At 69.8% G+C, this 114,990-nt stretch carries 98 protein-coding genes and 2 pseudogenes (1 of these 100 only partly in view); 48 read left to right on the top strand and 52 right to left on the bottom strand.

Going from position 1 to position 114,990, the window contains the following annotated elements; genetic code table 11:
* Positions 1-85: the start of an alpha/beta hydrolase gene (locus AB0H64_RS27440; protein WP_357629944.1), read on the bottom strand. 1,400 nt of this gene lie to the left of the window's left edge; only the first 85 of its 1,485 coding nucleotides appear in the window; the start codon lies at positions 83-85; its stop codon lies off the left edge, out of view.
* Positions 86-199: 114 nt separating this feature from the next.
* Entirely contained in the window at positions 200-415 is a 216-nt protein-coding gene (locus AB0H64_RS27435; protein WP_357629941.1) for a DUF2530 domain-containing protein, read from the bottom strand.
* Between the two features lie 81 nt (positions 416-496).
* Here AB0H64_RS27435 and AB0H64_RS27430 point away from each other — a divergent pair, with 81 nt between their 5' ends.
* From AB0H64_RS27430 to thpR, 4 genes are all read left to right on the top strand, one after another.
* Positions 497-1,939, top strand: a complete 1,443-nt coding sequence (locus tag AB0H64_RS27430) for an NCS2 family permease (RefSeq protein ID WP_357629939.1) — start codon at positions 497-499, stop codon at positions 1,937-1,939.
* A gap of 145 nt (positions 1,940-2,084) precedes the next feature.
* A complete protein-coding gene (locus AB0H64_RS27425; protein WP_357629936.1) occupies positions 2,085-2,531 on the top strand; it encodes a MarR family transcriptional regulator in 447 nt (148 codons plus the stop codon).
* Between the two features lie 23 nt (positions 2,532-2,554).
* Positions 2,555-3,778 carry an MFS transporter gene (locus tag AB0H64_RS27420; protein WP_357629933.1) on the top strand — a complete coding sequence of 408 codons (1,224 nt, stop codon included), beginning with the start codon at positions 2,555-2,557 and terminating at the stop codon, positions 3,776-3,778.
* A 40-nt stretch (positions 3,779-3,818) separates the two neighbouring features.
* Positions 3,819-4,376 carry an RNA 2',3'-cyclic phosphodiesterase gene (thpR, locus tag AB0H64_RS27415; RefSeq protein ID WP_357629931.1) on the top strand — a complete coding sequence of 186 codons (558 nt, stop codon included), beginning with the start codon at positions 3,819-3,821 and terminating at the stop codon, positions 4,374-4,376.
* 115 nt (positions 4,377-4,491) lie between these two features.
* Here thpR and AB0H64_RS27410 read toward each other — a convergent pair whose 3' ends face one another.
* Positions 4,492-5,460 carry an aldo/keto reductase gene (locus tag AB0H64_RS27410; RefSeq protein ID WP_357629928.1) on the bottom strand — a complete coding sequence of 323 codons (969 nt, stop codon included), beginning with the start codon at positions 5,458-5,460 and terminating at the stop codon, positions 4,492-4,494.
* Between the two features lie 52 nt (positions 5,461-5,512).
* Between AB0H64_RS27410 and AB0H64_RS27405 the strand changes: the two genes are divergently transcribed.
* Both AB0H64_RS27405 and AB0H64_RS27400 read left to right on the top strand, forming a co-directional pair.
* Positions 5,513-6,787: an MATE family efflux transporter gene (locus AB0H64_RS27405; RefSeq protein WP_357629925.1), complete on the top strand. Its 1,275-nt coding sequence runs from the start codon at positions 5,513-5,515 to the stop codon at positions 6,785-6,787.
* A gap of 7 nt (positions 6,788-6,794) precedes the next feature.
* Complete coding sequence (locus AB0H64_RS27400; protein ID WP_357629922.1) at positions 6,795-7,841, top strand: hypothetical protein; 1,047 nt, start codon at positions 6,795-6,797, stop codon at positions 7,839-7,841.
* Positions 7,842-7,966: 125 nt separating this feature from the next.
* Here AB0H64_RS27400 and AB0H64_RS27395 read toward each other — a convergent pair whose 3' ends face one another.
* The gene (locus tag AB0H64_RS27395; protein WP_357629919.1) at positions 7,967-8,341 is read right to left on the bottom strand and encodes a hypothetical protein; all 375 of its coding nucleotides are present in this window, start codon (positions 8,339-8,341) and stop codon (positions 7,967-7,969) included.
* A gap of 80 nt (positions 8,342-8,421) precedes the next feature.
* Positions 8,422-8,721 (bottom strand): putative quinol monooxygenase, encoded by a 300-nt coding sequence (locus tag AB0H64_RS27390; protein ID WP_357629916.1) that lies wholly within the window; start codon positions 8,719-8,721, stop codon positions 8,422-8,424.
* 177 nt (positions 8,722-8,898) lie between these two features.
* On the opposite strand from AB0H64_RS27390, the gene AB0H64_RS27385 reads away from it, so the two are divergent.
* From AB0H64_RS27385 to AB0H64_RS27350, 8 genes are all read left to right on the top strand, one after another.
* On the top strand, positions 8,899-9,810 hold the full coding sequence (locus AB0H64_RS27385; RefSeq protein ID WP_357629913.1) for a helix-turn-helix transcriptional regulator: 912 nt from the start codon (positions 8,899-8,901) through the stop codon (positions 9,808-9,810).
* A gap of 66 nt (positions 9,811-9,876) precedes the next feature.
* Entirely contained in the window at positions 9,877-10,890 is a 1,014-nt protein-coding gene (locus AB0H64_RS27380) for an NAD-dependent epimerase/dehydratase family protein (RefSeq protein ID WP_357629910.1), read from the top strand.
* Positions 10,887-12,077: an L-2-hydroxyglutarate oxidase gene (lhgO, locus tag AB0H64_RS27375; RefSeq protein ID WP_357629907.1), complete on the top strand. Its 1,191-nt coding sequence runs from the start codon at positions 10,887-10,889 to the stop codon at positions 12,075-12,077. The genes AB0H64_RS27380 and lhgO overlap by 4 nt, the downstream gene beginning before the upstream one ends.
* A gap of 17 nt (positions 12,078-12,094) precedes the next feature.
* A complete protein-coding gene (locus tag AB0H64_RS27370) occupies positions 12,095-12,787 on the top strand; it encodes a response regulator transcription factor (RefSeq protein WP_357629905.1) in 693 nt (230 codons plus the stop codon).
* Positions 12,787-14,208 (top strand): HAMP domain-containing sensor histidine kinase, encoded by a 1,422-nt coding sequence (locus AB0H64_RS27365; RefSeq protein WP_357629903.1) that lies wholly within the window; start codon positions 12,787-12,789, stop codon positions 14,206-14,208. The genes AB0H64_RS27370 and AB0H64_RS27365 overlap by 1 nt, the downstream gene beginning before the upstream one ends.
* A gap of 65 nt (positions 14,209-14,273) precedes the next feature.
* Entirely contained in the window at positions 14,274-14,930 is a 657-nt protein-coding gene (locus AB0H64_RS27360) for a response regulator transcription factor (RefSeq protein WP_357629996.1), read from the top strand.
* A gap of 9 nt (positions 14,931-14,939) precedes the next feature.
* Positions 14,940-16,670 carry an ABC transporter gene (locus tag AB0H64_RS27355; protein ID WP_357629901.1) on the top strand — a complete coding sequence of 577 codons (1,731 nt, stop codon included), beginning with the start codon at positions 14,940-14,942 and terminating at the stop codon, positions 16,668-16,670.
* Complete coding sequence (locus AB0H64_RS27350) at positions 16,667-18,592, top strand: YfjP family GTPase (protein ID WP_357629899.1); 1,926 nt, start codon at positions 16,667-16,669, stop codon at positions 18,590-18,592. Before AB0H64_RS27355 ends, AB0H64_RS27350 begins: the two co-directional genes overlap by 4 nt.
* Positions 18,593-18,717: 125 nt before the next feature.
* Here the strand turns inward: AB0H64_RS27350 and AB0H64_RS27345 are convergent, their stop codons facing one another.
* The 3 genes from AB0H64_RS27345 to AB0H64_RS27335 form a co-directional block, all read right to left on the bottom strand.
* Positions 18,718-20,058 (bottom strand): S8 family serine peptidase, encoded by a 1,341-nt coding sequence (locus AB0H64_RS27345; protein ID WP_357629897.1) that lies wholly within the window; start codon positions 20,056-20,058, stop codon positions 18,718-18,720.
* 214 nt (positions 20,059-20,272) lie between these two features.
* Positions 20,273-21,067, bottom strand: a complete 795-nt coding sequence (locus tag AB0H64_RS27340) for a hypothetical protein (protein ID WP_357629895.1) — start codon at positions 21,065-21,067, stop codon at positions 20,273-20,275.
* Positions 21,068-21,123: 56 nt separating this feature from the next.
* Entirely contained in the window at positions 21,124-21,456 is a 333-nt protein-coding gene (locus AB0H64_RS27335; RefSeq protein WP_357629893.1) for a hypothetical protein, read from the bottom strand.
* A 114-nt stretch (positions 21,457-21,570) separates the two neighbouring features.
* On the opposite strand from AB0H64_RS27335, the gene AB0H64_RS27330 reads away from it, so the two are divergent.
* Both AB0H64_RS27330 and AB0H64_RS27325 read left to right on the top strand, forming a co-directional pair.
* Complete coding sequence (locus AB0H64_RS27330) at positions 21,571-22,236, top strand: response regulator transcription factor (RefSeq protein ID WP_357629890.1); 666 nt, start codon at positions 21,571-21,573, stop codon at positions 22,234-22,236.
* A 5-nt stretch (positions 22,237-22,241) separates the two neighbouring features.
* The gene (locus AB0H64_RS27325) at positions 22,242-23,378 is read left to right on the top strand and encodes an ATP-binding protein (RefSeq protein ID WP_357629887.1); all 1,137 of its coding nucleotides are present in this window, start codon (positions 22,242-22,244) and stop codon (positions 23,376-23,378) included.
* Positions 23,379-23,486: 108 nt separating this feature from the next.
* Here AB0H64_RS27325 and AB0H64_RS27320 read toward each other — a convergent pair whose 3' ends face one another.
* On the bottom strand, positions 23,487-24,362 hold the full coding sequence (locus tag AB0H64_RS27320) for a hypothetical protein (protein ID WP_357629884.1): 876 nt from the start codon (positions 24,360-24,362) through the stop codon (positions 23,487-23,489).
* Positions 24,359-24,937, bottom strand: coding sequence for a sigma-70 family RNA polymerase sigma factor (locus AB0H64_RS27315; RefSeq protein ID WP_357629882.1), 579 nt, complete (start codon positions 24,935-24,937; stop codon positions 24,359-24,361). Before AB0H64_RS27315 ends, AB0H64_RS27320 begins: the two co-directional genes overlap by 4 nt.
* Positions 24,938-25,112: 175 nt before the next feature.
* On the opposite strand from AB0H64_RS27315, the gene AB0H64_RS27310 reads away from it, so the two are divergent.
* Complete coding sequence (locus AB0H64_RS27310) at positions 25,113-28,346, top strand: S8 family serine peptidase (protein WP_357629880.1); 3,234 nt, start codon at positions 25,113-25,115, stop codon at positions 28,344-28,346.
* A gap of 53 nt (positions 28,347-28,399) precedes the next feature.
* Here the strand turns inward: AB0H64_RS27310 and AB0H64_RS27305 are convergent, their stop codons facing one another.
* The 5 genes from AB0H64_RS27305 to tdh all read right to left on the bottom strand — a co-directional run bounded on the left by AB0H64_RS27305 (position 28,400) and on the right by tdh (position 33,083).
* Positions 28,400-29,269 (bottom strand): hypothetical protein, encoded by an 870-nt coding sequence (locus AB0H64_RS27305; RefSeq protein WP_357629878.1) that lies wholly within the window; start codon positions 29,267-29,269, stop codon positions 28,400-28,402.
* Positions 29,266-29,847 carry a sigma-70 family RNA polymerase sigma factor gene (locus AB0H64_RS27300; RefSeq protein ID WP_357629876.1) on the bottom strand — a complete coding sequence of 194 codons (582 nt, stop codon included), beginning with the start codon at positions 29,845-29,847 and terminating at the stop codon, positions 29,266-29,268. Before AB0H64_RS27300 ends, AB0H64_RS27305 begins: the two co-directional genes overlap by 4 nt.
* A gap of 65 nt (positions 29,848-29,912) precedes the next feature.
* The gene (locus AB0H64_RS27295; protein WP_357629874.1) at positions 29,913-30,818 is read right to left on the bottom strand and encodes a LysR family transcriptional regulator; all 906 of its coding nucleotides are present in this window, start codon (positions 30,816-30,818) and stop codon (positions 29,913-29,915) included.
* A 55-nt stretch (positions 30,819-30,873) separates the two neighbouring features.
* Positions 30,874-32,043, bottom strand: coding sequence for a glycine C-acetyltransferase (locus tag AB0H64_RS27290; protein WP_357629872.1), 1,170 nt, complete (start codon positions 32,041-32,043; stop codon positions 30,874-30,876).
* Entirely contained in the window at positions 32,043-33,083 is a 1,041-nt protein-coding gene (tdh, locus tag AB0H64_RS27285; protein ID WP_357629871.1) for an L-threonine 3-dehydrogenase, read from the bottom strand. The genes AB0H64_RS27290 and tdh overlap by 1 nt, the downstream gene beginning before the upstream one ends.
* Before the next feature lie 199 nt (positions 33,084-33,282).
* On the opposite strand from tdh, the gene AB0H64_RS27280 reads away from it, so the two are divergent.
* The 6 genes from AB0H64_RS27280 to AB0H64_RS27255 all read left to right on the top strand — a co-directional run bounded on the left by AB0H64_RS27280 (position 33,283) and on the right by AB0H64_RS27255 (position 39,677).
* Positions 33,283-34,416, top strand: coding sequence for an ROK family transcriptional regulator (locus AB0H64_RS27280; protein WP_357629868.1), 1,134 nt, complete (start codon positions 33,283-33,285; stop codon positions 34,414-34,416).
* A gap of 145 nt (positions 34,417-34,561) precedes the next feature.
* Positions 34,562-35,821: a sugar ABC transporter substrate-binding protein gene (locus tag AB0H64_RS27275; protein WP_357629865.1), complete on the top strand. Its 1,260-nt coding sequence runs from the start codon at positions 34,562-34,564 to the stop codon at positions 35,819-35,821.
* The gene (locus tag AB0H64_RS27270; RefSeq protein ID WP_357629862.1) at positions 35,818-36,756 is read left to right on the top strand and encodes a sugar ABC transporter permease; all 939 of its coding nucleotides are present in this window, start codon (positions 35,818-35,820) and stop codon (positions 36,754-36,756) included. The genes AB0H64_RS27275 and AB0H64_RS27270 overlap by 4 nt, the downstream gene beginning before the upstream one ends.
* Positions 36,749-37,561: a carbohydrate ABC transporter permease gene (locus AB0H64_RS27265; RefSeq protein WP_357629860.1), complete on the top strand. Its 813-nt coding sequence runs from the start codon at positions 36,749-36,751 to the stop codon at positions 37,559-37,561. The genes AB0H64_RS27270 and AB0H64_RS27265 overlap by 8 nt, the downstream gene beginning before the upstream one ends.
* Positions 37,562-37,589: 28 nt before the next feature.
* Positions 37,590-38,768: a Gfo/Idh/MocA family oxidoreductase gene (locus AB0H64_RS27260; protein ID WP_357629857.1), complete on the top strand. Its 1,179-nt coding sequence runs from the start codon at positions 37,590-37,592 to the stop codon at positions 38,766-38,768.
* Positions 38,769-39,314: 546 nt separating this feature from the next.
* Positions 39,315-39,677 carry a hypothetical protein gene (locus AB0H64_RS27255; RefSeq protein ID WP_357629854.1) on the top strand — a complete coding sequence of 121 codons (363 nt, stop codon included), beginning with the start codon at positions 39,315-39,317 and terminating at the stop codon, positions 39,675-39,677.
* A gap of 10 nt (positions 39,678-39,687) precedes the next feature.
* Here the strand turns inward: AB0H64_RS27255 and AB0H64_RS27250 are convergent, their stop codons facing one another.
* The 7 genes from AB0H64_RS27250 to AB0H64_RS27220 form a co-directional block, all read right to left on the bottom strand.
* A complete protein-coding gene (locus AB0H64_RS27250) occupies positions 39,688-40,782 on the bottom strand; it encodes an SPFH domain-containing protein (protein WP_357629852.1) in 1,095 nt (364 codons plus the stop codon).
* Between the two features lie 2 nt (positions 40,783-40,784).
* Positions 40,785-41,216 carry an NfeD family protein gene (locus AB0H64_RS27245; protein WP_357629850.1) on the bottom strand — a complete coding sequence of 144 codons (432 nt, stop codon included), beginning with the start codon at positions 41,214-41,216 and terminating at the stop codon, positions 40,785-40,787.
* Positions 41,217-41,289: 73 nt separating this feature from the next.
* Positions 41,290-42,471 carry an Ig-like domain-containing protein gene (locus AB0H64_RS27240; RefSeq protein ID WP_357629847.1) on the bottom strand — a complete coding sequence of 394 codons (1,182 nt, stop codon included), beginning with the start codon at positions 42,469-42,471 and terminating at the stop codon, positions 41,290-41,292.
* 70 nt (positions 42,472-42,541) lie between these two features.
* A complete protein-coding gene (fahA, locus tag AB0H64_RS27235; protein WP_357629844.1) occupies positions 42,542-43,645 on the bottom strand; it encodes a fumarylacetoacetase in 1,104 nt (367 codons plus the stop codon).
* Positions 43,646-43,691: 46 nt separating this feature from the next.
* On the bottom strand, positions 43,692-44,468 hold the full coding sequence (locus tag AB0H64_RS27230; protein ID WP_357629842.1) for a hypothetical protein: 777 nt from the start codon (positions 44,466-44,468) through the stop codon (positions 43,692-43,694).
* Positions 44,465-45,634 carry a homogentisate 1,2-dioxygenase domain-containing protein gene (locus tag AB0H64_RS27225; RefSeq protein WP_357629839.1) on the bottom strand — a complete coding sequence of 390 codons (1,170 nt, stop codon included), beginning with the start codon at positions 45,632-45,634 and terminating at the stop codon, positions 44,465-44,467. Before AB0H64_RS27225 ends, AB0H64_RS27230 begins: the two co-directional genes overlap by 4 nt.
* Positions 45,635-45,726: 92 nt before the next feature.
* A complete protein-coding gene (locus tag AB0H64_RS27220; RefSeq protein WP_357629836.1) occupies positions 45,727-46,356 on the bottom strand; it encodes a helix-turn-helix domain-containing protein in 630 nt (209 codons plus the stop codon).
* 138 nt (positions 46,357-46,494) lie between these two features.
* On the opposite strand from AB0H64_RS27220, the gene AB0H64_RS27215 reads away from it, so the two are divergent.
* Positions 46,495-46,974, top strand: a complete 480-nt coding sequence (locus AB0H64_RS27215) for a hypothetical protein (protein ID WP_357629833.1) — start codon at positions 46,495-46,497, stop codon at positions 46,972-46,974.
* Here the strand turns inward: AB0H64_RS27215 and AB0H64_RS27210 are convergent.
* Positions 46,966-48,222: an MFS transporter gene (locus AB0H64_RS27210; RefSeq protein ID WP_357629830.1), complete on the bottom strand. Its 1,257-nt coding sequence runs from the start codon at positions 48,220-48,222 to the stop codon at positions 46,966-46,968. The two genes, AB0H64_RS27215 and AB0H64_RS27210, sit on opposite strands and share 9 nt — an antisense overlap.
* 190 nt (positions 48,223-48,412) lie before the next feature.
* Here AB0H64_RS27210 and AB0H64_RS27205 point away from each other — a divergent pair, with 190 nt between their 5' ends.
* Complete coding sequence (locus AB0H64_RS27205; RefSeq protein WP_357629828.1) at positions 48,413-49,711, top strand: hypothetical protein; 1,299 nt, start codon at positions 48,413-48,415, stop codon at positions 49,709-49,711.
* Between the two features lie 25 nt (positions 49,712-49,736).
* Here AB0H64_RS27205 and AB0H64_RS27200 read toward each other — a convergent pair whose 3' ends face one another.
* The gene (locus tag AB0H64_RS27200; RefSeq protein WP_310715583.1) at positions 49,737-49,937 is read right to left on the bottom strand and encodes an EF-hand domain-containing protein; all 201 of its coding nucleotides are present in this window, start codon (positions 49,935-49,937) and stop codon (positions 49,737-49,739) included.
* Between the two features lie 102 nt (positions 49,938-50,039).
* On the opposite strand from AB0H64_RS27200, the gene AB0H64_RS27195 reads away from it, so the two are divergent.
* Complete coding sequence (locus AB0H64_RS27195; protein WP_357629826.1) at positions 50,040-51,731, top strand: alpha-amylase family protein; 1,692 nt, start codon at positions 50,040-50,042, stop codon at positions 51,729-51,731.
* A 23-nt stretch (positions 51,732-51,754) separates the two neighbouring features.
* Here the strand turns inward: AB0H64_RS27195 and AB0H64_RS27190 are convergent, their stop codons facing one another.
* The 4 genes from AB0H64_RS27190 to AB0H64_RS27175 form a co-directional block, all read right to left on the bottom strand.
* On the bottom strand, positions 51,755-52,495 hold the full coding sequence (locus AB0H64_RS27190) for a cytochrome d ubiquinol oxidase subunit II (protein ID WP_357629824.1): 741 nt from the start codon (positions 52,493-52,495) through the stop codon (positions 51,755-51,757).
* Positions 52,496-52,514: 19 nt separating this feature from the next.
* Positions 52,515-53,765, bottom strand: a complete 1,251-nt coding sequence (locus AB0H64_RS27185; protein WP_357629822.1) for a cytochrome ubiquinol oxidase subunit I — start codon at positions 53,763-53,765, stop codon at positions 52,515-52,517.
* 122 nt (positions 53,766-53,887) lie between these two features.
* Positions 53,888-54,556 carry a response regulator transcription factor gene (locus AB0H64_RS27180; protein ID WP_357629819.1) on the bottom strand — a complete coding sequence of 223 codons (669 nt, stop codon included), beginning with the start codon at positions 54,554-54,556 and terminating at the stop codon, positions 53,888-53,890.
* Positions 54,553-55,695, bottom strand: a complete 1,143-nt coding sequence (locus AB0H64_RS27175) for a sensor histidine kinase (protein ID WP_357629816.1) — start codon at positions 55,693-55,695, stop codon at positions 54,553-54,555. Before AB0H64_RS27175 ends, AB0H64_RS27180 begins: the two co-directional genes overlap by 4 nt.
* A gap of 89 nt (positions 55,696-55,784) precedes the next feature.
* Here AB0H64_RS27175 and AB0H64_RS27170 point away from each other — a divergent pair, with 89 nt between their 5' ends.
* On the top strand, positions 55,785-55,997 hold the full coding sequence (locus AB0H64_RS27170; protein ID WP_357629814.1) for a hypothetical protein: 213 nt from the start codon (positions 55,785-55,787) through the stop codon (positions 55,995-55,997).
* Between the two features lie 19 nt (positions 55,998-56,016).
* Here AB0H64_RS27170 and AB0H64_RS27165 read toward each other — a convergent pair whose 3' ends face one another.
* The 3 genes from AB0H64_RS27165 to AB0H64_RS27155 form a co-directional block, all read right to left on the bottom strand.
* Positions 56,017-57,048, bottom strand: a complete 1,032-nt coding sequence (locus AB0H64_RS27165) for an acyl-CoA desaturase (protein WP_357629813.1) — start codon at positions 57,046-57,048, stop codon at positions 56,017-56,019.
* Positions 57,049-57,143: 95 nt separating this feature from the next.
* Positions 57,144-60,131, bottom strand: a complete 2,988-nt coding sequence (locus tag AB0H64_RS27160; RefSeq protein WP_357629811.1) for a BTAD domain-containing putative transcriptional regulator — start codon at positions 60,129-60,131, stop codon at positions 57,144-57,146.
* Between the two features lie 72 nt (positions 60,132-60,203).
* Complete coding sequence (locus tag AB0H64_RS27155) at positions 60,204-61,454, bottom strand: NAD(P)/FAD-dependent oxidoreductase (protein WP_357629809.1); 1,251 nt, start codon at positions 61,452-61,454, stop codon at positions 60,204-60,206.
* Between the two features lie 64 nt (positions 61,455-61,518).
* Between AB0H64_RS27155 and AB0H64_RS27150 the strand changes: the two genes are divergently transcribed.
* The 3 genes from AB0H64_RS27150 to AB0H64_RS27140 are packed head-to-tail and all read left to right on the top strand — an operon-like array spanning position 61,519 to position 63,927.
* Positions 61,519-62,145 (top strand): TetR family transcriptional regulator, encoded by a 627-nt coding sequence (locus AB0H64_RS27150; protein WP_357629806.1) that lies wholly within the window; start codon positions 61,519-61,521, stop codon positions 62,143-62,145.
* A 36-nt stretch (positions 62,146-62,181) separates the two neighbouring features.
* Entirely contained in the window at positions 62,182-63,180 is a 999-nt protein-coding gene (locus tag AB0H64_RS27145; RefSeq protein WP_357629803.1) for an NAD-dependent epimerase/dehydratase family protein, read from the top strand.
* Between the two features lie 36 nt (positions 63,181-63,216).
* Positions 63,217-63,927: a glycosyltransferase family 2 protein gene (locus tag AB0H64_RS27140; RefSeq protein WP_357629800.1), complete on the top strand. Its 711-nt coding sequence runs from the start codon at positions 63,217-63,219 to the stop codon at positions 63,925-63,927.
* A 73-nt stretch (positions 63,928-64,000) separates the two neighbouring features.
* Here AB0H64_RS27140 and AB0H64_RS27135 read toward each other — a convergent pair whose 3' ends face one another.
* Entirely contained in the window at positions 64,001-64,939 is a 939-nt protein-coding gene (locus AB0H64_RS27135; protein ID WP_357629797.1) for a beta-ketoacyl-ACP synthase III, read from the bottom strand.
* 69 nt (positions 64,940-65,008) lie between these two features.
* Here AB0H64_RS27135 and AB0H64_RS27130 point away from each other — a divergent pair, with 69 nt between their 5' ends.
* Positions 65,009-65,635 carry a TetR/AcrR family transcriptional regulator gene (locus AB0H64_RS27130; RefSeq protein ID WP_357629794.1) on the top strand — a complete coding sequence of 209 codons (627 nt, stop codon included), beginning with the start codon at positions 65,009-65,011 and terminating at the stop codon, positions 65,633-65,635.
* 118 nt (positions 65,636-65,753) lie between these two features.
* On the opposite strand, the gene AB0H64_RS27125 is transcribed toward AB0H64_RS27130, so the two are convergent.
* From AB0H64_RS27125 to AB0H64_RS27100, 6 genes are all read right to left on the bottom strand, one after another.
* Positions 65,754-65,966 (bottom strand): hypothetical protein, encoded by a 213-nt coding sequence (locus AB0H64_RS27125; protein ID WP_355435875.1) that lies wholly within the window; start codon positions 65,964-65,966, stop codon positions 65,754-65,756.
* A gap of 131 nt (positions 65,967-66,097) precedes the next feature.
* The gene (locus AB0H64_RS27120) at positions 66,098-66,427 is read right to left on the bottom strand and encodes a DUF3140 domain-containing protein (protein ID WP_357629790.1); all 330 of its coding nucleotides are present in this window, start codon (positions 66,425-66,427) and stop codon (positions 66,098-66,100) included.
* Positions 66,428-66,498: 71 nt separating this feature from the next.
* Complete coding sequence (locus tag AB0H64_RS27115) at positions 66,499-67,155, bottom strand: response regulator transcription factor (RefSeq protein ID WP_357629789.1); 657 nt, start codon at positions 67,153-67,155, stop codon at positions 66,499-66,501.
* Positions 67,152-68,324: a histidine kinase gene (locus AB0H64_RS27110; protein ID WP_357629787.1), complete on the bottom strand. Its 1,173-nt coding sequence runs from the start codon at positions 68,322-68,324 to the stop codon at positions 67,152-67,154. Before AB0H64_RS27110 ends, AB0H64_RS27115 begins: the two co-directional genes overlap by 4 nt.
* Positions 68,325-68,406: 82 nt before the next feature.
* The gene (locus AB0H64_RS27105) at positions 68,407-68,988 is read right to left on the bottom strand and encodes a hypothetical protein (RefSeq protein ID WP_357629784.1); all 582 of its coding nucleotides are present in this window, start codon (positions 68,986-68,988) and stop codon (positions 68,407-68,409) included.
* 219 nt (positions 68,989-69,207) lie between these two features.
* Positions 69,208-69,771 carry a ferritin-like domain-containing protein gene (locus AB0H64_RS27100; RefSeq protein WP_357629781.1) on the bottom strand — a complete coding sequence of 188 codons (564 nt, stop codon included), beginning with the start codon at positions 69,769-69,771 and terminating at the stop codon, positions 69,208-69,210.
* A 522-nt stretch (positions 69,772-70,293) separates the two neighbouring features.
* Here AB0H64_RS27100 and AB0H64_RS27095 point away from each other — a divergent pair.
* The 3 genes from AB0H64_RS27095 (at position 70,294) to AB0H64_RS27085 (ending at position 73,778) form a co-directional block, all read left to right on the top strand.
* The gene (locus AB0H64_RS27095) at positions 70,294-72,198 is read left to right on the top strand and encodes an ABC transporter ATP-binding protein (RefSeq protein WP_357629778.1); all 1,905 of its coding nucleotides are present in this window, start codon (positions 70,294-70,296) and stop codon (positions 72,196-72,198) included.
* 78 nt (positions 72,199-72,276) lie between these two features.
* Entirely contained in the window at positions 72,277-73,122 is an 846-nt protein-coding gene (gene ppk2 / locus AB0H64_RS27090) for a polyphosphate kinase 2 (RefSeq protein WP_357629775.1), read from the top strand.
* Entirely contained in the window at positions 73,119-73,778 is a 660-nt protein-coding gene (locus AB0H64_RS27085; protein ID WP_357629772.1) for a dienelactone hydrolase family protein, read from the top strand. The genes ppk2 and AB0H64_RS27085 overlap by 4 nt, the downstream gene beginning before the upstream one ends.
* Here AB0H64_RS27085 and AB0H64_RS27080 read toward each other — a convergent pair.
* The 4 genes from AB0H64_RS27080 to AB0H64_RS27065 form a co-directional block, all read right to left on the bottom strand.
* On the bottom strand, positions 73,769-74,206 hold the full coding sequence (locus tag AB0H64_RS27080) for a hypothetical protein (protein WP_357629769.1): 438 nt from the start codon (positions 74,204-74,206) through the stop codon (positions 73,769-73,771). The two genes, AB0H64_RS27085 and AB0H64_RS27080, sit on opposite strands and share 10 nt — an antisense overlap.
* Positions 74,203-74,514, bottom strand: coding sequence for a hypothetical protein (locus tag AB0H64_RS27075; protein ID WP_357629767.1), 312 nt, complete (start codon positions 74,512-74,514; stop codon positions 74,203-74,205). Before AB0H64_RS27075 ends, AB0H64_RS27080 begins: the two co-directional genes overlap by 4 nt.
* The gene (locus tag AB0H64_RS27070; RefSeq protein ID WP_357629765.1) at positions 74,514-75,659 is read right to left on the bottom strand and encodes a hypothetical protein; all 1,146 of its coding nucleotides are present in this window, start codon (positions 75,657-75,659) and stop codon (positions 74,514-74,516) included. Before AB0H64_RS27070 ends, AB0H64_RS27075 begins: the two co-directional genes overlap by 1 nt.
* Before the next feature lie 195 nt (positions 75,660-75,854).
* Entirely contained in the window at positions 75,855-76,727 is an 873-nt protein-coding gene (locus tag AB0H64_RS27065; protein WP_357629761.1) for an SPFH domain-containing protein, read from the bottom strand.
* Between the two features lie 92 nt (positions 76,728-76,819).
* Between AB0H64_RS27065 and AB0H64_RS27060 the strand changes: the two genes are divergently transcribed.
* Entirely contained in the window at positions 76,820-77,365 is a 546-nt protein-coding gene (locus AB0H64_RS27060) for a YceI family protein (RefSeq protein ID WP_357629759.1), read from the top strand.
* A 40-nt stretch (positions 77,366-77,405) separates the two neighbouring features.
* Entirely contained in the window at positions 77,406-79,955 is a 2,550-nt protein-coding gene (locus tag AB0H64_RS27055) for a polysaccharide lyase family 8 super-sandwich domain-containing protein (protein WP_357629756.1), read from the top strand.
* Positions 79,956-79,988: 33 nt separating this feature from the next.
* Here the strand turns inward: AB0H64_RS27055 and AB0H64_RS27050 are convergent, their stop codons facing one another.
* On the bottom strand, positions 79,989-83,057 hold the full coding sequence (locus AB0H64_RS27050; protein ID WP_357629753.1) for a DUF3427 domain-containing protein: 3,069 nt from the start codon (positions 83,055-83,057) through the stop codon (positions 79,989-79,991).
* A gap of 78 nt (positions 83,058-83,135) precedes the next feature.
* Between AB0H64_RS27050 and AB0H64_RS27045 the strand changes: the two are divergent.
* Positions 83,136-84,017, top strand: a pseudogene (locus AB0H64_RS27045) (phosphorothioated DNA-binding restriction endonuclease).
* 87 nt (positions 84,018-84,104) lie between these two features.
* On the opposite strand, the gene prfH reads toward AB0H64_RS27045, so the two are convergent.
* Positions 84,105-84,791: a peptide chain release factor H gene (gene prfH, locus AB0H64_RS27040; protein ID WP_357629751.1), complete on the bottom strand. Its 687-nt coding sequence runs from the start codon at positions 84,789-84,791 to the stop codon at positions 84,105-84,107.
* Positions 84,788-85,987, bottom strand: a complete 1,200-nt coding sequence (locus AB0H64_RS27035; protein ID WP_357629748.1) for an RNA ligase RtcB family protein — start codon at positions 85,985-85,987, stop codon at positions 84,788-84,790. The genes prfH and AB0H64_RS27035 overlap by 4 nt, the downstream gene beginning before the upstream one ends.
* 673 nt (positions 85,988-86,660) lie before the next feature.
* Between AB0H64_RS27035 and AB0H64_RS27030 the strand changes: the two genes are divergently transcribed.
* Positions 86,661-87,869, top strand: a complete 1,209-nt coding sequence (locus tag AB0H64_RS27030) for an IS481 family transposase (protein ID WP_357629745.1) — start codon at positions 86,661-86,663, stop codon at positions 87,867-87,869.
* A gap of 1,184 nt (positions 87,870-89,053) precedes the next feature.
* On the opposite strand, the gene AB0H64_RS27025 is transcribed toward AB0H64_RS27030, so the two are convergent.
* Complete coding sequence (locus AB0H64_RS27025; protein ID WP_357629742.1) at positions 89,054-90,505, bottom strand: PIN-like domain-containing protein; 1,452 nt, start codon at positions 90,503-90,505, stop codon at positions 89,054-89,056.
* A gap of 341 nt (positions 90,506-90,846) precedes the next feature.
* Between AB0H64_RS27025 and AB0H64_RS27020 the strand changes: the two genes are divergently transcribed.
* The 4 genes from AB0H64_RS27020 (at position 90,847) to AB0H64_RS27005 (ending at position 100,551) form a co-directional block, all read left to right on the top strand.
* Positions 90,847-91,212 (top strand): hypothetical protein, encoded by a 366-nt coding sequence (locus tag AB0H64_RS27020; protein ID WP_357629740.1) that lies wholly within the window; start codon positions 90,847-90,849, stop codon positions 91,210-91,212.
* A gap of 120 nt (positions 91,213-91,332) precedes the next feature.
* On the top strand, positions 91,333-92,115 hold the full coding sequence (locus tag AB0H64_RS27015) for a transposase family protein (protein WP_357629738.1): 783 nt from the start codon (positions 91,333-91,335) through the stop codon (positions 92,113-92,115).
* Between the two features lie 564 nt (positions 92,116-92,679).
* Positions 92,680-94,299 (top strand): hypothetical protein, encoded by a 1,620-nt coding sequence (locus AB0H64_RS27010; RefSeq protein ID WP_357629736.1) that lies wholly within the window; start codon positions 92,680-92,682, stop codon positions 94,297-94,299.
* 894 nt (positions 94,300-95,193) lie between these two features.
* Positions 95,194-100,551 (top strand): DEAD/DEAH box helicase, encoded by a 5,358-nt coding sequence (locus AB0H64_RS27005; RefSeq protein WP_357629733.1) that lies wholly within the window; start codon positions 95,194-95,196, stop codon positions 100,549-100,551.
* On the opposite strand, the gene AB0H64_RS27000 is transcribed toward AB0H64_RS27005, so the two are convergent.
* Both AB0H64_RS27000 and fxsT read right to left on the bottom strand, forming a co-directional pair.
* Entirely contained in the window at positions 100,529-100,786 is a 258-nt protein-coding gene (locus AB0H64_RS27000) for a hypothetical protein (RefSeq protein ID WP_357629731.1), read from the bottom strand. The genes AB0H64_RS27005 and AB0H64_RS27000 overlap by 23 nt on opposite strands.
* A 484-nt stretch (positions 100,787-101,270) precedes the next feature.
* Positions 101,271-104,180, bottom strand: a complete 2,910-nt coding sequence (gene fxsT / locus AB0H64_RS26995) for an FxSxx-COOH system tetratricopeptide repeat protein (RefSeq protein WP_357629729.1) — start codon at positions 104,178-104,180, stop codon at positions 101,271-101,273.
* 581 nt (positions 104,181-104,761) lie between these two features.
* Between fxsT and AB0H64_RS26990 the strand changes: the two are divergent.
* Positions 104,762-106,003 (top strand): annotated as a pseudogene (locus AB0H64_RS26990) (IS256 family transposase).
* A 57-nt stretch (positions 106,004-106,060) separates the two neighbouring features.
* Here the strand turns inward: AB0H64_RS26990 and AB0H64_RS26985 are convergent.
* Positions 106,061-106,756 (bottom strand): hypothetical protein, encoded by a 696-nt coding sequence (locus AB0H64_RS26985; protein ID WP_357629726.1) that lies wholly within the window; start codon positions 106,754-106,756, stop codon positions 106,061-106,063.
* A gap of 123 nt (positions 106,757-106,879) precedes the next feature.
* On the opposite strand from AB0H64_RS26985, the gene AB0H64_RS26980 reads away from it, so the two are divergent.
* The 3 genes from AB0H64_RS26980 to AB0H64_RS26970 all read left to right on the top strand — a co-directional run bounded on the left by AB0H64_RS26980 (position 106,880) and on the right by AB0H64_RS26970 (position 110,950).
* Complete coding sequence (locus AB0H64_RS26980) at positions 106,880-108,289, top strand: ParB/RepB/Spo0J family partition protein (RefSeq protein WP_357629724.1); 1,410 nt, start codon at positions 106,880-106,882, stop codon at positions 108,287-108,289.
* Positions 108,289-110,121, top strand: a complete 1,833-nt coding sequence (locus AB0H64_RS26975; RefSeq protein ID WP_357629721.1) for a DEAD/DEAH box helicase — start codon at positions 108,289-108,291, stop codon at positions 110,119-110,121. Before AB0H64_RS26980 ends, AB0H64_RS26975 begins: the two co-directional genes overlap by 1 nt.
* A gap of 151 nt (positions 110,122-110,272) precedes the next feature.
* On the top strand, positions 110,273-110,950 hold the full coding sequence (locus AB0H64_RS26970) for a DUF3883 domain-containing protein (protein ID WP_357629719.1): 678 nt from the start codon (positions 110,273-110,275) through the stop codon (positions 110,948-110,950).
* Between the two features lie 21 nt (positions 110,951-110,971).
* Here AB0H64_RS26970 and AB0H64_RS26965 read toward each other — a convergent pair whose 3' ends face one another.
* Together AB0H64_RS26965 and AB0H64_RS26960 are read right to left on the bottom strand one after the other, a co-directional pair.
* Positions 110,972-111,268 (bottom strand): hypothetical protein, encoded by a 297-nt coding sequence (locus tag AB0H64_RS26965; protein WP_357629717.1) that lies wholly within the window; start codon positions 111,266-111,268, stop codon positions 110,972-110,974.
* Complete coding sequence (locus AB0H64_RS26960) at positions 111,246-111,590, bottom strand: HYD1 signature containing ADP-ribosyltransferase family protein (protein ID WP_357629993.1); 345 nt, start codon at positions 111,588-111,590, stop codon at positions 111,246-111,248. Before AB0H64_RS26960 ends, AB0H64_RS26965 begins: the two co-directional genes overlap by 23 nt.
* Before the next feature lie 373 nt (positions 111,591-111,963).
* Here AB0H64_RS26960 and AB0H64_RS26955 point away from each other — a divergent pair, with 373 nt between their 5' ends.
* Positions 111,964-112,815 carry a hypothetical protein gene (locus tag AB0H64_RS26955; protein ID WP_357629715.1) on the top strand — a complete coding sequence of 284 codons (852 nt, stop codon included), beginning with the start codon at positions 111,964-111,966 and terminating at the stop codon, positions 112,813-112,815.
* 72 nt (positions 112,816-112,887) lie between these two features.
* Here the strand turns inward: AB0H64_RS26955 and AB0H64_RS26950 are convergent, their stop codons facing one another.
* Positions 112,888-113,391: a very short patch repair endonuclease gene (locus tag AB0H64_RS26950; protein WP_357629713.1), complete on the bottom strand. Its 504-nt coding sequence runs from the start codon at positions 113,389-113,391 to the stop codon at positions 112,888-112,890.
* Between the two features lie 88 nt (positions 113,392-113,479).
* On the opposite strand from AB0H64_RS26950, the gene dcm reads away from it, so the two are divergent.
* On the top strand, positions 113,480-114,757 hold the full coding sequence (dcm, locus tag AB0H64_RS26945) for a DNA (cytosine-5-)-methyltransferase (RefSeq protein WP_357629711.1): 1,278 nt from the start codon (positions 113,480-113,482) through the stop codon (positions 114,755-114,757).
* Positions 114,758-114,990 lie beyond the last annotated feature (233 nt).

Below are 114,990 nucleotides of genomic sequence, written 5' to 3'. Positions count from 1 at the left end.
TCGTGGTCGCCGGGGTGCCGCTCCCGGCGGCGCAGCCGGTGAGGGCGGCCAGGCAGAGGGCGGAGACGAGCGCGGTCTTCTTCATGCCCATCAGCATGGGCTTGCCGATCTCGCCCAGGTAGTGGCCGGAAACAGCTCTTCCGGGTGACTTCGGAGACGGTCCGGAGATGACGAATGTCAGGCGTTCGAGCCGCGGATGTCAGCTCCTGGTGGCGCGCCGGTGGACGTACCAGAGCCCGAGCAGGCCGAGGAACGCGCCGACGGCGCACGTCCAGATCCACCACTGGTGCTCCGGGCCGGGGCGCAGGACGAGGAGCACGACCAGGGCGACGGCCCACAGGCCGGTGCCCACGGCGATGGTGGCCACGTCGTTGGTCTCGATCGGCTCCGGATCGGGGCGCCACTCCTGGTTCACGTGTCCAGCCTAGCTTCCAATCCGGTCTCGATCCGATTACCAGCACTTTTACCGGAACGCCACTGCTGTCACTCTTCGCGCGTGAGTGACAGAACTACCGCTATCGACAGATTCTTCGCAATCTCCGCACGAGGCTCGACCATCTCCCGTGAGGTACGGGGCGGCCTGGCCACCTTCTTCACGATGGCCTACATCGTCGTGTTGAACCCGATCATCATCGCCAACGGCCAGGACGTCGAGAAGCAGTTCATCGGCGACGGATCGGCGCCCAACGTGGCGCTCGTGGCCGCCGGGACGGCGTTCGTGGCCGGCGTGCTGACGATCCTCATGGGTGTCGTGGGCCGCGTGCCGTTCGCCATGGCGGCGGGGCTCGGGCTCAACACCTTCGTCACCTTCAACATCGCGGGGGTGATGAGCTGGGAGGAGGCCATGGGCCTGGTCTTCCTCGAAGGCGTCATCATCGCCGTGCTCGTGCTGACCGGCTTCCGGGTGGCCGTCTTCAACGCGATCCCCGCCCAGCTCAAGACGGCCATCAGCGTGGGCATCGGCCTGTTCATCGCGTTGATCGGCTTCGTGGACGCGGGCTTCGTCCGCCGGGTCGCCGCCGGCCCGCCACTGGAGATGGGCATCAAGGGCGCGCTCACCTCCTGGCCGATCCTCGTCTTCGTGGTCGGCCTGCTGGCGACGGCCGCGCTGGTGGCCCGCAGGGTCAAGGGCGCGATCCTCATCGGCATCGTCGGCACGACCGTGCTCGCCGTGATCGTGGAGGCGCTGGCCAAGGCCGGGCCCGCGTCGGCCGACAACCCGGGCGGCTGGCAGCTCAACGTGCCCACCGCGCCGCAGAAGATCTTCGACTTCCACAACCCCCTCACGCTCTTCACCGAGTTCGACCCGTTCGGCGCGTTCAGCCGCGTCTCGGCGCTGCTCGTCGCGCTGCTCATCTTCACGCTGCTCATCACGGACTTCTTCGACACGATGGGCACGATGGTCGGCGTGGGCCGGCAGGCCGGCCTGGTCGGCGAGGACGGCGTGCTGCCCCGCACCAGGGAGATCCTGCTCGTCGACTCGCTCGGCGCGGCGGCGGGCGGCGCCGGGTCGGTGTCGTCCAACACGACCTACATCGAGTCGGCCGCGGGCGTCGGCGAGGGCGCCCGGACCGGCCTGGCCAGCGTCGTCACCGGCGCGCTCTTCCTCGTGGCCGTCTTCTTCGCCCCGCTCGTCGAGGTGGTGCCCTACGAGGCGGCCACTCCCGCCCTGGTCGTCGTCGGCTTCCTCATGATGACGTCCGTACGCGAGATCGACTTCAGCGACTACGAGCTGGCCATCCCGGCGTTCCTCACGATCGTGGTCATGCCGTTCACCTACTCGATCTCGAACGGCGTCGGCGCGGGCTTCGTCAGCTACGTGCTGATCAAGGTCGTCCGGGGCAAGGCCAGGGAGATCCACCCCCTCATGTGGGTCGTGTCGGCCATGTTCCTGCTGTACTTCGCGCTGGGCCCCATCAGGGCCGTGCTGGGGGTCTGACCGCCGTACGATTTCCCTGCTGACCAGCGACGAGGCCGCCCCTCGCAAGAGGGGCGGCCTCGGTGTATCAAGGGGCGAGACAGGTAATGAGTTGGAGAAATATCTTGCCCTGCCCTATAGTTAGCAAAGGTAATGAGACGTGCTAATGAAGAACCAGCAACAGACAGATCTGCGCAGCGACGCGGGCCTCGCCTCGGCCCTGCGCGTGTCGCTCGCCCGGCTGACGCGCCGGCTGCGACGGCAGGCGGCGGTGCACACACTGACTCCCACCCAGTTCGCGACGCTCGCCGCGGTCGACCGGCACTCCGGGATAACGCCCGGCGAGCTGGCCGAGCTCGAGAAGGTGCAGCCCCCCTCGATGACGCGCGTGATCGCCGCACTCGAGGAACGCGGGCTGGTCTCGCGCACCCCGCATCCGACCGACCGGCGCCAGGTGACCGTGACCGTGACCGAGGCCGCCCAGAAGCTGCTGAAGGAGGAGCGCCGCCGCAAGGAGGCGTGGCTGACGCAGCGGCTGAAGGAGCTGACACCCGAGGAGCGGTCGATCCTCAGGCAGGCGGCGCCGATCCTGGAGAAGCTCAGCAGGATATAGAAGGCGAACAACCCGGGACCGGGATGTTCCGGTCGCTCAGGTATCGCAACTACCGCATGTTCGTGGCCGGTGGCGCCGTCTCCAACGTCGGCGGCTGGCTGCAGCGCACCGCCCAGGACTGGCTGATCCTGGACCTCACCCACGGCAGCGCGGCGGCGCTGGGAACGGCGACCGCCCTGCAGTTCCTGCCGATGCTCTTCTTCGGCCTGTTCGGCGGCGTGCTGGCCGACCGCTACCCCAAGCGGCCCATCCTCATCGCGGCCCAGTCGCTCATGGCCCTGCTCGCGCTCACCCTCGGCCTGCTGACGGTCACGCACTCCGTCCAGGAGTGGCACGTGTACGTCATGGCGTTCGTGCTCGGCATGATCTCCTGCGTGGAGGTGCCGACCCGGCAGGCGTTCGTGGTCGAGATGGTCGGCCGGCGTGACCTGTCCAACGCGATCGCCCTCAACAGCTCCTCCTTCAACCTGGCCCGCGTGGTCGGCCCGGCCGTCGCCGGCGTGCTGATCTACGTGCTCGGGGGCACGGGGCCGCTGTTCCTCATCAACGGGCTGACCTTCGCCGCCGTCATCTCCAGCCTGGTCTTCATGCGCAAGTCCGAGCTCCACCTGTCGGAGCCGGTGCCGCGGGCCAAGGGTCAGCTCCGCGAGGGCCTGCGGTACGTGCTGGAGCGCGAGGAGCTCCTCATGCCCGTGCTGCTGATCGGCTTCGTGTCGATGTTCTCGCAGGCGTTCTCGATGTCGATCGCGCTCATGGCGCGCGAGGTCTTCGCCGCAGGGGCGTCCTCGTTCGGCCTGGCGTCCAGCATGTTCGCCGTCGGCGCGCTCGGTGGGGCGCTGCTCGCGGCCCGGCGGTCGCGGCCGTCGCGCAGGGTGCTGATGGCGGGCGCGATCGGGTTCGGGCTGTTCCAGGTCGCCACCGGCCTGGCGCCGTTCTACCCGCTGTACCTGCTGCTGCTCGTCCCCACGGGCATCGCGCTGATCACGGTGAACACGGCCGCCAACGCCAGCGTCCAGCTCGCCTCCTCGCCCGAGATGCGCGGCCGGGTCATGGGCATCTACATGCTCGTCTTCACCGGTGGCGCGCCGGTCGGCGCCACGCTGGTCGGCTGGCTGTCCGACCTCGGCGGCCCCCGGGCCGGCGTGATGCTCTCCGGAGTGCTCGCGCTCGCGGGCACCGGCCTGGCGCTGGTGGTCACGCGGCTGATCGGCTCCCGGGTGCGCCGCACCGTGGCCGCCACCGCCTGAGCGGGGCGGCCGCCGGCCATCCGTTGCAGAATCGGATGGCATGAGGCTCTTCGCGGCCGTGGTGCCGCCCGCCGAGGCGCTCGACGAGCTCGAACGCGTCATCGCGCCGCACGTCGGCGAGGTGCCCGGGCTGCGCTGGCCGGACCGCGCCACCTGGCACATCACGCTGGGCTTCTTCGGCGAGGTGCCCGAGGCGGCCCTGCCGGAGCTGGAGGTGCGCCTGGCCCGCGCCGTACGCCGCCACCACGTCCTGGACCTGGCCTTCACCGGGTTCGGGGCGTTCTCGTCCGTACGGCGGGCCAGGGTCTTCTGGGCGGCCGTCACCGGCGACCCCATGAACCGGCTGGCCGACTCCGTCAAGGCCGGCGCCCGCCGGGCGGGCGCCGGTCAGGTCGACGACAAGCGCTTCCACCCGCATCTCACGCTGGCCCGCGCGCGGGCGGAGACGGACCTCCGCCCGCTCGTCGAGTCGCTGTCGGGCTTCAGCGGGACGCCGTGGCGGGCGGAGGCCGTCCGCCTGGTGCGCAGCCACACCGGCGCCCAGGTGAGGTACGAGTCACTGGCCGAGTGGGCGCTGGCACCCTCGCGGCCCGATTAGGCTCCACAACGTGGACCGTCCTCGCTCCTGGCTGCTGCCCACCGTGCTCGGCCTCCTTCTGCTGATCGTCGTCGTCGGCGCCCTGCTCCGCTGACGCGCCCGCGAACCGCGCCTCCTACCAGGCGTAGTCCTCCGGCGCGGTGCGGTGACCGGGGAAGATCTCGTCCAGCCGCGCCAGCGCCTGCTCGTCCAGCGTGATCTCCAGGGTTCGCAGGCTGCCGTCGAGCTGCTCCAGCGTGCGCGGCCCGATGATCGGGGCGGTGACCGCGGGCCGCGTCAGCAGCCACGCCAGCGCCACGTACGCGGGCTCCTCGCCCAGCTCGTCGCAGAACTTCTCGTACTGCTCGATCTTGTCGCGGTGCTTCTCCAACTGCTTGACCATGTGGTCGCTGGCCGAGCGACCCTTGTCGATCTTGCGAAGCACGCCGCCGAGCAGGCCGCCGCCGAGCGGGCTCCACGGGATGACGCCGAGGCCGTAGTCCTCGCAGGCCGGCAGCACCTCCAGCTCGACCGCCCGGGTCAGCAGGTTGTAGTGGCTCTGCTCGCTGACCAGGCCCAGCGTGTTGCGACGGGCCGCGGTCTCCTGGGCCTTGGCGATGTGCCAGCCCGCGAAGTTGGACGACCCGACGTACAGGATCTTGCCCTGCTGCCGCAGGATCTCCATCGCCTCCCAGAACTCGTCGAACGGCGTGTTCCGGTCGACGTGGTGGGCCTGGTAGATGTCGATGTAGTCGGTCTGCAGGCGCTGGAGCGAGGCGTCGCAGGCGCGGCGGATGTTGAGCGCGGAGAGCTTGTCGTCGTTGGGCCAGTCGCCCATCGAGCCGTAGAGCTTGGTCGCGATGACCGTCTTCTCCCGGCGGCCGTCGCCCTTGGCGAACCAGTTGCCGATGATCCGCTCGGTGACCCCCTCGCCCTTCTTCCAGCCGTAGACGTTGGCCGTGTCGAAGAAGTTGATGCCCAGCTCGTGGGCCCGGTCCATGATCGCGAAGGAGTCCTCCTCGCTGGTCGCGGGACCGAAGTTCATGGTGCCGAGGCAGAGCGGGCTGACCTTGAGCCCGCTGCGTCCGAGGTTCACATAATCCATACCTCTCAGGCTAAATACCTGGAGCGCACTCCAGGCTAGTAGGGTGACCCGCGTGGGCGGGGTGATCATCAGGTCGGCGGTTCCGCTCTTCCTCTCGATGGTGACCAGCGTGATCGGCACCTTCGTGGTCACCTCGGTGCTCGGCCGGCACGCCACCGTCACCCTGGCTGCCTTCGCGGTCATGACGGCCGTGCTCAACCCCGCCTCCGCCGCCGTCACGGGAGCGCTGCGCGGGCTCGGGCCGTTCGTCGCGCCGCACCGCGACGATCCCGTCCGCGCCGTCCCCATCCTCCGGGACGCGCGCTGGCTCACATTCCTCGTCGGTACGGCCGGCGCCCTGGCCGTACTCGCCGTGCCCCTGCTCGCGCGGGTCACCGGCGTGCCCGGCGAGGTGGTCGCCGAGCTGGGGCTGCTGCCCTGGCTGCTGGCCCTCTACCTGCTCGTGTACGCCTCCTCCGGCGGCGCCACGACCGTGCTCGTCGCGCTCGGCCACAGCCGGCAGGTGCTCTGGTCCAGCCTGGCGGGCACCGCCGTGATGGCCGGCGCCTCGCTCGTCCTGGTGCCGAGCCTCGGCCTGACCGGCGTGGGCGTCGCCTGGCTGCTGTGGGGCACGGTCGGCGTGGTGGTGGCCAACGTCTGCCTGCGGCGCGCCATCGGCGTCCGGGTGGGCCAGGGGCGGCCGCGGCCCGCCCGGATCGCCGAGCTGGCCCGGGTGAGCGTGCCGCTGGCCGCCACAGTGCTGATCAAGTTCGGCGGGCTGGGGGTCATCACCTTCGCCGCGAGCACCACCAGTGCCAGGGACGCCGCCGCCCACGCGGTGCTGACCACGCTCACCTCCCTCATCATGCTGGCCTCGCTGTCCGTGGCGCAGGCGTCGGTGCCCGAGGTGGCCCGCGCGGCCGACGCCGCGGGAGCGCGGCGCGCCAACCGGGCGGCGGCGCTGGTCGCGCTCGGCGGCACCGCCGTGGGCGCGCTCCTCCTGCTGGTCCTGGGCGATCCGGTGCTGGCGCTGTTCACCGACGACCCCGGCGTCCGGGAGCGGGCGGCCGGCCTGCTGCCGCTGATGCTGCTCGCCTCGGCCGCCGACGGCGCGCAGGCCGTGCAGGGCATCGGGCTGACCGCGCTGAAGAAGTCGGCGGCCAGCATGGTCTACTTCGCCGGCGGCTACGGGCTGATGGTGCTCGCGGCCGTGCCGGTGGCGGCGACCTGGGGGCTCACCGGGCTGTGGACGGCCCTGGCCGTGACCAACCTCGTCCTGGTCGTGCTCCAGGGCACGGGCTTCCACCGGCACAGCGCTCGGGTCGGCGGAGCGGTCGTTGAGGCATGATGGCGGCGTGGGGGACCTGAGACGGGCGGTCGTGACCGCCGCGGCGACATGCGTGGTACTGGGCGCTCTCTCGGCGCCCGCGGCGGCCGACGACGTGGGGAAGAAGCTGTTCCGGTTCAAGGACAAGCGGATCACCGAGTCCAGCGGCCTGGCGGTCTCGCCGACGCACCAGGACGTCTACTACACGCACAACGACAGCTCCGCCGCCCCCGTCTTCTACGCGGTCGGCGGCGACGGGCGGACCCGGGCGACGTTCCGGGTGAGCGGGGCGCAGGCGCGTGACTGGGAGGCGATGGCCGCCACCAAGGACCCGGCCACCGGCCGGGGAGTGCTGTGGTTCGCCGACATCGGCGACAACATGGACGGCGCGTGGCCCGACGTCTCCGTCTACAAGGTGACCGAGCCGGAGACCCTCCGGGACGCGACACTCCCGGCGGTCCGCTACCGCTTCCGTTACGCGGACGGCGCCCGCAACGCCGAGGGGCTCATGGTCCACCCGGTCACGGGGCGGCTGTACGTGGTGTCCAAGGAGTTCGCGGGGTCCGTGTACGCCGCCCCCGCGAAGCTGCGCACCGGCCGGGTCAACGTGCTGCGCAAGGTGGCCGCCGCGCCGCTGATGGCCACCGACGCCGCGTACGCCCCCGACGGCTCCTCGTACGTGGTCCGCACCTACTTCTCGGCCACCCTCTACCGGCCGAACGGCGAAATGATCACCAAGGTGTCGATGCCGGAGCTCGACCAGGCCGAGTCGATCACGTACACGGCCGACGGCAGGGCGTTGCTCGTCGGCAGCGAGGGGGCGTCGAGCCCGGTCTACCAGGTGCCGCTGCCGGGGCAGGCGGCGCGGGACGTCCCGGCGTCGGCCAGACCCACGCAGAGCAAGAGCCCCCGGACCTCGCAGCGGGGAGCCCGCGCCGCCTCGCCGCGGCCGGAGGCGTCCGACGGCGGGGACGGCGGGGCCAAGGGCTTGAGCGCCCGGGACGTGCTCATCTGGCTGGCCGCCGCCGCGGGCGCGACCGGCCTGATCTCCTACATCGCCCGCCGCACCCGCTGAGCCGCGGTCACGGGACCAGGGGAAAATTCCGCGACCGGATCCAAGCCGTCATCGCCGCCTACGAGACAGGTCTCATCCAGCCCGGAGCCGGTTGAGCGGCACCGGGGACCGCGTCGGCCCGCGCCTCACCTGGCATTGCGCATCGTGGCGGTGAACAGGTCGCCCCGCAGGGCGCGCTCCACCACTTCGATGGAGCGGGCCAAGCGGACCAGACGCGGACCTTCCTGGCGATAGACGTCGAGTACTGCCTCAACAGCATGGGGCGGAAGGCAGGTCTTGAGATCGACGGCCGCACTCCGGTATCCCGCCCTTGCCGCTTCGACAGCCGAATTGACGTGGTGGACAGCCATCCTCGCCAGGGCGATCGGATGGCGTCTCAGAACTTCGTAGGCCCTGTAGTCCGGGGGCACTGCGTCGAGCAGCCAGGCCACGGCCGAGGTCTCCCAGTCGGGGACGCTGGGCGGACGGACCTCGGGCGGCCACTCCGGCGGCAGATACATGAATCCATCGTACTCACGTTCGATTCTGGGTCACGCAACGATCGCGGGAGCGGCCTCGTGGCTTGCCTGCCGGAGCCGGTTCAGGCAGGGATGTCGCTCAGACGACGCAGGGTGAACGGCTCGGCGAGGATCTCCTCCAAGACCTGGGCGACGTGCTTGAAGTGCGGCAGCGAGAAGTGGAACTCGAGCGCGGCGGAGTCGGCCCACTCCTCAACGATGATCATGCGGTCGGGGCGGTTCGGGTCGGCATAGGGCTGGTAGCCCAGGCAGCCCTCCTCGGCCAGGGAAGGCGCGATCATCGCGTTCAGCTCGTCCCGCAGCCGCTGTTCCTGGCCGGGCTTGGCGATGAAACCGGCAACGATGGTGAGAGTGTTCGACACGGCGGAAACTCCTGATCTTCAGTGGTCGATCGTGGTGGTGCTGTGTTCGCTGGCGAACGATGTCCATCCTGCGGTCCCGGCTCCCGGCCACCCAGAGCTCCGTTCAGCCGGGGTCCGTCCTGCCTGGGCCTGCCAGGACCAGGCAGAACAGACCGGACGTCACCGATACTGGGGGGTATGGACCGTGCACAGCAGCTCAGCGAGTTCCTCAAGACTCGACGTGCCCGTCTGGGCCCCGATGAGACCGGTGCGGGCAACTTCGGCGGCCAGCGGCGGGTGCCGGGCCTGCGCAGGGAGGAACTGGCGCTGCTGGCCGGGGTGAGCGTCGACTACTACACCCGCCTGGAACAGGGCCGTGCCCGCAACGTCTCCGCCGACGTCCTGGACGCCGTCGCCGGTGCTCTCCGCCTCGACGCCGACGAACGCGCCTACCTGCACAACCTGGCCAAGCCCAGTGCCACCCGCAAACGCCCCAGCCGTCCCCAACAGGTCCGTCCCGAGATGCGTCAGGCCCTGGACGCCCTGTCCGCCGTCCCCGCCTACATCATCGGACGCCGCCTGGATGTCCTGGCCTGGAACGAACTGGCCCGGCTCCTGATCGCCGACTTCCCCGCGCTACCCGCCGCTGAACGGAACATGGCCAGGCTGGTCTTCCTCGACGAGGCGGCTCACGATCTCTACCCCGACTGGGAAGCCAAGGCCCGCGACACCGTCGCCAACCTCCGCTTCGACGCCGGCCGTCACCCTGACGACCCCCAACTGGCCACCCTGGTCGGAGAACTGTCCCTGCACAGCGCCGACTTCCGCCGCCTATGGGCCGACCACGGCGTCCGCGGCAAGACCCACGGCCGCAAACGCTTCGCCCACCCCCGACTCGGCGAACTCGCCCTCGACTACGTCGCCATGCGGGCCCCCGACGACCCCGACCTGACCATGATGATCTACAGCGCTCCCGACGGTTCGGACGCCACAGCCTCTCTCCACCTCCTGGCCAGCTTCACCGCACCCTCCTCAGCGACGGCCGGACCTCAGCACGACACAGCCGCCAAACGCCAGGGCCTCGACAACCAACCCGCCCGCCACGCTTGACAGCCGCCCACGAGGAAGACATGCGGGACGGTTGATCGTTCACCAAGTGAGCGCTAGGTTGGCCGCATGCGCGTGCTGGTCACCGGTGCCTCCGGGTTCGTCGGAGCGCACGCGGCCGTCGCCCTGGCCGGGGCCGGGCACGAGCCGCACCTCCTCGTCAGGGACCCGGCCAAGGCCGCGCGCTCCCTCGCCGGCGCCGGCCTCGGACCGACCAGCGCCTCCTGGCCCCTGCACCAGGCCGACATCCGCGACGCCGCGGCCGTCCGCGACGCGCTCAAGCGCTGTGACGCCGTGCTGCACGCCGCGGCCGACATGGGCGTCACCGGGCACGGCGCCGACCTGCGCGGCTCGAACGTCGTCGGCCTGCGCAACGTCCTCGACCAGGCCGTCGAGCTGGGGCTCGACCCCGTCGTGCACGTCTCCACGGTCGCGGTCTTCGTCCCGCCCGCCGGGCCGGTCATCACCGCCGAGAGTCCCCTGGCCAGCCCGCGCAACGCGTACGGCCGGTCCAAGGTCGAGGGCGAGCGCCACGCGAGGAGCCTCGACGGCGTGACCATCGTCTACCCCGGCGGCCTGCTCGGCCCGGGCCAGCCCAGGCTGGACGCGCTCAACGAGGGCTTCCGGGCCGGGACGCGCTCCGGCTGGCCGATCGTCCCGGGCGGCGTGGGCGTGCTGGACGTGCGCGACCTGGCCGTGGCGCTGGCCCGCTGCTGCACGCCGGGGCAGGGCGCGCGGCGCCACCTCATCGGTGGACATTTCCTGACCTGGGCGGAGATCGCTGCCCTCTGCGCCGAGCTGACCGGCCGGCGCGGGCGCGCGTACCGGCTGCCCGCCGGCCTGCTGCGCGGGGTCGCGACGGCCCTCGACGGCGCCAAGGCGCTCGGCGCCCGGATCGCCTACCCCCTGACCCGCGACGCGGCCGAGATCATGCTCACCATGGTCCCCACGGACGACACCCCCGCCCTGGAGGCGCTGGGCGTCACTTTGCGTCCGGTTCGAGACACCGTTTCGGATACATTGCGGTGGCTCTGTGCGGAAGGCCACCTGGATCGGCGGGAAATAGGCAGACTGTCGCCGTGACGGAGAAGATTGGGATCGTCGGCGCCGGCATCGTCGGCCTGGCGGTCGCCCGCGAGCTGGCCATGGGGCGCGGCGCCGAGGTGACCGTGCTGGAGAAGGAGAGCCGGGTCGCGGCCCACCAGACGGGACACAACAGCGGCGTGGTCCACGCGGGCATCTACTACCCGCCCAGGTCGCTCAAGGCCCGGCTGTGCCGCGAGGGCGTGGCGCTGCTCAAGGACTACTGCGTACGGCACGCGCTGCCGTACGAGGAGGTCGGCAAGCTCGTCGTGGCGAGCACCCGCGCCGAGCGCCCGCTGCTGAAGGCGCTGGCCGAGCGCGCCAGGGCCAACGGCGTGCCCGCGGTCGCCGAGCTGGACGCGTTGGGCCTGCGCGAGATCGAGCCGCACGCCGTCGGTGTCGGCGCCGTCCACTCGCCGCACACGGCGATCACCGACTTCGCCGCGGTCGCGCGCCGCCTCGCGCTCGACGTGGCGGAGCTCGGCGGGTCCGTACGGCTGGAGCACCAGGTTCGCGCCATCCGGGAGACCGCCTCGGGCGTGGAGGTGGTGGCGGCCGGACGGCGCTTCGCCTTCGACCGGCTGGTGGTCTGCGCCGGGCTCGGCACCGACGAGGTCGCCGCGCTGGCCGGCCGCCGGGGCGACATCAGGATCGTGCCGTTCCGCGGCGAGTACTACGAGCTCGCCGGCGACGCCAGGGAGCTGGTGCGCGGCCTGATCTACCCGGTGCCCGACCCGCGCTACCCGTTCCTCGGCGTCCACCTGACCCGGCACGTCGGCGGAGAGGTGCTGGTCGGCCCGAACGCCGTGCTGGCGCTCGCCTACGAGGGCTACCGGCGGCGCGACGTGCGGGACGTGTGGCGGATCATGGGCTGGCCCGGCACGGTGCGGATGGCCGGGCACCACTGGCGCACCGGCCTGAAGGAGATCTACGGCTCGCTGGCCAGGAGCGCCTTCCTCAAGGCGGCCCGGCGCTACGTGCCCGAGCTGACCGCCGAGGACCTGCGCCGCGCCGAGGGCGGCGTCCGCGCGCAGGCCGTGACCAGGGACGGCCGCCTGGTCGACGACTTCGCCGTGGACGTGGACGGGCGGGTGGTGCTCGTCCGCAACGCCCCCTCCCCGGCGGCCACGTCGAGCCTCGCGATAGCACGGCATATCGCCGCACTTGTTCCAGCACTCGCCCGATGAGTGCATCCTTGGAGGTGATGGAAGCGCGCCTGCTGATCGTCGAGGACGACCCCAACATCCTCGAACTCCTCGCCGCGAGCCTCAGGTTCGCGGGGTTCGACGTGACCACGGCCAAGAGCGGCCACGACGCGGTGGCCGCCGTGCAACGGCACCGGCCGGACCTCATCGTGCTCGACGTCATGCTGCCCGACCTCGACGGGTTCGAGATCGTGCAGCGGCTGCGGGGCGGCGGGACGCACACGCCGGTGGTGTTCCTGACCGCCCGCGACGACACCGAGGACAAGATCCGCGGTCTGACCCTCGGCGGCGACGACTACGTGACCAAGCCGTTCAGCCTCGAAGAGGTGGTCGCCCGGATCCACGCGGTGCTGCGCCGCACCAACGGCGACGGGCCCGCACCGCCGCCGCGGCTGACGTTCGCCGACATCGAGCTGGACGAGGAGAGCCACGAGGTGTGGCGCGGCGGCACCTCGGTCGCGCTGTCGCCGACCGAGTTCAAGCTGCTGCGCTACTTCATGACCAACGCCGGCCGCGTGCTGTCCAAGCCGCAGATCCTCGACCACGTGTGGGACTACGACTTCCGGGGCGAGGTGGGCATCGTCGAGTCGTACGTGTCGGTGCTCCGCCGGAAGATCGACAACCGGAGTCCTCGGCTCATCCACACGCTGCGCGGTGTCGGATACGTGCTGCGCCTGCCGCCGAGCCCCTGATGTCCGGCCTGCCGCTCAGGATCAAGCTGATCGCCGCGATGCTGGCGCTGCTCGCGCTCGGCCTCACCTTCATCGGCCTGGTCAGCGTCTCGGTCCTGCACGGCTACCTGCTCGACCGGGTCGACGGCCAGGTCAACCTGGTCGCCGTACGCATGCAGAAGAAGCTGGAGTACGACTTCCAGCGGCGCGAGAAGGGCCGCAAGGTCGGCGACAAGCCGCTGCTCATCGAGTCCGACACGATCGTCCTGGTGCGCGACGGAACCGGCCGCTACCAGCCGCTCCAGATCGACCGCGACGTCGACTTCAGGCCCAAGCCGGTGCTGTCGCCCTCGCCCGGCCCCGGCATCTACACCGCCAAGGCCGGCGACGGCGAGAGCGAGTGGCGGGTCCTGCACACCGAGACCCCGTACGGCTCGTTCGTCGTGGCCGCCGACCTGACCGAGGTCAGGGAGATCACCCGGCGGCTCGGCCTGATCGAGCTGCTCGGCGGCGGCGGCATCCTGTTCATCCTGGCCGTCGTCGGCGTGACCAGCGTGCGGCGCAGCATGCGTCCGCTGATCCAGATCGAGCGCACCGCCGAGGCCATCGCGGGTGGCGAGCTGGGCCGGCGCGTCCCCGACGGCGACCCGCGCACCGAGGTGGGCCGGCTGGCCCGTTCCCTCAACGGCATGCTCGCGCAGATCGAGGCCGCGTTCGCCGCCCGCTCCGCATCCGAGGCCGCGGCTCGCCGCTCCGAGGACCGCATGCGCCAGTTCGTCGGCGACGCCTCGCACGAACTGCGCACCCCGCTCACCTCCATCCGCGGCTTCGCCGAGTACGCCCGCCAGAACCCCGGCGCCGATCCCGCCGAGCTCATGCAGCGCGTGGAGAAGGCGGCCGGCCGGATGAGTCTGCTCGTGGACGACCTGCTGCTGCTCGCCCGCGTCGACCAGCAGCGCCCCCTCAGGATGGGGCCCGTCGACATGCTCGCGCTGGCCGCCGACGCCGTCCACGACGCCCGCATCCTGCAGCCCGACCGGGTGATCAGCCTCGACGTCGTCGGCGGCGCCGCCCTCATCGTCTCCGGCGACGAGGTACGGCTGCGCCAGGTCATCGGCAACCTGGTGACCAACGCGCTCGTCCACACCGACCAGGGAACGCCCGTCACCGTCCGGGTCGGCGCAGGCCGCCACACCGTGTTCCTGGAGGTCGCCGACAAGGGGCCGGGACTGCCGCCGGACCAGGCCGAGAAGGTCTTCGAGCGGTTCTACCGGGCCGACACGGCCCGCTCGCGGCGGCGGGCCGGCGACGACCGGGGCAGCGGCCTCGGCCTGGCCATCGTGCGGGCGCTCGTCGACGCCCACGGCGGCGCCGTCACGCTGACCACCGCGATCGGCGCCGGCTGCACCTTCCGGGTCGAACTCCCACTCGCCTTGGAGTGACCCTTCAGCTATTCCTCAGCTCCCTGCGTAACGCTATGTAGGTGACCAAACCCGAGGCGCTGATCATGGTGGTGGACGACGAGCCCAGCATCAGGGATCTGCTGTCCGCCAGCCTGCGCTTCTCCGGGTTCGAGGTGCTGACCGCCGCCGACGGCTACGAGGCCGTCGAGGTGGCCGAACGCGCCTCGCCCGACCTCGTGGTGCTGGACGTGATGCTGCCCGACCTCGACGGCTTCGAGGTGGCCAGGAGGATCGCCGCCCCCGTGCTCTTCCTCACCGCCCGTGACGCCACCGAGGACAAGATCGCCGGGCTGGGCGTGGGAGACGACTACGTCACCAAGCCGTTCAGCCTGGAGGAGGTGCAGGCCCGCATCCGCGCGGTGCTGCGCCGCACCCGCGGCGAGAGCGCGCCCGCCACCCGGCTGAAGGTCGCCGACCTGGAGCTGGACGAGCACGCGCGCGAGGTGTGGCGGGCCGGCGAGCCGGTGCGGCTGTCGCCGACCGAGTTCAAGCTGCTGCACTACTTCATGTCCAACGCGGGGCGCGTCCTCTCCAAGGCGCAGATCCTCGACCACGTGTGGAACTACGACTTCGGCGGCGACGCCGGCGTGGTCGAGTCATACGTCTCCTACCTGCGGCGCAAGGTCGACGCGGTCGAGCCGCGACTGATCCACACGCTGCGGAGCGTCGGATATGTGCTTAGGGAGCCGCCTGCGGGCTAGCTTGAGGACATGGACCTGCTGGGTGCGTTGGAGGGGCTGCGGCGCCGGCTCGACGGAGAGCTGTTCCCGCTCGCCATCGGCCGTGCCGAGGAGGATCGCCGGCTGCTCAGGGAGATGACCGGGCAGCTCGACGACTACCTCCTGCCGCGGCTGCGCGCCATCGACGCGCCGCTGCTGGCCGTGGTGGGCGGCTCGACCGGGGCGGGCAAGTCCACACTGGTCAACTCGCTCGTCGGCGCCGACGTGGCCGAGCCCGGCGTGCTGCGGCCGACCACGCTCGTGCCGACACTCGTCGCCAGCCCGGCCGACCTCGACTGGTTCATGGGCGCGAACGTGCTTCCCGGGCTGTCCCGCACCAGCGGCGGCTCGGCGGGCGCGCTGCGGGTGGTGACCTCCGAGGCACTGGGCGCCGGGCTGGCCCTGCTCGACGCCCCCGACATCGACTCCGTGGTGACCGCCAACCGGGAGCTGGCGGCGCAGCTCCTCGCCGCCGCCGACCTGTGGCTGTTCGTCACGACCGCCGCCCGTTACGCCGACGAGGTGCCGTGGAGCTTCCTGCGCTCGGCCCGCGAGCGGAGCACCGCGCTCGCCGTCGTCCTCGACCGGGTGCCCCCGGAGGCCGCCGCGCCGGTCACCCGCGATCTCGAACGCCTCCTCGTCGCCAACGGGCTCGACGGCACCCGGCTGTTCACCGTGCCGGAGGCGGCGCTGCCGTCCGAGAAGGCGCGCCTGCCCGCCCCGCTCGTCGGGCCGATCGTCGCCTGGCTGACCGGGCTGGCCGCCGACGCCGCCGAGCGGGCCCGCGTGGTGCGGCAGACGCTGTCCGGGGCGCTCGACAACATGGCCGCGCGGGTGCCCGAACTCGCGACCGCAGTGCGGCGGCAGCAGGCCGGCTTCGACGGGCTCCGGTCCATCGTGACGGGGGCGTACGCGGGGGCGATGGCCGACTTCGACGAGGGCATGCGCGACGGGTCGCTGCTGCGCGGCGAGGTGCTGGCCCGCTGGCAGGACTTCATCGGCACCGGCGACCTGATGCGGTCCCTGGAGAGCCGGGTGGGCTGGCTGCGCGACCGGCTCGTGTCGTTCTTCACCGGCCGCGTGCCCGCCGCCGAGCTGCGCGACGCGCTGGAGAGCGGGGTCGAGGCGCTGATCAGGGGAGCCGCCGACGCCGCCGCCGAGCGCGCGCTGGACGGCTGGTCGGCCGCGCCGGGCGGCCCCGGGATCATCGAGCGGGTCGGCGTCGTCGAGGCCGCCCGGCTCGGCCGCGCCTCGCCGGACCTGGGCAAACGTGCCGAGGCCGCGGTGCGGGGCTGGCAGGAGTTCGTGATGGACCTCGTACGGCAGGAAGGCTCGGAACGGCGCACGACGGCGCGGCTGGCGTCGTTCGGGGTGAACGGGGCGGGGCTGCTGCTCATGCTGGCCGTGTTCGCCTCGACGGGCGGGCTGACCGGGATCGAGGTGGGCATCGCGGGCGGCACCAGCGTGCTGTCGCAGAAGCTGCTGGAGGCCATCTTCGGCGACCAGGCGGTGCGGACGCTGACCGTCCGGGCCCGGGACGACCTGCGGGAGCGGGTGCGGGTGCTGATGGACGAGGAGGCGGCCCGGTACACAGCGCTGCTGGAGCCGGTCGAGCCGCCGCCGGGCACGGCTGACGCCCTCATGGAGGCGGCCGGGTCGGTGCGGGCCCACCGCGCGGAGCTCCCACCCGACGCCCTGGACACGCCGGGAGGTACGGCATGAAGCTGCTGCGCCGCAAGGAGGGGCCGCCGCTGGACTCCCGGCTCGACGCCTTGCTGGAGGCCGCCACGCTGGCCGGGGGACGGTTGCCGGACGGCGTGGTGGGGTCCGCGCGGGCGGTCGCCGAGCGGGCCGGGGTCCGCCGCAGCCTCTCGGCCGAGCACACGGTCGTCGCCCTGGCCGGGGCCACGGGGAGCGGGAAGTCGTCGCTGTTCAACGCCCTGACGGGGACGGAGGTGGCGGCGGTGGGCGTCACGCGGCCGACCACGTCCGCGGTGCAGGCGGCGGTGTGGGACGGCGACACGGGGGCGGGGCCGCTGCTGGACTGGCTGGACGTCTTCACCCGCCACCAGGCGGCAGACGCTCATGACGTGACCGGGCTCATCCTGCTGGACCTCCCTGACCACGACTCCATCCAGCTCGGCCACCGTCTGGAGGTGGACCGCCTCGTCGAGCTGGTCGACCTGCTGGTGTGGGTGCTGGACCCGCAGAAGTACGCCGACGCGGCGCTCCACGAGCGCTACCTGCGCCCCCTGTCCGGGCACCGCGACGTGATGGTCGTGGCGCTCAACCAGGCCGACCGCCTGCCGCCCGACGCGGTGGACCGCTGCCTGCGCGACGTGCGGCGGCTCCTGGACGACGACGGCCTGAAGGGCGTGCCGGTGCTCGCCACCTCGGCCCGTACCGGCATGGGGCTGCCCGAGCTGCGCGCGCTCCTGGCGGGGCGCGTCGCCGACCGCCGCGCCTGGGCCTCCCGGCTGGCCGCGGACGTCACCACCGCCGCCGACCTCCTGGCGGCCGCTTCGGGCAGCTCCTCGGGGGCCCCACCTGAGGAGAGCGCGGCGGGGGAGACCGGCGAACCCGACCACCCCACGGCGGCCTCGCCCGGCGCCGGTGCGGCGGGTGCCGGGGTCGGGGTGCTGGCCGCCGGCCGGGAGATCGTGCGCTCCGCCGAGCTGCCGGAGGCCGTCCCGGCCGGAGACGTGACGGCGCGGCTCGGGCGGCGGCTCACGGTGGCGCTGGAGGAGGCCGCCGGGGTGCCGACGGTGCTGGAGGCCGTGGCCAAGGGACACCGGCACCGGGCCGTGGTCGCCACCGGCTGGCCGGTCACCCGCTGGATCCGCCGCCTCAGACCTGACCCCCTCCGCCGCCTCCGCCTCGGCACGAGCACCGGTGCGGGCAGCGGCGCGAGCACCGGCGTGAGCACCGGCACGAGGGACGGCACGAGGGACGGCATCGAGAGCCGCACGAGGAGCGGCGCGGGCGGAGGCGCCACGATCGCCGCGCGAGACGGCGCGTCCGAGGTCGAGAGACCCGCCCCGCGGGGCGAGAGCCAGGAGATCGTGGGACGCACGTCCCTGCCCGCCGCCTCCGCCGTGCAGAGGGCGCGGGTCGAGACCGCGATCCGCGATGTCGGAGACACCGCTGCGGCGGGGGTGCCCGGCCCGTGGGCGGCGGCGGTCCGGCGGGCGGCCCGGGCGCACTCCGGCGAGCTGACCGACGCCGTGGACCGCGCCGTGGGGCGGACGTCCGTCCGGGCGACCAGGCAGCCCCGGTGGTGGAAGGCCGTCGGGGTGGTGCAGTGGCTGGTGTTCGCGGCCATGGTGGCGGGCGCGCTCTGGCTGGGCGCGCTGTTCGGGCTGGACTACCTGCGGCTGCCGGAGCTCCCGGTGCCGACGCTCGGGGTGGTGCCGTGGCCGACGGTCCTGCTCGTCGGGGGAGCGCTGGCCGGGATCCTGGTGGCGCTGCTGTCCCGGCTGGCCGCGTGGGCGGGTGGCCGGCGCCGTGCCCGCCGTACGGCCAGGGCCCTGCGCGCCGCCATCGGCGAGGTGGGCGCCGCGTATGTGCTCCAGCCCGTGGAGGCGGAGCTCGACGCGTACACCCGCTTCCGTGCCGCGGTCGAGCGGGCTCGGGCCCGAAGCTGATCCCACGCGGTCGTCAACTGGCGTCCCGGTCCCCGGCTTCTGATCCGCGCGTCCGTCGACAGGCGTCCGCGCCCCGAAGGCCCGGCACTCCACGAGGGTGGCGCGCCGGGCCCCGGCGAGGACGATCAGCCCACCGCCCACGCGCGGGTGATCGTCTGGGTCAGCCTCGTCCCCGACCCGTCCGCAGCCGTGACCCGGAGTGAGACGAACCCGGGTGTACGCGGGTTGGGCACCACGGCCATGAACTTCTCCCCGGTCGGCACGGCCGTCACCCAGTGCCGGGTCCGGCCGTCGTCCACGGAGCTCTCCAGCCGCACCCACCTGATCGCGGTGCGCTGCGCGCCCGGGTTCCGCTCCGCCCACAGCGGCACCCGGGTCACCGAGCCGGGCCGAGCCCGGTTGAGGCCGTCCAGGCCCGCGGGCGCGAAGCGCACGGCCATGAACTTCTCCCCGGTCGGCACGGCCGTCACCCAGTGCCGGGTCCGGCCGTCGTCCACGGAGCTCTCCAGCCGCACCCACCTGATCGCGGTGCGCTGCGCGCCCGGGTTCCGCTCCGCCCACAGCGGCACCCGGGTCACCGAGCCGGGCCGAGCCCGGTTGAGGCCGTCCAGGCCCGCGGGCGCGAAGCGCACGGCCATGAGCGGCAGCGCACGTGCCTCCTCCGTGTGCGACGACAGGAACGTCCACGACGCCCGCACCTCGGTGGACAGCGCGGAATACGGCACCCGCCTGCTCATCGACGTGGTCAGCGTGTACGCGGCCTTCTCGGCCGGCAGCGCGGCGCGCAGCTCGCACGACCGGGGGCGTCGGCGACGCAGCGAGCCAGGTCGGCCCGGGCGAGCACCGCACCGTCCTTGGCCAGCGTGACCGTGCCGCCGGCCGCGGCGTCCGCCGGCCGCGGGCCTGGCGCTGCCGGCGAGGGCGGCCTTGAGCCGCTGCCCCGACCAGTCGGGGTGCCGCTGGGCCAGGATGGCGGCGGCCCCGGCGACGTGCGGTGCGGCCATCGAGGTGCCGCTGAGCGCGACGTGGGAGCCGCCGGGCTTGGCGGCCACGATGGCGATGCCGGGCGCCGTGACGTCGGGCTTGAACGCGTGGTCGTTCTGGCGCGGCCCGACGTTGGACAACGGCGCCACCTGGTCCTCCCCGTCCACGGCGCCGACGCAGCGGCGGCCGTCGAGCCACAGCCTCGGCTTCCCCGCGGCGAGCGTGCGGGTGCCCGCGGTGAGGTCCTGCCAGGTCCGGGCCGTGTCCGTCTTGGCCACGCGGAACGCGGTCATGCCCAGGCCACCGAGCGCACGTGGCTCCCGCGCGCCCCTGAGCGCGGGAACCTCGGGGGACTCCGTTATGAGCGGAATGTCCTTCCGGTCGGCGTCGCCGTACCCCCAGCTCAGCAGCTGGGTGACGTCGAACAGCCGCTTGTCCAGCACGCCCCGCGCCACCAGCGGCCCTGCGTCGGACGGGATCACGAACAGATGCCCTCCGGCCCTCCGGCTTGTGAACCGCACCTCCCTGCCGGGCCGGGCTCCAGGCGGTGGGTGTCACCGGTGACGATCACCCGGTCCCCGGTGATCAGTGTCACGCCCGCCGGACGCCCCTCCGGGACGGCGGCGGCCGGGGGACCCATGGCCGTGAGGCCCCCGGCCGCCGCCAGCAGAAGCGCTAAGAGTCCCCTGCCTGAGATCATGAGGTCGGGCACCCCTCGTTCCGGAGCATCTTCTTCACCACGTTCTCGGCCAGCGGCTCGTCGCCGGCCACCAGGAGGGCGTGGCCGTAGCTGCTCAAGGCGCCGCCGCGCACGTACATGGAGTCCGGCACGCTCGGCGTGACCTGCGCGTCCTCGCCCCGCCGGCCGGGCTCGGCGATGGCGTACTCGTCGACGACCACGCCCCGCTTCTTGAGCTCCGCGCGCACCTCGCCGACACGCCGGTTGTAGAAGGGCACGCAGTTCATCGGTTCACGGGCGGCGGTGATGAGGCCGACGATCTGGTACTCCTCGCCGGGTCGGGCCGCGCGGCCGAGTCGCACGTCGGCCGAGCCGGTGAAGCTCTTGTCGATCTTGAGGCCGATCGGGCAGGTGCGACCCATGCCGACGCAGCCCTCTGGACGGTCGATGCTCGTGATCTTGTCCCGGTAGGGGAAGGGCGTCATCGGCTGCTGCCAGCCGGGCGTGTCCATGGACAGCTCGCCCTCGGAGCTCGGCGTGGCCGGCACGACGTGCAGGGTCACGTCGATGCCGAGGCCCTTGAGCTGGCTCTCGTACACCTTCGGGGAGGCGTACAGGTCCTTGACCTCGATGACGTAGTAGCCGCCCTCCTCCTTGATGTCCAGCGCGGCGGCAGGTGTGCTGTTCAGGGCCGACGGAATGGCCCAGGCCGCCGCCGTGACGGCCGCGGCCACCGGCAGCGCGACGAGCGGGCGCCACCTCCGCCGAGGTCGGGCGGCGGGCACCGGCTCAGCGTCCATGATCTCGTTCATCAGGTCTCGTGCGAGCGGCGTCAGCGGCGCCGCGGGCACCGGGGCTGGCGAAAGGCTCAGGATCGCACGGGGGCGGCCGGAGCCGCGGGCGCGGCGGGGGCGCCCGGCAGCCGGGCACCGTGCGGCAGCAGCGGCTCGCAGGCTCGCACCGCCGCGCCGTACTTCGCGGACAGGGCATCGACGGGCTCGCCCTTGATCTCCAGGTTGACCAGCCCGTCCGACGAGAACGCGGTGTCGGGGAAGTCCGGCAGCCCGTGGGCGCGCATGCACGCGGTGAACGCCTTGACGTCTCCTTCGGAAGCGCCCGTCGGGGCCGCCGTGGCCGTCATCGCCGCCACGACGGTGACGGCGGCGGCGACGATCCCCACTCTGAGCGTGGTGTTGATCATGATGGTTCCTCCTGTCTGGACCGGTGGAACTCAGTGAAGACGGGACCCGGTTGCGGGACCGGAACGGCGGCGGTTACCCCGCTGTAACCGGCGACGGGGCATGCTGGGCGGACCATGAGGGTGCTGATCGTCGAAGATCACGAGGAACTGGCCCGGACGGTCGCCGCCGGGCTGCGCCGGGAGGGCATGGCCGTGGACGTCGCGCTCGACGGCGGGGCCGCGCTGGAGCGCACCGCCGCGAACCCCTACGACGTCGTCGTCCTCGACCGCGACCTGCCGGGCGTCCACGGCGACGAGGTGTGCGCGTCCCTGGCCCGCGCCGGGCACCCGGCGCGGGTGCTGATGCTCACGGCCGCCGGCACCATCGACGACCGGGTGACGGGGCTGGCCATCGGCGCCGACGACTACCTGCCCAAGCCGTTCGCGTTCGCCGAGCTGGTCGCCCGGGTCCGCGCGTTGGCCAGGAGGTCGCAGCCCGCCCTGCCGACGGTCCTCATCCACGGGGACCTGCGCCTCGACCCGGCCGCCAGGATCGCCACCCGCGACGGGCGGCGGCTGGCGCTGAGCCCCAAGGAGTTCGCCGTGCTGGAGCTGCTGCTGGCGGCGCGAGGCGCGGTCGTGTCGGCCGAGCAGCTGCTGGAGCGGGCGTGGGACGAGTTCGCCGACCCGTTCACGCAGACCGTGAAGGTCACAGTCAGCCGGCTGCGGCGCAAGCTCGGCGACCCGCCCCTCATCGAGACGGTCCAGCAGGCCGGCTACCGCATCCGGACCGGAGGGTGAAGCCGGTGAGGTGGACGGTCCGGCTGCGGCTGACGCTGCTCTACACCGGGCTGTTCCTGCTGGCCGGGACGGCGCTGGTCGTCCTCGTCTACGTCCTGGTCGAGTACTCGCCGTTCCCGCGGCCGCCCGCCGCCCCCGCGCCGCCGGGCGGGACGGGCCCCGTGCCCCCGGGTACGGTCGCCGACGCGCCGCGTGAGGCCGAGCTGCGCCGGCTCCTGGTCAACTCGCTCGTGGCGCTGCCGGTCATGGCGTTCGCGTCGATGGCGCTCGGCTGGCACGTGGCCGGTCGGGTGCTGCGCCCGCTGGCCCGCATGACGGCCACCGTCCGGCACATCACGGCCGACCGGCTCGACCGGCGGCTGGCCGCGAAGGGGCCCGACGACGAGCTCAAGGAGCTGGCCGACACGTTCGACGCGCTGCTGGACCGGTTGGAGTCGGCGTTCACGGCGCAGCGGGCGTTCGTCGCCAACGCCTCTCACGAGCTGCGCACGCCGCTGACGTTGCAGCGGGCCATGGCCGAGGTCGCGCTCGCCGACCCGGAGGCCGACGCCGCGGCGCTGCGGGTCGTGCTGGAACGGCTGCTCGCCGCCGGCAGGCACCAGGAGCGGCTGATCGAGGCGCTGCTGACGCTGGCCCGCAGCCGTCAGAGCCCGGAGCGGCGCCGGCCGTTCGACCTGTCGGAGATCACCCGGCAGGCCATCGAAGGGCGGGACGGCGACACCGGCCCGCGGGCCGGGACAGGGCCGCCCTCGGCGCCCGCGACCGGCCCGCGCGTGGAGGCGGACCTCCGGACCGCGCCGGCGGCCGGTGACCGAGCCCTGGTCGAACGCCTGGTGGCGAACCTCCTGGACAACGCCGCCCGGCACAACGTCCCCGGCGGCTGGATCAGGGTGGTCACCGGCGTCGAGGCCGGACGCCCCACGCTCCGGGTCTCCAACAGCGGTCGGGTGATCCCGCCGGACCGGGTGGCCACGCTCCTGCAGCCCTTCCAACGCCTGGAGACCGGCCGCAGGACCACGGACGACGGTCTGGGACTGGGATTGTCGATCGTCGCCGCCATCGTCGAGGCCCACCGCGGCACGCTGGAGGCCCGCGCCCAGCCGGACGGCGGCCTGGAGGTCGCCGTCACGCTCCCGCCCTGACCCTGCCGCCGCGGCCGCGAGCTCAGTGTCCTCGCGGAGAGGGCGGCTGCCCGGCGCCCCGTGCGGGCAGCGGCCCTCGTACGGCCAGGAGGTCGGCCCTCGCGCCGCCTAGGAGGCCGGGCAGTTCTCGCCGCGGCGGCCTCCCGGCTCCTGCGGCTGCGACCCCTCGTACACGCTCAGGGTCGCCTTGCCCGGCTCGTTCATGGTGCCGCTCTCCACCAGCCACGAGTCCGGAACGGTCTCCTTCGTCCCCCCGGACTCGGGGTCCATGTCCGTGAAGCTCTGGACGGTCACACCGCGCTCCTGCAGCATGGTGCGGACCTCGGACACCGGCCTGCCGATGTAGGGCAGGCAGTGCAGCGGCTCTCCCAGGGCGTCGATCGAGGTGCCGTTCTCGAACTGCTCGCCGGGCTGGGCCTCGCGCCCGAGCGTGATCTCGGCGGGCCCCTGGAAGTTCTCCGGGATCTTCACCCCGATCGGGCAGCCGCCCATCTTGTCGCAGCCGCCCGGCTGGTCGATGGTCTTGATCTCGTCGAGATACCGGTTGTCGGTGGGCGAGGTGGGGAAGATGGAGCCCACCCACGACGGGGTCGAGGGGATGACCCTGAGGGTCACGTCCAGACCGGCGTCACGAAGCTGCGCCTCGTAGGTGGCGGAGTCGGCGTACAGGTCCTTGACCTCGATGACGTAGTAGCCGTCCTCCTTCTTGATGTCGAGCGCAGCGGCCGTCCCCGGGCCGAGGCCGAGCCCGGCGGGCAGCAGCCAGCTCAGCCCGAGGAACGCGGCGGCCAGCAGGGCCACGCCCGGCACCGCGACACGCAGGACCAGCGGCCGGCGCCCGCGCGGCGGGGCCGGTGCGGCGGCCCTGGCGGTGGTGGGCTCGGCGGCCATGATGTCGCGCATGAGCGCGTGGGCCCCCTCGGTCATGCCGGGCCCGGCGCCGGGGGTCAGGTGGGCGACGACGCGGTCCACGTCGGTGTTCATGAGTTTCCCTCCGCGAGTGCGACGGCGCGCAGGCCGTAGGTGGTGAGGTCGAGGTCGGCGGCCGACAGCTCCTTGGCCAGCCGCTTGCGGGCGCGGTGCAGGCGCAGGCGTACGGCGCCGCGCGAGCAGCCGAGCACCTTGGCGATCTCGGCGCTGCCCAGCCCTTCCCAGCCGACCAGGGCCAGCAGCTCCCGGTCGTCGGGCGACAGGCGCCTGAACGCCTGGTAGGCGGCGTCGGCGTCCCGATCCGCCACGGGCCGGGACCAGGTGGCCAGCTCCTCGCGCAGCCGCGCGGCCAGTGCCGAGCGGCGTTCCTGGGCGCGGAAGTGGTTGGCGAGGACCCGCCGGGCGACGCCGTACAGCCACAGCCGGGCCTCGTCGCCCGGGGGAATGTCGTCGAGGCGGCGCCAGGCGGTCGTGAACGTCTCGGCGATCACGTCGGCGGTGTCGTCGGGGGAGTCGGTACGTCGCGTGACGTAGGCGGCGACCGCGGGATAGTGCGCCAGGTAGAGCCGCTCGAAGCGGAGCTCCGGCGTAGGAGGCCCGATGTCGCCTTCTTTCCGTTGTTTGGACACATCACAGCAGATGTCCGGCTCGGCGGCTCTGTTTCACGCGAAGCGCGTCGTCTCCGCTTTCCCGACGGCCCCGGTAACACCTCGCCTCATCCGGACACTTGCTCATGCGTTGCCGCCGTACGCGCCCCAGGGTGGTCGGCGGTGATCGGTCATGAAGCCGATGGAGAGGAAGCGCATGAGGTTAGGCAAGGGGTTGGTGGCCGCCGTCCTGGCTGGATCGGCCGGTGTCACGGCCGCCCAGACGCCCGCCGCCGCGACGCCCGGGATGTCCCCGACACCCGCGACGTCCGCCGCCGCGACACCCACGACACCCGCCGCCATGACGGCCGATCGGCCGGGGAACGGGCGGACCGGCACAGTTACGCTGATCACCGGCGACCGGGTGATCGTCACCGCCGCCGGACACCGGGTGGAGCCGGGACCGGGCAGGCAGGCGCACTACGCCAGCCAGTACCGCGACGGCCACCTGTACGTCTACCCGTCCGACGCCCAGCAGTTGGTGGCCCAGGGCGTCCTGGACGAGCGGCTGTTCGACGTCACACAGCTTCTCGAATGGGGGTACGGCGACGCGCAGCGGAGCGACATCCCGCTGATCACGCAGTCGGCCCAGGGGGACGTGCCCGCGCTCCGGAGCGCCCGTCAGGACCGGCGGCTGTCCACCCTCGGCATGACGGCCGTGCAGGTGTCCAAGAAGAGCGCGGCCGAGACGTGGAAGGGCCTGGCGGGTGACGGCGCCCGGACCTTGACCGCCGGGCGGGCGAAACTCTGGCTGGACGGCCACCGCTCCTTCACCCTCGATCAGAGCGTCAAGCAGATCGGCGCCCCCGAGGCGTGGAAGCAGGGCTTCACCGGCGAGGGCGTCACGGTCGCCGTGATCGACAGCGGTTACGACCCCACGCATCCCGACCTGAAGGGCGTTGTCACGCAGGCACGCGACTTCACCGGCCGCGACGACGTCCGCGACTGGAACGGGCATGGCACCCACGTCGCGTCGATCGTCGCGGGCGCGGGGGAGAAGTACCGCGGCGTGGCACCCGGAGCGAAGCTCGCCATCGGCAAGGTGGGGGACATCGTGATGGAGGAGTCCGACATCATCGCCGCCATGGAGTGGGCCGCCGCCGAGGTCAAGGCCAAGGTGGTCAACATCAGCCTCGGCGGTCCGGACACGCCCGACGTCGACCCGGTCGAGCAGGCGGTCGACACGCTGTCGGAGCGTACCGGCGCGCTCTTCGTCGTGGCGGCGGGCAACGAGTCCACGCCCGGCACGATCTTGAGCCCCGGCAGCGCCGACGCCGCCCTCACGGTCGGCGCCGTCGGCCGGGACGACAAGGTGGCCGACTTCTCCAGCAGGGGGCCCCGGGGCACCGACCACGCCATCAAGCCGGACGTGACCGCCCCGGGCGTAGCGATCAAGGCCGCCAACGCCGGGGGCGGGGCCGACGAACCGTACATCGCCATGAGCGGCACCTCGATGGCCACGCCCCACGTCGCGGGCGCCGCCGTGATCCTCGCCCAGCGCCATCCCGACTGGAGCGGACAGCGTCTCAAGGCGGCGCTCATCGGCAGCGCCGCCCCCAACGGGAGCGCCGGACTCTACGAGGAGGGAACCGGACGCGTGGACGTGGCCAGAGCGGTCTCCCAGCAGGTGGCGGCGACGACGGGCAACGTCTGGGCCTCCTTCCCCTGGAACGGCACCGGCGAGCGGGTGGCGACCAGGACGCTCACCTACGCCAACTCCAGTGACACCCCCGTCACCCTGGACCTCGCCGCGGACGGCGAGGCGCTGGAGCTCGCGTCCAAGCGGCTGGAGGTGCCCGCCGGGGGCGAGGCGTCGGTCGAGCTGACGATCCGCGCGCAGGGCAAGGCGCCAGGGGACTACCCCGGCGTCGTCACCGCCAGGTCGGGCGACACCGTCGTGCGCACCCTCGCGGGCGCGTTCGTGGAGCCGGAGACCCACACTTTGACCGTCAGGACCATCGAGAGGGACGGCCGGATTCCCCGCGCCGCCATGGGCGTGCTCTACCAGCTCGAGACCGGCACGCAGAGGCAGCTTTCGTTCGACGACCAGGGCGTCGCAAGGGTGCGGGTGCCCGAGGGCCAGTGGAACCTCTACGTCAACGTCTACAACTCCGACCACTCCACGACCGCGCATCAGCCCGTGATCATCGACGGCGCGGACCGTGAGGTGACAGTGGACGCGCGTCAGGGCAAGGAGATCACGTTCACGGTGGACGAGCCGACCGCCGTGCAGGACGGCAGTGAGGAGATCACCGTGGCCAACGGCTGGTGGAGCCAAGGCTGGGCCAGCTTCGGTGACGACGTCTACGCCGTGCCGGTGCGCCAGCCCGGCGTGCGGTACATGGCCGGGAGCGCCTGGCACAAGAAGGACACCGTGCCGAGCCCGTACCGCTACGACCTGGTCGAGTATCGCACCGGCGGAATCCCGGACGACTTGTCGTACACGGTGCGCACGCGTGACCTGGTGAAGGTGAGCGCGACGTACCGGGCGCCGGGCGGGTCAGGCACGGCCGTCGTCTTGGTGGGGCCGCGACTTCCCGGCGCGTCCTGGGCAGGAGGCGCCTGGATGTCCCACAGCCCGGACATGGAGCTGCCGGCCACCATGACGCACTACCGCAGCCCCGGTTTCGCCTGGGCGACGGACATCATGACGGGCACTCACTGGGTGTCCGGCGTGAGCCAGGTGCTTGGTCGCCGGCCCGTCACCGAAGTGTGGAACGCCGCCGTGACCGGCCCCGCCTTCGGCACGTCCGCGGGCGACCGCGACGGTGACTGGCTGCACTACAACGTGGACGGCATCCTCGCCGACGGGCGAGCCGGGCTGATGGGCGGCGACTACGCCGTCACCGGCACGATCGCCCTGGCCCGCGGCGGGGAGAAACTGGCCGAGGCCGATCTCGCGACCTGCGAGCCCGGGTACACGGAGAGCTGCCGGCTCGACGTCCGCCTGCCCGCCGAGGCGGCGACCTACACGCTGACCGCGTCGGCGCAGCGGCCGTCGGCGCTGTCCACGAAGGTCGAGTCGGCCTGGACGTTCCGGTCGGAGCGGACGGACAAGGTTCGGCCGCTGCCCCTGACCGCGGTCCGCTACCTCCCCGAGGGCCTGGACGATCACAACCGCGCCAGGCCTGGGTCCACGACCGTGATCCCGGTGAGCCTCCAGCGCAACCCCGGCGCCCCCGGAGCGCGCCCCACGTCGATCACGCTTGAGGCGTCCTTCGACGACGGGACGACCTGGCGGCCGGTACGGCTGACCCGCTCCGGCTCCGGATGGACGGCCCGGGTCGCGAACCCGGCCGCGCCCGGGTTCGTCTCGCTGCGCGCCAAGGTCACGGACGCGGCGGGCGACCGCGTGACGCAGACCATCACCCGGGCGTACGCCATCGGGTGACGGGTTAAGGCGTCCGGCCGCGCGGGGGGTGCTGTGCCCGCGCGGCCGGACGGTCAGTAGCCGGGCGGCGGGGTGGCGCCTGGACCAGGCTCGACGCCCAGGACGATCACCCCGTCGTTGTAGCTCTCCCCCTCCGCCACCTTCCAGCCCGGATCGACCCGGGAGGCCGGGACCGACTCCTCCGCCCGGAAACCGACCCCATCGCGCAGCGGCCAGCGGAGCTGGTAGGTCACCTTCAGACCGTGCTCGCGCACGACGCGCACCGCCTCGGCCACTGTGAGTCCCCCGAGCTTGGTCCCGGCCAGGGCCTCGCCCTCCAGGCTCGCGTCGATGGGGAAGGCGTACTTCTCGCCGGGCTTGGCCGGCCGGCCCAACCGCAGCGTCGCCGGCCCCTTGATGTCGGCCGTGATGCTGAAGGCCGTCAGGCATCCCTCGACCCGCACCTTGCAGTCGGACAAGGTGGAGGTCATCTTGGCGTTCGGGTCCGAGTCCTCCCAGCCGTCGACGGGGTTGCGCTGCCGCGGCGACACGGGCATCAGCTCCACCGTCACGTTGCCCAGGCCGACCTTCTGGAACGCCTTCTGCAGCTCGGCCGGGTCAGGGTCGCCGTCGGTGATGTAGAAGACGTACTCGTCGCCGTCGCGGTCGATCGTGACGGCCTGGCTCGCGTACACCTGCCCCGACTCCTTGAACAGGGACGGCCCGACGACGAGGGCCCCCGCCAGGACGACCGAGGCGGCCAGCCCCAGCAGGAGGCGGCTCGGAGCCGGTACGCGGCGGGGCCGCCGGGCAACCGGGGCCGGGGTCCGCTCCAGCAGGAGGATCTCGGCCAGCAGCGCGTCCGCCCCCGCGGTGGTCGCGCTGCCGGACAGGTCCGGGTCGAGCACTCTCGCCCGTTCCCTGAACACCTGGTCATTGCTCATCGTGACTCCTCGTTGGTCAGTGGTCGCGGGTGGAAGGCCGCCGGGCGGGCGTCCTCCAGGGCCCGGGCGAAGCGCTTGCGGGCGCGGTGCAGCCGGATGCGAACGGCGTTGCGCGAGCAGCCGAGCACCTCGGCGATCTGGCCAGGGTCCAGCTCCTCCCAGACGGCCAGGGCCAGCAGCTCGCGGTCGTCGTCGGACAGCGCGGTCATGGCCTGGTCCACGTGGTCGTACCGGCTGGGGGAGGACATGGCGTAGACGCGCCGGGCCTCGGCGGTCAGCTCGGCGTGCCGCGTCTCCCTGCGCCGTTCGCCGCGGCGGTGGTTGGCCAGGACGCGCCGGGCCACGCCGTAGAGCCACAGCCGGGCGGCGTCGTCGCGCGGGATCTCACTCACGCGCCGCCAGGCGATCACATACGTCTCGGCCACGATGTCGGCCGCGTCCTCGGGGGAGGAACACCGCCGCATGACGTAGCCGAGAATCTGCCCGTACGTGCGCCGGTACACGGTCTCGAACCGGGACCGGTCATCGGTTTCGTCCACATCGTCCTCGTGGGTGTGCTGCTTGTCGGTCTCGATCACGTACGTGTCCGCGGGCGGGCGCGGAATTTCACGCGGAGACCGACGGCAGCGAGGAGGTGGCCGCGTCAGGCGGGGGCGGCGGCGCGGAGCATGTCGAGCACCTGCCGGAGGAGGGGGTGGGCGGCGGCGCCGCGGCGGACGGCGGCGAAGACGCGCCGCTCCGGGCCCGGCGCGGGCCGTACCGTGACGCCCGACAGCGTCATGTCGCGCAGGGCGAGCCGGGGCACGAGCGCCACCCCCGCGCCCGCCCCGACCAGCGCCACCACCGCGCGGAAGTCGTCCGAGCAGTGGGCGAACGCGGGCGTGAACCCCGCCTGCTCGCACGCGAAGGCGATCACGTCGTGGACCGGGTTGCCCGGGTGAGGGCCGATCCAGGTCTCGCCGCCCAGGTCCGCGAGCGCCACCGGAGAGCCGGGCGGCCCCGCGGCCAGGGGGTGGTCGCTCGGGAGGACGAGGTCGAACGGCTCCGCGTACAGCGGCACCCGGGACAGGCGGCGGTCCGCCGCGTCCGGCCAGCCGCGGTACTCCACGACGACGGCCAGGTCGGCCCGCTCGTCGAGCAGCATGGCCAGCCCCTGGTCCCCCTCCATGTCCCGTACGCGGACCTGGAGGCTCGGGGCCTTGAGCCGGAGCGCCGCCACCGCGGGCGCGAGGACGGCGCTGATCGCGGTGGCGAAGCAGGCCACGGTGACCTCGCCGGCCTCCCCGGTGGCGTAGGCGGCGACCTCCGCCTCGGCGCGTTCGAGCTGGGCGAGCACCTCGTCGGCGTGCCGCAGCATGATCGTGCCCACGGCGGTGAGCCGCACGCCGCGGCCGTCACGCGTGAAGAGCCGGTGCCCCACCTCGTGCTCCAGCGCGACGAGCTGCTGCGACACGGCCGAGGGCGTGAGGTGGAGAGTGGCCGCCGCGGCGGTGACCGTGCCGTGGTCGGCCACCGCGCGCAGCGTGCGCAGGCGGCGCGTGTCTATCACGCTGGTGAGGATACCTACGGGGCCAGGTCACCCGCGGGCCCGGACGAACGCGCGGTCAGCCGCGGGCCTGGGCGAACGCCTCCACGGCGCGGTCCACGTCCTCGGGCGAGTGCGCGGCCGAGAGCTGGACGCGGATGCGGGCCTGGCCGTGCGGCACGACCGGGTACGAGAACCCGATCACGTAGATGCCCAGCTCCAGCAGCCGGTCGGACATGACGGACGCCTTCGCCGCGTCGCCGATCATGACCGGGACGATCGGGTGGTCGCCGGGCAGGATGTCGAACCCGTTGCGCGTCATCTCGCTGCGGAAGCGGGCCGTGTTGGAGCGCAGCCGCTCCCGCGCCTCCCCGGTGGTCTCCAGCAGGTCGAGGATGCGCAGGGAGGCGGAGGCGATGACGGGCGCCAGGGAGTTGGAGAAGAGGTACGGCCGGGACCGCTGGCGCAGCAGCTCGCAGATCTCGCGGCGGGCGGAGACGTAGCCGCCGCTGGCTCCGCCGAGCGCCTTGCCGAGGGTGCCGGTGATGATGTCGATCCGGTCGGTGACGCCGTGCAGCTCCGGCGTGCCGCGTCCGGTGGGGCCGACGAAGCCGACGGCGTGGGAGTCGTCGACCATGACCATCGCGTCGTACCGGTCGGCCAGGTCGCAGATCTCCGGCAGCGGGGCGAGGTAGCCGTCCATGGAGAACACGCCGTCTGTGACGATCAGCCGGCGCCGGGCGTCCGACGCCTCCTTCAGCCGGGACTCCAGCTCGCCCATGTCACGGTTGGCGTAGCGGAGGCGGCGGGCCTTGGACAGGCGGATGCCGTCGATGATGCTCGCGTGGTTGAGCGCGTCGGAGATCACCGCGTCCTGGCCGTCGAGCAGCGTCTCGAACACGCCGCCGTTGGCGTCGAAGCACGAGCTGTACAGGACGGTGTCCTCCATGCCGAGGAAGGCGGACAGGCGTCCTTCGAGCTCCTTGTGCACTTCCTGGGTGCCGCAGATGAACCGGACCGAGGCCATGCCGAACCCCCACCGGTCGAGCGCCTCCTTGGCCGCCGCGACGACCTCGGGGTGGTCGGCCAGGCCGAGGTAGTTGTTGGCGCAGAAGTTCAGCACCTCCTGACCGGCGACGCGCACGTTGGAGCTCTGCGGGGTGCTGATCACGCGCTCGGGCTTGAGCAGCCCAGCCTCGGTGATCTCGTCGAGCGTCTCACGCAGCTGCTCGCGCATGTTGGTGAACATCAGGCACTCCTGTTTATGGTCCAGTCCAGAATGACCTTGCCCGTGCGGCCGCTGGCCGCGGTGTCGAAGGCGGCGTCGAACTCCTGGTACGGGAACCGGTCGGTGATCACCGGGGTCAGGTCGAGGCCCTTCTCCAGCAGGACCGACATGTTGTACCAGGTCTCGAACATCTCGCGGCCGTAGATCCCCTTGATGGTGATCATCGAGGTGACGACCGTGGCCCAGTCGACCGCGAACTCCTCCGCGGGCAGGCCCAGCATGGCGATCTTCCCGCCGTGGGTCATGCTCGCGATCATGTCGCGCATGGCCCGCGGGTTGCCGGACATCTCCAGCCCCACGTCGAAGCCCTCGCGCATGTCGAGGCGGCGCATGCCGTCGGCGACGGAGTCGCGCGCGACGTTCAGCGCGAGGGAGACGCCGAGCTTGGCGGCCAGGTCGAGGCGCTCGTCGCTGACGTCGGTGATGACGACGTTGCGGGCGCCGACGTGGGTGGCCACGGCCGCGGCCATCAGCCCGATCGGGCCCGCGCCGGTGATGAGCACGTCCTCGCCGACGAGGGGGAACGACAGGGCGGTGTGAACGGCGTTGCCGAACGGGTCGAAGATGGCCGCCACGTCGGGGTCGACGGGGACGCGGTGCACCCAGGCGTTCTCGGCGGGGAGTGTGACGTACTCGGCGAAGGCACCGTCGCGGTGGACGCCGAGGCCGACGGTGTTGCGGCACAGGTGGCGGCGGCCGGCCATGCAGTTGCGGCACCGGCCGCACACGATGTGGCCCTCGCCGCTGACCAGGTCGCCGACGGCGACGCTCTCCACGCCGGAGCCGAGCTCGACGACCTCGCCGCTGAACTCGTGCCCCACGACGAGGGGAAGCTTCAGGGTGTTTCTCGCCCAGTCGTCAAATTTCCGGATATGGAGGTCGGTGCCGCAGATGCCGGTACGCAGCACCTTGATCAGCACTTCGCCGGGCCCCGGCGTCGGCTCCGGAACGTCGACCAGCCGGAGACCAGGCTCGGGCCTCTCCTTGACCAGCGCTTTCATCGCACATTCCCCCTCATCCCGAACCTAACGCACTGTGCCGTCCCGGCTCCGGGCATGTCCATCGAGGGATTCTTAAGTGCCCCCACAGCTTCGCTTCACGCCGCCTCCCGGCGTGTTGGCGCGCCGCCCGGCCGCCCCGCTAATACGCAACAAGGTTTGTTAAGTAAGATGTCGATCTGACGGTTTCCCTGGAGGTTCGGTGCGACAGCAGAGCGGCGACGCCTCCCTTCTGCGCAGGCTCAACTCCGCCGCGGTGCTGCGCATCCTGCGGGAGGCAGGGGTGGCCACGCTGAGCGAGCTGGCCAGGGCGGCCCGCGTCTCCAGGCCGACGGCCGAGGTGATCGTCGAGGACCTGGTGGCCGAGGGCTGGGCCGAGGAGTGCGCCGAGGAGCCGGGCGACCGCCAGCGCGGCCGGCCGGCCAGGCGGTTCCGGTTCCGCGCGGCGGCGGGCCACGTGGCGGGGGTCGGCATCGGGGCCTCCCACGTACGCGCCATGGTGGCCGACCTCAACGGCGAGATCGTCGCCTCCCACAAGGCACCCACCCACGAGACGATGACCGCGGCCGAGCGCCTCGACGTCGCCGCCGGCCTGGTCTCCGCGGTAGCCGACCGGGCGGGGCTGTCCATGGCCGGCCTGGCGGCCGTCGGCGTGGGCACCACCGGCGTGGTGGACAACGCGGGCCGCGTGGTCAAGAGCACCATCCTGCCCGGCTGGACCGGCCTCGACCTGCGGGCCGAGCTGGGGCGGCGGCTCGCGCCACCCGTGCTGGTCGAGAACGACATGCGGCTCGCCGTGCTCGCCGAGCACTGGCGGGGCGTGGCGCGCGGCCACGACGACGTGGTCTACCTCTTCACCGGCCACCGGCTGGGTCTCGCCCTGCTGATCGGCGGCCGGCCGTACCGGGGCGCCAACGCCGCCGCCGGCGAGATCGGCCGGCAGGCGCGTGACCACTGGTCGGCCTTCAGGCACGTCACCGACTACGCGATCGCGGCCGAGCCGGGCGAGCTGCGCTCGCACCAGCAGGCGGCCGACTTCACCATCGAGCGGGCGCGCGCCGGCGACGAGCGGGCGCTGGCGGCCGTCACCGCGTTCGCCCGGCACCTGGGCGAGGGCCTGCTCACCCTGGTCAACCCGCTCGACCCGGAGATGGTGGTGGTCGGGGGCCGCCTGGCCAGGGCCGGCGACCTGCTGGTCGAGCCGATCCAGTGCTACTTCGACGAGGTGTGCTACTACCCGCCGAAGGTCGTGGCCTCCGGCCTGGGCAGCGACTGCGTCACGCTGGGCGCCGTCCGGTGGGCGCTGGACCGCGCCGACGACCTGCTCTTTTCGTAGAGCACTTCGATAATTCTGTCACGAAGCTGTCACGCCGCGGTCGCTTGCGTGCATCTTCTGCAAGATCCTGCACGATTATCTATAGTTGTTTTCATAAATGAGCGCTATCTTCCAGTCACGCGCAAACCCGACAGATGGGGACGACATGACAGGCAAGATGAGGGCGCTGATGTGCGCCGGTGCGCTCGTGGCAGGACTCGCGGGATGCTCCTCGTCTGACGGGGGCGGCTCCGGCGGCAAGGTGACGCTGACCTACGCCTACTGGGACAGCGAGAACCAGGGCCAGGCGATGACCAAGATCGTCCAGGAGTTCACCAAGACCCACCCGAACATCGAGGTCAAGCTCCAGTTCACCCCGAACAAGGAGTACTGGACCAAGCTCCAGACCGCCGCGGCCGGCGGCACGGCGCCCGACGTCTTCTGGATGAACGGCCCGCGCATCGGCCTGTACGCCTCCCAGGGCGCGCTGATGCCCCTGTCCGACCGGATCGCCGCCGACAAGCTCGACCTCGGCAAGTACCCCAAGTCGCTGGTCGACCTCTACACCCTCGACGGCAAGCAGTACGGCATCCCCAAGGACTTCGACACCATCGGCCTCTGGTACAACAAGGACCTGTTCGACGCCGCCAAGGTCACGTACCCCGACGCCTCCTGGACCTGGGACGACGTCCGCGCGGCGGCCAAGAAGCTGACCGACCCGGCCAAGGGCGTCCACGGCATCGGCGCCATGCCCTGGTCGCAGGAGCTCTACTACAACACGATCTTCCAGGCCGGCGGCTACGTGATCTCCGACGACAGGAAGAAGTCGGGCTACGACGACCCCGCCACCATCGAGGGCCTCAAGTTCTGGAAGGACCTCCTCGACCGGAAGCTCTCGCCGACGGTCCAGCAGATGACCGACAACGACCCCATCGAGATGTTCAAGAGCGGCAAGCTCGCCATGTGGTATGACGGCTCCTACGACGCCTCCCAGTACTTCAAGACCGAGGGCCTCAAGGCCGGCGTCGCCCCGCTCCCCGCCGGGCCCAAGGGCAGGGCGACCGTCATCCACGGCCTGGCCAACGTCGTCTACGCCAAGACGAAGCATCCCGACGAGGCGTGGGAGTTCGTGAAGTTCCTCGGCTCCGAGCGGGCCAACCGCATCCAGGCCGAGGCCGGCGCCGTCATCCCGGCCTACGAGGGACTCCAGGAGTCGTGGGTGAAGTCGATGCCCGGACTGAACCTCCAGGCGTTCATCGACCAGGTCCCGGATGCCCGGCCGTACCCGGTCTCCAAGAACACCGCCGCCTGGACGCGCCTGGAGACGGACGCGATCACCAAGGCGTTCACCGAGGGACAGGACGTCGAAGCCGTCGCCAGGCAACTCGCGGCGGCCATGAACGCGGCCCTGTCGCAGGAGAAGTGAGCAGCCTCGGAAGGGCGGCCGCCACCCGGGCGGCCGTCCGCCCCGCCACCCGCCGCCGGCTGCGCGACCGCGACTGGGTCTGGGGCTACGCGATGATCGCGCCGCTCGTGCTGGGCCTCGGCGTGTTCTACCTGTGGCCGGTCGTGCAGTCGGTGTACTACAGCTTCACCGAGTGGACGCTGTTCGGCGACGCGACCTGGGTGGGCCTGCGCAACTACGAGCAGCTCCTCACCGACCCCGCCAACGCCAAGGCGCTGCGCAACACCTTCCTGTACGGCGGCCTGAGCCTGCTCGGCATCCCGCTGTCCATCGCGGTGGCGGCCCTGCTCGGCACCCGGGGGCTGCGGCTGGTGTCGCTCTACCGGACCCTGTACTTCCTGCCGGTGGTCACCATGCCGGCCGCCGTCGCGATGATCTGGACCTGGCTCTACAACGGCGACTACGGCCTGATCAACTACCTGCTGTCCCTCGCCGGGATCCACGGCACGTCCTGGATCGCCGAGCCGTCCACCGCCCTGTACGCGCTCGTCGCGGTCGGCATCTGGACGCAGATCGGCTACAACGCCGTCATCTTCATGGCGGGCCTGCAGTCGATCCCGGCCCACCTGTACGAGGCGGCCTCGATCGACGGGGCCGGCCGCGCCCGGCAGTTCTTCCGGATCACGCTGCCGCTGCTGTCGCCGAGCGTCTTCTTCGTCTCGGTGCTCAGCGTGATCAACGGCCTGCAGATGTTCGACCTCGTCTACCTCATGCTGCGCCGTGGCAACCCCGCCCGGGAGGACACGCAGACCGTGGTGTCGCTGTTCTTCTCGCGGGCCTTCGAGGAGGGCGCCAAGGGGTACGCGGCCGCCATGGCCGTGGTCCTCATGGCCATCACGCTGGTGCTGACCGTCATCCAGTTCCGCGTCCAGAAGAGGTGGGTCCACTATGCGTAACGGTCGCCTCTGGCCCGTCCACCTGGTGCTCGCGGTCGGCGCGGCGGCGATGGTCATGCCGTTCTTCTGGCAGGTGCTCACCTCGCTGAAGACGTTCACCGAGGCCACCAGGACGCCGCCCGTCTGGGTTCCCTCGTTCGAGTGGTCGAACTTCGCCGAGGTCCTCGACGAGACGCCGTTCCTCCAGCAGCTCGGCAACACCGTGGTGATGACCACCGGGCGGACGCTGGCGCAGCTGCTGTTCTGCTCGCTGGCCGCCTACGCCTTCGCCCGGCTGCGCTTCCCCGGCCGCGACGTCATCTTCGTCCTGCTGCTGTCGGTGCTCATGGTGCCGGGCCAGCTCTTCCTCATCCCGCAGTACCAGATCGTGCAGAGCCTCGGCTGGCTGAACACCCTGCCGGGCCTGATCGCGCCCGGCATGTTCAGCGCGTTCGGCACGTTCATGATGCGGCAGTTCTTCATGACCCTGCCCGCCGAGGTGGAGGAGGCGGCCCGGCTGGACGGCGCCCACCCCCTGCGGATCTTCTGGAGCGTGATGCTGCCGCTGGCCAGACCAGGGCTGCTCGCGCTCGGCGTGCTGACCGTGCTGTGGTCGTGGAACGACCTCATGTGGCCGCTCATCGTCAACACCGACCCGGAGAGCATGCCCCTCTCGGCGGGGCTGTCGGCGCTCCAGGGCGAGCACATGACCGACTACCCGGTGCTCATGGCGGGATCGCTGATGGCCAGCGCGCCGATCATCGTACTGTTCGTCATCATGCAGAAGCAGCTCATCCAGGGCATCGCGTTCACCGGCTCCAAGTAGCGTGCCCGTACCCCGAGAAAGGACCCATGTGGAAGACCTGCGGATCGGCGTCATCGGCCTCGGCCTGCGCGCCAGCCTCGCCCGGGCGGCGCACCGGCCCGGCGCGGGCGCGGCGGTGACCGCCCTCTGCGACACCGACCCGGCCGTGCTCAAGCACCAGGCCGGGGTGTTCGGGGCCACGTACGTGACCGAGGACCACCGTGCGCTGCTCGACCGCGACGACCTGGACGCCGTGATCGTGATGACGCCCGACGACACCCACGAGCGCATCACGATCGACTGCCTGGAGGCCGGCAGGGCCGTCTACGTGGAGAAGCCGCTCGCGATCACCGTGGAGAGCTGCGACGCCATCCTGCGCGCCGCCCACCGCACCGGCACGCGCCTGTACGTCGGTCACAACATGCGGCACATGGGCGTCGTACGGCAGATGCGCGACATCATCCGGCGCGGCGACATCGGCGAGCCGAAGACCGTCTGGGTGCGCCACTTCGTCTCGTACGGCGGCGACTACTACTTCAAGGACTGGCACGCCGACCGCACCCGCACCACGGGCCTGCTGCTGCAGAAGGCCGCCCACGACCTCGACGTCATCCACTGGCTGGCCGGCGGCTACACCAGCCGGGTCAGCGCGTTCGGCGACCTCATGGTGTACGGCGACCTGCCGCGCCGCGAGCCGGGCACGCCGCGGCCGGAGGGGTGGCTGCGCGAGTACGACTGGCCGCCGACCGCCCGCCGCGACCTGCACCACGTCGTGGACGTCGAGGACGTGTCCGTGATGAACATGCGCCTCGACAACGGCGTCATCGCCGCCTACCAGCAGTGCCACTTCACCCCCGACTACGTGCGCAACTACACGGTCATCGGCACGGAGGGCCGGCTGGAGAACTTCGGCGACGGCCCCGGCGACACGGTCAAGGTGTGGAACACCGGCCCCACCGGCTACCGCGCCGACGCGGACATCGCCTACCGGGTGCCCGACGCCCAGGGCTCCCACGGGGGCGCGGACGCGGACATCGTCACCGAGTTCCTGCGCTTCGTGCGGGAGGGCGGGGTCACGGACACCTCGCCGGTGGCGGCCCGGATGAGCGTGGCCGCGGGCTACCAGGCCACGATGTCGCTGCGCGACGGCGGCAGGCCGTACGACGTCCTGCCGCTGGACCCGGAGCTGGTCGCCTACTTCGAGGCCGGCCAGACGCCTACCGTCTGACCGGCGACTGGTCGGCGGCCGAAGGCGTGATGGCGCTGACGTTCCTGGAGGTGTGCTGACCCGGGCACGCGCCGTTGGCTGGAGTTCCAGTAGTGGAAGTGCCATGCTCGGCGTGCGACACTGTTACAGGATTAGAACATGGTCGGTCGAGGTAGGCACCAGTGCAATGAGATCAACGCGGCGCTGAAAGCGATTCGGAAGGTCAACGGCGCCTTCACCGTTGAGGAGGATCACGGCGGGCATCGCTGGGGCTGGATCACCTGCGAATGCGGGGACGCCCCATTTTCCATCCACTCCACCACGCAATCCCGGTGGTCACGCCAAGCAGATCCAAAAGTGGGCCGCTCGACATGCCGCGTGTTGGACGGACGACCAGGAGGAGAAGTCATGACTGTCTGGGACTTCCGCGTCATGCTCAATCGAGAGCCCGACTCTGATCAGTATGACCGGCTCTTCGAGGCCGGGCTGGATGACTGCGCTGTCGTAGGGGGCCCTCGTTCGTACCTCATGTGTGATCGCGAGGCGAGCAGCCTTCTTGAGGCCATCATGTCGGTCGTCGCCCAGATCCGCACCGTCGACGGTCTGTGGGCCGTAGGCGTCGGCGAGGAGGACGCGGTGACGCTCGGCGACGCGGCGCGACGGCACGGCAACCGGACGCAGGCCAGCCTGCGTCAGCTCGTCGCCGGTCAGCGGGGTCCCGGCGGGTTCCCGTCCCCGCTCATCGAGTCCGAGAACATCACCCTCTACTCCTGGGCGGAGATCTCCGAGTGGCTCCGGACCGCGATGGGTGATGACATCCCCGAGGCCAACCGTGACATCGCGTTGGCCGACGCGGCGGTCAAGCTGGCGTGCCGGGCCAGGGCGACGCACCGGGAGGGCGAGGTGCGCCGCCTGCTGGAAGTGGCCTGACCAGGGCCGGTCAGCGGTCCTGGTGGTTGCGCTGGGGCTCCGGGGCGCGGTCGGCGTCGAGGTCCGGGAACGGGGCCGTCGCCGGGCTCGACTGGGTGAGCTGGCGCGGCCCGTTCGGGCTCTCCGCCTCCTGGGCGTCCGCGACCGCCTCGGCCGCCGCCTCCGAGGCCCTGGCGATCTCCTCGTCCATCTCCGCGCTCGGCGGCAGCTCGTCGCGGGTGGCCGCGGACTTGGGCAGGGACTCGGTGAACGCCTTGGACACGCCCTGCAACGCCGAGGTCACCTCGCTCGGGATGACCCAGAACGTGTTGCCCGACCCCTGGGCGAGCTGCGGCAGCACCTGGAGGTACTGGTAGGCCAGCAGCTTCGGGTCGGGGTCGTTGCGGTGGACGGCCTGGAAGACCTGGTCGATGGCCCGCGACTGGCCCTCGGCCTCCAGGATGGCGGCGGCGCGCTGGCCCTCGGCACGCAGGATGCGGCTCTGCTTGTCGCCCTCGGCCGTGAGGATCTGCGACTGGCGCTGGCCCTCGGCGTTGAGGATGGCGGCGCGCTTGTCGCGCTCGGCCCGCATCTGCTTCTCCATCGCGTCCTTGATGGTCTTGGGCGGGTCGATCGCCTTGACCTCGACGCGGTTGACGCGGATGCCCCACTTGCCGGTCGCCTCGTCGAGGACGCCGCGGAGCTGGCTGTTGATGGTGTCGCGGGAGGTGAGCGTCTTCTCCAGGTCCATCGAGCCGATCACGTTGCGCATCGTGGTGACCGTGAGCTGCTCTATCGCCTGGATGTAGTTGGCGATCTCGTAGGCGGCCGCCCTGGGGTCGGTGACCTGGAAGTAGAGGACGGTGTCGATCTCGACGACCAGGTTGTCCTCGGTGATGACCGGTTGCGGGCGGAAGGTCACGACCTGCTCACGCAGGTCGATCATCGGGTAGACGCGGTCGATGTACGGGATGACGAAGTTCAGGCCCGGCTTGAGGGTCCGGTGGTAGCGGCCCAGCCGCTCGACGTTGCGCGCCCGGGCCTGCGGGATGATGCGCACGGCCTTGAGCACGGTGAACACGGCGAAGAGTATGACGAACAACCCGACCAGCAACAGCGGATCCATGCTCACTCCCTGGGATATACGAGGGCGGTGGCCCCTTCGATCTCGATGATGTCGACGGTCGCCCCTTCCGGGATCACCAGGGTCTCGTCGTAGGCGCGGGCCGACCATTCCTCCCCGCCGACGCGGATCCTGCCGTCGCGCCCGGTCACCTGGGTGATCGCGTAAGCGGGCTTGCCCATGAGCGCCTCCACCCCGAACCGCTGCAACGGCGGCTGGCGGATGTGGCGCATGGCCATGGGCCGGACGACGAACAGTCCCGCGGTCGAGGACAGGGCGAAGACGAGCAGTTGGAGCGGCACCGGTAGGCCGACCGCGGCCCCGGCCGCCGTCAGCAGCGCGGACACTCCCAGGAGCCCCAGCGCCGCGGTGAGGGTGAAGATCTCCGCGACCCCGAGGACCACCGCGAGGATCACCCAGACGATCCATTCGTCCATGCTCCGGCCCTCCTGTAAGGACAACGGGCCAGGGGCCGCCACCGGTTCCCCTTTTTCCTACGGTATCGCCGATTCAGCGCTGCGACAGTGGTGTGGCGGTGGGACCGTAGATGGCGCTGCCGAGCAGCCACTCCTCCCAGGGCAGTTGCCAGAATCCCCAGCCGTTGTCCCACTCCAGCTCGCGGTCGGTGCCGGTGATCGTCACGGGGTCGCCGCGCAGGGAGCCGGCGTAGAACCAGGCGGCCTGGTCGGGCCGGGCGTTGATGCAGCCGTGGCTGACGTTGGCGCGCCCCTGGGCCCAGACGTTGTTCAGGGCGTGGACGTACTCGCCGCTGTCGGAGATGCGGACGGCGTGGTCGATCAGCTTGTCGTAGTAGCCGGGCTCGCCCTTGTCGCGGCCGGGGGAGACCATGCGGACCGGGTCGCCCTTGTCCATGGTGAGGTGGACGCCGCTGGTGGTGGTGTACTCGCGGGTGGTGCCCATGCCGGCGCTGATCGCCATGCGCCGCACGATCTCGCCGTCGCGCCGGACCACCATCTGGTGGGTACGGGCGTCGACGGCGCTGGACTGGTCGCGGCCCACGGTGAACATGAAGGTGCGGTCGGCCGTGCCGTACACGCCGGGCGCGGCGCGCACCCCGGCCAGGTGGGCGGTGACGGTGACCCGTTGCCGGGGGGCCCAGTACGTACGGGTGCGGTAGACGGCCCGGGTGTCACTCATCCAGCGCCACGCCCCTTCGACCGGGACCTCGGAGGTGACCTGGAGCGCCCGCTCGACGGCGGCCTTGTCGCCGACCGGCGTGTCGAAGTTGAGGACGATCGGCATGCCGACGCCCACGGTCTCGCCGGGCAGCGGTACGGCCGAGGCCACCCCGAACGCGTGGCCGGGCACGCGGGTGCGGAACCGGCCCCTGACGACGGCCGGAGGGCCGCCCGGACCGGCGGCCCTGGCCGTGACGGTGTACTCGGCGCCGGGCTTGAGCGCCCAGTCGGAGCGCCAGACCGTGCCGGACGCGTCGAGCCGCCCCGGCACCGGCATGCCGCCGGCGTGGGCGCGCACCTCGCCCAGCCTGCCGCCGCGCGCCCGCACGACGAGCCCGCGGTCGGTGCGGGCCCGCTTGGTGTCGAAGGCCGGCTGCACGCGTACGGCGGGCGCCACCGGCGCCGGGTCTCCGGCGCTCCCCGAGCCGCAGCCCGCGCTGAGCGGGGCGGCGAGGCAGAGGATGGCGAGAAAGACGACCGCGGCGCGCCGCATCTGACTCCTGCTTTCCGGGAAGGGAGGTCCCAGATTAGCGGGGAGTCACGACGAGAGCACGTCGAGTGACCTATCGGATGGTTCCCGACACCTCGCCCAAAGTGATGCCCCCGGCCGTGGCGCTCAGGGTCACGGTGTCGCCGTCCTCCAGGAACGTCCGGATCTCGCCGCTCGCCAGCTTGATCGGATCATTCCCGTTCCAGGTGAGCTCGATGAGGGAGCCGCGCTCCTCGCGCCGCGGCCCCGAGATGGTGCCGCTGGCGAACAGGTCCCCGACGCGCAGCGACGCGCCGTTGGAGGTGAGGTGGGCGAGCATCTGGTCCGGCGTCCAGTACATCGACGCGTACGGCGGGCGGGACACGACCTCACCGTTGATCGACACCTCGACGCCGACGTCGAGCCCCCAGTCGGCCCGCCGGCGCAGGTACTCCAGCGGCTCGGGCTCCTGCGCCGGGCCGGGGATACGGGGCAGCGCGTCCAGCGGGGTGATCCACGGCGAGATCGAGGTGGCGAACGACTTGCCGAGGAACGGCCCGAGCGGCACGTACTCCCACGCCTGGATGTCGCGGGCGCTCCAGTCGTTGAGCAGCGTCACCCCGAAGACGTGGTCCTCGAACGCGCCGGCCGGCGCGCCCATCGCGGACGGCGTGCCGATCACGAACCCCAGCTCCGCCTCGATGTCGAGCTTGGCGCACGGGCCGAACACGCCGGCCTTGAGCTGGCCGTGCGGCCGGGTGATCGGGGTGCCCGAGACGACCACCGTGCCCGAGCGGCCGTGGTAGCCGACCGGCAGGTGGCGCCAGTTGGGCAGCAGCGGCTCGGCGTCGGGGCGGAAGATCCGGCCGATGTTGGAGGCGTGGTCCAGGGAGCAGTAGAAGTCGACGTAGTCGGCCACCTCGACCGGCATGTGCAGCCGTACCTGCTCCAGTGGGATCAGGTGGGCCTCGGTGACGGCCATGTCGGTGGTCAGTTTTTCCTGGACGAGCGCCCGGGTGGCCTGCCAGGCGCCGCGCCCGCGTGCCATGAAGGGGTTGAGCGTGGGCGCCGCGAACACCTCGTCGTGCAGCGCGGCGGCCAGGTCGAGCACCCGGTCGCCGTAGCGCACGCCCACCCGGGGCGCCTGGCCCGGCCGGGAGAACACCCCGTAGGGCAGGTTGTCCACTCCCCAGCTCACACGTCCTCCTTGCTCCGTCGACGGTCGGCCGGCGGTCGGCCGCCGGTCATTCGGGGATCAGGCCCAGCTCGCGCAGGTCGCCCAGCGGGGCGGCGGTGTTGCACGAGCCGTAGCTCACGAGCAGCTGGCGGGCGTGCTTGGCCGTCTCCGGGTCCACCTGCCGGGCCAGCGCCACCAGCCGCGCGGCGTCGGTGGTGCGCAGGGCGGGCACGGGATCGCGCCGCTCGACGGCCTCGCAGACGGCCAGCACCAGGTTGAGGAACCCGTGCCGGTCGGTCCCCATCGAGGGGTCGAAGTGGCGTACGGCGTGGTGCAGCCCGGCCGTGGCCTTGAACGGGATCTCCTGCTCCACGCACGACCGGATGAACACGGCGAGGTGCTCCACCGGCGGGAACGCCTCGGAGGTCGCGCCGCCGCAGCGCACCTTGAGCCCGACGCCCTCCGGCACGTCGGAGCCGACCCGGTGCGCCGGCACCTCGACGAACAGCCGCACGTCGCGCGGCAGCCGGCCGGCCACGCCGAGGGCCGTCGCCGACACGGAGGTGTCGGGCGGCATCGGCACCTCGACGATGTCGACCGGCAGGTCCTCGAACGGCGGGATCTCCGGCGTGTCCACGATCAGGCCGATGCGCCTGGGGACGAACTCCTCGCGGCGCAGCGCGTCGAGCCGGCTGGCCGGGCACAGGAAGCGGTGGGTCAGCACCTGGCCGCCGTGCTCCTGGTCGCGGCGGTGGCGGGCCAGCGCGTCGGACATGTGCAGGGACGTCGGCGGGAACAGCCCCGCGTCGTCGACCAGGGCGGTGAACAGGACGGCGGTGCTCATCGAGCCCACGTCCAGGCGTATCCGGGATCCTCGCACGACAATGCCCCCTGCCCGAGGTCGAGCGGCCGGAACGTGTCGACCATGACGGCCATCTCGCTGGTGGTGGTGACACCGCGCGCCACGGCGTCGATGACGGCCTCGACCGCGCCGGGCTGCGGCCCGTGGGTGAAGCCGGCCGGGTGCAGCGACACGGAGCCGACGTCGATGCCGGAGCCCTTGCGCGCGGAGTAGTCGCCGCCGACGTAGAACATGAACTCGTCGGAGTCGACGTTGTGGTGGTTGTACGGGATCGGCACCGACTCGGGGTGGAAGTCCAGCGGGCGCGGGCAGAACGAGCAGACCACGAACCCCGGCCCCTCGAACGTCTGGTGGACGGGCGGCGGGGCGTGCGTCCGCTTCACGACCGGCTCGAAGTCGCGGATGTTGAACGCGTACGGGTAGAGGCAGCCGTCCCAGCCGACCACGTCGAACGGGTGGTGGCGGTAGAACAGCCGGGTGAGGCCGCCCCGGGTGCGGACCAGCACCGGCACCTCCTCACCGTCCACCAGCAGCGGCTCGGCCGGGGCGCGCAGGTCGCGCTCGCTGTAGGGCGCGTGCTCCAGGAACTGGCCGTACTGCGACAGATAGCGCCTGGGCGGCCGGATGTGGCCGGCGGCCTCGATCACCAGCGCGTTGACCTGCCCGTCGGGCACCCAGCGGTGGATGGTGCCGGTCGGCACGACCACGTAGTCGCCCTCGCCGGCCTCGATGACGCCGTACGTGGACTCGAACCGCACCCGGCCTCGTTGGATGTACACGCACTCGTCGCCCATCGAGTCGCGGTACAGCTCACTGGGCCGGTCGGTGGTGGCGTACGACAACCGGACGTCGCCGTTGCCGGCCAGCAGGACGCGGCCGCTGACCAGGTCGCCGGCGCCGGCGAGGTCCTGGGTGCGGAAGTGCCGCGGGGAGAGCGGCAGATTGGGCTCCAGGCGCGTGGCGGCGTCCTGCGTGACGGCCTCGGCCTTGACGATGGCCGTCGGGAGGTGGCGGTGGTAGAGCAGCGAGGAGTCGGAGGAGAAGCCTTCCTCGCCCATCAGCTCCTCGGCGTACAGGCCGCCGTCGGGCTTCCTGAACTGCACGTGGCGCTTGCGGGGCACCTCGCCCACGACGCGGTAGTACGGCATCCGCCCTCCCCAAGCAGTGTCCGACCAATGTCCGTTTATCGGACGTCAGCGTCCTCTATACGTAATTACCGTCGTCCATCGCCCTGGAGATGTCAACCCAGGGCGCCGGCCAGCTCCGCGGCGGCCTCGACCACCCGCGGTCCCGCCGACTCCTCCAGCGGCCCGAACGTCACCACCCCCACGGACGCCTCCAGCCATGGCAGCCCGGTGACCGGCGCGGCGATGCCCCGGGCCCCCTCCTGCAACTGCCCCTCCGTCACCAGATAGTCCGACCGGCCCTCGCGCAGCGCCAGGATCGCCCGCCCCGCCGCGCCTTTGGTGAGCGGATGGCGCGAGCCCTCCCGGTAGGCGACGTGCATGTGCGTCCACGACGGCTCCACCACGGCCACGGCCAGCCCGTCGTCGCCCTCGGCCACGGTCAGGTGCGCGGTGGCGCCCACCGTCTCGGCCAGCCGCCGCAGCGCGGGCAGTGCCGCCGCCCGCAGCAGCGGCTGCACGGCCTGGGCCAGCACCAGCACCCCGAACCCGAGGTGCGCCCGCCCCTCGGCGTCGCGCCGCACGAAGCCCTCGCGCGACAGCGTGGTGAGCAGCCGGTAGACGACGGGACGGCTGAGCTGCAGCTCGTGGCTCAGCTCGGTGGGGGTGCGCCCGCCCTTGCCGTCGGCGAGCAGCCTCAGCAGGCGGAGCCCGCGCTCCAGCGTCTGGGCGGATTCAGCGACCATGGTCCGATTATCGCCACGGCCGGTCACCGGGGTGGGGCATGCCGTACCCCCGATTCGGGGGACGACGGGCCTGCTCAGGGCGCGGGATCGGCGCAGACTCCTGGAGTGACACCCGTTCTGTCCGTACGGAGGCGCCCTGTGAACATCTCCACCACCACCCGCCGGATCGACCCGCCGGACCAGGCGCCGCCCGTCGTGCAGGCGGCGACCATGCTGTGGATCCTCGCCATCGCGGCCGGAGCGTTCGAGGCCGTGCTGGCCGTCACCGGTGAGCTGTCGGCCGGGACGGCGTTCGGCGAGCTGCTGCCGGGCGTCGTCTTCCGGCTGGGGGTCTTCACGGCGGCCGTCCTGCTCGCCCTGCGACTGGGGCGGGGCCGGAACTGGGCGCGGCTCACCCTGGCCGTGGGCCTCGGCGTCTTCGGCACGCTGTCGCTGGTGGTCGAGCCGGTGCGGTGGCTGCTGGCCGGCGGCTCGATCGGGGACGCCGTCGCCGGGGCGGCCCCGGCCGACCTGGTGTTCGCCGGCAGCCGGGTCCTGCACCTGCTGGCCGTGCTGGGAGCCGTGTCGCTCATGTTCCAGCCGCGGGCCAACGCCTTCTTCCGCGGGCGGTCAGCCTGAGACGGCCTCGGGGGCCGGAGCCGCGGCCGGGGCGCGCAGATTGCGCACCCCGGGCGACAGCAGCGCCGCCAGCGTCGAGAGCACGACCATCGCGCCGCAGGCGAGCAGCGCCTCCCGGGTGCCGATCAGGCTCGCCACCGGCCCGGCCAGCATCAGCCCGAGCGGCCCGAACATCAGCGACCCGAGCGCGTCGTACGAGCTGACCCGCGACAGCGCGTCCGCCGGGACCTCCCGCTGCATGGTGGTCTGCCACAGCACGCCGAAGACGTCGAAGCACACCCCCAGCGCGAACGACCCGGCCACGATCGCCCAGACCGGCGCCCCGAACCCCAGCAGCAGGTACGGCGCGGCGGTCGGCAGGCAGAGCAGCGTGGCGAGCAGGATCGGGCGGGACGGCCGCACCCGCAGCGACAGCAGCACCCCGGCGATCGTGCCGACCGCCTCGCCCGTCAGGAACGCCGACCAGACCAGCGGCCCGCCCAGGCTCTCCTTGGCCAGCAGCGGCCCCAGCACGCCGTGGCCCGCCTGGATGGCCATCACCATGATCGAGAACTGCGCGACGACCACCCAGATCCACTGCCGGGAGCTGAACTCGCGCCAGCCGTCCCGCAGGTCCGCCAGCACCGAGTGACGCGGCCCGGCCGGTCGCTCACCGGGTGTCAGCCGCAGCGCCGCCACCAGCACGCCGGCCACCGCGAACATCAGGCCGCTCACCGACAGCGCCCATCCGCCGCCGAAGAGCACCACCGTGCCGCCGCTGAGCACGGCCCCGGCCACCCGCGAGGTGTTGGCGCCCAGCCCGAGCAGGGCGTTGCCGGTCTGGAGCCGGTCGGTGGGCACCACCTCCGGGATGATGCCGGTCAGCGCGGGGAACAGCACGGCCGTCGCCAGACCGCTGACCGCGGCGGCCGTGGCCATCGCGGGCAGCGGCGTCCATCCGGTGAACATCATCGCGGCCAGGGCGAAGAAGGCCAGCGCGTTGGTGAGCTCGCCGGCCGTCATGACCAGGTGCCGGGGGAAGCGGTCCGCGATGACGCCGCCGACCAGCATGAAGAGCACCATCGGCAGCGACTCGGCGGTCAGGACCACCGAGAGCGTGGTCGCGTCGGCGCCCGGCAGGCCGAGGATGCCGAAGGCGAGGGCCACGGGGGCGAACGTGCTGCCCAGCACCGAGATGGTCCGCGCCGCCAGCAGCAGCGTGAACCGCCGGTCGCGGAGCAGGCTGAGGTCTCCGAGATGTCCGCGCACGTGGTCCCCCTTGCTTCGCGGCAAACGGGGCTCATTCTCCCGGTGCGCGGGTCAGGTTGTCTTCTGGTTATCCGGCGATGGGGAAACGGGTCAGAAAAGCGGTCAAGACGCCCTGATCTCATTGAACGCCACTGATCATCCAGATATCGTGCCTAATGCCCGACGATCACCCCTCACGTAAGGCGCCTCGATGCGACCTCGACTGCGGCAGCTCTTCGTCATAGGACTCGCCCTCTCCCTGCTCGGCATCGGCGTCCCCGCGTGGTCGGAGGACGATCCCCGGAGCTGCAACGACCTGATGGCCGGCGACACCCCCGCCTACGTCGTGTGCCGGTGGATGGCCACCCCCGACGAGGCGCTGGACATCGCCAGGTTCTGGCTGTCCAACGACGGCGAGAACCTGCAGGCCGCCGGACCGCTCGACTCCATCGGGGTCGACTGCGGCGACGCGGGCAACGTGTGCGACCCGACCCCGCCCGACGGGGTGGGCGACGGCGAGGCGCACGACGGGGGCGACCCGGACGTCGAGGGAGCCGAGGACGGCGGCACGCCGGAGTGCAAGGCCGGCGAGGAGTGCTCCGTCGAGCCGGGAGGGCTGTCGGCCGAGCAGATCGCCCAGGCTGAGGAGAGCACCACCGGCAAGGCCGTGAAGAGCGCCGTCGCGGCGGGCCTGCGGGTGTGGGTGGACGCCGAGCTGGCCGACGACTGGAAGGGCGGCAAGCTCGCCGAGGCCGCCAAGCAGGTCGCCGCCCTGGCCGCGCAGCCGGGCGTCGTGGGCGTCCGGTTCACCCGGCAGCTCGGCGACGCGCAGACGTTCCAGAGCGCCGACGAGATGGACAAGTTCGTCGACGAGGCGTCGGCCGAGCTGCGCAAGCTCGCCCCGGGCCGCAAGCTGGCCGCGCACACGATGGTGCCGCTGTTCGGCTGCGGCGCCGACGACGCCTGCAAGACCGCGATGACCCAGAAGTACCCGCTCCTCGACCCGGAGCGGATCGGCGCCTGGCTGGCCAAGGGCAAGATCGACCAGCTCGCCCTGGACAGCGGCCACCTGGCCACCGAGTACACCACCTGGAAGATCGACGCCGCCACGGCGCAGCGCAACCAGTGGATCCAGGTCCGCGCCCGGGCGTGGGACGCGTACGCGCAGATCTCCGTCGAGGACGCGGGGCTGGCCGCGCCCGGCGCGCCCCAGCTCACCGGGGAGCAGGCCACCAAGGCCATCACCGAGCACGTGGCGAGCCCGCTGCAGGACGACGCCGCCGAGACCGTCACGCTGTGGAGCCGCTACGACAACGGCCAGGGGCAGGTCAGCCGCGCGTACGGCGAGAAGTGGGCGGCCAACACCACCTGGGACCAGCTCAAGAAGCTGACCTCGGTCCGCCCCCGCCTGGCCACGGTCTACGACCCGGCCAAGCCGGAGGTGGACGCCGCGACCGACCTGAAGGCGCTGTCCGAGGTCTTCGGCCAGGTCTACCTCTACGCCGCCTGACCCCGGGGCCGCATCGGCCCCGGGCTCAGTCCTTGAGGAAGGCGCCGAACTCGTTCAGGTCGATCAGCCCGTCGCCGTCCTGGTCGAGCCGGGCCACCCCGGCCTGGGCCCGCTCCAGGCTGATCGGCTGCCCCAGGGCCTCCATCAGCCGGACCAGCTCCTCGGCCGAGATGCGGCCGTCCTTGTCGACGTCGATCAGGTCGAAGGTGATCGCGTGGTCGCTCATCGTGCCCTCCTGGGGGATCGTGTGGGTCAGACCTTAGTGGCGATCTCCGCTTCCCCGGGAGGCGTCCGGCATTCCGGACGATCCTGTGGGTAGCGGCGGTCCATGCGATTGACGTACACCTCGGATCTGTGGTGGAAGAACGCCGTCATCTACTGCCTCGACGTGGAGACGTACAAGGACGGCAACGGCGACGGCATCGGCGACTTCCGCGGCCTGACGCAGCAGATCGACTACCTCGCGGGACTGGGGGTGACGTGTCTGTGGCTCATGCCGTTCTACCCCACCCCCAACAAGGACGACGGCTACGACATCACCGACTTCTACGCCATCGACCCCCGGCTCGGCACGCTCGGCGACTTCGTGGAGTTCATGCGGACCGCCCATGACCGGGGGCTGCGGGTCATCGCGGACCTGGTCGTCAACCACACCTCCGACCAGCACCCGTGGTTCAAGGAGGCACGCAGGAGCAAGGACTCGCCGCGCCGCGACTGGTACGTCTGGTCCGACAAGAAGGAGCCGGACGACCCCGGCCAGGTGGTCTTCCCCGACAAGGAGGACAGCATCTGGGAGTACGACCAGGGGTCGGGCCAGTACTACCTGCACAGCTTCTACCGGCACCAGCCCGACCTCAACGTGGCCAACCCCGAGGTCCGCGACGAGATCGCCCGCATCCTGGGCTTCTGGATGGAGCTCGGGCTGTCGGGCTTCCGGGTGGACGCGGTGCCGTTCCTCATCGAGAACGTCGAGCCCAAGCTCGCCGACCCGCACGACTTCCTGGCGGACCTGCGGGCCTTCATGACCCGCCGGCAGGGCGACTCGGTGCTGCTCGGCGAGGTCAACGTCCCCTACAAGGAGCTCATGGGCTACTTCGGCGAGGGGCTCGGCGACCAGGTCACCATGTGCTTCGACTTCATCGGCATGCAACGCGCCTGGCTGTCCCTGGCCAGGGGCGAGGCCGAGCCGCTCGCCTCGGCGCTCAAGGAGCGGCCCCGGCCGCCCAAGGACTGCCAGTGGGCGACGTTCCTGCGCAACCACGACGAGCTGACCCTGGACAAGCTCACCGAGGAGGAGCGTCAGGAGATCTTCCAGGCGTTCGGTCCCGAGGAGCACATGCAGATCTTCGGCCGTGGCCTGCGCCGCCGGCTGCCGCCGATGCTGGGCGGTGACCTGCGGCGGACCAAGATGGCCTACAGCCTGCTCTTCTCGCTGCCGGGCACGCCTGTGCTGTTCTACGGAGAGGAGATCGGCATGGGGGAGAACCTCGCCGCCGAGGGTCGCATGGCGGTCCGCACTCCCATGCAGTGGTCGAGCGAGGGTGGCTTCAGCATGCACGAGCCCGTACGGAAGATGCCGGACGGGCCCTTCGGTCCGGAACGGGTCAACGTGGCGGACCAGAAGCGCGACACCGACTCGCTGCTGCGCTGGTTCCAGCTCCTCATCGAGCGCTACCGGGAGTGCCCGGAGCTGGCGTGGGGCACCCACACGGTGCTCGACTCGGGCAGCCCGCACGTGCTGGCGCACCGCTGCGACGCCGACGGCGCGTCGGTGGTCGTCCTGCACAACCTGGGCAGGACGGCCGAGGAGGTGGAGCTGAAGCTGGACGGCCTGGCGAACTACCGGCTCACCGATCTGCTGGTGGACGGCACGACCGAGGTCTCGGACAAGGGGGCGGTACGTCTGCCGCTCGGCCCGCACGGGTGCCGGTGGCTGCGCGCCTCGCCTCCGGAGGTCGCCCCCGAGGACGCCTCGGTGAAGTCGGACAGCTCCTTCACCCATCCGCGCCGCTCCTCCTGACGCGGCGCCGCCCTGGTGGACCTTCACAGATAGGACGGGCCGCTCACGCGGTGACGGAAGGTCCACCAGACCCACGCCTGCGAGGCCACGAGGAACGGCGTCACCGCGAGGACGACCGGCGTGAGCAGTGACGCCGTGGGCCCGGCCACGAGCGGCAGCCGCAGCCCGGCCAGCACCCCGATCACGACGAGCGCGGCGGCGGTCAGCGCGTACGTGCGCGCCTCACCGGAGCCGCCCGACAGCACGGCCGCGCGCCGCCGCAGCTCGCCGCGCAGCCGCAGCGTGGCGAAGGCCAGCCCGTGCGTGCCGAACAGCGCGGCCACCACCAGCGCCGGCAGCACCGCGACCGGCCCGCTGATGCCGAGCAGCACGTCGCTCAGCAGCACCCCCCAGCTCAGCGCCAGGCCCCAGCTCCCCGCGACCACCGCCCCGTCCCAGAGGGCCTGCCAGCCGGCCCGGGTCAGCCGTCCGCGCAGCCACAGGCCCATGTCGCGCACCACCCATGACAGCACCAGCGCCACCACCAGCAGGGGATCGCCGCTCAGCAGCTCACCCTCCAGCTCGGGGAAGAACCCCGCGAGCACGCCCGCGGTGGACACCAGCCACACCTCGTTGCCGAGGAAGAACGGGGCGATCGCGGCGATCACCTCGCGTCGCTCGCCGGCGCTCCGGCCCAGGTACGGCAGCGCCATGCCGACGCCGATGTCGGCTCCGGCCAGCACGAGGTAGCCGAGCGCGAAGAAGGCCAGGATGAAGATCTCCATGACGGGCTCCTCAGGCGGGTCAGAAGGACAGGGCGGGGGCGGGGGTCTCGATCGGCCGGTCGCCGAGCGTCGCGGCGTCCGGGCCGCGCCGGGCGATCCTGGCCAGCAGCCAGTAGTTGGTGGCGATCAGCACGGCGAACACGGTCACGAACGCGGTCAGCGAGAGCCTCATCTGCGCCCCGGTGACCGGCGACATCGCCTCGGCCGTGGTCAGCAGGCCGTACACCGCCCACGGCTGGCGGCCCATCTCGCGGAACACCCAGCCGCCCAGCATGGCCGCGAACGGCAGCGGGATCATCAGGGTCAGCAGCCAGTGCCACACCCGCAGGCCCCGCACCGCGGGCCGGAACAGCATGAGCAGCGCGCTCAGCCCGGAGAAGAAGAACATCACCGCGAACGCGATCAGCATCGTCATCGCCCCGGCCTGCACCCACCCGGCCGGCGGCAGGTAGTCGCCGGGGCCGTGCGCCGCCGCCATCTCGGCCTGCGCGGCGGCCAGCCGCTCGGCGTTCCCCGTCCACGCGGCGGCCTTGGCCGGCTGGAGGGTCTGGAAGCCGAGGCCGCCGAACGTCGCGGTGAACAGGGTCGCGGGCAGCGCCACGCCGATGCCGATCCGCAGCGACTTGCGGAAGAAGTCCTGCTCGGCGGTGCGCCGGCGCAGGTGGTAGGCGCTCACCCCGGCCATGAAGAAGCCGCCCGTGATCATGGCGCCGCCGAGCACGTGGAAGAACGCCACCCGGGCCGCCGGGTTGGCCACCATCGCCCCGAAGTCGGTCAGCCGCAGCACGCCGTCCGCCAGCTCGTAGCCGACGGGGTTCTGGAGGAAGCCGTTGGAGACGAGGATCCAGAACGCCGAGGCGTACGCCGTGAGCGTCACGATCCAGATGGTCGCCAGGTGGGCCCACCGGTTCAGCTTGTCCCAGCCGAAGATCCACAGGCCGAGGAACGTGGATTCGAGGAAGAAGGCCACCAGCGTCTCGATCGCCAGCGAGGCGCCGAACGCGTTGCCCGCGAACTCCGTCAGCCCCTTCCACGCCATCCCGAGCTGGAACTCCATCACGAGGCCGGTGACGATGCCCATCGCGTAGTTGACGATGTAGAGCTGTCCCCAGAACCTGGTCATCCGCAGGTGGACCGGGCTGCGGGTGATCGTCGCCCAGGTCTGTACGACGGTCACCAGCGTCGCGAGGCCGAGCGTCAGCGCGACGAAGAGGAAGTGCGCCCCCGCGGTGAGGGCGAACTGCAAGCGGGCGAGGTCCACGGTGTCCATGGCGCACAGCCTGCGGTGACGGCTCGGGCCGCCGCGTCATGCGGGCGCGGGCACCTGGCGTACTCCACCGGGTGTCCGGCGGCGCCGGCCGTACCACCCAGGGTGTACGGCCGGCCGGCGCGTCAGGGGGTGAGCCAGCCGGGAGTGATCATGCCGGCCTCGTACGCGATGACCACGAGCTGGGCCCGGTCCCGCGCGGCGAGCTTGGTCATGATGCGGCTGACGTGGGTCTTGGCCGTGGCGGGGCTGAGCACGAGCCGGGCAGCGATCTCGTCGTTGGACAGCCCGGCCGCCACCAGCGACATGACCTCCCGCTCGCGCTCGGTCAGCGCGTTGAGCCGCGGCCCCGGCTCCGGGCGCTTGACCCGGCCGGCGAACTCGGCGATCAGCCGGCGCGTGATCGAGGGGGCGATCAGCGCGTCGCCGCGGGCCACGACCCGCACGGCGTGGATCAGCTCGGCCGGCTCGGTGTCCTTGACCAGGAAGCCGCTCGCGCCCGACCGCAGCGCCCCGTACACGTAGTCGTCCAGGTCGAACGTGGTCAGGATGATCACCTTGACGCCGTCGAGCCGGGGGTCGGCGACGATCCTGCGGGTCGCCTCCAGGCCGTCGAGCCGCGGCATGCGGATGTCCATGAGCACCACGTCGGGGCGGTGCCGCCTGGCCTGCTCCACCGCCTCCTCGCCGTTGGCGGCCTCGGCGACCACGTCCAGGTCGTCCTCGTCGCTCAGGATCGACCGGAACCCGGCGCGCACGAGGGTCTGGTCATCGGCCAGGAGTACGTGGATCATCGGGCTCCGTCCAGGGGAAACGGGGATCTCAGGGGGAGGTCCGCGACGACGCGGAAGCCGCCCTCGGGCCGGGGGCCCGCCTCCAGGGTGCCGCCCAGCGCCGTGGCGCGCTCGCGCATGCCCTGGACGCCGAAGCCGCTGCCCTCCGTGTACGTGGCCCCGGGGCCATCATCTTCCACCCGGATCACCAGATGTCCGGACTCGTTGGTGATGGTGAGCGTGGCCTCGTCGGTCCCGGAGTGGCGGGAGACGTTCGTCAGCGCCTCGCGGACGATGCGCGTCGCCGCCAGGTCGATCTCCGTCGGCACGCCGTCCAGCGGCCCCGACAGCTCGGTGCGCACCGAGAGTCCCGAGGCGGCGACCAGGGCGTCCACGCGCGCCAGGCTGTCGGGCGGGGCCGTCGGCGCCTCCTCGTCCACCTGCCGCAGCACGCCCAGCGTGGTGCGCAGCTCGCGCAGCGTCTCCCTGCTCGTCTCCTTGATCGTGCGCAGCGCCGTCTCGGCGTCCTCGGGCCGCTTCTTCAGCCCGTGCAGCGCCGCCGCGGCCTGCACGTTGATCATGGAGATGTTGTGGCCGAGGACGTCGTGCAGCTCACGGGCGATGCGCAGCCGCTCCTCGCCGGCTCGCCGCCTGGCCTCCTCCTCCCTGCCGTGCTCGGCCTCCATCGCGCGCCGCTCGGCCTCCTCCAGGTAGGCGCGGCGGGTACGGGTGACGCCGCCGAACGCGATGCACGCCACCACCCAGCCCATGATGGAGACGAACGTGCCGTCGTCGATGTGCCGGACGTCGCCGCTCTCGCCGTACCCGAGGGCCAGCAGCAAGGCGGCGCCCGTGGCGATGGCGGCCGCCAGGTGACCCCGGTCGGCGGTCGTGTAGAGGACGACGAACATGAGGATCAGCAGCGGTCCGTCGAGCCGGGCGAACGGGTAGTAGGCGACGACCGTGGCGGTCACGACGATCAGCGCGGCCACGGGATGACGCCGCCGCGCGAGCGTGGCGCCCCCGGCGGCGAGGGGAAGGAGCAGGTCCAGGGCGTTCGGCTCGGGGCCCTGCTCGAACAGCGCGATGGCCAGCGTGGCGCCGAGCACGACGGCGACCACACCGAGCGACATGGCCGTCCCGGCCCGCGATCCGCGCATGACGCCTATTTTGTACCGCAATCTCACTAGCTGCGCCGACGTCCCTCGCGGCGACGTGCGGCGGGCTTCCGGCTGGGTAGATCAGGAGGATGAGCACTGATGAGGAGCTGCGGCAGGTCGAGGAGGACCTGGCGCGGCTGCGCGCGGAGAACAAGGACATCCGCCGGCAGATCGGCGAGCTGGGGGCGACCGACCCGATTGAGATCGGCACCATGATCGCCATGGCGGACGATCAGGAGCAGCTGATCACCGATCTGGAGCGGCGGCGCGACGAGCTGCGCCGCCGCCTCGGGCAGAACTGAAGTCCCTTCGGAGCGCGGCTCACGAACTCGCGGGGGCCGAGCGCAGGGGCGCGCCGGCGTCGTGCAGGTGCCGCAGCGCCTGGCCGTACGAGTCGAGCAGACCGGTCTCCAGATAGTCGACCCCGATCTCCGCGCAGTAGTCGCGGACGATCGGCTGGGCGCGCCGCAGGTTGGGCGCCGGCATGTTCGGGAACAGGTGGTGCTCGATCTGGTAGTTGAGCTGGCCGAGCAGCACGTCGACGACCGGTCCGCCCTTGACGTTGCGCGAGGTCAGCACCTGCTTGCGCAGGAAGTCGAGCTTGTCGTCCTTGGTGAGGATCGGCATGCCCTTGTGGTTGGGGGCGAACGTGGAGCCCAGGTAGAGGCCGAACAGCCCCTGGTGGACGATCAGGAACACCACGGCCTTGACCGGCGACAGCGTCGCGAACACCACGCCGAAGTAGACCGCGAAGTGCGTCACCAGCAGCGCCAGCTCCGTGCCGCGCCGCTTGAGGGCCGGGTTCGTGAGGGCGCGGAAGCTGGCCACGTGCAGGTGCCATCCCTCCAGCGTCAGCAGCGGGAAGAACAGGAACGCCTGCCGGCGCGCGACGAACCGCGGCAGTCCCCGGCTGCGCCGGGCCTGGTCGGTCGACCAGACGATCACCGCCGGCGAGACGTCGGGGTCGTGGTCCTCGTGGTTGGGGTTGGCGTGGTGGCGGTTGTGCTTGACGGTCCACCAGCCCCAGCCGAGGCCGATGCCGAGGTTGCCCACCAGGAGCCCCATGATGTCGCTCGGCCGGCGCGTACGGAACACCTGGCGGTGCCCGAGGTCGTGGGCGAGGAAGCCGAGCTGCGCGAAGACCACGGCGAGCACCGCGGCGACGAGGAGCTGGAGCCACGAGTCGCCGGCCCACCAGAACAGGGCCCACCCCCCGAGGTAGGCGGCCGTGGCGAGGCAGGTGCGCACCGCGTAGTAGACCGGGCGCCGGTCGAGCAGGCCGGCCTCCGCGATCCTCCTGGAAAGGCGGGCGAAGTCGCTGCCCCGCGCGTCGAGCGTGACTGAGTCGGCCACTGGTCTCCTCACATAGCCGAGAACGGTGCCCTCCACACTCGCGCATAACGCGCCAGGACGGAAGATCGTCCGCTACCTGTCTCGGCGACCGGCGTCTATGGTGGCGACCGACGGTGATGAAGAGCGTACCGCTCGGGGTGCGGGATCGCGGCGCCCCTGGTCAGCGCCCGCCGAAGGCCGGCCTCGCCGAGGGCGTGACGGCAGCGGGCGAGCAGCGCGGGGTCGCCCGCCCCGGCTCCGCCGCGCAGCGCTCCCGCCGCCCCGGCCAGCTCGGCGGCCAGCTCCGGGTCACAGTGCTCGGCCGTGCCCTCCAGCACGGTCGCGCGGACCGTACGGTCCGGCGAGGCGGCCATGAGCTCCAGGGCCCGGCGCAGCGGCGGCCAGGGGTCGGCCGAGACGCGGGCGAGCTCCACGTGCACCAGCGCCTCGAACTGGGCAGGCGCGCCCGGCAGCAACTCCAGGGCCCGGTGCAGCAGCCGGGCCGCCGCGCCGGGATCACCCGAGCGCCGGGCCACCTCCGCCCTGGCGTGCAGCACCCGGGCGTACGCCACGGCGTCGCCGCCCGGGTCTCCGCTCGCCACCTCCTCGGCCCTGGCCAGGGTGGCGACGGCCCCCGCAAGGTCGCCCGTGCGGGCCTGGAGCCGCCCCAGCCGGGACAGGAAGAGCATCGGCCCCGCAGGGGACTCCAGCCCGGCGATCTCCCCGGCCAGCCGCTCGCCCTCCCGGGCCAGCGCCACGGCCTCGGCGTGGTCACCCTCGTTCTCGGCGGCCAGCGACAGCCAGTGCAGCGTGAACGACAGGCCCCACCGGTCGCCGGTCTCCCTGAACCCGGCCAGCGCCGTCCGCAGCGGCTCACCCGCCTCGGCCGCCGAGCCGAACTCGAACCGCGCCAGGCCGCACGCCAGCGCCGCCGCCGCCCTCGTCCACGGGTCGGGGTGGTCGCGCAGGCGCTCGGCGGCCTCCTCGGCGAGCCGTACGCTGCCGGGCAACGGGGCCGGTATGAGCGCGAAGCAGGTCACCGCCGCCGGATGGTCCGAGAGACGGACGGCGTCCGGCGGCTCCTCGCCCATGATCACCCGGCAGAGCCCGTGGGCCAGCTCCCGCCCCTCGGGCGGCACGTCGCCCACCCGCCGCAGCACCTCGGCCGCCCGCTCGGCCGCCTCGCGCCGCCGCCCCCGCATGATCCACGGCCACAACCGGGCCAGGAGGAGCCGGAGCGGGTCGTCGGTGTGCTCCAGCGCGGCGTCCAGGTTGCCCTGCTCGGCGTCCAGCACGGCCAGCCAGTGGAGCTGCCCGCCGGTCCGCAGCCCGGGACCGGCCGCCTCGGCCAGCGCGGTGTAGTGGCGCGCGTGGGCGCGGCGCACGTGCGGCAGGTCGGCGGCGGCGTACTGCCTGATGGTCTCCAGCATCGTGTACCGGTCACCGGAGACGCCGATGAGCGACTTGTCCACCAGTGAGGCGAGCACCTCGAGCACGCCGCCCTCGCCGCCGCTTCCGGCCGCGCCGCCCCGCTCGCCGCAGATCCGCGCGACCGCCTCGGCGTCCGCGCCGCCCGCGAACACCGTGAACGCGCGCAGCAGCTCCCGCTCCGCGTCCGACAGCAGCTCCCAGCTCCAGTCGATCACCGCGCGCAGTGTGCGGTGCCGCGGCTCGGCGGTCCGGCCGCCGCGGAAGGACAGCCGGTCCCCGAGCCCGCTCATCAGCAGGGGGACGGACATGGTCCGCAGCCGGGCGGCGGCCAGCTCGATCGCCAGCGGTACCCCGTCGAGCTCGCGGCAGATCCGCGCCGCGTCCCCGGCCTCGACCCGTACGTCCGGCCGCGCCGCGGCGGCCCGGTCCTGGAACAGCTCCACGGCCGCCGCCTCCTCCAGCGGGAGCACCCGGTGGAGCGTCTCGCCGGGGATGTCCAGCGGCTCCCGGCTGGTGGCCAGGACCCGCAGCTCCGGCACCGCGCCCAGCAGCCGCTGCGTCACCCGCGCGGCCTCGTCGATGAGGTGCTCGCAGTTGTCCAGCACGACCAGCGGCCGGCGAAAGCTCCGCAGCGCCGTCACGGGGTCGGTGGTGCGCAGCACACCCTCAAGGGAGTCCAGGACACCGGAGGCGGCGGCCAGCTCGACCAGCCACACCGCGCCGCCGAGCGTGGCGGCCGCCTCGACGGCCAGCCGCGTCTTCCCCGCCCCACCGGGTCCGACCAGCGTCACGAGCCGCACGCCGTGCTCCGCCGGCGCGGCGGTCCCGTCGTCCCCCTCCGGCGCGGCCGTGCCGTCGTCCCCCTCCGGCGCGGCCGTGAGGAGGGCACGGAGCCGGGAGAGGTCGCCTGAGCGCCCCACGAAGCTCGTCACCCGAGCCGGCAGCCGCCCGCCCCGCGCGCTCTCCGGAGGCCCCGCCGCTTCGGGGGGAGAGTCACGCAGAGCCGCGAGATGCGCCTGCCGCAGCTCCGCCCCGGGGTCCGCGCCCAGCTCGTCCGCCAACCCCGCGCGTGCCCGCTCGAACGCCTCCAGCGCCTCCCCCCGCCGCCCCGCCGCCGTCAGCGCCCGTACGAGCAGGGCGTGGAACGGCTCCCGCAGCGGATGCTCGGCCACCAGCGCCCGCAACTCGGCCACCACCTCCTCGACCCGGCCACCCGCACCGCCGTGTTCGGTCAGGTCGGTGGCGATCCGCGTGGCCAGGGCCGTCAGGCGCAGCTCCTCCAGCCGCGCCGCCGGTCCGGCCGCGAACGGCAGCCCCGCCACGTCCGCCAGCGCCGCCCCCCGCCACAGCCGCAGCGCCGCCCGCGCCTCACCGGCCCGTACGAGCCGCTCGAACTCCCACGCGTCCACCTCGCCGGCCGGCACGTCCAGCGCGTACCCGGCGGGACGCGACGACACGATCCCCGGCGCCTCGCGCCGCGCCCTGGACACCAGCGACTGCAACGCCGCGACCGGATGCGCCGGCGTCTCGTCCGGCCACAGGTCGCCGATCAGCTGGTCCGCCGTCACCACGCGACCGGGGTCCAGCGCCAGCCGCACCAGCAGCGCCCGCACCCGGGCGCCGTTCACCGCGACCCCGGCCACCTGCAGCGGCCCCAGGATCCCGATCCGCATCCACCCTCCACCCCGGCGGTTTCCTCCCGCTTACGCCCTCATTCTCCCCGTGTCTCCGGGCGGGCGTCGCGGCTAGGAGAACACCTTCTCCTTCAGCCTGGGGACGCGCTGCACCGTGCGCAGGAACGTCTTGAACCCGAGCCGCCCCACCCGGCTCTCGCCCACGAACTGGTGCGCGGCTCTCAGCGAGTCGCGCACGGCCGCGAAGCCGTACTCCCGCATCCGGCTCTCGTACCAGGCGATCGCGTCGACCGGGTCGCGCCCGCTGGTGAGCGCCTGGCAGAGCAGGCGGGCGTCGCGCAGCGCGGTGTTGGCGCCGATGCCGCGCATCGGCGTCATGCTGTGGATGGCGTCGCCGAGCAGGGTGATGGTGGTGGCGAGCCATGGCCCGACGGGGACCGAGGTGCGGATCGGCAGCAGGGAGACGGTGCCGGGGTCCGAGCGGGCGACCAGCGTGCGCAGGTCGGGGTGCCAGGACTCCACCATCCGCTCCGCCGTGGCCCTGAGCTGCTCGCCGGACATGGCGGAGAGGCCGGCCGGGAAGCGGTCCCGCGCCGCGCCGAGCGCCCACAGCAGATAGCTTCCCGTGTTGTCCATCAGCGCTCCGTCCTGCTCCGTCACGCCGATGTCGCCTACGGGGGCGAGCCCGCTCAGGTCGTGCGGGGCGAGGAACATGCCCATGCCCTTCGGCGGGATGACGCTGTTCGGCCCGTCGGACAGCCGGGGCGCGATGAGCCTCCGGGTCTCGGCCGTCAACGGGAACTTGCCGGCCACCGTGGTGATGCCCGTGTCCACGCGCACGGCGTGCGGCAGGTACTGCGCGCGCACCCGTGAGCCGCCGCCGTCGGCCGCGACGACCACGTCGGCCCGCTCGCTGGTGCCGTCGGCGAAGAACAGCTCGACCCGCCCGTCGGGCAGCCGCTCGTAACGCTCGAAGGTCTTGCCGAACCGCACCACGTCCTCCATCCCCGACAGCAGCACCTGCCGGAGGGTGATGCGGCTGACCGAGTGGTGGTCGTCGGCGGGGTCGGCCGCCGGGGGCGTCTCGATGAGGGCGAGGAGGTCCAGCCGCTCGGTGAGGAAGCCGAAGTCCTGGCCGCCCCGCCCGGTCGTGGCCAGGAACGCCTGCCACAGCTCGGGCGGCAGGCAGTCGTGGAGCGCGCGGGCGCCGTTCGGGTCGATGTGGACGCGGTAGCCCTGGAGCCGGTCGGCCGGGGTGCGGTCCCGCTCGTAGACCGTCACGCCCCTGCCCGCCTTGCGCAGGCCCTGTGCCAGGAGAAGCCCGCCGATGCCGCCGCCGATGACCGCGATGTCGTTCGTCATGCCGCCAACTATCATCCGTATGGATAATTCTGTCAACCATCCGGATGGATGATAACCTTCGGGGGTGAGACGAGAACCGGAGGAGAAGCAGCGCGACCCCGAGCGCACCAAGGCGCGCATCCTGGATGCGGCGCTTGCGGAGTTCGCGGCCAAGGGGTTCGCGGGGGCCCGGGTGAGCGAGATCGCCGGCCGCGCCGGGGTCAACAAACAGCTGATCTCCTACTACTTCGGCGGCAAGGAGGGCCTCTACCAGGCCCTGACCAGTCATTGGCGGCGTGAGGAGGGCGCGTTCGCCGATCGCGGGGCCCCGCTGGGGCGGCTCGTCGCCGACTACGTCCAGGCCAACTCCACGCACCGCGACTTCGGCCGGCTCATGGTCTGGCACGGCCTCACCGACGACGGACAGGGCGCGCCGGCCATGGAGGAGGACTTCTCGCACGACGTCGAGCACCTGCGCCGCAGGCAGGAGGCCGGCGAGCTGCCCGCCGACGTCGATCCGTCCGTGGTGCTGCTGGCCCTGTTCGCGATGGCCGGGGTGGGCGTGTCGTTCCCGCAGCTCGTCCGGGCGGTCACCGGGCTCGACCCGGCCTCGCCCGAGTTCGCCGGCTACTACGCCGGGCAGATCGAGCGCCTGGTCGGCCACCTGCGCGCACGCCCCGGCGCCGGACCGGGCGACGTTCCCGCACCGTAAGATCCGCGTGGCCGCGCCGGGTGTTGGATCGGCGGCATGCGCGTGTTGCTGACCGGCTCAGCCGGCTTCGTCGGCCGTCACATCGCCGAAACGCTCGACGGCGTCGCCGCCGTCCGCGACGTCGTGCCCGCCGACCTCAGGACGGGCGTGGACGTGCGCGACGGCGACGCCCTCGACCGGCTGCTGCCCGGCGTCGACGCCGTCGTCCACCAGGCCGCCAAGGTCGGGCTCGGCGTGGACGTGGCCGACCTGCCCGCGTACGCGTCCGCGAACGTGTGCGGCACCGCCGTCCTGCTCGCCGCCATGGCGCGGCACGGCGTGCGGCGGCTGGTCCTCGCCTCCTCCATGGTCGTGTACGGCGAGGGCGCCTACGACTGTCCCGGCCACGGCCCGGTACGGCCCGGCCCCCGGCGCGAGGAGGACCTGGCGGCCGGGGTGTTCGACCCCCGGTGCCCGCGCTGCGACACCGTGCTCGTCCCGGCCGTCATCGCCGAGGACGCCCCCATGGACCCGCGCAACGCCTACGCCACCACCAAGCTCGCCCAGGAGCACCTGGCCGCCGGCTGGGCCCGCGAGACCGGCGGCACCGTGACGGCCCTGCGCTACCACAACGTCTACGGCCCCGGCATGCCGCGCGACACCCCCTACGCCGGGGTCGCCGCGATCTTCCTGTCGGAGCTGGTGCGCGGGCGGGCGCCGCGGGTGTTCGAGGACGGCGGGCAGCGCCGCGACTTCGTCCACGTCCGCGACGTGGCCCGGGCCAACGCCCTCGCCCTGGAGGCGGGCAGGCCCGGCGCCCTGACGGCGTACAACGTCGCCAGCGGCACGCCGCGCACGGTCGGGGACCTGGCCCGTGCGCTGGCGGCGGCGACCGGAGGGCCGGAGCCGGTCGTCACGGGCGGCTACCGCCTCGGGGACGTCCGCCACATCGTCGCCTCGCCCGCGAAGGCGGCCCGGGAGCTGGGGTTCACGGCTCAGGTGGCGTTCGAGGACGGCCTGAGGGAGTTCACCACGGCCGCCGTCATGGCTTCGTAAGGGTTGACCGGGCCCCCTGGACCTACCGTCGGACTCGTGATCGATGTCGTGCTGCCCTGCCTCGACGAGGCCGCCGCGCTCCCCTGGGTGCTGGAGCGCATGCCGGACGGATATCGCCCCATCGTGGTGGACAACGGCTCCACCGACGGCTCCGCCCGGATCGCCGAGGCCCATGGGGCGACGGTGGTCCACGAGCCGCGCAGGGGGTTCGGCGCGGCCTGCCACACCGGCCTCATGGCCGCCACCGCGGAGATCGTCTGCTTCATGGACGCCGACGCCTCGCTCGACCCGCGCCAGCTCCCGCGCGTCGCCGAGCCCGTCCTGGCGGGGGAGGGCGACCTGGTGCTGGGCCGGCGGGTGGAGCGCCGGCCCGGTCCGGGCGGTGCCTCCGGTCCTGGCGGTCCTGGCGGTCCGGGCGGCGGCGGGCGCGGCTGGCCCGCGCACGCCCGCGCCGGCAACGCCGTGCTCGCCTGGCGGCTGCGCCGCGGCGCCGGGGTGCCGCTGCGCGACCTCGGCCCGATGCGTGCCTGCCGCCGCGAGGCGCTGGTGGCGCTGGGACTGGCCGACCGCAGGTTCGGCTATCCGCTGGAGATGGTGCTGCGTGCCGCCGCGGCGGGCTGGCGCGTCACCGAGACGGAGGTCGACTACCTGCCGCGCGCCGGCCGCTCGAAGGTCACGGGCACGGTCCGCGGCACGCTGCGCGCCATCGCCGACATGCGCGCCGTCCTCGCCGCCCACCGCGCCTGACCACGGGCGCCTGACCACGGGCGCCTGACCACGGGCGCCTGACCACGGGCGCCTGACCACGGGCGCCTGAACGTCAGGGGCAGCGGACGACCATCCCCGCGTACGAGAGATTGCCGCCGAAGCCGAACAACAGCATCGGCGCGCCGCGCCGCACCTCGCCCCGCTCCACCAGCTTGGCCAGCGCCAGCGGGACGCTCGCCCCCGAGGTGTTGCCCGACTCGACCACGTCGCGGGCCACGACCGCGTTGACCGCGCCGATGCGCTGGGCGATGGGCTCGATCATGCGCAGGTTCGCCTGGTGCAGGACGACGGCCGCGAGCTCCTCGGGCGCGACCCCGCCCCGCTCGCAGGCCTCGCGGGCGATGGCGGGCAGCCTGGTGGTGGCCCAGCGGTAGACGGTCTGCCCCTCCTGCGCGAACCGGGTGGGCGTGCCGCCGATGCGCACCGCGTCGCCCAGCTCCGGGGCCGACCCCCAGACGACCGGGCCGATCTCCGGCGACGGCGCCGCGCTGACCACGGCGGCGCCCGCGCCGTCGCCGGTCAGCACGCAGGTGGTCCGGTCGGTCCAGTCGGTGACCGCCGTCATGGTGTCGGCCCCGATGACGAGCGCGTGCCTGGCCGCGCCCGCGCGGATCGTGTGGTCGGCGACGGCCAGCGCGTGCGTGAACCCGGAGCACGACACTCCCACGTCCATGACCGCCGCGCCCGGCACGCCGAGCCGGGCCGCGACGATGGCCGCCACGTTCGGCGCCCGGTCGAGCTGCGTGCACGTCGCCACCAGCACGAGGTCGATGTCGGCGGCGTCCAGGCCGCTGCCGGCCAGCGCCTTGGCCGCCGCGTTCACGGCCAGCTCGGGCACGCCCTCGTCCGGGCCGGCCACGTGGCGGGTGCGGATGCCGACGCGCTTGGTGATCCACTCGTCGCTGGTGTCCACCATGGCGGCGAGATCGTCGTTGGTCAGCACCCGGGCGGGCTGGTAGTGGCCGGTGGCGACGAGGCGTGATCCGTTCATGGGCCGGACTATAGCAACCGAACGTTCGGACGCTAAAGTGGTTCCCATGATGCCGTTCTCCGACCCAGCATGAGCCCCCGCCGGTCCGTCGCCGACGCGCTCGGCACCCGCTCCGCCATCCTCGGCCGCTCCGTGGCCATCGCCTCCGTCGAAGGGCTGGAGGGCCTGACCATCGGCCGGCTCGCCACGGAGCTCGGCATGAGCAAGTCCGGCGTGCTCGGCCACTTCGGCTCCAAGGAGGCGCTCCAGCTCGCGGTGCTGGAGCGGGCGGGGGAGGTGTTCCGCGCCGAGGTGTGGGAGCCCGCCGTGACCGTCGCGCCTGGGCTGCCGCGTCTCGTCGCCCTGTGCGAGGCGTGGATCTCGTACCTGGAGCGCGGGGTGTTCCCCGGCGGGTGCTTCTTCGTGGCCGCCGCCCACGAGTTCGACGGGCGGGAGGGGGCGGTGCGCGAGGCGGTGGCGGCCAGGTTCGACAGCTGGACGGCGCGGCTGCGCAAGGAGGCCGGGCGCGCCGTGGACGCCGGGGACCTGCCGGACGACACTGATCCCGAGCAGGTGGCGTTCGAGCTGATGGGCGTGCTCATGGCGCTCAACCACGCCCTCCAGCTGCACCGCGACCCGCGGGCCGCCGACCGCGCCCGCCGCGCGGTGCGGGTTCGCCTGACCGCGGCCCGTACGGCGGGGGCCGCGGGTCCCTAGGCTTCCGTCATGTCTGACTTCACGATCTTCCCGGCGACCAGGTCGAGTACGAGATCGCGCTCTGACCCTCAGGCCCCTCAGGCCCGTCAGTGGTCCTGAGGGGCGGCCCCGGGCCCGGTCAGTGGGCCTGGAGGCGGTCGAAGAGCTGGAGCGCAGCCCGCCGCACGTCGTCGGGCGCCAGCCCGTCCAGCGTCTGCCTGGCGTGGTTCGCGTCGCGCGTCGTGGCCAGCGTGATGGCCACCGACGTCGCGGCGGTACGGTCCAGCGACCCGGCCGGCGCGGCGTCGGCCAGCTCCTGGGCGCTGGCGGCGAGGTCGAGGTTGTCTGTCAACGGGCCTCCTCGGATGCGTACGGCATGGCCCATTGCACCATCTGTAGCCGTGTTCCAGCCACCATTTGACGATTCGCCACGACGAGTCGCCCTCCTGATGGACCTTTCCCGGCCCTTCGGTCAAGCTCGGGTCACGTGGTACGCAACGGGTCATGGCCCACGGAGAGCTGCAGCCGCCGGGCCTCGTCGTCGGTCCGGTTGTCCAGGGTCTCCACCAAGTCCACGACTTGGCGCATGGTGTCGAGATCGTCCTTGGTCAGGTCGGTCTTCCGCTTGGTCAGCACCTGCAGGACGCCGCGCCCGAGCTGGTCGAGGCCCAGGTCGGCCTCCGCCGGGAAGGCATCCTCGCCGGAGGCGTCGGCCAGCAGGTAGGCCCGGAGCTCCTCGGAGGTCATGTTGACCACTCCGTGGAACTCCTCCCAGAGCAGGTCGGCGTCATAGTTCTCGGAGTCAACGCTCATAGTCGCCCGCATACCCGCCCGTCCCCGCCTTACGCACCCGGCGTCAGGCACCCGGCGTCAGGCACCCGGCCTCACGCACCCGGCACGGCCAGCCCCGCCTCGTACGCGGCGATCACCGCCTGGACCCGGTCGCGCAGGCCGAGCTTGGACAGCACGTTGCTGACGTGCGTCTTCACGGTGTGCTCGCTCACCACCATCTGCTCGGCGATCTCCGCGTTGGACAGCCCGCGGGCGATGAGCTGCAACGTCTCCCGCTCCCGCGCGGTCAGCACCGTCAGCGCCTCCGCCGGCCGCGCGGCGGGCCGGGACGTGAACGCCGAGATCAGCCTCGTGGTGACCTGGGGCGCCAGCAGCGACTCGCCACCGGCGACCACGCGCACGGCGTTGACCAGGTCGTCGCGGCGCACGTCCTTGAGCAGGAAGCCGCTCGCGCCGGCCCGCAGCGCGTCGTAGACGTAGTCGTCGTGGTCGAACGTCGTCAGCATGAGCACCCGGCAGCCGGTCTCCCCGCAGACGATCCGGGCCGCCTCGATGCCGTCCATGCGGGGCATGCGGATGTCGAGCAGGAGCACGTCGGGATCGTGCTCGCGGACCGCCGCGACGGCCGCGACGCCGTCACCGGCCTCGGCCACCACGTCGATGTCCGGCTGGGCGTCGAGGATCATCGCGAACCCGCCCCGGACCAGCTCCTGGTCGTCGGCCACGACGATGCGGATGGGGCCGGTCACGGGGTCACCACCGGAAGGCGCACCGACACCCGGTAGCCCGGACCGTCCTGGCGGGGGCCGGCCGTCGCCGCGCCGCCGCACGCGGCGGCGCGCTCGCGCATGCCGATCAGGCCGTTGCCGCCCGAGGGCAGCCCGCGGCCCGAGCCCTGGCCGTCGTCGGTGATGTCGATCATGAGATTGTGGTCCTCCCAGGTGAGCCGGATGTCGGCGTGGCGCGCGCCGGCGTGCTTGACGGTGTTGGTCAGGGCCTCCTGCGTGATCCGGTAGGCGGCCACCGCGCAGTCGGGCGTGAGCGGCCGCGGCTCGCCGGTCTCGGAGAAGGTCACGTCGAGGCCGGTGCCGGAGACCTGGCCGGCCAGCGCGGGCAGGTCGCCCACGGTCGGCTGCGGCGCCCTGGGCGCCTCGCCCTCCTTGAGCACGCCGAGCATCCGCCTGAGCTGCGCCATCGCGTCGCGCCCGGCCGCGGCGATCGCGTCGAACGCCGCCTCGGCCCGGGCGGGGTTCGTCCGCACCACCACGGGGCCCGCCTCCGCCTGCACCACCATGATGCTGACCGCGTGAGCCAGGATGTCGTGCATGTCACGGGCGATGCGCGCCCGCTCGCGCTCGGCCGCTCGCTCCGCCTCCATCTGGCGCTCCTTCTCCAACTGGGCGGCCCGTTCCTCCAGGGCCGCGGCGTGCGCGCGGGATGTGGCCGCGGTCCTGCCGATGGCGTACGCGGCGACGAACACGACGATGCCGCGCAGCGCGCTCTCCGAGGAGCCGACCACCAGCAAGCCGCCGCTGAGCGTCAGGACGAGCATGACGAGGCGCTTCCAGCGGGGCGAGTACGCGGCGACGGTGTAGAACGCGACGGTCGCGCCGTACCAGATGGGCTGCCGGGCGACGTTGTCGGCGAGGTCGTACAGGGCGCCGACGGACAGGCTCGTGATCAGGACGGTCGCGGGCGCCCGGCGCCGCCACACCAGGGGCAGCGAGGCGCCGGCCGCGACCGCGTATCCCCACCAGTCCCACGGGCCGTCGTGCGAGCTGTCACCGAACAGCAGCGGCCAGAGCTGGGCCAGGAGGATCGCCGCGGTGAGCGCCGCGTCGGCCAGGAGTGGCGGCAGCTCGCGCAGCCGCCGGCGGGCGGCGTCGACGAGGGGCGGATAGGACAGCGGGGCGGGCACGGCGTCCCATCCTGCCGCATACCGGGCGCGTTCTCTCACGTGGTCCGCGGTTCCGGTCATGACCGTGGGCGCGGGCATCGTCTCAGGCGTGGGCGAGGACGTGCCGGGGCGCCGCCTCGCGGCGCGCCATCGGCACGAACGAGACCAGCAGCAGGAGGGCGCCGACCGGGATCAGGTTGAGGTCGATGATCGGCAGAGCGAAGTCGAGCAGGACGAGGACAGGCGTCCACGCCCGGACCTGCCGTCGCACGGTGAGCTGCGTGACCAGCACGAGCTGGGCGATGTAGAACAGGAACGGCCCGCCGTCGTAGACGGCCAGGGAAACTCCGGGCACGGCCTTGACCTGCTCCCACATCGGCCCCATCGCCGCGTGGTCGGCGGCCGCGAACCCGACGACCACGTCGATGGCGAACTGCGCGAACATGCAGGCGATGCCGACGAAGCCCGCCGCCACGGCGGTGGTGGCCAGGGCGTTCCGGTCCAACCTCCGCCTCATTTCCCAAAATATCGGGACAAAGAGGACGAGGGCTGCCATGAAGGCCAGGTGCCCGGTGGTCCAGGCCAGACCGGGTCCCCTCTCACCGTCGAACCAGTCGACGATGCGGATCACACCGTACGCGAAGATCAGCAGGGGGGCGGCGACGAAGGCGGTGCGGACGTTCATGATGCTCTCCAGGGTGTTTCGGGGATGGGTCAATCCTCCGATTTCCCTGGTCAGAAGGGATCGCCGGGACGGGCGATCATCCGTCTCACTCCTGAGAGCGAGACCCCTCACCCGTAAGGCCCGGTACCTCCGAGGCCCGGTACGTCTGCTCAGGCTCGCGCCGCGCCCTCACCCGCCGTCGTGCGGGGTGAGGGCCGGTGAGCGGGAACGGCCCGGCCGTCAGGCAGGAGGCGCCGGCGGCACGGGCGGAGTCGATGGGATGCGTTCGAGCAGGCTCTGCATGTCGTCGGCGTGCTCCTCCTCCTTGGCGAGCAGCTCCTCGAACACCCGCCGCGTGGTGATGTCGCGGTCGCCCAGCCACTGGATGATCTCCGTGTAGGTGGCCACGGCGACCCGCTCGGCGACGAGGTCCTCTTTGATCATGTCGATCAGTCCGCTGCTGGCGTCGTACTGGGAGTGGGAGCGCTTCGTCAGCGTGTCGGGATTGAAGTCCGGCTCGCCGCCGAGCTGGACGATGCGGGCCGCGAGCTTGTCCGCGTGCTCCTGCTCCTCGCCCGCGTGCTCCAGGAACTCCTGGGCGACGGCCTCCGACTGGATCCCGGAGGCGGTGTAGTAGTGGCGCTTGTACCGCAGGACGCACACCAGCTCGGTGGCCAGGGCCTCGTTGCAGACCTGGATCACCCGGTCCAGGTCTGCGCCGTACGCGTCGGTGATGGGGCCCTTCTCGATCTCGGCGCGGGCCCTCTCTCGGATGGTGGTGATATCGGTCAGGAACTCAGCCATGGGCTCCCTATGCCCACTCGACAGGCGAAGACTCGCCTGGCCGGGCCTCGCCGGCATGGGGCCGGCCGGCCGGGGAACGCGTGCGGCGGCCGGGCGAAGAACTCGGCCGGTGTCTCTCGCGCCATGTTCCGCCGTTCCCGGATGATGCCCGTGTCGCGCCATCCGGGCCCCTGGCCGAAGGGCCGCGTATAACGAACACCACCGGTATGCAAAAACATTCTTCAACGCCCGCCTAATCACCACTCCGGCCCCCCGTGGAGAGTGCGGAACCCCAGGTCAGCGCTGGGCCGACGGTTAAACCGCTGACGAAGTATCGAGTGGCCTCCGGATCTTTGCTGGCGATTTACCGGGCGCAGGCAACCGTTGCTTCACGTGGGCGCCCCGGTCAAATCTGATTTGCTCACCCGGATTAGTGGTGATTTATCGGCTTATGGGTGGTACGGTCCGGTTTGGAAGTGAAAGTCCGATCTCGGGGGAGGGGACTATGTCTGTTAACAACGGATTCCGCCAGGGCTGGGGACCGTGCTGGAGGCGTCGTCGCTGCGGCGGCGGCTGCGGATGGCGCCGCCGTTGGGGCGGCTGCGGCGGCGGCGGCTGCGGTTGGGGCGGCGGCTGGGGCGGCGGGTGGTGGTAAAACCACCCAAGAGCCGGCGGGTCACCCGCCGGCTCTCCCTTTCGCCCCAGGCCCGCGAACACCACCCGACGATCGCGCCGACGGTGTCCATCCGCCGGACTTTCCGGGAGTTCTGGCCTGGCACGCGAGGACTGCGCCGGCTCTTCGTGGCCGGCGCGGTGCTCGCCATCCTCGCGGCGGCCTGCGAGGTCGCCGCGATCGCCCTGTTCGGCCACATCACCGACAAGGTGCTGACGACCCGCGTCCTGTCCGCGTTCTGGGCCCCCGCCCTCGCCTGGCTGGGCCTCGCGATCGTGGCCGGCGTCATGTCGTTCGGCGGCGCGTACGTCACAGCGCTCGGCGCCGAACGCTTCCTGCTCGGCCTGCGCGACAGGGTCTTCGCACACATGCAGACCCTGTCACCGGACTTCTTCGAGAACCGGCGGCTCGGCGACCTCATGGCCCGGATCACCGACGACATCGAGGCCATCGAGCAGCTCGTCGGCTCCGGTCTGGTCAAGGTGCTGACCACGGTCGTCAGCGTCGTCTTCTTCGCCGGCGCGGCGTTCTTCATCAGGTGGGACCTCGCACTGGTCACCATGGCGCTGGTCCCGGCGTTCCTGGTGGTGTCCAAGTTCTTCGCCGCCCGGTTCCGGGTCGCCGCCGCCAACGAGCGGCTCAGCAACGGCGCCATGAACAGCGTCATCGAGGAGAGCCTTGCCAACCAGTCGCTCGTCCAGGCGTACAACCGGCAGACCACCGAGTCGCGGCGGCTGCACCGTGAGGGCCGCGGCTGGCTGCGCGCCAACATGTGGCAGGCGCGGCTGTCCGGGATGTACGGCCCGATGGTGCAGGTCCTCCAGACCGTGTGCATGGTCGTCATCCTCGGCGTCGGAGCCTGGGAGATCGTCGAGGGTCGCCTGACGCTCGGCGGGCTGCTCGCCTTCGCCGCGTACCTGGGCCTGCTCTACCCCGCCGTGCAGGGGCTCGGAGAGATCGCGCTGAGCGTGTCCGAGGCCGCCGCCGGCTCCGACCGCGTCATGGAGCTCCTCGACACCCGGCCGTCGGTGAACGACCGCGGCACCGCCCTGACGCTGGTGTCACGCAGCCACGGGCGGATCGAGTTCGACGACGTCGGCTTCACCTACCCGGGTCGTCGCCGGCCGACGCTGCGGCACCTGTCGTTCACGGCCGAGCCGGGCGAGCTCATCGTCTGCACCGGTCCCAGCGGGGCGGGCAAGTCCACGCTGGCCAAGCTGCTGCTGCGGTTCTACGACCCCGAGCAGGGACGCATCCTGCTCGACGGCGTCGACCTCCGCGACCTGACCCGGTCCTCGTTGCGGGAGGCCGTCACGATCCTGCACCAGGAGAGCATGCTGTTCTCCGGCACCGTGCGGGAGAACATCGCCTACGGCCGTCCCGGAGCCACGTTCGAGGAGGTGGTCAAGGCCGCGGTGCTCGCCGGGGCGCACGAGTTCATCACCGCACTTCCGCGCGGCTACGAGACTCCCGTCGGCCAGCGGGGCCGGCTCCTGTCCGGCGGCCAGCGGCAGCGCATCGCGATCGCCCGCGCCATCGTGCGCGACGCGCCCGTGCTCGTGCTCGACGAGCCGATGACCGGCCTCGATGAGGTCACGGCCGCCCGCATCATGGAGCCGCTGCGCCGGCTCATGGCCGGCCGGACCACGATCCTCATCACGCACGACCTGCGCCACGTCCCCGCGGGGACCCGCACGATCGTGCTCGAACCGCTCCGCTCCAGGCCCCGCATCCGGCTCAAACGCCTCGGCACCCGGCTCCCGGCCGGCGTCTGACCGGTCCCCGCCATGGACCTGCTCACGGGCTGCCCCGCTGTGCGCATCGACAGGCGTACGGCGGGGCAGGTGTGACCTATGGCGAAGGCCGGCGGGAAGCCGCGGCCGGCGAAGGCCGGCGGGAGGCTACGGCGCAAGCCGTACGAGAAGGAGCTCTTCCGGCTGCAGGGAGAGCTGGTCAAGCTGCAGGAATGGGTGCGGGCCGAGGGCCGGCGGGTCGTCGTGGTGTTCGAGGGACGCGACGCCGCCGGCAAGGGCAGCACCATCAAGCGCGTCGCGGAGTACCTCAACCCCCGCATGACCCGCATCGTCGCCCTGCCCGCCCCCACCGAGCGGGAGCGGACGCAGTGGTACTTCCAGCGCTACGTCGAGCACCTGCCCGCCGCCGGGCAGATCGTGCTGTTCGACCGGAGCTGGTACAACCGGGCCGGCGTCGAGCGCGTCATGGGCTTCTGCACGCAGGAGGAGTACACCCGCTTCCTGCACCAGTGCCCCATCTTCGAGCGGCTGCTGGTGGAGGACGGGATCCTGCTGCGCAAGTACTGGTTCTCCGTGAGCGACGCCGAGCAGGAACGGCGCTTCCGCGACCGGCTGGACGACCCGATGCGGCGCTGGAAGCTGTCGGAGATGGACCTTCAGTCGATCATCCGGTGGGAGGAGTACTCGCGGGCCAAGGACGAGATGCTCGTCCACACCCACATCCCCGAAGCGCCCTGGCACGACGTGGAGAGCGAGGACAAGCGGCGGGCCCGGATCAACATGATCTCCCACCTGCTGTCCTCGATCCCGTACCGGGAGGTGGCCAGGCCACGGCTGCACATCCCGCCCCGGCCGCCGGGGACGGGGTATCGCCGCATGGCCCGCATGGACATCGCCGTACCGGACGCGGCGGCCGGGCTGCCCGTGAAGGGCGCTTCCCCTTGACGGAGGGGCTGCGGATCCCCGCCGACGGCGTCACCCTCGACGCGGACCTCACCGCGCCCACCGCTCCGCGACGCCCCGGGGGGCTGGTGCTGTTCGCGCACGGCAGCGGCAGCAGCCGCCACAGCCCGCGCAACCGTCACGTCGCCGAGCGGCTCCAGGCGGCCGGCCTGGCCACCCTGCTCGCCGACCTGCTCACCCCCGAGGAGGAGCGGCTGGACGTGGTGACACGGGAGATCCGGTTCGACATCGGCCTGCTGGCCCGCCGGCTGGAGGCGCTGGCCGCCTGGGCGTCGACGGACGCCCGTACCGAGGGACTGCCCGTCGGCCTCTTCGGCGCCAGCACGGGCGCGGCGGCGGCCCTCGTGACCGCCGCGGCGCTACCGGACGGCGTGCGCGCGGTGGTCTCGCGCGGCGGCCGCCCGGACCTCGCCGGCGACTTCCTCTGGAACGTCGAGCAGCCCACCCTCCTGATCGTCGGCGGTGCCGACCCGGCCGTCCTCGACCTCAACCGCCGGGCACTGGCCCGGCTGGCGGGCGAGGCCCGGCTGGAGGTCGTACCCGGGGCGACGCACCTGTTCGAGGAGCCGGGCACCCTGGACGAGGTCGCCCGCCTGGCCGCGACCTGGTTCACCACCCACCTGGGACCTCACGTGTAGGGCAGAGCGGTGGCGAAGAGAACCACCACGACCGACCCCACCGCCGCCCCCAGAGCCATCACCCGCGCGAACACCGCCCGCCCGGCCCCCGTCGCCCACCCGTGCAGCCCGGCCGCCACCATGACCAGGCAGAACACCAGCAGCTTCGCCGCGAGAACCCGCCCGTACCCCGGCTCGGCCAGCGACGCCCACGTGACCCCTTCATGCATGGCGATGGCCACCCCCGTGGCGATCTGCACCGGCAGGAACACCGCCACCGTGAACACCCCGAACCGCTGCCCCACGGCCTTCAGCAGCCCGCCACGCCGTTCCTCGTCCAGCAGCCGCCGCGCCAGCGGCAACACCACCAGCGACACGGTCAGCTGACCGCCCACCCACAGCGCCGCCGACAGCACATGCAGGAACCGGACCACCGCCCACCAGGTCACCTGCCACCCCCACCCTCAGCCATGATCACCTCCACCGCGTCGTCCCCCACGACCCAGCCTCCACCATGCCCGAGCGTCGTCCCACACCGCTCAGCCGCGATCTCGAACAACCGCACGTCCGGCTTCCCGCGCCGGAAGAAGACCTCCCTCGGCACCGCCCCGTCCTCGTCCAGCCGCACCATCCACTCGAACGCCCCCTCACCCAGCTCCCGCCGGGCCACGAACTCCCGCGTCCACCTCCGGAAGGCGTCCAGCCGGTCGACCAGGGTGTTGTCGAGATCGAACAGCACCAGTCTCCGCGTGACCATCAATGGCCTTCCGGCAGCCGCTCCTGCCGCGACCTCCGCACGTGCTCAGCCATCTCCTCACTGACCGGAATGTGAGTGGGAAGCTGCGGAGCATCGAAGTACCGGGCCTTGTACTCGCGCAGCAGCGCCTCCCCGTCCCGCTCCCAGGAGAAGTCTCGCCTCTTCAACAGCTTCCGGAACACCACGCCGGCATTCCCGGGATCACGCTCGGCGAGCATTCTGATGGGCGTGGGGGAGACGCCGTCCTCGCGCAGATAGCTGGACAGGGTCTCGCGGTAGCGACGACGGGCGAGCAGGGCGGGATCGGCGAAAAGCTCCTGAAGCAGGCCGAAGTCGACGTAGTAGCTGAGGCCGGTCTCCGGATCGAAGTGCAGCGCCACGCTCTCGGCCTCGACGATCTCATCCGGCAGGGCGATCTCGCCTTGCGGCGCCGCTCCGTCCGCTGACCCGCCGGGTTCGGCCGTCATGGCGTCCCAGAAGACGGCGATCCGCTCAGCGAGCTCCGCCCCCGCGACGACGATCAGTTCGTCCCCGAACACCTCGACGAACACCGCCCGTTGCTCGGCGAGCATGCGCCGGGCGGCGGCGAGCTTCTCCGGGTTGCGGAACACCCAGGCGGGATTGTGCAGCCCCAGCTCCATGGCCTGGGTGAGCATGACGCCCCGGTCCTTCGCGGGAAAGACCCGGAGGTTCCCGCTGACCAGCCAGCCCTCTCCGAGCGGCACGAGCCGGCACACCACGAACATGCCCCGTCTGAGCGTCCGGAAGGCCGCCTTACCCATGGTGGAACGAGCCCGGTAGGGCAGCTCGTCCACGAGGTTGACCAGGGACAGCTCGTCGCCGTCCTTCCCCCGTACCTCAAAGATCCCCTCGACGACGTCCTTCCACCCGAGAAGCAGCTCCCGCTCCTGCGACGTCAGCTTCGCCTGGGTCCGGACGAACCTGTCGACGACGGTGTCACCACCGGCAAGGCGACGCTGCAGGATGAAGTGGTCGATGACCATGATGGGGTCGAGGTCGTCACCGAGGGCACCGTCCGGGTCGGCCTCCTCGAACGCCTCGGCGAGCTGCCGCTCGAACCGCGGCGACAGCGCGAACTTGACCAGCCGTCCCTTGAGCGTCCCCGCCCGTTCCACCAGATCCACAACCAAGATCCGTCCCCGAGAGATGCCGACTCCCGGGAAGCGTAGTAGTCCCGCGATGTGGCCGCCTGTGTACGGACCTACGGCCGGCGTCCCGCTTGTGCGGGCCAGAACCACTTCATCGCTGCTCGGCTCCCGGACGAAGGAGGCGACGAGCGGGCTCACCACCGTGGGGGAGCCCGGCGTCGTGGCTCTGCCTCAGTTGCCGCCGTTCTTGTTCGGAGTGATGTTGATCTGCCCGCTGTCGGAGACGATGATCTGGATGCGGCCGTCCTTGACCGCCTGCCACATGACCGCGCCCTGGGCGCCCAGCACGTCCTTCAGCGCCTTGATGGCCTCCAGCTCCGTGCGCGCCTTCTCGTTCTTCGCCTTCTGCGCGGTGTTCTCCTCCTTCGCCTGCTGTACGGCCGCCATCGCCTCGCGAACCTTCAGCGGCGGCTGCGGCTGCTGAAGCGTGACCGAGAACTTGTCGAAGAAGGCCGTACCGCCCTGCTCGCGCAGGAACTGCGCCATGTACTCGGCGACCTTCGCCTCCCACTGCTGCTTGGCCTGGGGGTCGAGATAGGTGAGATCGCGCCAGGCGAACTCCTTGCTGGCGGCGTCCAGCGCCCGGTCGAGCGGCTGGCCGACGTAGACGCTGAGCAACCTGCGCCAGCCGGCGTCGGTGTCGGCCTTGTACTTCAGCCCGATCTGCTCGTGGAACTGCCGCAGTGTCTTGCAGTCGCTGGTGAGAGAGAACGTCACGACGCCGGACACCCGCATCTCCAGCGGATCCTTGGTCCACATCGTGAGCGGTCCCGCCTCGGCCCCCGGTTTCGTCCTGACCCCGGCAGGATCGTTCGGGTCGGCGGCGAACTCGAACGTGCGCTGGCCGGCCGGGTAGACATATCCCTTGTCCCCCCAGCCGGACACGTCGCGCACTCCGGGCTCGACGCAGTTCTGGAACGTGGTGTCGGAGAACATGCCGGCGTCGTAGACGATGCCCTTCTGGTCGGGCTCCGGGATGGTCACCGAGCAGCCGGCCACCAGCATGGCGGCGGCTAACGAAGCGACAGCGGTCCTGTGGTTCATGAGCTCTCCTTGCTTGCCGGCGATCACGCTAGTCCTCCCCTCGTCTTCGGGCGCGTCGCCCGCCTTCCCGGGGCGCGGGCTAGCCTGGCAGGGTGAGCATTGCCGCTGGTAGCTACACGTTCGGGCCCGAATCCGGCCGGCTCCTCGTCGACACGACGCGTACGGGGATCGGCGCGAAGGCCGGCCACGACCTCACCATCGAAGTCACCCGCTGGCGGGGCGAAGCCACCGTCGAGCCCTCCCGCTCCTCGGTCACGGTCGAGATCGACGCCGAGTCGTTGGAGGTCCGGAAGGCGACCGGCGGCGTCAAGCCGCTGACGGGCTCCGATCGCCAGGAGATCGAGAAGATCGTCCGGGAGAAGATCCTGCGCACCGCCCGCCACCCGACGATCACGTTCCGGTCGACGCGGGTCGACGGGACCGCGGAGTCGTTCCGCGTCGAGGGCGAGCTCACCATCGTCGGTGTCACGCGGCCCGTCGCGGTGCAGGGCTCGGCGACAGAGGGACGCGCGCACGGCTCGGCGGTCATCGTGCAGTCCCAGTGGGGGATCAGGCCGTACTCGGCGCTCTTCGGCACGCTCAAGCTCAGCGACGAGGTCGAGGTGCGGTTCGAGGTCGCCCTCAAACCGAAGCACTGATTTCACGACGGAACGAGTCCTGGGCTGACAAAAGTAGATCATGTATGGTGAGCCCGGCATATCGTCCAACGGCCTGGAGCCCGCCGTGCCGCACATGTCCCGCCGCCAGGTTCTCTCCCTGCTCCCCGCCGCCGGCCTCCTCGCCGTAGCCGCCCCCGCGCGCGCCGCGGCGGGAATCGACCACGCCCGGCTCCTCACCAACACCGTGGCGATGCTCGCCGGAACCCCCGACGTCAACGCCCGCCCAGAGGTCGCCGCCAAGCTCGCCTCCATCCTCGCCACCGCCAGGCAGCGGCTGGCCGCCATGGACAAGGCCGGCGACGGTGAGCTGTTCGCCGGCCTGAAGCTCGGCACCGACGACGCCAACCTGCGGCTGGCCTACCAGTACCTGTACGAGATCGCCCTCGCGACCCGCACGCCCGGTGGCGGCCTCGCCGATGACGCCGCCGTGCAGCGGCGGGTCACCGACGGCCTGGTGTGGCTGCACGAGCGCTACTACGGCGACCAGTCGAAGGGCTACTACGGCAACTGGCACAACTGGGAGATCGGCATCCCCACCCACGTGAGCAGGACGCTGGCCCTGCTCGCCGAACGGGTACGGGAGGGACGCCCCGACCTGACGGCGACCTACCTCGCCTCGATGGACGCCTACCTGCGCAACGGCAAGAACGGCGACGTCGACCTGGACTCCCGCTTCCACACCGGGGCGAACCTGGCCGACATCACCGCCAACCGCATCCTCCAGGGCGCGCTCACCGGCGACGACGCCCGCGTCGTCAAGGCCATCGCCGACCAGGCCACCGTCTTCGCCACCATCGACCCGTACAACCTCCAGCACGGCGTCACCGACGGCTACTACCGCGACGGCTCCTTCATCCAGCACGACTCGGTCGCCTACACCGGCTCCTACGGGCGCATCCTGCTGACCCGCGTCATCCAGACCCTCAAGATGCTGCAGGGCGTGACGAGCGGCGGCACCTCGGCGGACCTGCCCGGCGTGGTCCACCGCTGGATCGCCGACGGCTTCGCCCCGCTGATCTTCGAGGGCTGGCTGATGGAGATCGTCAAGGGGAGGGCGGTCTCCCGCACCGCCACCGGCTACGCCGACGTCGGCGTGATCGTGGAGGCCGTCACCGACCTGGCCGACCACGTCGAGGACCCGCTTCCGCTGAAGAAGTACGTCAAATTCCTCCCGGCCGCCGACACGACCGCCTTCGTCTCGCCGATCAGCATCGCCCGCTACGCCGCCATCCGCGCCGACGCCGCCGTCCCGGCCGCCGACCTGAACCCACCCGAGCGCTGCGTCGCCTTCAACGCCATGGACCGGACCGTCCACCGCCGCCCCGGCTACGCCTTCGCCCTGGCCCGCAGCTCCGGCCGGATCAGCAAGTACGAGTACATGAACGGCGAGAACCTCATGCCCTGGTTCCAGGGCGAGGGCGCCTTCCACCTCTACCTCTCGGGCGAGGACCAGAGCCAGGTCTTCGGCGTCGACTACTACACGACCGTCTCGCCGTACCGGCTGGCCGGCATCACCGTGCCGGTGGAGGAGCGGCGAACGGTCCCCGAGCTGTACGGCGGCCGGTTCTGGTACGAGAACCCCGGGCACCCGCTGAACTTCACCTCCTCCTCGGAGTCCCAGAACACGTACGTATACTTCCCGCGCGGCGAGAACGCCTTCTCCGGCGGCGCGACGCTCGGCGCGTACGGGACGGCCGGCATGGTCCAGTCCGACGACGTGGCCTACACCGCCAAACAGGCGGGCATCCTGCCCGACGACTTCGTCGCCTACCAGAACGCCCGCGCCACCAAGTCCTGGTTCATGCTGGACGACGAGATCGTGGTGCTGGCGGCGGGCATCTCCGGCCAGGGCGGCCGCGACGCGGTGACCACGGTGGACAGCCGCATCGCCGCTCCCGGCGACACGGTCGCGCTGAGCGGGGAGGGCTGGGACGGCGGGGCGTGGCGGACGGGCGACACCAGGCCGCCGCGCTGGCTCCGCTACGCCAATGCCACCCGCCGCACGGCGATCGGCTACGCCTTCCTGACCCGGCAGCCCGTGGCGGCCGGCCTGGAGACGGTGACCCGCAGCCGCAGAACCGTCCGCACGTCCAACCCCGACACCCCGGTGACCAAGAACGTCTTCACCGCGTCCGTCACCCACCCCGCGTCCGGTGGCGTGTCCGCCCTCGCCTACGCCCTGATCCCGAACGCGACGGAGGCCCGCCTGCGCCGCTACGCGCACGGCCCGCTGACCGTCCTCGCCAACAACCGGGACGTCCAGGCGATCAGGCACGAGACGCTCGGGATCGTCGCCGCCAACGTCTTCACCGACGGCCCACGCCACGCCGGCCGCCTCCTCATCGACGGCCCCGCCTCGGTCATCGTCCAGTCCGGGCGGCGCACGGTGGTCGCCCTGTCCGACCCGACGATGAAACGCGACCGCGTCTCCGTCGTCCTGCCGGGCCCGCCCCTCCGCCTGGAGGCGGCGGACGAGGGGGTGACGGTACGTCGCGTACCCGGCGGCACCCTGATCCAGGCCACGACCCACCACACGTACGGCCGCACCTTCACCGCCACCCTCCGCTGAGCCGCCCGAATCGGCGCTGCTCCCGCAGTCGGCTCAGCCGGCGGTGGCCTTGGCGTAATGGAACACCTCGGGCGGGAGCGCGTGGTCCAGCCGCCAGACGAAGCGGATGGGCCGCTCGTCCTCGTGGCTGACGTAGCGCATCGGACCCGCGTAGGTGTAGGGCGGAGCGCCGAGCCCTTCGTCGCGTTTGGACTGTCGGATGAGGAGGTGGACCGTGGACTCACCCGTAAGGTAGCGGCGGGCGGTGGCGGCCGAGGAGCGCAGGGTGCTCTGCGACTCCCACTGGAACAACCTCTCGCTGATCGCCCGGTCGTGGTAGAGCGTGGTGGGGGAGTAGTGGTCCTCGGACTTGTCGATGGTGACGAAGAACAGGTCCGCCTGGTGCTCCTGCACGTACTTGACCCCTTCCCGCATATGAGCGGGCTTGTCGACGCCGAAGGCGGCCAACACCTCGTTCTTGCTGTAGCGGGCGTGGACATGCAAGGGCACCACAGGGTCGAGCGGCGACGCCACATGACGCAGCCCCGAGCGAAGCACGTCCGCCAGCTCACCGAGCTCCGCGGCCCGAGCACCGCTGAGGCGAGCGAGCCGCGCCTCCATCCCGGACACGGGCTCGGTGCCGCCCCACAACATCGTGTCCAGCATGGCCAGCAGGCGCAGCTCGCGGGGGGACCGCGGAGCCTTTCCCGCCAGCACCTTGGTCAGGAACGCGAGCCGCTCGACGTCGTCGATGTGCAGCATCCGGCCGAAAGCTCGTCCGAGCCCTGTATCAGGAGGCGTAACCGACAGACCCGCGGCGTGCCGGAGAGAGGCCCAGCCCAGGCGGCTGCGGCGGTACAGATCCTCCACCTCCAGCCCCGTCTCCTGCAGGAAGGTGGACAGGCCGACGTCCCCCAGCTCGCGCAGTTCGCGCGCCAGATCCCGCCAGTTCAGGCTGAGCGCCTGCCGGACGTTGTCGAGAACGAGCCGGCGTACGTCCCGGTCAAGGTCGATGACGCAGCCGGCGGGCAACGTCGGGAACCCCTGCTCGATCTCCCTCGCGATCCCGGTACGGCTGGCGCCGGTGAGCGCCCGGTAGCGCCGGTCGAAGCGGAACTGCTTGTGCTGGTGGCCGACGAAGTCGAGCACGGTGAGGCAGGGCTTGTCATCGGCCAGCCGCAGGCCGCGCCCAAGTTGCTGCAGGAAGACGGTGGCGCTGTCGGTGGGACGCAGGAAGAGCACGGTGTCGATTTCCGGCACGTCGACGCCCTCGTTGAAGAGGTCGACGGTGAACACCGCATTGACCCGGCGATCCCGCAGGTCGCGTAGTGCCTGGTCACGCTCGTCCCGCGAGCTCTGCGCGGTGACTGCCACCGAGGGGAGCCCGGCTTGGGTGAAGCGGTCGGCCATGAAGCGGGCATGGTCGATGCTCACGCAGAAGCCGAGTGCCCGCATCCGTCCGACGTCGCCGATCTTGCGGTGCAATGTCGCCAGGACCACGGCGGCGCGACGGTCGTTGCCCGTGTAGACGTTCGAGAGCTGACCGACGTCATAACCCTGACCCCGGCGCCAGCCGATCTGGCGCAGGTCGGTGCCGTCGTGGACGCCGAAATACTGGAACGGGGCCAGCAGGCCCCGCTCCAGCGCCTCCCACAGGCGCAGCTCGGCGGCGATCCGGCCGTCGAACCAGTGCTTGATGTCCTGGCCGTCGGCGCGCTCCGGCGTCGCCGTCAGGCCGAGCAGGATCTTGGGCCGCACTCTCGACAGCAGCTTCCGGTACGTCGCGGCCTCGGCATGGTGGAACTCGTCCACGATCACCATGTCGAACCGCTCCGGCTCCGGCAGCGGGTTGTGGTGCAGCGTCTGGATCGAGGCGAAGACATGCCGCCACCGCTCAGGCCGGGCACCGTCCACGTACAGCTCGCCGAACGTCTCGTCCCGCAGCACCTGCCGGAACGTGAGCAGACTCTGCCGCAGGATCTCCTTGCGGTGGGCGACGAACAGCACCGACTCCGCCTGCCCGGCCGCGCGCAGTCGCCGGTAGTCGAGCCCGGCGATCACGGTCTTGCCGGTACCGGTCGCCAGGACGACCAGGTTGCGCCACCGGTCGTGGATCTGCCGTTCGGCGGCGAGCTCGTCGAGGATTTCGCGCTGGTAGGAGTACGGGCGCACGTCCACATGCGCGAAGTCGAGCACGACCGCCCGGCCCCCGGACCGCTCGTCCGAAAGGGCGCGGTCCAGCCGCTCGGCGTCCTGCGCCGGGTCGTAGGGCTCGAACGACGGATCGCCCCAGTAGTCGTCGAACGTGGCGGCGAACGTGTCGATGAGATGAGGCTGCTCGGCCTGCGCGAGTCGTACGTTCCACTCCAGCCCGTGGCTGAGGGCGGTCTGCGACAGGTTGGAGGATCCCACGTAGGCGGTGGACAGACCGTTGCCTCGATGAAACAGCCACGCCTTCGCATGCAGCCTGGTCATCCGGGTGTCGTAGGAGACGCGGATTTCGGCGCCCATGGCCGCCAGCCGGTCCAGGGCCAGGCGATCGGTGGCGCCGATGTAGGTGGTGGTCACCACCCTCAGCCGGCCGCCGCGCTGAAGGAACTCCTCGATCGCCTCGGCCAGTACCCGCACGCCGTTCCACTTCACGAACGCGCACAGCAGGTCGACGTGGTCGGCGGAGGCCAGCTCGCGCTTGAGCTCGTGGCCGATCTCCGGCTGCCCGCGCCCGTTGACCAGCAACGCGCTCCCGGTGAGGGGAATCACCGGCCGCGACGGGAAACGCACCTGCCCGGCCGCGTCCCGGCTCCTGGCGATGCCCAGCAACTCCTCGGCGGCCTCCACCATCTCCTCGGGGGAGGCGGCCTCGGGCACCAGCTCACCGATGAGGTCGGCGACCCGGTTGACGATCTCCACCTGCCGGGCCAGCCGTGCCACGTCGCTCTCACCCCGTACGGAGCGCAGCGCCCGGCGGGTGAGCGCGCCCAGATGCCGGGCCAACGTCTCGTGGGAGTCGGCAAGGTCCAACGACCGCCGGTCGATCAGCTCGCGATCGGACATCGCACGCAGCCGGCCATCCAGCTCACGAGTGATCACGTGCTGGTAAACGCCCGGCTGAAGATCGCTCACCCGGCGACTATAGGGCGTGGCCGGCCACCGCGAAATACCGTGTGCCGGGGCCGGATCATCGCCTTACACTGACCGATCGTGGACTGGGTCGAGCGGGTCGCCGAGATTCGGCGCTGGACCAGACATGGCGAGCGCGCACCCCACAAGCCGCTCCTCCTGCTGTACGTTCTGGGCCGTTTCCAGCAGCACGGCAATCGCCCCATTCCGTTCAGCGCCGCCGAGGCGGAGCTGAAGAAGCTGCTGAAGGAGTACGGCCCACCACGCGAGACCAGCCCCGGCTACCCGTTCCACCACCTGACGAACGACGGCCTGTGGCTGGTCGACACCCGCCACGGCCCAGGTAGTCCGGGCCCGGAGCTGGGCCGGCTTCGCGACAGCCAGGCCGCCGGCCGCCAGCATCCCGACCTGGCCCGCGCGCTGTCGGAGGAGCCCGGCCTGCTGGGGCAGATCGCCCGCTACCTGCTGGACGCCAACTTCGCCCGGTCCCTGCACGCGGACCTGTGCCTGCTGGCCGGCCTGAACCTGGAGACCCTCGAAACCGTCGGCGAGGTCAAGAAGGCCGTACGCCGTGACCCGGGCTTCCGCGATCGGGTGCTCATGGCGTAGGAGTACTGCTGCGCGTTCTGCTCCTACGACGGCTGGCTGGACGGTGCGGTGGTGGGCCTGGACGCGGCGCACGTGCGCTGGTGGGCGTTCGACGGACCCGACGACGTGGCGAACGGGCTGTGCCTGTGCGCGATCCACCACAAGCTGTTCGACAAGGGCGCGCTCGGCCTGACCAGGGAGCACACGATCGCCGTCTCGGCCAAGTTCGTCGGCCGCTCGCAGTCTTCCCTGGACATGGTGCTCTCCCTGGCAGGTCGGCCCGCCCGAAAGCCTCAGCCCGGCCTGGACGCGGTCGAACAGGAACACATCAGCTGGCACAGCCATCAGGTCTTCCGCACACCCGCCCGCGGCTGAGCTCATCGGCCCCCGGGTCACACTGAATGATCCTGAGTAGGCGATCTTCGCACCAGCGACCCGCATGCTGTCTGATGCGGTTCCTTCTCACCTGCGCGTGGCCGGGGTGGACTGCCGCTGCCGCCGGCGCGTCCGCACCTGTGGCGCCAGGTCTTGCTCCGACGTCTCCGGGCGTTCGACGCGGGTGGGGTTGCCGCGTACGAGCTCGTCGTGGATACGCCAGCGGGCGGTGGTGACGGCGCGCTCTGCCGCCTCGTCGCCGTGCTCTATGCGCTGTCGCAGCAGCCGCATGGCGATGCGGCGGTTGAGGCTGAACTGCCGCTCGGTGTCGACCACGACGACGATCCCCGTGGGCCGGTGAGTCGCCCGTACGGCGGTGCTGGCCTTGTTCCGATGTCGACCGCCGGGGCCACCGGTGCGGCAGGCGACGATGTCGACGTCCGCTTCGGTGAATGTCGTACGTGGGATGTCGACCTGGCACGGTCGAGCGATGACGTACCAGTTCTTCCGGCCGGTGCTGGCCCGGTAGGGGCTGGGGGCCTGCCAGCACAGGGTTCCGGTCCACGAGGCGGCGAACGCCTCGGCGCCGTCTCCTTCGATGCGGACGAGGACCGATCGGTAGGTGCCAGGCCGGTCACCGGGAACGGTGTGGGCCCGATGGGTCTGCAGCCCCTGCCGGGTGGCGTCGCCTTCCAGGCGGTGCAGCAGCTGAGCCAATGCCCAGGCACACTCCTGCGGGCCGCGCCCGGCCGACAGGAGCAGATGGACGCTCACGGCCGCCCCCGCTTGCGGCGGTGCTCCCGGCGGTCCCTCTGGGGCGCCGACCCGAGGTCGGGCGTCTTGTAAGTGACCAGAGGGATCGTGGTGGCCACGGGCGTGGCCAGGTCATGGTCGACGAGGTCGGCGATCACCTGCTCGATGCGCTTGTACGCCGTCGGCGCCTCCTCGAAGAGCAGCTGGCGATCGCCACACACCACCAGCGACCCCATCGGTGTGCGGCGCAGCTCCTCGACCGTGTGCTTGGCCCGCCCCCGGCGCAGGGCGTCCGCCCGCGACATCTTGCGGCCCGCGCCATGCGCCACGGAATGGTTGGCCTCCGGTCCGGCGTGGCCGGCCACAAGATAAGAAGGGGTGCCCCGCGTACCCGCGATGAGCACGTCGCGGCCGTCACCCGGCGCCGCCCCCTTGCGGTGCAGGTAGATCCCGTCGCGGAGCTCGACCAGGTTGTGGCACTGGTCGACGATCGGCTCGGTGGGCTCGGTCCCCAACGCGTGGGCGACCCGGGCGGCCAGCAGCCGCCGGTTGAGCGATCCCCACCGTACGGCGTCGTCATGCATCGCCAGGTAGGCGCCGGCATCAGGGGCGGGGCCCGCGCCGTTGACCTCGGTGTGCGCCCGCAGGATCCGCTCGCCCAGCCCCCGGGAGCCGCTGTGGACGATGAGAACCAGGTCGCCGACGGCGAGGCCGAGACGGCCGGCGTGGTCCGGCTCGAAGACGGTCCCGATCCGGGCCAGCTCGACAAAGTGGTTGCCCCGCCCGACCGTCCCCAGACCCTCGACGTGACCAGCGGGTATGCCACCCTTCACGACGGCCCAGGCGGGATCGCCGGCATCCAGCTCAGGGTCCAGCGCACGATCGAGATCGGGGAAGCGGGCGGCGAGCTTCTCGGGCACGGCCCGCTTGAGCTTGACAGGGAACACGGCGATGCCGCAACCGATGTCGGCGCCCACCAGGAACGGGTACAAAACAGTCGACGCCATGGCGGCTCCGATGGGGGCGCCCTTGCCGGGATGCAGGTCCGGCATGGCGGCGACGTGCCTCATGCCGTCGAGGGCGGCCACCTGATGGCACTGCGCGACGGCATCGGACTCGATCCAGCTCGTGGGGGAGGCGAACACAGTGACCGTGGCCGACCCCGTGACAGGGGTGGACGGCAGCGGGAACTCCTGCCGGGAGGGTTGCTGAGACAAAGACGCTCTCTCGCTGAACAGGGTATGGGCGGGCGGCATCACGGCACGAGTAGGTGCCATGACATCTCGGTTTGGTGGGGGTGCTGTCCGTCAGAGCCTCATGGACACCACATTCTCGGAGCCCGCCATCCGAGGCAACCGATTTTCGGCCGTACGGGCTCGCACGCCTGCGCCCGTCCTTCTTCAGCCGTGTGGAGGTACGCTGTGGTTGACCCGCTGAGGCCATGGCGGCTGCGTGCAGGCCGGCGCGGCCGATGTTCTGGCTCACAACGACGACCCGCCGAAACCGGCGGCGCAGCGGCTCGAGTATCGAACCTAACCAGCATGACCCAGACCCGTGCTGATGCGGTGCTGGAGCGGCACGGGTTCCAGCTCCAGGCGATCTCCGAGTCCGGAGCCTATGCCACCTACAAAGCAGGGGACGGCAGTATTCCACGTGGTCGATGCCGTCACCAGAGAACTCCTCCGCGAGCTGACCATCGACCCCACCCACGACCACCAGCCCCAGGAAGAGAGAAAACCCTCGAATCTGTGGGTTCGCGGATTTCCGATGTCCTGAGACATCACAGAGTGCCCCCGGCAGTGTGCTGGTTCAGGACATAGGAAACCCATGTCGCAAGACATAGGAAACTTCAACGGAGTGTGTCTCGGGACATAGGCAACCATCGCGATCATGAGCCTGGGCGGTGTGCCCAAGGCCAGAGTTGTCATCACCGCCGTTGTCGTCGAGGGCCGCTCCCAGGCAGAGGTCGCCCGCGCCTACGGGGTGTCCAAGGGCTGGGTGTCCAAGCTGGTGGCCCGCTACCGGGCCGAGGGCGAGGCGGCGTTCGAGCCCCGGTCGCGACGGCCGCGCACCTCGCCGAACGCGATCGACGCCGACACGGTCGAGCTGATCGTCCGGCTCCGCAAGGAACTCGCCGAGCAGGGACTGGACGCCGGCCCGGACACGATCGCCTGGCACCTTGCCCACCATCACGGGCGGACGGTGTCACGAGCCACGATCAGTCGTCACCTCACTCGCCGCGGCCTGGTCGCGCCTGAGCCCAAGAAACGTCCCCGCTCGTCCTACATCCGCTTCCAGGCAGAGCTGCCGAACGAAACCTGGCAGGCCGACTTCACCCACTACCGGCTCGTCGACGGCAGCGACGCCGAGATCCTGTCCTGGCTGGACGACCACTCCCGCTACGCCCTGTCGGTGACCGCGCACCCCCGCGTCACCGGCCCGATCGTGCGGACCACCTTCCGCGCCGCGGTCGCCGCCCACGGCGTGCCCGCCTCCACCCTCACCGACAACGGCATGGTCTTCACCACCCGCCTCGCCGGCGGCCGCGGCGGCCGCAACGCCTTCGAACACGAGCTGCGCCGCCTGCACGTGCGGCAGAAGAACTCCACCCCCAACCACCCCACCACCTGCGGCAAAGTCGAGCGCTTCCAGCAGACCATGAAAAACTGGCTACGCGCCCAGCCCGACCAACCGGCCACCCTGGCCGGCCTGCAGGCGCTTCTCGACCACTTCGTCGACGCCTACAACCACCACCGCCCGCACCGATCCCTGCCGCACCGCGCCACCCCGGCAGCCGTCTACGCCGCCTCGCCCAAGGCCCTGCCCGCCGGCAGCCGCGACGCCGACACCCACGCTCGCGTACGTCACGACCGCATCGACCCTTCTGGAGTGGTCACCCTGCGCCTGGACGGTCGGCTGCACCACATCGGCATCGGGCGAACCCATGCCCGAACCCACGTCATCCTCCTGGTCGACGATCTGCACGTCCGCGTCGTCAACGCCGTCACCGGAGAACTCCTGCGCGAGCTGACCATCGACCCCACCCGCGACTACCAGCCACAAGCAAACCCCAACAAGACGAAACCCCCGAACCCGTAGGTTCGAGGGTTTCCGATGTCCTGAGACATCACAGAGTGCCCCCGGCAGGATTCGAACCTGCGGCACCCGCTTTAGGAGAGGGGGAGATGTACGGCTAGCACACGTACTCTGACCTGCGTAGATGCGTCCTATGGTCTGCACCAGCCGAAAGATCATCCCGCTCATGTCCCTGAACCTGTCCAGGTCGGCTACCGAACGGTCTCGCCGCGACTGACCATGGAATCAAGCCTGATCAGTCCACAGACGTGTGATGAAAGGGGGGCATTCCCCGGCGCACCAGTGAGGGCTTTCCGTGCGCCCAGCAGAGCAGGAGGTGAAGCCGTGACATAGCGGCTGATCTTGTTGCGCGTAAGCTCGTCGTCGCTTGTCGATGGAAGTCTGGTCCGGGAGCTGAGGGGGCTCGGCAGCAGGCTGGCGATCTCGTCTGGAAACGGACGAGGTCGAAGCCCAGCGTCAAAGGCCCCGTGCATGGGGGGGTGCGACGATGCGCTCTGTAGCATGAAGTGAAGCGTGCGGCGTCGCTACTCTGCCTGCCCGGTGGGTGGGGCGAGGGAGTGCCGAGTCTCTCGAAACCGGGGCGAAGGCCATGGACGTGGTGAAGATCCTGGAAGCGCAGCCGTCAGGGACTCCCCGGCGTATGGGGCGCGGAACGCATCGATAGTGGCGGCGGGAACTGGGGAGGCCCTCCCCGGTCTGGCAACCTGCGGAGATTGTCTTCGTTGCCGGAGCGTCGCGCCGTCGGAGCCGGGAAGTGGGCGGGTGCCGGATGGGCGTCGGAGGCGGCCGTAGTACCGATCGAGCCGACCGGACAACATAACCGGCGGGGAGAGGAAGGGCCGCTGCTTCGTCGATGCATAGCGATTGACCAGGGAGGAGCCGGGTGAGTGCCGGTCAGACTAAGACCGGGGCCGGTGTCACGAACCCGGATCACTCCTTCGCCTCGTTCCACCTTGCTCAGTCCGGTGACCTCGATTACGACATGCCGGACAGGCGACGCCTCCCCAGCGATCTCAGCCGCGCGGAACGAGTCAATCGCATTGTCGATCAGCTTGCTCAGCGCATCAAGCGGGGTGATCGGCGTCCGCGTCAGCGCGACCAGAACGTCCGGCGTGGGTGTGATGTCAAGGAGCTAGTGGGCCCAGCTGTTGCTGCTTCTGAGGATGAATATTCGCTGGAACTCGGGCTCAGAAGCCGGCGGCAGAGTCCGCCCTCTCTCGTTGGGCGAGCTGCCGCTGTGCGAGCCGGAGGAGAGAAGAACGGTCCGCTCTCGGTGAGTTTCTGATGATTTGTGCCAGCCATGGAGCGATCCACCTAGAGCTGGGGGTAGGGAATTCTCCTCTTGGCAAGATAGTGCCCGGCAACCAGTCCGGGGCAGGCGGCAAGTCGCCTGTAATGACGGCGACGAGGTCCACCGCAGGCTCGTTGACCTCAGGGTCACGCAGGCTCAGCTCCAGGGTTACGCCGACCAGCCACCACTGAAACAGGCGATGGCGGCTGTCGGCGATAGCCGTCCTGATCGCTGGGCTTGAAAGACGAGCCGCCCTGTAAGCCAGCAAGGGCAGGGCTTCCGGTGGAGGCAGGGTCGCTGCTTCGGTTGCTGTGATCACCTGATCGAGCTCAGAGCCGGTGTCCTCGCGGGAATCTGCAGTCCGGCTAATCTCATCAACCGTCTCAGCGGTGATCTCAGCGTTTAGGAACTCACTGACTCCTTCGAAGAACACCTTGGTCTCCACGATGAGCAAGTCGGCATTCGTCCGCCTGTGGAACTCGTTGATTAGAGCTGGCCATGGCCGCCGCGAGTCTGAACCAACTCCAGCAGGCTCGTACCAGTCATCCTTTACGTCGGCAGAGACGAACAGGACACGCTCCCGTGCGGGTGTTTCCTGGACATGCTTGATCATCTCTTCCCAGAGGATGTAGTCGCCTGCCGCTTGAAGCGAGGTAGGCTTACCGAGATCTAGGTATCCGGGCGGAATCTTGTTCGGGAAGCGATAGGCAATGGCATGCTCGACTTGGGCCTGGAGCTTGTCGGGATCTGGTGCGGGGCCGAGTTTGTCGCCGTACAGTGCCGTGACCTTGGGGAGAATGGGGTCAGAGCCGCCACTGACATCGTCAAGTCCGATGTCCTGAGAAGTCCTCAGCTTGTCGATGTGCTCGTAGAGCGCTTGCCGCCAGGGCTCAAGGAGTTTTTTAAAGTTCGTTTCGTTGATCAGTTCGTCCAGCTCGGCCTGGCCGGCTTCGTCCGCAGCAAAGGTGCCGAGTAGAGCCTTCACGCCCTTCAGCGCCTCCTGAACGTCCTTCCATGCTTCGCGCAGGGGCTGGTCGAGGCGACTCTTGGCCTTCCGGAGCTTGTCTGTTCGATCCTCGATGACGCCTCGCCTGCCTCTGACGAATTCCAGTCCCACCTGGTACGGCAGCCATAGCCGCGACGAGACCAGTTCGAGCGCGTCAAGGACCTGCCGACGGGCGTCGGGCGTATAACGATAGAGATCTAGCAGTACGTTCGTATCAAGAACGATCAGCGCCTGTGTAAAGAAAGCCCGCCGACCGTCTCCGGCCACACCACTGTCTGGGTCGACCCATGCCTGGTACTGCTGCATGATCGACTGCCTGGGGCTGCTCGCCTCAACCGCCACGCGAAGTCACCTCGTTCAGGTCGGAACAGAAGGGTCTCGCTGCGGCTGAGGGCTGGTCAAGGCATTTCACGAATCAGCTGATCTTCGTGATGAGCTGATTGAGGCTTCCATGGGCGGCCCGCCGATCGGAGGTGTGTCACCGAGCATGCGCTGTCCCTTTTGGCCATAACCTGTGTCGCTTGCTCGTTAGCTGATCGTCGGGAGCTGCAGCGGGAACGTATCGTGGCGCGGGTGGGCTTCCTGGCGAGTGAAGGCATTGAACTCGCCCAAGCTGTAGACAGAACCTTTTTCATCCTCGCGCGACCTCGTAGGTCTGCCCTGGCACATGTGAAGATGACCACATGACCGAGACGAGCCGCGCAGAAAGACTGGCGTTACGCAGAGCCGCGTATTTGGGCGCGGCGCTCCTGGCCGTCATCCTTGCCGTGGCCCTGATCTGGAGTGAGGACCTGCGCTTCACGCACTCGTCAGGGAGGATGGAGGCGGTCGCCCGCACGCTGGGGGAGGGCGCTGAACTCAGGGATCAAAGCATCGGAAGCCTCTCGTTCGAGATCGTCTACCGGGAGGACGACCATGTCTACTTCTATCGAGGCCAGAGCTGGGGAGGGGACGGCTACGGCTATATCTGGAGCCCCGCGAGCCGACCGAGCGATGCCGGGCACGTGGAGGGTCCGTGGTATGAGTTCCGGAACGACGCGCACCAGTGAGCCCTTCAATCCTGACGCCGCAGGTCACAGATCGATTGCTGGCGGCGCGCCTTACCCGTGAATAGAGAAAGCCCCTGGTAGATGCAGGTCTGCCAAGATCAAGCATCACCAGGAGCTTCCGTGCTGTTCTATCGTGCCGCCGTCGATTTGTCGCGTTCAACTCTGAACTACGTCGCCGGGCTCATCCGCCGCCACCGCAAGGCGATCGGATCGACATGGCGACGGCTCAACCCCGGCCAGCAGGCCATGCTGGTGCTGGTCTACCTGCGCAAGGACGAGACGTTCACCGAGATCAGCGCGGGATTCGGAGTGTCGGCTACGACGGCCTGGCGGTACCTGGAGGAGACCGTCATGCTGCTGTCGGCCCGCTCACCCAAGCTCACCCAAGCCTTACGGAAGGCCAAGAAGGACGGGTTGACCCACGTCATCCTGGACGGGACGCTCATCCACACCGATCGCGTCCGGGCCGACCGTCCCTACTTCTCCGGCAAGCATCGGCTCCACGGCATGAACGTGCAGGTGATCGCGGGTCCGGACGGGACGATCCTGTGGACCTCCGGCGCGATGCCGGGCAGTACGCACGACCTGACCGCTGCCAGAGTGTGGGGCATCCTGCGCGAACTGGAGAAGGCGGGGATCCTCACCCTGGCCGACAAGGGCTATCAAGGGGCCGAGGCCACCGTCGTCATCACCCCGTACAAGGGCCGGAACAAGCCGGCGTCCCAGAAACAGGCCAACCGATCACACGCCAAGCTCCGCGGACCCGGGGAGCGCGCGAACGCGCAGCTCAAGTCATGGAGAATCCTGCGGAAGCTGCGCTGCAGCCCCAGCAAGGCCGGCCACCTGGTCAAGGCCATCGTCGTCCTACAGAACCACCGCGTCGCTCATGCCGCCCGAGGATGAAATGGGTTCACAGTGACGCTGCCACGCACCACCTTGTACGGCCAAAGTGGCACAATTCCACCCAATGTAACCGTCCGGCTGTAGATTGTCACATCTGTTCCCTAGGCTAGTGGCGTGGCGGACTGGCATGGGGCGGGCAGTATGAAGAGCGTGGTTGGGGAACCAGCTTCTGCGGATGGTCCTCCGCGTGCCCCGAGTCTCCTGCGATCCTATGAGTGGTGGCAACTGCGGCTGGCTGAGGAGTTCTTCAGCGCCAACCGCAGTGACACGCCTGTCCTGTTCTTCATTGATGCCACTGAGCTCCAGAAGTTGCAGGGCAAGGCAGATGTCACGGATCTAGGCGCAGCAGTAAGCGCGGTCCTTGATTGGCATAAGAACCCCTACGAGCCGGTCATGGAGCGCGTACAGCGCTGGCGGGATAGTGGGCGGCAAGATCCGCCTCCTTGCTTGCCACTGCTGGCTGCATCTGTGCTGGCGGCAGCAAATATGAGGCGGACGGTCCAGGGGCCAGGGGCGCCGGCATACTACGCGCGTCTCGCTGAGGTGCTTAAACCGTCTTGGAACATGGCTTACGATCATAAGCGGCTGCTGCAACGCTACTACGACGATGTCGTGGAGCTATGGACTCTCCTGGATACTTGGCTGAGGGAATGTGGCGGGCATCGTGGCATCAGCACCATCAAGAAGAGCGAGACTCTGACCAAGATTGGCTACGCGCAGTCTCAAGCGCTGATCCGGGTTTCAGATCATGCTGCGCTGACTCGTTTCTTCCAGGAGACGCTCAGCGCCGGTCAGCCTGTTGAAGGAGCGCGGCTGTTGCGTGATCTAAAGGTTTGGAGCCCTAACCAGCAAGGGCTATCCCGGCGACTGCGCGACGCGCTCGCCTCTGAGGCTGATAACGCTCTGCTTGAACCGCTGCTGACGGCTCTTGCCGAAGGCTGGGATGGCACGGTGACATTGCCGCTTATCGATGGACTGCGACAGATGCCGCTGCTTGTGGCTCTGGAGGACGACTTCGTATCCGGGTGGCATTTGCGATGGCATGCGCCCGTTGTCCCGGGTGTAGAGCAGGACGTGCTGAAGCATCCAGCTGGTACGTTGGCAGTAACCGCTGCAGCGGGGGAGCAGGCCTATTCCCTTTCAGGCGCAGTTCCTGATCCAACTACCGCGTTGACGGTGGGTATGGTCGCGCGGGGGCCTCGGCTTATCGCTCGCGTTACCGGCGGGCGCCATGTAATCGCGCTGAGCGAGGATCCGGTGGCAGGTGCCTGGGTTGAGAGAGACAACGTGGTCCCCTTTGAGCCATATGTGTTTCTCTTTGATCCTTCCGGCGAGCCGCAAGTGCGGAGATTTCTACAGGAGGTCGGCTTACGCTGGTACCCCCCCGAAGCAACCTCGTCACCGGGGTGGTGCGTAGCGCGGGACCTGGAGTTCACCGATGACGCCCAGCTTGCCGCAGCGATAGCAGGCGCTGGCATTCGTGGTATTAATCACATCCCTGCACGACGCCCGAGCCTGCGGGGAGGTCTGCGGGTGGCATCGGATATGCGCCATCATCACCACTACCTGCGCGGAGGGGAGCCGGATGTCGTGATCCCCGAGTCGCTGTGGAAAGTAGGCTCGGCTTTGCTCAATGGCGAGCCCATCGCCGTGCCCGCGGACGGGGTGCTAAAGCTTCGGGGAAGAGGACTGGTAGACAAGCAACACACTTTCGAAGTCAGTGGAGCAAGCATTTCCTTTCAGCTCCACCCAGTGGCTTCTCCTCAGGCACGCAACATCTCGTCGGCCCGTACCCCCTCGGGCTCGGCGGGGAGTGTTGTGGTGCCCCTCGTAGGTGATGTTCGTTTCCTCACAGCACGGGGCCGGTTCATCAAGATTTCCAAGCCAAGCGAGCCGCCGTGGTGGAAGGACCGCGCCCAAGTTTTACGGTCAGGTGCAACGATCACTGTCTCAGTGCCGGCGGAGGCAGTGTGGCTGGTGGCTTTCCCTGAGGGACGTGAGCCCGCCATCACACTGATCCGTAACGAAGAGCCCGATATTGGCGTCCTAAGCCAGCAGGCCAAAGATTTTTGGAGCAGGCTTGTGCTCATGGATCTGCCAGGGGCTTCGTATAGCCGTTTGTGGCGACGCTATCGGCAAGCTGTGCTGAGCCACTTCCCTCGGGAGGTGTTTGGTCGTGTTTGACCCCGACCTCATCGTTGCCTGGATGGCAGATCAGCAAGGTGGGAGCCTGAACCGCTTAATTGCGGACGTCGCATGGGCTAGCGATCTTGATCGTGAAGCTGCTAGATGGTGGGTTCGCCAGCTACAACCCCTCGGTATCGCTGACATCGACTGGCATTCCGGCTCCTGGCAGGCTCAGCCCTGTGCTGTTACACCGCTGCCTGGGCGGATCAACACCGCTCTTCTCATCGGGGCTCGTCCAGCTGAGGTCACGTTCTATCAGCGTCACGGGGCGGTAGCCCTGACCCAGCCTGGATATGCTGGTCGCATCGCGCTACCTTCAGTGGTCTGGTTGCAGCATGCCGGGCCGACGCAGCTGGACTCGTTCGCCGCAGCGGTCGGTGCGTCGGTTGTGCCGTGTCTAGCAGATAACATCACGCAGTTACTGGAGCCGTTCCGGCCTGGCCCGGCGACTTCCCCGCCGACACGAGATTGCGCAATTGAGATGTTTGTCCCGGAGAGCGGTCGCTTCTCCGTCGTTGCCTTCACTCGAGCACGGCCCCCCAACGGGTTGTATAGATACACGCTCTACGGCCGGGTGACGCGCTATGCCCTCTTCGAGAAGGGCTCTTGGCGCATGGTTGACCGCCGCGCAGGCATCCACCATGTTCTTGCGTCCACTGCGTTTCCGCTGCGGTGGAAGGCTGATCCGGGTCTCGTACCTCCCAAGCCACACTCCACAGGTCAGCTGCTCGTAGATACTCGTGCTGCGCTGCCGCTCCTTCAAGAGCGGGCCGCAGTGATGTGCACTGGCCTGCCTCCGATAGCTGTCGGCCAAGGGCAGTGCTATGCCGGCGTTCCCTTGCGCATCGCCGACCGAGTTGCCCGTACCTTGCACCGCCCCCTGGAGATCACATGACGACTCCCGTGCCTGGTCTGGATGCCTTCGCCACCCATGACGCGCTGCGCGAGGCCTACCTGCGTTACTACGACACCGCGTTTCGGCTCCGGGATGACTCGCTCCAGATTGAGCGCCGCGCGCTTCTAGATCAGCCGGGCGGCATCTACGCCGATCCGTTTGTCGAGCTGCGACCGGCGTATGCGACTAGTGGCTGGACGCTCAAGGAGTCAGTGACCCACGCGGGAGCGCCTGAGGAGCTGGCAGCCTTCGCACAACTCGGGCTCCTGAGCCCTGGGACGGAGCTCTACCTTCACCAAGAGCGCGCTCTGGCCAGCGCGATGCGTCCAAGGCGCAACACCGTCGTTACCGCTGGAACAGGGGGTGGAAAGACCGAGGCCTTCCTGCTGCCCATCCTGGCGGATTTGCTGCGCGAATCGCAGCAATGGACTGGAGGCCCCGCTCCCTTCCGGCCGTGGTGGGACCGTTCTTCTCACCCATTCCTCGCTCAGCGCGATGGTGAACGAGGGCGGGCGCAGGCAGTGCGAGCGATGATCCTCTATCCCATGAATGCCCTCGTCGACGACCAGCTCATGCGGTTGCGCAAGGCACTAGATAGTGATTCAGTGCGCGACTGGCTTGACGCTCATCGGCTCGGTCATCGCTTCTACTTTGGGCGTTTTACTGGAGCGACACCGGTTACGGGAGGAGCTGCGCAGGACTACGCTCTCGATGAGCTGCGCAAATACCTGAAGGCCACAGCCGCCCGAAGCCGTCGCGCGCACGAAGCCCAAGATTATAATGCGCGCTTCTTCGTTCCCCGCCTAGATGGTGCGGAGATGCGAAGCCGATGGGACATGTATGATGCACCGCCGGACATTTTGATTACCAATTATTCCATGCTGAACGTGATGCTTCAGCGAAGCCGTGATCAAGACTTCTTCGACAGCACCGCACAATGGCTCGATTCATCCCCCAGCGCACGCTTCACTCTCGTGGTTGACGAGCTGCATATGTACCGCGGCACGGCAGGCACGGAGATCGCGTATCTGATTCGCAATCTTAAGCACAGACTCGGTCTGGCCGACCGGCCGGACAAGATAAGGATTCTGGCCGCCTCGGCGTCCCTTGATGAAGGCCGGGCGAGAGACCGCAGATTCCTTCAGGAATTCTTCGCGGCCGACGAGAACTCGTTCGACTTCATCTCGGGTGAGCTATCGCCGCGCCCACGAGGTGCGGCAGACATCTCCCCGGCAGCGCCTGCGCTAGCGGCTGTACATGGCCAGCCGATAACCTCTGCGGAGGCTGCTGCGCTGCTCTCTGCGACTGGTGCTGCAGAGGCAGTTGTCAAGGCCTTCGGGGGCAGTACGGAAGAGGCCTCGGCGTCGGCAATGTCTGCGTCCGCGCTTGCCGCAGCCTTGTTTCCTGCTAGCACAAAGGAGGAAGCAGGCAAGGCTTTGCGTGGTGTTACGGCGGCCATGCGGATTGCCTCACATACGGAGTCTGCAGGGCTGCCGAAGATCCGCATTCACCTGTTCTTCCGTAACGTGGCAGGTATGTGGGCCTGCACTGACCCGGCCTGTCCGGAGGCACCAGAGGCCGCCGTCGGCTCCCAGCGACAAATCGGGAAGATTTTTCCTGTGCCGCGCACATTCTGTGACTGTGGTGCACGCGTGCTAGAGCTGCTGTACTGCCAATCGTGTGGGGAAGCCATGCTGGGTGGATACGCCCCGCGGAGCGCGTTCAAAGGGACCTCCTTCAGGGCAATTCTCCTTCCGGATAGTCCCGATCTCGCTCGCATGCCCGACCGGTCGGGCCCAGACCGCACAGCAGCCAACTACATTGTCTACTGGCCGTCCAACCAAGCACAGCGAGCTGACGACGACGGGCGCTGGACTGCCGGCGGTGTAGAATTCGTTTTCCGGCGCAGTAGATTCGACCCTGCCACGGGGCAGCTGCAGAACAAAGAAGCTGGGGCAACAGGGTGGAGCTTCCACATTCGCAGCCCGAAGGATCGCACCACCGGACAGCCCCGGCTCGATATCTCAGGTCTCTCGCCTTTCCCGACACGCTGCCCGTGCTGCGGCGCCGACTGGGAACGTCGTTACTCGAGCAGCAAAGAGCTCCGGCCGATCACGGACCCCCTGCGCCTAACCTCACCGGTGAGGACAATGCGCACCGGATTTGAGAAGATCAACCAGGTCTTGGCAGATGAGCTTGCCGAGCAGCTGGACACGGATGAACGCAAACTGATCATCTTTACGGACAGCCGTCAGGATGCGGCCAAGCTCTCCGCCGGTATGGCCCTGCGACACTATCAGGACCTTGTCCGCTTGCTCGCGCTGGAAGAGCTCCGTACATCCGCGGCTTCGGAGGAAGACCTCGCAGCGGTGCGGGCACAGGTCGAGGGGGAACGCTCTCCGGCCATCGACGCTGTGATCGCCCGGCTGCGCAAGAAGGATGAGGCAGCCCTAAACGAAATGCGCGGGGCCCTCCTGGATGGAAACGAAGCCGCAGTAGCGGCTGCAGCCGAACGGCTGTCCGCACCGCCGACACTAGAATCACTCGCCAAGGTGAATGTCAATTCCCGCCTGCTCGCCTTGGGGGTTAACCCAGCCGGGACAAAGCCCAGCGCACAACAGCTCGGCACGATTGGCTGGCATGAGTTCTTCGACTGGAACATGAGACCTCCGACGCTCAAGGCCAACACCTCGCAAGCCCAGGAGGCCGCCTTGTCGTCGGAAGGCAGTCTCCTGGACAATACGCTGGAAGCGTTGTTCTCTGGTGCGGGACGCGACATCGAATCGCTCGGGCTTGCCTGCGTGGCGCCTGTAGCACCCAATGCAGATCCCGATGGTCTCGGTCAGGCAAGCTTGCGCATTCTTGCCGAGCTGCGGCGCTTCTTCGTGGCCCGTGAACCACGGGACAAGCCTCCACGTCGTCTGCGCGACTACTGGGAGAGCGTTGCCGAACACCAAGGGCGGCCCTACGACGACATTCAGGCGGACGCCGAATCAGCCTGGGGCGGTACCGTCCGCGAGTACCTCATCAATCCCCGGGAAGCCGTAGTGCGCCCATCACCTGGGCACGCCTGGGTATGCCAAGAATGTGGTCGGCGGCATCTCACTCCAAGCGCGGGCACATGCACCAGGTGCCGCAGCAAACTGCCCTCTCAGCCGGAGCCTGATGGTGGGCCGTACAACGGTGATTACTACGCATGGAAGGCCGACTCTGGCCGAGCTGCGTTCCGCCTGAACTGCGCTGAGCTAACCGGCCAGACCGGTCGAATCGAGGCCCAAACCCGCCAGGCCCGCTTCCAGAAAGTCTTCCTCGACGAGCCGAGCGAAATATCCCTCGTACACGAGCTCGACATGCTTTCCGTCACTACGACCATGGAGGCCGGCGTTGATATCGGTCCTCTATCGGCAGTGGTCATGGCTAATATGCCGCCCAGCCGGTTCAATTACCAGCAGAGGGTAGGACGTGCCGGACGCCGCTCCTCCCCTGTTGCAGTTGCTTTGACTGTCTGCCGCGGCCGTAGCCATGACGAGCACTACTTCGCCAATCCCGCAGCCATCACGAACGATCCGACACCTCCGCCCTACCTAACCCTCGGACGGCCCGAAATCCTGCGGCGCGCGATGGCAGCGGAACTGCTCCGGCTGGTCTTTCGGCGTCTAGAACATCACGGCGGAGCAGGTAGTGTGCATGGTGAGTTCGGCAGGACCGAGGACTGGCCCGACGCGCTACCTGAGGTCCGGAAGTATCTCGGGGACTATGCCGATCAGATCAACAAATCAGCACGGGCCCTCACGGCCTGGACACCGCTTGAGCCTAGTCAGTACCTCGACAGTGCTTGGTTGGAATCTCTCCTGGGCCAGATTACGTTCGCCGCGCGATTGGCCACCGGGGCTCCGGAGTTGAGCGAGCGGCTTGCGCACGCCGGAGTCCTGCCAATGTTCGGGTTTCCCACCCGTGTCCGGCAGTTGTACCTGGAAGTGCCAAAGAAACGGTATCCGTGGCCGCCCGACGCTGCCGTTGACCGTGATATCGCCATGGCTGTGTCGCAGTTCGCTCCCGGCGGCGAGGTGGTCAAGGACGGCTACGTATACACCGTTACCGGTGTCACCGAGTTTGAGCCTCTTCCGGGCGGACCTCGGCCCATGCCCGAGCCACTGGAGCATTCGCGCCTCGTAGGTCTGTGTCGCGTCTGCAACCACGTGGAAGAGACACCTACGGTTGAAGGCTCCTGCCTGGTGTGCGGCTCAAGCAATTACGACGTAGTCGATCTGCGAGAGCCTGCTGGCTTCAGGGCCAGCGAACCTCGTGATTTCGACGGCACTTTCGCCTGGTCCCCCCGCACGATTTCCTCCCGAGCAGCGACGAATATGGCTGCTCTAGAGTTCACGCCTTGGCGGGGCGCCCACCTGCACTCCGGTCCAGGTCAGCGGTATGTGGTCAACGACAACAACGGCGCCCTGTTTACCTTGCGGCGCGCTGCCGGGCCGTGGGGCGGCTACGTCGAGAACGGCACAGCCGACGGCGAGCGCGCCTATGGGGATCCCGTTAAAGTCGCGCTAGGGGCCGTAATACCCACCGACTTTCTCTTCATCGGCCCTAGCTCGACGACCGATCGCGAGCGTGGTTACCGCCTCAACCTTGCCTCCGCAGTGCCTGCTTACGGAGCCGACATCAGCGAGGGTCGGCGTGCCGCATGGTACTCGCTCGCGTTTCTGCTCCGCACCGCTGCTGCCTACCATCTTGATATTGGCCGTCAAGAGCTTCTCGCCGGAATCCACCCGGGTCCGCACCACGATGGCTATGCCGTGTACGCCTTCCTCGCCGATGCCCTCGAAAATGGAGCAGGCTTCAGCACTCACCTGGCAAGCCATGGCATCCTCGAAGCGTTTATGGCGGAAACCACCAGCTACCTGGACCGCTTGCGACAGGAGGATCACGGGCTGCTCTGTACATCGTCCTGCTATCGATGTCTGCGTGACTACTCCAACATGGCGTACCACCCTCTGCTCGACTGGCGGCTGGCTGACGACCTATTCGCAGTCCTTACTCGGCGTATCCCTCAATCTTCCGATGGACGGGCGTTCGACGCCCTTAGGAGTCTGAGAGCCATATTCGGCGGTAACTTCCTGGACGGTCATCTGCCTGGCCTGGCGCTGACCGTGCGGAATCGGCCTTGGGCTGTAGTTACTAAGCACCCACTCCAGGCATGCGAGCAGAATCTGGTATGCCCAGACCTCCAACCAACGCTCGATGCAGCTATGGCACACACAGGGAATTCCGGACGGATAATCGTTGCGGACTGGTTTACACTCGAGAAAAGCCCAATGCAGCTCATCGATCGCTTGACTTCATGACCTGCCCAGTGAAACGTGTTGAGAGACGATCAGTGGCATCTTGAGCTTGTTCCGCCTTGGCAGCGCATCCGGATCTGGCGCTGTCGGCCGCGCGGATTTCGAAGTCGATCCACGCCAGCGTCCCATCCGGCGACGGGCGCAGCAGGTCCGTGGTGGCCTGGGCGATGAGCAGCCGTGTCTCGGTCTCGTCGGTGAGCAGGCCGGCTCCAGTAGCGGCGCGGGACGGCTCGATCATTCGGCGCCGCTCACCTGCCCGCGGCAATCGGCAGGGCTCATCAGCCATGCAGGGAAGCAGAGGCGCGCGTGCTCCTCCGCTGGCAATGAGCGGCTTGATCGAGTCGGGAACCCCGCGACAAGATCATCCCAACATGTCCCCTGATCAAGGTCCTACGGCTGCATATGGCTGCCCTTCGTGACCTATCAAGGGTCAGGCAAGCAAAGACCTGCGGCCAAGAAACCGCAGGTCAGGGGCGGAAATGCCTGGTTGAGATGAGTGCCCCCGGCAGGATTCGAACCTGCGGCACCCGCTGTAGGAGAGTGGGGACTGTACGGTTGTCTCATATCCTCTGGGCTGGGGAAATGCTTCGACGCGTTAGCGTCATCCGTAAGATCATCCCGCGCATGTCCCCGAATTCGTCGTCGGTCGTCATCCGTGGTGGGAGTAGCGGCTCGTCGCTTGCTTGGCGGCCCCTTTACCACGCTATCTAAGTGCACTGGTTCTATTCCTCACTGGCCGCCCGTTCTCGCCATACCGCCAGGGTGCGGCGGGTGGTCAGGGTGTCGGGGTGGTCAGGGCCCTGCACCCGCAGGCGGTCGGCCAGCAGCTCCTCATATGCGGCGGCTGCACCTGCCTTATCTCCTGACTCGCCTCGCCAGCCTGCCAGGTTGTTGCGGGTGGTCAGGATGCCGGGGTGGTCAGGGCCCAGTACCCGCAGGCGGTCGGCCAGTAGCTCCTCATATGCGGCGGCCGCGCCTGCGGCGTCTCCTGACCGACCCCGCCAGTGCGCCAAGTTGTTTCGGGTGGTCAAGGTGTCGGGGTGGTCAGGCCCCAGTACCCGCTCGCAGTCAGTCAATAGCTCCTCGTACGCGGCCACCGCGCTCTCTTCGTCCCCGGCCTGCCCTCGCCAGTGGCCCAGGTCTTGGCGGGTGGACAGGGTGCCGGGGTGATCCAGGCCCTGCACCCGCAGGCGGTCGTTCAGCAGCTCCTCAAATGCGGCGGCCGCTCCCGCGGCGTCCCCCGACCTACCCCGCCAGTGCCCCAGGTTGTGGCGGGTGGTCAGGGTGTCGGGGTGGTCGGGACCCAGTACGCGCAGGCGGTCGGCCAGCAGCTTCTCATACATGGCCACCGCGCCCTCTTCGTCCCCAGCCTCCCCCCGCCAGTGCCCCAAGTCTTGGCGGGCGGTCAGGGTGTCGGGGTGGTCAGGGCCCAGTACGCGCAGGCGGTCGGCCAGTAGCTCCTCATATGCGGCGGCCGCACCTCCCACGTCCCCCGCCTCGCCCCGCCACCTTGCCAGACTGGCGCGGGTGGCCAGTGTGTCAGGATGGTCTGGACCCAGTATCCGCTCGTGGTCAGCCAGCAGCTCCTCGCACGTAGCGACTGCGCCCGTGACGTCCCCCCCTTGCCCACGCCAGTGGGCCAGGTTATGACGGATGGTCAGGGTGTCGGGGTGGTCGTTGCCCAGTATCCGCCCGTGGTCGGCCAGCAGCTCCTCGTACGCGGCAGCTGCGCCCGTGACGTTCCCGGCCTCACCCTGCCACCTTGCCAGATTGCCGCGCGCGATCAGGGTGTCGGGGTGGTCTGGGCCCTGTACTCGCAGGCGGTCGGCCAGCAGCTCCTCGTACGCGGCGGCTGCGCCCGCGGCGTCCCCCGCTTGCCCACGCCAGTGTGCCAGGTTATGGCGTACGGCCAGGGTGTCAGGGTGATTGCGGCCAAGGTGGTGCAGGAAAGTGGTGTACAGGTCGGTGCAGGCGGTGATGGCGGCGGCGACCTGCCCAGCCTTTCCGAGGCTGGTGGTGGCGTGAAGCAGCACGGGATGGGCGCCGGTCTCGGGACTGTAAAGGACGGATCCGGTGGTGTTGTGCAAGGCAGTGGCGTTGGCGCGCAGGAGCTGGCCGAGGTGGTCGCGTTCGATCGGCGGCCAGGTGTGGAGGAGGGCGTCGGCAGCGGTGTGGGCCAGTTGGGTGAACAGGTACGGGCCGAGGCCGGGCTGGACGGTGAGGTTTTCCCGGGTGGCGCGCTGGATGAGCTGATGGATGCGGATTTCGTGGTGGGTGGCGGTGCGGTCGTGGTCGAGGAGGCTGTGCCGGTGCAGGACCCGCAGCGCCTCGTCCACCATGGTCTCGTCCACCCCGCCCGCATCCTCGACTGAGGCGTCGGCTGCGGGTTCGGTCACGTAGCGGGTTAGCCCTTTCAGGGCAGGTGGGCTGGTGAGCACTGTTTGTGGGATGCCGGCCGGATCCAGGACACTTACCAGGCGCAGCACCGGCCGGGCAAGCTTGGCAGGTGCGACCCGGTCAGCGTTGTCTATGGACAGTTCCCAAGCCGCGGTGACGACCCGTCGATGCCCGTCGGGCAGGTAGTCCTCGCCCGGCACGGAGTGAGCCAGCAGCCGGGTAACCAGCCGTTGCCGGTATTCAGCGCAGCTGATGTCGGCGTTGATGATGTAGGCCGCCGCCTGGGCCAGCGCCAACGGCAGGAACCCTAGATCAGCGGCGAGTCCATCTAGGTCGGCGGCCTGAACCTGGCCACCGAGCTTGGCCGTCAGATAGGAACAGGCCTCTGCTTGCGCGAAGGTACCGATTTCGACAATGTGCCGGTCCGTCCCGGCCAGGGCTGCCTCTCGCAGCCGGGTGGTGATCAGCACCCGCCTGGGCGCCGGCGATGTTGCCGCTGGCGGCCACAGCCCGCTTAGGTCCGTGGGACGGTGCACATCGTCCAAGACAACCAGCCAGCGCTGGCTGGTGATCTCGGCCCAGGTCAGGAACTCCTGCGCCGCATGTTCGCGATCATCCCTGTCAGCCAGGGGAAGGCCGAGGCGCACCGCGGTGTCGGCGTAGGCGGACACGATGCTTTCGCGGGTGGCGGCGTTCACCCACACCAGCACGTCAATCCCCCGCTGCCAGGCACGGCGGGCGTAGGCGGCGGCCAGCTGGGTCTTGCCGACTCCGCCCATTCCCCCCAGCACCACCGTCCCGCCCGCATCGGCCCCCGCCTGTATGTGTTCGGAGACCTGGCGTTCTTGGAAGCAATCGGCCGACTGCGGGATCAGCCCGATCCGGACCCGCTCTGCCGCCGTAGCCTGCCCTGACCGGCCGGCAGCGGCCGCGTCCGCAGCAGAAGCCCGGCGGGGACGGTCGGCGGCCATCAGTAGATCCCATTCACGCACCGACAGGCCCAGCTCATTCGCCCACTTGGCCAAGGTCGCGCCGACCTGGACCAGTTGGTCCAGGTCACGGGGCTCTGCGGCACCTGTCGCCCACCCGTTCACTGTCGAATACGGCACACCCGATACGTTCGCGAGTTTTTTCTGCGTCACCTGGCCCGGTCTGTGGGCACAGGCCTGGTCCCACAGCCGCGCGAGCTCCGCCAGAACCTGGGAGTTTGAGCCTTCCGGCCGGAACACCGGCACGACGCAACCGCCTCCTCGCCATGAAGGACCCGCATCCGGATCCGGGAGCATCCGGGACGGATCCCCACTCACCGGCAGCGTAGCCCCGCAGATCCGGACCCATCCGTCACACCTTCAATCCCATTGGCGCCTTAGATGTCATGCAAGCATGACGAACACCAACACCCCAGCCCCTCACAACGTCCCGCCCTTGCCGCGACGTCGCTCTGCCAGCGTCCGCCGTATCATCGGTATCGCCTTCGCACGTGGCGCCGCTCATGCAGCCGGCACTGGCCTCATCGGCCTTCTGTACTGGTGGATCACTCACCGCTGAGCCAGACACACCATCGAGTGGTCTGCATGTCCGGCGTGGGTGTGCAGACCACTTCGCATATTTCACTTGTTTGCCCGGGTGCAGCACCCTGTGTCCCCGCTGTGACGGCCGTCCCAGCACGTGAGCTGGCGTCACACAGTCAGGCGGTGCTCAGATCGGCCGTCTCCACAGGAATGGTGTAAGAGTTTGGCCTGGTGACAGGCGTGGTGTCGTGAGAGGAAGACGACCATCGCGTGATCCTTCGAGTGCAATCAGAAGATCGAAGGAGATGGCCGTAGACAGCAGTGTGGCCCCTGGTCAGTGGCTGGCGAAGCAGATCGAGGCAAGCAACCCCGATGTGTTGCGATCCATGGTGAAGACCATGGCCGAGGCGTTGATGTCGGCCGAGGCCGACAGCCTGTGCGGTGCCGATTACGGTCGGCGCAGCAGCGATCGGACGAACTCGCGTAACGGCTACCGGGCGCAGGAGGGGGACACCCGGGCAGGGTCGATCGAGGTGGCGATCCCGAAGCTGCGTCAGGGCTCGTACTTCCCGGACTGGTTGCTGGAACGCCGTCGGCGGGCCGAGCAGGCGCTGATCAGCGTGGTCGCCACGTCGTATCTGCTTGGTGTGTCCACCTGGCGGGTGGGCAAGCTGATCGAGCAGCTCGGCATCAAGCACATATCCAAGAGCCAGGTCTCGCAGATGGCCAAGGTCCTCGATGAGCAGGTCGAGGCGTTCCGCACCCGGACACTCGATGCCGGCCCCTACACCTTCGTGTGGCTGGACGCGTTGACGCAGAAGGTGCGTGAGGGCGGGCGGATTATCAACGTCCACGTGCTGGTCGCCACCGCCGTCAACACCGACGGACGGCGCGAGATCCTCGGCCTGGAAGTCACCAGCGCCGAGGACGGCGCGGGCTGGCTGGCGTTCCTACGCGGCCTGGTCGCCCGTGGTCTGTCCGGGGTCCAGCTGGTCATCTCCGACGCCCACACCGGCCTCGTCGCCGCTGTCGGCGCGACCCTGCCGGGTGCGTCACGTGGCAGCGTTGCCGCACCCACTATCTGCGTAACCTTCTCACCGTCGTCCCCAAGTTCGCCCAGCCGTTCGTCGCCACGCTGGTGCGCACCATCTTCGACCAGCCCGACGCCGCCTCGGTGCGCGCCCAGCACACCTGAGTCGTCGAAACCCTGGAGGCCAAGCATCAGCCCGCGGCCGAGCATCTGGACGCCGCCCGCGACGACCTGATCGCCTTCGCCGCCTTCCCCGCGAGATCTGGACCCAGACCTGGTCCAATAATCCACAGGAGCGGCTGAACAAGGAGATCCACCGCCGCACCGACGTGGTCGGCATCTTCCCGGACCGGCCTGCGATCATCCGCCTGATCGGGGCGCTGCTGGCCGAGCAGACCGACGAGTGGGTCGAAAGGCCTCGCTACATGGGCCTCAAGCCCTTGCCAAGGCCCGCCTTCGCGTCCTGCCCGGCGACACACCCATCCAGAACCCGCTCCCGCAGACACTTACCGCTTAACCTGCAGAAACAGGATACGCGAAGATCGACTCATACACCACGTCCGTGAACGTGACCTCAATCGGTGGAGGTCAGTGCGTGACGGACTGCTCGCTTGGCCTCCTCCGGCAGGTGCCGGTAGGCCGTCCAAGCCCGCTCCAAGGGGGTCGAGCCCCGGCGGCCTCGCTCCATCCAGCGGGTGAGGCGGCGCAGTTCGTTCGCTTCAAGAGCCTTGATGTCCGCCAGCACCTCGTCCGCCCGGGCGGGCGCGCCGAGGTGGCCGGCGCGGCAGCGCTTGCACTGAGTAACAAGAAGTACGTCCTCAGTACCCCCCGGAAGGATGGTCTCCACGCGGGCGACGGACAGCACCGCGGTCTGGTTGGAGTCGTCAAGGTACGGCTCTCCGCCAGAGATGCCGCACACAGTACACATGTAGTCGTCACGCTGCAGAACAGCCTGCTTCTCCTTGGCCGAGATCGCGTTGTTGGGCGCAGCGGCACGTCGGGCAGCTGGATCCCATACCGGGACTCCCGGCTTCACAAAACGCTGGTCCTCGGCCGTAAGCGTCGCATCCTCAGTGTTGGTGAGAATCACCCAGCCGTAGGCGCGAAGGTCACGCACTCGGCGATCAACCTGTGACACCCCAGGGAACGCTTCGCGGAGCTGCCCCTTGGTAAACGTGTTGCCCTCCCCGATCACCTGCGTGAGCCAGAGCGCGGCCTTCACCATCGTTCCAGCCGAGTTTTCAGGGTCGTTCCAGGCGCGGAGGGTCATGTGCTGGTGCTCCGTCTCCAGGGCGGGGTTGCAACTTTCTGGATCGTGACAGCTGTTTTGTCAGTGCTCTCTATCATGATGCCTGGAGTTACTGGATAGGCGGGTCAGCTTGGAGGCGGCAGCATGGCTGTGAAGTTTGGTGTTCCTCCCGAGGGCGAGAGGATCCGCACCTTGGTCGAGGAGCGACTGAGGCAGGCCATGTCCGAGGACGGCGCCAAGGTCACGGTCGATTGGCGTGGCGAGCAGAAGCATCTCTACGTCATCTCGATGCCCGTCGACATGCTCTATTACAATCCGGACACTCATCGTATCCGCGCCCAGATGACTCTGAATCCGGAGCGTAACCGGATCCTGGAGGAAGAGCCGTGGAGCGAGGAAGGGCAGGCGTACCTTCACGATCTTCTTCGCCAGAAGGCGTCTGATCCGAACCAGACGGACCCGGACTACACGGCCCTGATGAACGAGCTCGACGACTTCGGTCAGAGAGAACCGGGCATCATCAGCCCAGACGGGATCATCGTCGATGGGAACACCCGCTGTGCTGCTCTGAGGGACCTTGGCGTCAAGGACATTCGCGTCGGCGTCCTGCCAGCCGACACGTCTCGCCGTGACATCAACGCCGTTGAGCTTGCGCTGCAGCTACGCAAGGACAGGCGCCGGGACTACTCCTATATCAACCGCCTCATCGCAGTCGAAGAGGAACTGGCCAGTGGCCGGCGCGAGGAGGACGTAGCCCGGGACTTCAACATCAAAGCGAAGACCTTGCGGCAGGACCGCTGGGTGTACCAGATGATCAAGGAAGCCATCGATCGCAGCCGTACCAGCAGCGGCGCGCAGCTCCGGCTTGTTGACTTCGAAGAGCATCAGGAGAAGCTCAGAGAGCTGCAACGCGACTTCGCGAAGAAGGCCGAAACCGATCCCGAGGCTGCCGAGCAGCTGAAGGAGTCGCGACTGGCGATGGTCGTGCTCAACTACCCGAAGACCTCCCTCCGCCTGGCGGAGGCGGACTTCCACAGCCGCTATCTCAATGAGCGCCTGCCGACTGAGCTTCGCCCGGATGTCCAGGAGCCAAGCGTAGTCAAGATCCCTGGCCTTCCCGACGTTGTCGTTCAGGACGGCACAATCGCCGTCAAAGCGGCACGCGCGCTCACCGACCAGTTGCTCCAGGCCAAGGCGGCCAGCGTGGCGGGCGACGAACTGCAGCTGCAGGAGCAGAAAGAAGCAGATCGCCTGATCAAGTCAGCCAGAGAAACGTTCGACGTGGCAGTGAAGCTGGCTGGCCAGAGCGCTCAGCTGGAGAAGCGCAAGATCGCGGTGCAGGAGCGGCTCACCGACGCTGCTGATTACGTCAAGCAGTGTGCTGGAGAGTTCGCCGAGTCCAAGGCGAAGAGAGCTCTCGATGAAGACGCCTTCGACGACGCTCTGCTGGAGCTGCGCGACAGTCTCATCAAGCTGGCCCGGCAGGCGGGCCGGACGTTCAGCTCACCCGGTGACGGCGTGGAGTGGCTGCTAGCTGCGACACGGGAAGACTGATGCTCGGAAACACTCCGTCACCCAGCCTTGAGATTGGCTTCGGCGATGGCGTCGCCAAGGCACGCTTGCGCGCCAGAAATGATCGCGAAGACGATCTCAGGCGGCTGGCGCTCAAGTTCCGCTCGGGCATACAGCGCATGTCAGGCGACCTTGAGGTCGAGATCGACGACCTCCTGATGAACCTGGTTGCCCTGGCGGCCTGGCCTGAGCCAGCTACGGTCATCTGGGATCCGCAACTGGCTGCACTGGCTGCCGACTCGGCGGCTGACGCGCAGACCATGGGCGAGAGGATCGACAGTGGCAGGCCGTCGGCCGACGTTGCGCCGGAGGATGTGCTGCGCCTTCTCGGGCCTGGCTGGGCAGGAGACTTGACGAACTTCCAGCGTCGAGACATCGCACGTCTGCTGTCGTTGAGGCATGGGGCCAACTTCTCGGTACCTGGGGCAGGCAAGACTCGCGTCGGGCTCGCGATCTTCCACGCACAGCGCCAGAAGGGAATCGAACGGCTCGTGATCGTCGGGCCGAAGTCCTGCTACGAGTCATGGCTTTACGAGAACCAGCAGTGCCTGAAGGATCCGCTTCGCATGGAGGTCTACGGGAAGGAGAACGACCCCTCCGCCGACGCGTTGATCGTCAACTACGAGCGTCTACGGTTCGACGGCGTAGCCAACGACCTGGGCCTGTGGCTGTCGGCGCGGCCATCCATGCTTCTACTGGACGAGGCGCACCGCATGAAGCTGGGAGCGGATGGCGCCTACGGTGCAGCCTGTCTGGCCCTTGGGCCGAGGGCAAGGCACCGCCTCATTCTCACGGGTACGCCTGCCCCCAACGGACCCAAGGACCTGGAGAATCTGTTCGGGTTCGTGTGGCCCGGCCACGGCCGTCAGAAGGTGATCCAGGCGGTTGGCGGCGGGGACCTCGTGAAGGCGAGTCAAGTCTTGCGTCCCCTGTTCACCAGGACGACGAAGAGAGAACTCGGACTCCCGCCGGTCTCGACCAGCCTGCGTGTCGTCCCGATGCCGCCGCTGCACAAGGAGATCTACGAGGCGCTTCTGGGCCGGTTTTCAGCCCGAGCCATAGGCTCCGAGAGCGACTTCATCGCTCTCGGAAGAATCATCGTCTATATGCTCATGGCTGCGACCAGCCCGGCCCTGCTGTCGGTCGGCACTACCCGTTATGAGCCACTGGCCTACCGGGTGCCGCCCTTGACGGTGCCTGAGGACTCGCCCTTGTCGGCGCTGATGCGTGATCTCCCCAGCTACGAGATGTCTCCCAAATACCAGGAAGTTCTGGCGATCGTTGCTGACAATGCCGCTAGAGGCCGGAAGACCCTCGTGTGGTCAACGTTCATCCGGAGCTTGAACACCCTGAGCCGGATCCTTGGGGAGTTCCAGCCGGCCATGGTGCATGGTGGTACAGAAGATCGAGAAGCTGAGATACGCCGGTTCAGGAGCGATCCCAGATGCATGGTCCTGCTCTCCAACCCGGCGACCTTGGGTGAAGGCATCAGTCTTCATCACGAGTGTCACGACGCTGTCTATGTCGACCGGGATTTCGCTGCAGGCCGCTTCCTGCAAAGCCTCGATCGTATCCACCGGCTAGGCCTGGCACCGGACACCCAGACCCGAGTGACCGTTCTGGCTTCTGAGGGGACCATCGACGAGGTCGTCGAGCAGCGCCTGGCGGACAAGCTGCTCTTCATGGGCAGCATCCTCGACGATCCCACCGTGCGGGAGCTCGCGGACCTTTATGAGGAACCAGCCATCGGCGGTGGGCTCGACCAGCGCGACCTGCAGGCCTTGATGGGGCACCTTCGTGCCGCTGCCGCCTGAGCCCGTACTCCGCGCAGCCGTTCGATGGCTGGAAAGGCTGCCCACTAGTGGGCAGCGGCGGTGTCGTGCCCTGTTCTCGGCGCATGCCGACTTCAGTGACCTGACGCCCACCCAATACGACGCTGCCTACGCCTGGCTAGGGGAGACGGGCTTGCTCGAGGCAAGTGTCGGGCGAGCATCGATTCCTCATCGAGTCTTCGAAGCGGCCATTTCTCAGCTTCCCTGGTTCCAGGACGCCGACGTCCTGGTCCAGGAGCCGGGCGAACTGCCGGAGGATGCTCTCCACGCTGCCGAGGTCCTGGGCCTCGACAAGGTTCAGGCCTTTCAGCATGTCCACAGTCTGTGGGGCAAGGTCGACGTCGAACGCCGGACGCATGTCGGCTCAGCCGGTGAGACGGCTCTAGTTGACCTGCTGAAGATCTCGCTGGCTGCCCAAGTAGATCATGTGGCGCAGTACTCAGACGGCCACGGGTATGACATCGAAGTCGCGGGTGCCGCCCTCCAGCTGCACATTGAAGCCAAGACCACGCTGCGCCGGCGCCGCCTGACCATCTTCCTGTCCCGGCATGAGTACGAAACCATGATCCACGACCCTTCGTGGCAGCTCGTCGCGATCCGGCTCTCCCCCGAGCTGAAAGCAGAGGCCGTCTGCTCTGTGCCTACAGACTGGATTCGGCGCAATGTACCTCAGGACCGCGGCTTCAGCGGGCGATGGGAGTCATGTCGCCTCCATGTCCCCCTGGATCATGTCTCCAGCGGGATCCCGAGAACCAGTCCGCTGTTCCAGGAAACTCGATCGCCAATGCTGGACGGTACCGTCGCGTGGTGAAGCTCCGCAGAGCGCCACCGGTTACAGCTGCGGCTCCGGGGGGCCTCCAGCCTGACGCCACAGGCGCTCGTATTCCTCCTTCGTGATGATCGCCGCGGAGAACTCGTCCTGCGCGGCGATCTCGTCAACCGAATCGACGGGAACTTCTGAGAGGCCCGTCATCGCAGTCTCCGTCGCTGCGTTGGCCCACTCGAGCCGGCCATCCCGGAACAGCTGAACCTTGCGTGTCTCGTAGCCGTCATCGCCGATCTCGCTGTACAGCGCAACCGGCTCCTCGGGAAAGTTGTGATGCCACTCAACCCTGAGATACCAGACCATCGTCAGCTCCCCACTCCACGATCCGACCTGTAAGGTCGAGCGGTTCGCGACCAGGGATGAGGAAGACATGCTCCCTGCCACGGACAACCTCGAGCCCGGTCACATCGATCCCAAGGTAGTGGGTGAAGCGTGAGCCTGCCCAAGGCGCACGCAAGAAGCAGGACGCCAGCTGCCCTGCCGTCTTGGTACCGGGCCGAATATCCGACACGTATTGGCCGTCGCCGTAGCGAGCATCCCTCGAGTTAGTTCTTCGCAGGGATGGGTTCAGCCGAAGGCTTCTCAGGATGGCTTCTAGGCTGATCTGTCGAGTGTAGTGCCACATCGTTCTGACGTTGAACGAATCGGGAACATGGAGGCTAGAGATGGCATTTGGAGTTGTTTTCAGGATGGGCTCTTGCTTGGCAGTCACGACTCATATAGAACCAGGATCTGCGGCGGGAGGAAGCCAGCGCAGAGAATGGTCAATTGCAGAATCTTGAAGGCCGTTGCAGAGGCGAGGGCGCCGGTCCTCCCGTCGGCAAGACTCGAGGCGTGTACACGGGCTGAGCGCCCCGGTGAGATACGAAGGCGCCGGTCCCTCTGAATCTGCAAGAAAATGCAACGGAGTAAGCGCACGGGGCCGGGGCCGCCTCCCGTGGCTTGTGGGATGATCTCTGTCATCTGTCGAGCCGCCCCCAGGTGAAGGGTCTGCTGTCATGTCCAACGATGTCGCAGATGCGCAGATGTTGCCCGAACCGGTCAGAAGGCTTGTGGCTGACACTGTCGACGCCTCTGGTCACGCTCCCTGCAAGATCGCTGACTGGTCCGAGGGGACCGCGAGAGACTTCTCTCAGCTGGATCCAGGTCTTAGGGGGCACGGTTTCAGTCCAGCCTTGCTGAGCCGCTGGTGCAGCGGCAAGAAGATCAAGAGTGCCCGCCGCGAAAAAATGATCGTTTTGAGGGTGACCCTGCTTCGCCTCGATGAGGCTTCGTCCTACCGCAGCTGGTCTGATGTGCGTCGAAAGGCGGCTCTAGACGAAGGGGTGGCCTTCGCCAAGCTGGTTGGCGATGCAGCAAGGGATAGCCGGGCCGCGACTCAATCCCTCGGTCTCCGGAATAAGAGTGCGCGCCATGCACGTGCAGTGGATTTGCTCGACGGGTATGGCACGCTTTTGCTTGCGCAGGCGGAGGAGGACGGGGGAGCGGCGGCGGCGAAACTGGCACTATTTCATCAACTCAACGGGGATGTCGACGATGCTCGTTATTGGTCGGCGGTAGCCTCAGCAGAGAATCCAGACAACGCTTTGCCGTCTTCCCGGGAAGGACTGTTCGCTAGGGCACGCCAGTACGCCGCTGAATACCGACGTGCACGAGACCTTGATGCGGAACGCATGTATCTGATTGCTGCGGCGGACTACGGGGACGGCAAGGCGGCTTATCGGCTCGGTCAGGCGGCGGAACTGGACGAAGACTTGCAGGAGGCGATAAGCCGATATCTTCTCGCTGAGAATCTCGGATACTCGGGGGGCGGGGAGCGAGCGGAACAGCTCAGGGCTTCGCTGGCCTGACGGGGCCGGGCCGCCTGCGGCTGCCTTGCCAGCAGGGGAGCCGTGGAGTTCGCTGGCCGCGGCTCCCGCTGGTCAGCTGGATGAACTATTATCGCACGAGCGTTCGGAACCCTGATCAACTGCGGCAACAACTGCCTCGACGGCGGAGGAAAGCGGCTCGTGCTCCCACAGACGAAGGACTGTCCAGCCGGCGGCGTCGAGTGCGGCGTTGACCCTGCGGTCGCGGTCCATGTTGCGGCGAAGCTTCGGCGTCCAGTACCACTCGTTGATGGCGGGTTCTCGGCCGTGTTCCGGGCAGACATGCCAGAAGCAGCCGTCGACGAAGACCGCGACCTTCCGCGCTGTGAAGACGATGTCAGGACGAACCTTCACCTCGCCGACGTCGAGACGGAAGTCCTTCCGGTAACGGTAGCCGAGCCGGTGCAGTGCGCTCCGCAGAGCAACCTCCGGCTTGGTGTTAGAGCGCCGGTTGGCGCGCATGTTGCGCGACCGTCCTTCGTTGAGCGGCGCAGGGTAGAGGCCTCGCTCGTGGGCCTGTTCTCTAGCTCGATCTCTCTTCGCGTCAGCCACTGCCATCCCAATAAGCGAGCGGTTTCCGTCCTTCTCCGCGAAGATACATGTGGCGGCAACGTTAGGTACCACCAGGCAAGTGAAAGGGGCCCTCGTGGCTGAACCACTTCGTGTCATCGAGATCTGCGCCGGCGCGGGTGGTCAGGCTCTCGGGCTTGAGAAGGCCGGGTTCGAACACGAGCTGGCCGTAGAGCTGGACGAGAACGCGGTCAACACCCTTCGCCACAACCGGCCGCAGTGGAAGGTCGTGCAGGGCGATGTCGCTGATCCAGATGTCTGGGATCCCGCAGACTACGCGCCGGCGCCTGGGCGGGCTCCCATTGATCTCCTGGCAGGCGGTGTCCCATGTCCGCCTTTCACGATCGCGGGCAAGCAACTGGGCGCCACCGATGAGCGGGATCTCTTCGCTTGGACGGTTGAGCAGGTCAAGACCGTCCAGCCACGGGCTCTGTTGCTGGAGAACGTTCGCGGACTGAGCATGCCGCGCTTCGCGGGCTACCGCCAGCACGTCCTTGATCGGCTAGCGGAGTTCGGCTATGCCGCAGAGTGGCGTCTTCTGCACGCTGCAGACTTCGGGGTGCCGCAACTCCGGCCGAGGTTCGTCCTCGTCGCCATGCGACCTGATGACTTTGCCCGCTTCCACTGGCCGAAGGAACGACCGGGGGGAGCGCCCACCGTCGGCGAGGTACTGTTCCCCCTGATTGCCGCTAACGGCTGGCGTGAGGCGGAAGAGTGGGCCAAGAAGGCAAACGACATCGCTCCCACCATCGTCGGAGGGTCAAAGAAACACGGCGGCGCCGATCTCGGTCCAACACGGGCCAAGCGGGCGTGGGCAGAGCTCGGCGTGGATGCTCTTGGTGTCGCGAATGAAGCGCCAGGACCTGATGATGTCTTCCCTGTCGGCCCTAAGCTGACCTGCGCGATGGTCGCCCGGATCCAAGGCTGGGATGGGGACGAGTTCCAGTGGACCTTCACTGGAAGGAAGACTTCCAACTACCGGCAGATCGGCAACGCCTTCCCTCCACCAGTCGCCAAGGCTCTAGGGCTCGCTATCGCGGCAGCACTCAACGGCACAGCGGCACGCCGGGAGTCCGATCCCGTCATCGAGCACGACCCGATCTATCGCGCACTCCGTGATGGGGGTGGCTTCATGACAGCAGCGCAGATCGTGCGTAAGGCCAAGCTGCAGCTTGATGCGCCCGAGCTCGACAGGCTGATCAGCCTCCTTAGCCGCGACTTCGAAATCCTCAAGGAGGAACGGCGCAGTGGCCTTGCTTACAAGCTCGGTGCATTTCGTGCCTTCACCGGCCAGGTAGACCACAAGCGCCATGACTACTTCCGGGTCCGCGAGACTCTGTCCAAGATCAGCTAAGCAGTGGCACAGATTCCTCATTGAGAGGACCGAAGCGTCATACGGGATGTTGTGATCGCTCCTTAGCGCTGGGTGAGCTGAATGAGGTGGAGAAAGCGCTAGAGGCGTTGCAGGAGCAGTTTAGGCTGGTGGCCTAGTTGTATTGACCCGGAGCGTTGTTGACGCGGGTGATCGGGGGTTGGCCTCCGAGTGCGGTGTGGCAGCGGTGGTGGTTGTAGGTGTGCAGGAAGTCT

This window comes from Nonomuraea sp. NPDC050733, assembly GCF_040654215.1.
GTDB lineage: Bacteria > Actinomycetota > Actinomycetes > Streptosporangiales > Streptosporangiaceae > Nonomuraea.
The sequence above is the reverse complement of the archived record's forward strand: the minus strand, read 5'-3'. Positions and strand labels throughout refer to the sequence as shown.

Coding starts and splice junctions, on each gene's coding strand:
- AB0H64_RS27195 (WP_357629826.1), top strand. CDS start 50,040: ATGCGATTGACGTACACCTCGGATCTGTGGTGGAAGAACGCCGTCATC.
- AB0H64_RS27335 (WP_357629893.1), bottom strand. CDS start 21,456: ATGATCAACACCACGCTCAGAGTGGGGATCGTCGCCGCCGCCGTCACC.
- AB0H64_RS27340 (WP_357629895.1), bottom strand. CDS start 21,067: ATGAACGAGATCATGGACGCTGAGCCGGTGCCCGCCGCCCGACCTCGG.
- AB0H64_RS27230 (WP_357629842.1), bottom strand. CDS start 44,468: ATGAGCACCGCCGTCCTGTTCACCGCCCTGGTCGACGACGCGGGGCTG.
- AB0H64_RS26975 (WP_357629721.1), top strand. CDS start 108,289: ATGCTCGGAAACACTCCGTCACCCAGCCTTGAGATTGGCTTCGGCGAT.
- AB0H64_RS27155 (WP_357629809.1), bottom strand. CDS start 61,454: ATGACGAACGACATCGCGGTCATCGGCGGCGGCATCGGCGGGCTTCTC.
- AB0H64_RS26960 (WP_357629993.1), bottom strand. CDS start 111,590: ATGTGGCACTACACTCGACAGATCAGCCTAGAAGCCATCCTGAGAAGC.
- AB0H64_RS27330 (WP_357629890.1), top strand. CDS start 21,571: ATGAGGGTGCTGATCGTCGAAGATCACGAGGAACTGGCCCGGACGGTC.
- AB0H64_RS27385 (WP_357629913.1), top strand. CDS start 8,899: ATGGACCGTGCACAGCAGCTCAGCGAGTTCCTCAAGACTCGACGTGCC.
- AB0H64_RS27380 (WP_357629910.1), top strand. CDS start 9,877: ATGCGCGTGCTGGTCACCGGTGCCTCCGGGTTCGTCGGAGCGCACGCG.
- AB0H64_RS27055 (WP_357629756.1), top strand. CDS start 77,406: ATGTATGGTGAGCCCGGCATATCGTCCAACGGCCTGGAGCCCGCCGTG.
- AB0H64_RS27240 (WP_357629847.1), bottom strand. CDS start 42,471: ATGCGGCGCGCCGCGGTCGTCTTTCTCGCCATCCTCTGCCTCGCCGCC.
- AB0H64_RS27275 (WP_357629865.1), top strand. CDS start 34,562: ATGACAGGCAAGATGAGGGCGCTGATGTGCGCCGGTGCGCTCGTGGCA.
- AB0H64_RS27120 (WP_357629790.1), bottom strand. CDS start 66,427: ATGAGCGTTGACTCCGAGAACTATGACGCCGACCTGCTCTGGGAGGAG.
- AB0H64_RS27365 (WP_357629903.1), top strand. CDS start 12,787: ATGTCCGGCCTGCCGCTCAGGATCAAGCTGATCGCCGCGATGCTGGCG.
- AB0H64_RS27135 (WP_357629797.1), bottom strand. CDS start 64,939: ATGAACGGATCACGCCTCGTCGCCACCGGCCACTACCAGCCCGCCCGG.
- AB0H64_RS27075 (WP_357629767.1), bottom strand. CDS start 74,514: ATGGTCACGCGGAGACTGGTGCTGTTCGATCTCGACAACACCCTGGTC.
- AB0H64_RS27395 (WP_357629919.1), bottom strand. CDS start 8,341: ATGTATCTGCCGCCGGAGTGGCCGCCCGAGGTCCGTCCGCCCAGCGTC.
- AB0H64_RS27205 (WP_357629828.1), top strand. CDS start 48,413: ATGCGACCTCGACTGCGGCAGCTCTTCGTCATAGGACTCGCCCTCTCC.
- AB0H64_RS27145 (WP_357629803.1), top strand. CDS start 62,182: ATGCGCGTGTTGCTGACCGGCTCAGCCGGCTTCGTCGGCCGTCACATC.
- AB0H64_RS27130 (WP_357629794.1), top strand. CDS start 65,009: ATGAGCCCCCGCCGGTCCGTCGCCGACGCGCTCGGCACCCGCTCCGCC.
- AB0H64_RS27220 (WP_357629836.1), bottom strand. CDS start 46,356: ATGGTCGCTGAATCCGCCCAGACGCTGGAGCGCGGGCTCCGCCTGCTG.
- ppk2 (WP_357629775.1), top strand. CDS start 72,277: ATGGCGAAGGCCGGCGGGAAGCCGCGGCCGGCGAAGGCCGGCGGGAGG.
- AB0H64_RS27255 (WP_357629854.1), top strand. CDS start 39,315: ATGTCGGTCGTCGCCCAGATCCGCACCGTCGACGGTCTGTGGGCCGTA.
- AB0H64_RS27225 (WP_357629839.1), bottom strand. CDS start 45,634: ATGCCGTACTACCGCGTCGTGGGCGAGGTGCCCCGCAAGCGCCACGTG.
- AB0H64_RS27290 (WP_357629872.1), bottom strand. CDS start 32,043: ATGTTCACCAACATGCGCGAGCAGCTGCGTGAGACGCTCGACGAGATC.
- AB0H64_RS27105 (WP_357629784.1), bottom strand. CDS start 68,988: ATGAACGTCCGCACCGCCTTCGTCGCCGCCCCCCTGCTGATCTTCGCG.
- AB0H64_RS27370 (WP_357629905.1), top strand. CDS start 12,095: ATGGAAGCGCGCCTGCTGATCGTCGAGGACGACCCCAACATCCTCGAA.
- AB0H64_RS27265 (WP_357629860.1), top strand. CDS start 36,749: ATGCGTAACGGTCGCCTCTGGCCCGTCCACCTGGTGCTCGCGGTCGGC.
- AB0H64_RS27410 (WP_357629928.1), bottom strand. CDS start 5,460: ATGGATTATGTGAACCTCGGACGCAGCGGGCTCAAGGTCAGCCCGCTC.
- AB0H64_RS27310 (WP_357629880.1), top strand. CDS start 25,113: ATGAGGTTAGGCAAGGGGTTGGTGGCCGCCGTCCTGGCTGGATCGGCC.
- AB0H64_RS27160 (WP_357629811.1), bottom strand. CDS start 60,131: ATGCGGATCGGGATCCTGGGGCCGCTGCAGGTGGCCGGGGTCGCGGTG.
- AB0H64_RS26950 (WP_357629713.1), bottom strand. CDS start 113,391: ATGGCAGTGGCTGACGCGAAGAGAGATCGAGCTAGAGAACAGGCCCAC.
- AB0H64_RS27005 (WP_357629733.1), top strand. CDS start 95,194: ATGACGACTCCCGTGCCTGGTCTGGATGCCTTCGCCACCCATGACGCG.
- AB0H64_RS27170 (WP_357629814.1), top strand. CDS start 55,785: ATGAGCACTGATGAGGAGCTGCGGCAGGTCGAGGAGGACCTGGCGCGG.
- AB0H64_RS27245 (WP_357629850.1), bottom strand. CDS start 41,216: ATGGACGAATGGATCGTCTGGGTGATCCTCGCGGTGGTCCTCGGGGTC.
- AB0H64_RS27000 (WP_357629731.1), bottom strand. CDS start 100,786: ATGATCGAGCCGTCCCGCGCCGCTACTGGAGCCGGCCTGCTCACCGAC.
- AB0H64_RS27185 (WP_357629822.1), bottom strand. CDS start 53,765: ATGGACACCGTGGACCTCGCCCGCTTGCAGTTCGCCCTCACCGCGGGG.
- AB0H64_RS27030 (WP_357629745.1), top strand. CDS start 86,661: ATGAGCCTGGGCGGTGTGCCCAAGGCCAGAGTTGTCATCACCGCCGTT.
- AB0H64_RS27250 (WP_357629852.1), bottom strand. CDS start 40,782: ATGGATCCGCTGTTGCTGGTCGGGTTGTTCGTCATACTCTTCGCCGTG.
- AB0H64_RS27420 (WP_357629933.1), top strand. CDS start 2,555: ATGTTCCGGTCGCTCAGGTATCGCAACTACCGCATGTTCGTGGCCGGT.
- AB0H64_RS27065 (WP_357629761.1), bottom strand. CDS start 76,727: ATGAACCACAGGACCGCTGTCGCTTCGTTAGCCGCCGCCATGCTGGTG.
- AB0H64_RS27360 (WP_357629996.1), top strand. CDS start 14,274: ATGGTGGTGGACGACGAGCCCAGCATCAGGGATCTGCTGTCCGCCAGC.
- AB0H64_RS26985 (WP_357629726.1), bottom strand. CDS start 106,756: ATGACCCTCCGCGCCTGGAACGACCCTGAAAACTCGGCTGGAACGATG.
- AB0H64_RS27200 (WP_310715583.1), bottom strand. CDS start 49,937: ATGAGCGACCACGCGATCACCTTCGACCTGATCGACGTCGACAAGGAC.
- AB0H64_RS27100 (WP_357629781.1), bottom strand. CDS start 69,771: ATGGCTGAGTTCCTGACCGATATCACCACCATCCGAGAGAGGGCCCGC.
- AB0H64_RS27190 (WP_357629824.1), bottom strand. CDS start 52,495: ATGGAGATCTTCATCCTGGCCTTCTTCGCGCTCGGCTACCTCGTGCTG.
- thpR (WP_357629931.1), top strand. CDS start 3,819: ATGAGGCTCTTCGCGGCCGTGGTGCCGCCCGCCGAGGCGCTCGACGAG.
- AB0H64_RS27355 (WP_357629901.1), top strand. CDS start 14,940: ATGGACCTGCTGGGTGCGTTGGAGGGGCTGCGGCGCCGGCTCGACGGA.
- AB0H64_RS27305 (WP_357629878.1), bottom strand. CDS start 29,269: ATGAGCAATGACCAGGTGTTCAGGGAACGGGCGAGAGTGCTCGACCCG.
- AB0H64_RS26965 (WP_357629717.1), bottom strand. CDS start 111,268: ATGGTCTGGTATCTCAGGGTTGAGTGGCATCACAACTTTCCCGAGGAG.
- AB0H64_RS26955 (WP_357629715.1), top strand. CDS start 111,964: ATGTCCAACGATGTCGCAGATGCGCAGATGTTGCCCGAACCGGTCAGA.
- AB0H64_RS27020 (WP_357629740.1), top strand. CDS start 90,847: ATGACCGAGACGAGCCGCGCAGAAAGACTGGCGTTACGCAGAGCCGCG.
- AB0H64_RS27010 (WP_357629736.1), top strand. CDS start 92,680: ATGGCTTACGATCATAAGCGGCTGCTGCAACGCTACTACGACGATGTC.
- AB0H64_RS27320 (WP_357629884.1), bottom strand. CDS start 24,362: ATGAACACCGACGTGGACCGCGTCGTCGCCCACCTGACCCCCGGCGCC.
- AB0H64_RS27180 (WP_357629819.1), bottom strand. CDS start 54,556: ATGATCCACGTACTCCTGGCCGATGACCAGACCCTCGTGCGCGCCGGG.
- AB0H64_RS26980 (WP_357629724.1), top strand. CDS start 106,880: ATGGCTGTGAAGTTTGGTGTTCCTCCCGAGGGCGAGAGGATCCGCACC.
- AB0H64_RS27175 (WP_357629816.1), bottom strand. CDS start 55,695: ATGCGCGGATCGCGGGCCGGGACGGCCATGTCGCTCGGTGTGGTCGCC.
- tdh (WP_357629871.1), bottom strand. CDS start 33,083: ATGAAAGCGCTGGTCAAGGAGAGGCCCGAGCCTGGTCTCCGGCTGGTC.
- AB0H64_RS27350 (WP_357629899.1), top strand. CDS start 16,667: ATGAAGCTGCTGCGCCGCAAGGAGGGGCCGCCGCTGGACTCCCGGCTC.
- AB0H64_RS27425 (WP_357629936.1), top strand. CDS start 2,085: ATGAAGAACCAGCAACAGACAGATCTGCGCAGCGACGCGGGCCTCGCC.